This is a genomic window from Streptomyces sp. NPDC034037 (assembly GCF_055575715.1).
In genome coordinates this window covers 515000-629247 of the sequence record NZ_JBVISC010000002.1, presented here as the reverse complement: position 1 = coordinate 629247, position 114248 = coordinate 515000, and the positions used below count along the sequence as shown (strand labels likewise).

Here is a 114248-nt window from a genome sequence, read left to right as displayed (position 1 = left end):
GTCGTGGGGCACACCCGGACCTGGGGCTCGATCGGGGGAGGCAACGTCGAGGCCGTCGCCATCGACCGGGCCCGGGAGATGATCGCCGCGTCCGTGCGGGAGCCGGAGCTGATCGACTTCGCCCTGAACGACAAGGTCACCAACCAGCACGGTGTGCAGTGCTGCGGCGGCACGGTCTCGGTGCTGCTCGAACCGCTCCCGGTGGTGCGGGCCGTGGCGATCTTCGGGGTCGGGCACGTCGGCCTGGAACTGGCGCGCATCCTCGCCCGCCAGGACCTCGACCTGCACCTGATCGACTCCCGTTCCGACATGCTCGGCGAGGAACGGCTCGACGTCCTGGCGGACGCGGTGGCGCAGGTGCACACGCACCACACGCCGCTGCTGCCCGAGGAGGTGCTGGAGCGGCTGCCGCGCGGCACCCACGTCCTGATCATGACCCACGACCACGCCGAGGACGCCGCTCTGTGCGACGCGGCCCTGCGCACGGATCACCTCGGCTCCATCGGGCTGATCGGGTCGGCGGCCAAGTGGGTGCGGTTCCGCAAGCGCCTCGCCACCGAGGGCGGGCACGACGACGCCACCATCGACCGGATCAAGACCCCGATCGGGATCGCCGACATCACCGGCAAGGAGCCGGCGACCATCGCCGTGAGCGTCGCCGCGGATCTGCTGCGCGCCTTCGAGACGGAGGCGGCGACCCCCGCCTGACGGCCCGCCCCGTCGTGGAGGCCCCGATGCCCTGGCAGCGGGGCCTCCACGACGTCCGGCCTGGGGGGCGCCGGCCCGCCCGATTCCCGCCCCGGCGCGATCGGTGCGAAGCCGCCCGAATCGCCGCACGGGGCCGGTGGCATGATCGGTGCTGATGAGCACCCTCATCGCCCTCCACGCCACCGCCAGGAAGCCGTACCGTGTTGCCCCGAATAGACCGCAGAGCCCTCCTCGCCGCGTGCCGTCAACCACGGGTGGTCCTGTGGGCCGCGGCAGGCGCGGTGGCCCTCGGGTTCCTCGTCGCGCTGGAGATCGCCGCGCGCCACTACGGCGGCGAGCCGGGGCCGCTCACCAACCAGGTGCGCGAGGTGGTGTTCCCGCCCAAGCCGGGACCGCTGTACGGCGGCCTGATCCTGATGATGGTGGTGCTCACCTGGCGGGAGCGGTTCATCGCGGCCGGTGCCGCGATCGGCATCGACGCCGTCTTCATCCTGGTGCGCTGGGCGGCCGGCGCCGAGACACCCGAGGACCAGTTCTTCGGCAACGGCGCGCTGTGGGTGATGCTCGGCTGCGCCGTCATCGCCCTCACGCGCCGCACCGGAGGCGAACGCGCCCTGCTGCTGAAGGGCGTCGGTCTCGGCCTCCTCCTGGTGGCCGGCCGCAAGACCGGCGACACCTGGCTGCTCATCACGGCGAAGACCCGCCCGACGGTGCTCGACCCTTACGTGGCCGCCGCCGATCACGCGCTCGGCAACCCCTCCTGGCTCGCCGGCTGCCTCCTGAGGGCCTCCGGTCCCGTCCCCACCCACATCCTCGACCTGGTCTACGCCCAACTCGCGGTGGCCGCGATCGTCGTCGCCTTCCACCAGCTGCGCAATGTGGCCGTCGAGCGCCGGTTCCCGAGGCACCACCTCGTCCGCACCTTCCTGGTCATCGGGCTCGTCGGCCCCGCCATCTACATGATCTTCCCGGTGGTCGGGCCGATCTTCGCCTACGGCCCGGGCACCTCCGGCACCGGCGGCGTGCAGTGGGCGGTGGCCGACCTGTGGCCGAACACACCGCCGCCGTTCACTTCCCCGCACCCGGTCCCGTACGACGGACTCACCCCCCGCAACTGCGTGCCCAGCCTGCACACGGCGTGGGCGACGGCCATCTTCATCCACTCCCGCAAGGGGCCGAGGCTGCTGCGCCACGCGGGCACGTTCTGGCTGATCGCCACGCTCAGCGCGACGCTGGGCTTCGGCTACCACTACGGGGTGGACCTCATCGCGGGCGTGGTGTTCGCGCTCACGATCGAGGCGGCGCTGCGCACGTTCGACCGCGGCTGGGACCGGTCGGGGCTGCGGCTGGTCGCCCACGGCACGGTCGTCTTCGCCGCGCTCCTGGTCTCCTACCGCTGGCTGCCGACGGACATGGCCCGCCACCCGTGGGTGGCCGGGCCCCTCCTCGTCCTGGCGATGCTCTCCGTGATCCACGCCTACGTCCGTACCACCGGCCGGTGGGAATCGAGGGACGTCCCGCCGGGCCGGCCGGGACGTCAGCGGTCCTTGGCCAAGGCGACGAGTTCGGCGAACAGGCCTCCGGCGCCCACCAAGCTCTCGTAGTCACCGTCCTCGATGACGCGGCCCTGGTCCATGACGAGGACGCGGTCGGCGAGGCGGGTGTTCTCCAGCTGGTGGGTGACCACGATCGTCATGCGTTCGGCGGCGATGCGCTTGATCTCCAGGAAGATGGCGTGCTCGCCGCGGGCGTCCATCTGCGAGGTCGGCTCGTCCAGGATGAGCAGCGGCGTCCGCCGGTACAGGGCCCGGCCGCAGACGAGGCGCTGCCATTGCCCGCCGGACAGCTCGGCGCCGCCCCACAGCTCCTTGGCGAGCAGGGTGTCGAGCTGCTTGGGCAGCTTCTCGATCGCCTCCCGCATGCCGACGGCGTCGATCACCTCCCACACGGGCCCGTCGTCGTACGTCTTCGGCTGGCCCAGGGTGATGTTCTCGCGGGCGCGCAGCGGCCAGCACGCGAAGTTCTGCGGGACGAGCGCGGTGCGCTTCCACACGGCGTCCGGCTGGGCCCCGGCGAGGTCGACGCCGTCCCACAGGACGCGGCCCTTGTCGGCGAGGAGGATGCCGGTGATCAGTTTGGCCAGCGTCGACTTGCCCGAGCCGTTCTCCCCGACGACGGCCAGGATCTCGCCGCGGCGCAGCGTGAGCGAGACGCCGGCGACGGCCGGTTCCTCCTTGCCGGGGTAGCGGTAGACGACCTCGTCGAGCCGGATCTCGTCCACGCGCTCGGGGATGGTGGCGTCCCCGCGCTTGGGGGCGCGCTCGCCCGCCATGTCGAGGAAGGACCGCATGTCCGCCAGATACAGCGAGGTGTGGAACATGGCGGCGCCGTGGATGACGAACTGGGAGAGCGCGGCCAGGGTCGTCTGGACGGCGACGACGGCCGTCGCGGCGACGGGCAGGGCCACCTTGCCGGTCGCGGCCAGCCACGCGAGGGTGGCCCAGGTGGCCAGCAGGAAGAGTCCGCCGAGGGCGCTGGTGGCGAGGACGATGCGCAGCATGCGGGGCGCCGCGGTCAGGGTGCGGCGGTCGATCCGGTCGGACAGGGCGCCGTACCAGTACAGGAGGTAGCCGGTCATGCCGTTCGCGCGGACCTCGTCGCCGAAGCGGGAGTAGGTGGCCCACCAGCGCATCATGGAGCGGACGTTGCGGTCGCCCACGTTGAGGTAGTGGGTCTCGTAGTCGACGCGGGCGGACAGCACGGCCCCGGCGCCGGCGGGGAGCACGGCCAGCAGGAGCAGGGGCAGCATCAGGGGGTGCAGCGCCGTGATCACCCCGCCCGCGGCGACCATGCGGATCAGCGCGGACATGAACCGCTGGGCGTCCTGGACCATCAGCCGGGTCCGGGTGACGCCGACCTCGGCGGCCTCCTGCCGGTCGGCGAACCCGTCCTCGCCGTACGCGGAGGACTCCACCCGGCACACGGCCGCGACGAGGGCGACATCGGCCTCCGTCGTCAGCAGGGGAGTGATCCGGCCGTCGGCGTAGGAGGCCAGGGCGCCACTGGCGCGGCCGACGCCCGAGGCGACAGCCACGACGATCAGGGCGGGCAGGGCGGCGTGCAGGCGTTCGGACACCGTGCCGGTCCCCAGGACGTGCGTCATCGCCCCGGCGGTGAACGTGAGGACGACGGCGGCCGCGACGCCGGTCAGGGCCTGGCACACCAGGAGCAGTACGACGCTCGGCCGGTCGACGGCCCACGCCATGCGCGCGGTGTGGCCGAGGACGGACGGAAGACGCCGGCACAGGGCGCCGAAACCGGCGTCGGCCAGGGGGTTCTGGCCCGCCTTGCCCTCGAAGGTGATGACGGCGGGCGGTGGCGGGGGTGGCATCTCCGCGTTGGCGTTCGACGTGTCGGTCACAGTCACCCGTATCCCTCCTGAAGGACGGCGCCGACCGGGACGGCTCGGCGCTGCCCGGACCAACGACGCCCCCACCGAATCGAACGCGCTCGATTCCGGACGTACCTCGGCCCTTGCGCCCCCGGGCCCCTCACCCCCCGAACACCGCAGGCGCGGGCCTGACGCGGAGGCGGGGACTGGCTGAAACGCCGGGGTCGATACGGGTGGGGCGGGTGGGTTCCAGGGCGGAGCGGCGTGGCGCGGTAGTCGTGGAGTCACCCGTTCGTCCCGCGCCGTGCCCCGTGGGGCGATGCCGCTGGGGCGCCTGGGGCCGAATGATGTCAGGCTTGGGGCCGGGGGACCCGGGTAGGCGGGGGAGAAGCCGACGAACCACTGGCTGGAGGATCGCACATGACCCATCCGTTCCCTGACCCCGTTCCGCCGGGACCGCTCCCCGAACCGGAGAGGCCCTTCCCGGACCCGGACCCCGTCCCGCACCCCGAGCCGCGGCCCACCCCGCAGCCCTCGCCCTCGCCGGTCCCCAAGCCGCCCGGCCCCGACCCGGTGCCCGAGCCCCAGCCCCAGCCGGGGCCGCTGTCCTGACACCTCCGCGTGTCCAGGGGCGGGGCCACCGTGCCCCGCCCCTTCGCGTGCGGCAGTGATAAGTCCACTGCCGGACACCGTACGACTGGCATAGCGTGAGGCTCCGACACCTTGTCCTGAGGAGGAGCCGCCCGTGCCCCAGTTCGACCTGCCCCTCGACGAACTGCGCCGTTACCGACCGGAGTTGCCCGAGCCCGAGGACTTCGACGCCTTCTGGGAGAAGACGCTGCTGGAGGCCCGCCAGCACGATCTCGACGTACGGTTCGACGCGGTGGAGCTGCCGTTGAAGGGCGTGCGGGTCCTCGATGCCACGTACGCCGGATTCGGCGGGCACCCCGTGAAGGGCTGGCTGGTCCTGCCGGCCGACGCCGATGAGCCGCTGCCCGCCGTCGTCGAGTACATCGGATACGGCGGCGGACGCGGCCTGCCGCACATGCACCTGCTGTGGGCCGCGGCCGGCTACGCGCACTTCGTCATGGACACCCGGGGCCAGGGCAGCGCAGGCTGGGCGCAGGGCGACACGCCGGACCCGGTGGGCAGCGGGCCCGCCCACCCCGGGTACATGACGCGCGGCATCGAGGACCCGCACGAGTACTACTACCGGCGTCTGTACGTCGACGCGGTGCGCGCCGTCGAGGCGGTGCGCGCCCATCCGCTCGTGGACGCCTCGCGGGTCGCCGCACTCGGTGTCAGCCAGGGCGGCGGTCTCGCCCTCGCGGTCGGCGGTCTCGTGCCCGACCTGGCCGCCATCGCCTCCGACGTGCCGTTCCTGTGCGACTTCCCGCGGGCGACGACGCTCACCGACCGGATGCCCTACCGGGAGATCGGCCAGTACCTGAAGGCCCGTCGGGGCGGGGAGGAGCGCGTCCTGCGGACCCTCTCCTACTTCGACGGCGTGCACTTCGCCGCGCGCGGACGGGCGCCCGCCCTGTTCTCCACCGCCCTGGAGGACCAGACGTGCCCGCCCTCCACGGTGTTCGCCGCCCACAACGCCTATGCGGGCAGCGAGCGTTCGATGGAGGTCTACGGCTTCAACGACCACGAGGGCGGCGGCCCCTACCAGCAACAAGCCCAACTCCGGTGGCTCGCGGGACATTTGAGTCCCTGAACCCTCAACTCCCCTTCGGCGTCCGGCCCTTGTCACGGATTGGTCCGACCCGCTAGCTTGCGGGCTTGTCGTGTGTCCGCTGAGCGCAATCCGTGATGACGTGTGTCCGAGGGGGCTCGCCATGGCCGTACGGGGCCGGCATCGCCGGTATCAGCCGAACCGCATCAACCGCGCGTCGCTCACGGTCACCGCGGGCGGCGCCGGCATGGCGCTCCCGCTGACCGTCGCGGGCGGGGCCGGCGCCGCCGGCGTCGACACCTGGGACAAGGTGGCGGCCTGCGAGTCCAGCAGCAACTGGAGCGTCAACACCGGCAACGGCTTCTACGGCGGCCTCCAGTTCAAACAGTCCACCTGGGAGGCGTACGGCGGCACGGTCCACGCGCCGCGCGCCGACCGGGCCACCAAGAGCCAGCAGATCGCCGTCGCCGAGAAGGTCCTCGACGCGCAGGGGCCCGGCGCCTGGCCGGTGTGCTCCGCGAAGGCCGGCCTCACCAGGGGCGGCGGTACGCCCGAGGTCACCGAGGCCCGCGCCGCGAGCAAGCCGCGACCGGTCAAGCGGGCGACCGGGCCGGCCACGCGCGACGTCAGGGACGTCAAACCGGAGGTGACCCCGCAGTCCACCGCCGGCAGCGCGCGGATGTACACCGTCGTACGCGGCGACACCCTCTCCGGGATCGCCGACGAACGCCGGGTGCGGGGCGGCTGGCAGCGCCTGTACGACACCAACCGGCGCGTCATCGGAGACGACCCCGATCTCATCACGCCGGGGCAACGGCTCTCCGTGCACGGCCAGGGCGTTCGCGCCCCCCACAGGGCGGACGAGGCCGAGCGGCACACCGACGACCGGGCCCGGCAGCGGACCTCCGACGGGAAGGCCGCCGAGAGGAGAGCCGCCGAGAGGCAAGCGGCGGAGAAGAGGGCGGCGGAGAAGAAGGCCGCCGAGAAGCGGGCCGCCGAGAAGGCGCGGGAGAAGCCGCGGGCCTCCCACCCCGCCCCCCGCACCGAGAAGGGCAGGCCCGCCCCGCCGTCCGCCGCCTCCGCGCCCGTCGCCGCGTCGCCCAGTACGCCGTACCGCGCCGCCGGCGGTTCCTGGTCGAAGGGCTACCACACCGGCGTCGACTTCCCGGTGCCCACCGGGACCTCCGTGAAGGCGATCGCCGCGGGGCGGGTCGTCTCGGCGGGCTGGGGCGGCAGCTACGGCTACGAGGTGGTCATCCGGCACGCCGACGGGAGGTACAGCCAGTACGGGCATCTCTCGGCGCTCTCCGTGAGGGCCGGACAGCAGGTCGGCGCGGGGCAGCGCATCGCCCGGTCCGGCTCCACCGGCAACAGCACGGGCCCGCACCTGCACTTCGAGGTGCGGACGGGGCCCGGCTTCGGTTCCGACATCGACCCGCTGGCCTACCTGCGGGCCCGCGGCGTACGCATCTGAAGCGGGCGTACGCGCCTGAGACAGCGGGCGTACGCACCTGAGACGGACGTACACAGCTGACTGCCGGCACACACGTCTGGGCCCAGCCCCCTCAGAACACCATCCGCTCGCGGTGCCTCGCGTGCCGGTGCGCGGCCCGGCGACGCGTCCGCGCCACCCGAGCCACCTGCGCGGCCTGGGACGACGGGGTGGCCTGGGACGACGGGGCGGGCTGGGACGGCACGGCCGGAAGCGCCCCGTACGCGAGGCACGGCCCGGCCGGGACAGGACCAGGCACCGGTCGCGGCACGGCCGGCTCGCCCCGCCCCACCGGCAGGCCCACGCCCTCGGACACGGTCTCGCCCTCCGGTACGGCCCCCGATACGGGCGAGGCCTCCCGGGCGATCCGCTCGGTGGTCAGCAGGAGCAGCCCGCCTCCGGCGACGACCCCGCAGCCGAGCGCCAGGACGGCGCCCAGGGTGCCGTAGCGGAAGGTTTCCCCGAAGAGGGTCAGGCCGACCGCCGCCGCGACCACCGGGTTCACGACTGTCACCGTCGCCAGCGGCGCCGCGAGGCCCGCGCCCCGGTACGAGGCCTGCGAGAGCAGCACCCCGGCCGCCGCAAGCACCGCGATCACGGCGAGGCTCGGCAGCTGCTGGATGACCGTGGCGTCCTGGCCCCAGTCCACCGCCACGGTCTTGGTGAAGACCGAGGCGATGCCGAAGGCCGCGCCTGCCGCACAGGCCAGGAGCACGCTGCGCACCACGGGGTGGCGGTGCGCGGCGTGCGCCGCCACCGCGAGGGCCAGCACGCCGCCGCCCGTGATCAGGGCCAGCAGCAGGCGGTCGGCGCCGCCCAGCGACCGCGAGTCCGCCGCCGAGGTGAGGGAGAGGAGCCCGGCGAGCCCCACCGTCGCCATGACCGCGCCGCGCCACGCGGTGGCCCCGGCCCGGCGGTGCACGAACACGGCCGCCAGGGGCAGCGCGAAGACGATGGTCAGGGCGCCGAGCGGCTGCACGAGGCTGAGCGGGCCGTAGGCGAGCGCCACGACGTGCAGCAGCGCGCCCAGGCCGTTCAGGGCGATCGCGGTCCACCAGGCGCCGCGGCGCAGCGGCGCGTACCGCTGCTCCGGGGTCGTCGCCGCGACCCGCTCCTGCAGGATCGCCCCGCCGGCGTACGCCACGGCGGAGACGAGGGAGAGCAGCACGGACAGCGCGAGGGCACTCATGAGGTGCTCCGCGGCGCGCGGTGTGTCCGGTGGTCCCGGCGAGGCGAACGGTCGGCTTCCATGGTTACCACGATGCCGCGCGAATCGGCCCGCGTCGTCGTCCCTGAGCAGGCACTGGGTCCTACTGCCGATGGAGTACGCCCCCGGCCGCGTCCTCCCCAGGGCGGGGAGCCCTCTCAGGGTCGAGGGGCGGGCGCCGGAGGGCGCGGACGGCCACCCCGGCGGCCACGAGCGGCGCGCCACTTGCTGTACTGCTGTCGTGACCACCCGTATCGACCTGGCAGAACTCCGCTCCGTCGGCGGCTTCTTCGCCCTGCGGCAAGGACCCGCGCCCGAGGGCGCCGTCGCGTTCTCGCAGGTGTACGCGCCGCCGGCGGGCCCGGACCCGCTGTCCTCGCGCGTCGCCGAGGTCGCGCGGCGCCTCGGCGCCCCCGAGGAGCGCGTCGGGGTCTCCGTGGCGCACCTGGGGCTCGCCGCCCGGCTCTGGTCGGTCGGGCTCGGCTGCGCGGCGCTGTACGGCGCGGTGCCCGACCTCGACCCCGCCCGGCTGCGCTGGGACGCGCGGGCCACCTCGCCGGACGACCTGTGGCTCGGTGACGTACGCGCCCTGCCCGTCGGCGCGGACCCGGACGCGGCCGCCGCGACCCTACGGGACGCCGTGCAGAGCGCCCATCTCGCCCCGCTCGCCGAGGCGTTGCGCGCCCGGTACCGGATCTCCGCGGGGCTGCTGTGGGGCAACGCGGGCTCCGCGCTCGCGGGCGCCGCGCGCGAACTGCGCGGCTGGGCGGCGCGGGAGCGGCGCGAGGGCGTGGGGGAGCGGGCCCTCCGCCTCGCCGAGGCGCTGTTCGACCACCCCGACCTGCGCACCACCGGCACCCTGGGCCCCGCCGCCTTCCGGCGTCGCAGCTGCTGCCTCTACTACCGCTGCCCCGGCGGCGGCGTGTGCGGCGACTGCTGCTTCGAACGGCCGCCGACGCGGTCTTCCCCCTGAGCCGTGTCTGGGTGACCATGAGGGGGCGTGGCCGACCTCAGGCGGACGACGGAGGGTTCTCCGTGAAAGTGGGACTGCTCACCCGGGAGTACCCGCCCGATGTGTACGGCGGCGCGGGCGTCCATGTCGAGTTTCTGGCAAGGGAGTTACGCTCCCTCGTCGACCTCGACGTGCACTGCTGGGGCGACGGCGCGGGCGACGGAGTACTGCGGCACCGGGCCTGGCCCGCCCTCGGCGACGCCAACGACGCGCTGCGCACCTTCTCCGTGGACCTCGCCATGGCCGCCGCGCTGGACGGCCGCGAACTGGTCCACTCCCACACCTGGTACGCCAACCTCGCGGGCCATCTCGGCAAGCTCCTGCACGGCGTCCCGCATGTGCTGACCGCCCACTCCCTGGAGCCCCTGCGCCCCTGGAAGGCCGAGCAACTGGGCGGCGGATACGCCCTTTCCCGCTGGGCCGAGCAGACCGCCGCCGAGTCCGCCGACGCGGTGATCGCGGTGTCCGGTGCCATGCGCGAGGACATCCTCGCCTGCTACCCCGCACTCGACCCGGCGAAGGTCCACGTCGTGCACAACGGCATCGACACCGGGCTGTACCGCCCCGACCCGGGCACGCACGTCCTGGAGCGGCTCGGCATCGACCCCGGGCGTCCCTATGTGCTGTTCGTCGGGCGCATCACCCGGCAGAAGGGCGTGCCCCACCTGCTGCGCGCCGCCCGCGCCCTGGACGACGGCGTCCAGCTCGTCCTGTGCGCAGGAGCGCCCGACACCCCCGAGACGGACGCCGAGTTCCGGCTCCTCTTCGAGGAGTTGAGCCGCGACCGCGTCGGCGTCCGATGGATCCCCCAGATGCTGCCCCGCCCCCAGGTGATCCAACTCCTCACGCACGCCGCCGTGTTCGTCTGCCCCTCGGTGTACGAACCGCTGGGCATCGTCAACCTCGAGGCGATGGCATGCGGCACAGCCGTCGTCGCCTCCCGGGTCGGCGGCATCCCCGAGGTCGTCCAGGACGGGGCGACAGGGCTGCTCGTCCCGTACGAGCCGAAGGACCCCGAAGGCTTCGAGCGTGATCTCGGGGTACTGCTGAACGAACTGGCCGGCGACCCCGGGCGGGCCGCGGCGATGGGAGCGGCCGGACGCCGCCGGGCCGAGGACGAGTTCGCCTGGGGCGCCGTGGCCCGGCGCACGGTGGAGGTGTACGAGGAGGTCCTGCGCGCCGGCGGGCGGCCCGACGGCCGACGGATCATCGGCGAGACCCATCAGGTCGACAGGTAGGAGACTGGGATGCGCGGTGGTCCTTCGGTGCTCGGCATCGTGCTCGCGGGCGGAGAGGGGAAGCGGCTGATGCCGCTCACCGCCGACCGGGCCAAACCGGCGGTCACGTTCGGCGGGACGTACCGCCTCGTGGACTTCGTCCTGTCCAACCTCGTCAACGCCGACATCCTGCGCGTGTGCGTCCTGACGCAGTACAAGTCGCACTCCCTGGACCGGCACGTGACGACGACGTGGCGCATGTCGAGCCTGCTCGGCAACTACGTCACCCCCGTGCCCGCCCAGCAACGCCTCGGCCCGCGCTGGTATTTGGGCAGCGCGGACGCGATTCTGCAGTCGCTCAACCTCGTCCACGACGAACAGCCCGACTACATCGCGGTGTTCGGCGCCGACCACGTCTACCGCATGGACCCGCGGCAGATGCTCCAGCAGCACATCGACAACGGCGCGGCGGTCACCGTCGCCGGCATCAGGGTGCCGCGCGCCGAGGCGTCCTCCTTCGGCATCATCACGCCCGCGCGCGACGGGACACGCGTCGAACGCTTCCTGGAGAAGCCCGCCGACCCGCCGGGCCTGCCGGACTCCCCGCTCCAGGTCTTCGCCTCCATGGGCAACTACCTGTTCACCACGAAGACACTCGTCGACACGCTCCAGCAGGACGCCGAGGACGAGGAGTCGGCCCACGACATGGGCGGCTCCATCCTGCCCCTGCTCACCGAACGCGGCCTCGCCCAGGTGTACGACTTCGACGCCAACCACGTCCCCGGCGAGACCCTGCGCGACCACGGCTACTGGCGTGACGTCGGCACCCTGGACTCGTACTACGACGCCCACATGGACCTGATCTCCGACCAGCCCGTCTTCAACCTCGACAACCGGAACTGGCCCATCTACACCCACTCCAGCGGCCTGCCCCCCGCCCGGTTCTGCGCGGGCGGCATCGCGGGGGAGTCGATCGTCAGCCCGGGGTGCGTCATCCGCGGCCAGGTCACCCGCTCCGTCCTCTCGCCCGGTGTGACCATCGAGGAAGGCGCGGTCGTGCAGGGCTCGGTGCTGCACCACAACGTGCGGGTGGGCCGGGGTGCGGTGGTCCGCGGCGCCGTCCTGGACAAGAACATCGACGTGCCGCCGGGGGCGACCATCGGCGTCAACCCGGAACGCGACGAGGAGCTGTACACGGTGTCGAAGGCCGGGGTGATCGCGCTGGGCAAGGGGCAGCGCGTCGAGTGAGCGTCCGCTGACCCTCGGTAGCGCCTCGGGTGGTCGTGTGCGGCGGGCGTGGCGGCACGGGTTTGGTGACCGGGCCCGGTGCTACGTAAAGTTCCGCTTTTGGAGCTTCCGCGGACGACCAGGCGCGCCGCGGCACGGAATGACACGAGGGCAACGGCGATGACGGTGACAGACGAAAGCCAGGAGGAGACCGTCGCGTACGGTCCCGGCATCGACCCGGACCGTCTCGCCGTCTGCCTGAGCGTGCTCGACGAGCTGGACAAGCTGGACGTCGACCACCCCGACGCCATCGCGGTGCGCCGGGCGACGGCCGGGATCTACCGCACGGTCAAGCAGCGCCGTCGCCAGGAGCGCCGCGCCGCCAAGACCGCCCACGACCGGGCGGTCACCGAGGCCACCGCGACCGGCTCCGCCGACCGCATCGACGACGAGACGGCCGGCGTGCTGCCCTCCTCCTCGGCGCAGGGCGAGATCGCGGGGATACTCCAGCGCCCGCGTTCCTGCTACACCTGCAAGACGCGGTACGTCGAGGTCGACGCGTTCTACCACCAGCTCTGCCAGGCGTGCGCCGCCGAGAACCGCGCGCGCCGCGACGCCCGCACCGACCTGAGCGGCAAGCGCGCCCTGCTCACCGGCGGCCGCGCCAAGATCGGCATGTACATCGCGCTGCGGCTGCTGCGGGACGGCGCGCACACGACGATCACGACCCGCTTCCCGAGCGACGCGATCCGCCGCTTCAAGGCGATGCCCGACAGCGACGAGTGGATCCACCGGCTGAAGATCGTCGGCATCGACCTGCGCGACCCGGCCCAGGTCGTCGCGCTCGCCGAGTCGGTCGCCGCCGAGGGGCCCCTCGACGTACTGATCAACAACGCCGCGCAGACCGTACGCCGTTCCCCGCAGGCCTACAGCGAGCTGCTCGCCGCCGAGTCCGCGCCGCTGCCCGCCGGTGAGCTGCCGGCCTCCGAGGTGATCGGCACCTTCGGCTCGGGCGCCGTGGCCGCGCTGCCGGTCGTCGGGGGCGGCGCGCTGACCGCCGACGACGTCACCGGACTCGCTCTGGTCACCGGCTCGGCGTCCTTGGAGCGCATCGCGGCGGGTACGGCGATCGACGCGGGCGGCCTGGTGCCCGACCTGCACGACACCAACAGCTGGGTCCAGACCGTCGACGAGGTCGGCCCGGTCGAGCTGCTCGAAGTCCAGCTGTGCAACTCCACGGCGCCGTTCATCCTCATCAGCCACCTGCGTCCCGCCATGGCGGCGGCCGCCGCGGCGAACGACGAGGGCCGCGCCTACATCGTGAACGTCTCCGCCATGGAGGGCGTCTTCGGCCGCGGCTACAAGGGCGCGGGCCACCCGCACACCAACATGGCCAAGGCCGCCCTGAACATGCTGACGCGCACCAGCGCGCAGGAGATGTTCGAGAAGGACCGCATCCTGATGACGGCGGTCGACACCGGCTGGATCACCGACGAGCGCCCGCACCCCGACAAGATGCGCCTCGCGGAGGAGGGCTTCCACGCCCCGCTGGACCTGATCGACGGCGCGGCCCGGGTCTACGACCCGATCGTGCGCGGCCAGGCCGGCGAGGACCTGTACGGGGTCTTCCTCAAGGACTACGCGCCCGGCAAGTGGTAGCCGTCACAGCAGGTCGCGGCGTCCCTGGTCCGGGCCCCTTCCGCTGTCCGGAATTTGCCTGGTCTTGAGCTTCCATCGAGCACAGGCGCGCTCATTTGGTTAACCTGGGTCGAACGGGCGGCCACGAGGGATCCACAAGCATCCTTCGGCCGCCCCGGGGACAGGCCGGCGACCACGGCCGCGGTCCCGCCACATATCGGCGCCACCGCGACCGTACTGCCCTTGGCCTTCCCTTACGCGACACAAAGGAGTGCGCGGTGACACCAGAACTGACGAAGCACGAGAAACGACCGGCGGAACGCGGCGGCGAGCGGGCCGTGAGACCCCACAAGCTCCGCAACCTGGAGGCGTGGTCCAAGGCGGCCCCCATTCGCCTCGCGGGCTACGAGGACGACCTCGCCGAGCCCCACATCCTCCCCGGCATCGACTGACCGGCACCGCTCCGGTCCGTCCGCTTCGCCCAGCGCCCCCCGCCCTCACGGCGAGGGGCGCAGGCGCGTCCGGGCCCCTCTCCGGGCCGGCGACCGGCCCGGACGGCCGTCCCCTCCACGGCCGTCCGCTGCCCGCCGCCATCTCCCGTCAGTACCCAGCGGCCACCGGGTGATTCATGTGAACGCCACCTTCGCCCGCGGACGTCCCCTTGTTGCCCCCGCATCCCGCCGGAGATGATGGGGCGTCCCGGACGGTGCGGGAACACCCGCCCACGGAGACGACAGGGGCGTCATGGCCGACAGAGATCAGCACGTCACGGGTTCGTGAACGCGTCCGCCGCCGAGGAGGGCGAGGAGTGGCGGGTCCGCGTCGAAGCGAGCGCCCACGACCAGTCCCGTGTGTACATGGCGGGGCGGGACCTGCACCACGTCACGTATGCCGCTCCCGCCCCGGTGACCGCGCTCCACACCCTGCCCCGGGACGTCGCGGCCTTCACCGGCCGGGATCAGGAACTGCGTTCGTTGCTGCGGGCCGCGGACCCGGGCGGGACGCGCGTGGTGAGTGTGCACACGGTGGACGGGATGCCGGGGGTCGGCAAGACCGCCCTGGTGACGCGGGCGGCCCACCTGCTGGCCGACCGCTTCCCCGACGGCCGGCTGTTCGTCGACCTGTACGGCCACACACCGGGGCAGCCCGCCGCCGAACCGGCCGACGTTCTCGCGACGCTGCTGTACGGCGTCGGCGTCGCCCCCCAGTACCTCCCCGACGGCCTCCAGGCGCGCTCCGCCCTGTGGCGTGACCGGCTGGCCGGCAAACGGGTCCTGCTCGTGCTGGACAACGCCGTGGGCGCCGCGCAGGTCGAACCGCTCCTGCCGGCGTCCGACGGCTGCCTCGTCCTGGTCACGAGCCGCCGCCGCTTATTGGCTCTGGACGGGGCCAGGCCGCTCTCCGTCGAGCCGCTGCCGCCCGACACCGCCGCCGCCCTGTTCACCCGGGTGGCTCGCCGCGCACTCGACGCGTCGAACGCCGGCGCGGTCGCGGAGGCGGTGCGTCTGTGCGGGTTCCTTCCCCTGGCCATCACCCTGCTGGGAGCACGGCTCGCCCACCACCCCGCCTGGCCTCTCGCGGCCTTCCTCGAAGAGTTCGCGGCCGCCCAGGACAGGCTGGGGGAACTGGAGGCGGGGGACCGCGCGGTGCGCGCCGCCTTCGACCTGTCCTACCTCGTGCTGCCCGCCGAGAGACAGCACCTGTTCCGCCGCCTGGGCCTGCACCCCGGGCGCGACCTGGACCTGCACGCCGCCGCCGCTCTCGGCGACCTCCCCCTGACCGTCGTACGCCGGCAGATGGAAGCCCTCTACGTCGATCACCTGGTCGAATCCCCCGCGCCGTACCGCTATCGCGCCCATGACCTCCTGCGCGCGTACGCCGCCACGCTGGCCGAGGGCGAGCCCCGCGCCGACCGGGCCCAGGCGCTGGAGCGCCTCTTCGGCCACTACCGGCGTGCCGCCCACCGGGCGGATCAGAAGCTCACGACCACGCCGCGCCCCGGCGACAGCGGCCCTTCCGACACGGGCGCGGAGCCACCGGCCTTCGGGAGCCGGGAACAGGCCCTGGCCTGGATGCGCACCGAACGCCCCAACCTGCTGGCCTGCGTCAAGAAAGGGCTCACCGGTCCGCGGCCCTCGGACGCCGTGTCGCTCACGCATCTCCTGGCGGCCTTTCTGCACCGGGAAGGACCCTGGCCGCAAGCAGTCGCACTGCACCGGGCCGCGGCCGCCGCCGCACGGCACCACGACCCCCACGACGAGGCGAACGCCCTGCGCGACCTCGGGCGCGCCCTGCAACTGACCGGCGACTACGCGGCCGCGGAACCCGCGCTGGCACAGGCGTTGGCACTCTTCCGCACCGCGCGCGACCCTCTCGGCGAGGCCAATACCCTGCGCGACCTCGGGTGGGTCAGACAGGTCACCGGGGACTACGCGGGCGCACAGCCCCTGTTGGAGCAGGCGCTGCGGCTGTACCGCGCGCAGCACAGCCGTCTCGGCGAGGCGAACACGCTGCGGACGCAGGGCTGGATCGTCCAGCTCACCGGCGACTACGCCACCGCCACGGCCGTCCTGGCACGGGCGCTGCGCCTGTACCGGGCGCTGGGCGACCGCAACGGCGAGGCCAACACCCTGCACGATCTGGGGCGGTTGCGGCGGGCCACCGGGGACTACGAGGCCGCCGCCGAGTCGCTGGAAGAGGCCCTCGCCATCTTCCGCGCACTGGGCACCCGGCTGGGCGAGACCAATACGCTGTGGGCCCTCAGCCGCGTACGGGAAATGACCGGCGACTACGCCTCAGCGGCCGGAATCCTGGAAGAAGCGCTCGCTCTGTACCGGGAGTTGAGCGCTCCCATCGGCGAGGCCCACGCCCTGCGCAACCTCGGCCAAGTGCGGCTGCTGACAGGGGAGTACGCGTCGGCCTCCGCCGTGCTGCACGAGGCGCTGCGGCTCTTCCGCTCCCTCGGCGCCCGGCACGGTCAGGCCAATGCCCTGCGCAGCCTCGGCCGGGTCCGGCTGCGCACCGGGGACCACGAGGAAGCGGCCGCCCTCTTGACCGAGGCCCTCGCCCTGTACCGCGCGCTGGGAGCCCGCCCGGGCGAAGCCCACACCCTGCACGGCATCGGTGTGGCCCACCACCGCAGAGGAAGCCTGGCCGAAGCCCTCGACCTGCTGGACCTGTCTCTCGGCCTGTTCAAGGACATGGGAGATCGGCAGGGCGAGGCGGAGGTACTGAACAGCAGGGGAGCCCTTCTCGCCGAGACCGCGGGACCGCGCGCCGCGCTGGAGGCACATCTGGCGGCGTTGCGCCTGGCGCGCCTGGTGCGCAGCCCTTTGGACGAAGCGCACGCACTCGAAGGAGCGGCCCACAGCCGGGAGCTCGACGGCCGACGACAAGCCGCCCTCGCCGATCTGCGGCAGGCGGTGGCCATCTATACGCGGATCGGCGCCGCCGAAGCCGACGCCGCGGCCACCCGCCTGGCCGCCCTCGAGGCAGAGCGCCCCGATGGCGGCTGACTCCCCCTGGCCGCCGGCTGGGAGGGACGCCGGCGAGGACGCGCACCTGTTCGCGACCATGGCCGGTTACCACCCCGAGCCGCGCGGGACCTTCGACCGGCCGGCACGAGGCGGAGCCGCTCCTGCCGACCTGGCCCACCTGCCGTGGCCGCCCGGTCCGCTCCTTCCGCCCGGGGGCGTCAGTTCGCCGCCGTCCGCTCGGTGCCGGGCAGCCTCGGCCGGTGCGAGGCGTCCGGCGTCCGGCCCGCGGCCGTGCGGGCGGCGAGGTCGTCGACGACGTCGCGCAGGCTGCCCCCGCGCGCGTGCACGGCGCGCTGGCGTTCGGCGCCGCCGCCGTGCGTGAGGAGGTGGCGCAGCACCGCCCGCACCCGGGGCAGCTCGTGATGCTCCTCCAGAACCGGCCTGACGTGCTCCACAAGCCGTCTGACCTGGTGGGCGACCGGCACGAGCCGGTTGGTCCGCGGGTCCAGGCCCTGGCCGCCCAGACCGTCGCGGGCACAGCGCCAGTACGCGGCCCGCAGCAGCGCCTCCTCCATGGCGGGCCCGGGGTCGCCGCCCCGCACCCGCTCCAGGGCCCGTACGACCAGCGCCCGCACCAGCACCGCGAGGACCGCCGCCTCCTCGACGGTCGCGGGCACGTCCATCGCCCTGATCTCCACGGTGGGCAGATGCGCGCACGGCCGCACGTCCCAGTACAGGGAGCGTTCCCCGCGGGTCGCGCCGGCCTCCTGGAGCGAGACGGCCAGCGCGTCGTAGTGCGCGGCCGAGGAGAAGTACGGCGGGGGACCGGCCACGGGCCAGCGCGCGGAGCCGAGCGTGCGCCAGCTGCAGTAGCCGCTGTCCCGCTCCTCCCAGAAGGGCGAGTTCGCCGAGAGCGCCACCAGGACGGGCAGCCAGGGCCGCAGATGATTGCCGACCAGGACGGCGGTCTCCCGGTCGGGGACCTGGACGTGCACGTGCAGCCCGCAGAAGGCGAAGGTGTCGTACAGGGAGCGGTACATCTCGAACTGGGGGAGGTAGTGCGGGTCGCCGTTGAGCGGTACCGGCGTGCGCATGCCCAGCAGCGGTGTGCCCGAGGCGACGGGACGCAGGCCCTCCCGCGCCGCCGCGGCGACCAGGGCACCGCGCACCCGTCGCAGCTCGTCGCGGAGCCCGTCCAGGGTCCGGCAGGGGGGTGTCTTGCCCTCCACCTGGTACGCCGAGGCCTCACCCGACACCAGGTCCCCGAGCGCCGGCCTCGCGCGGGCCAGGACCAGGGGCGCCGCCGCGGCCACGGTGCGCTGCGAGGCGTCGACGAGGAAGTACTCCTCCTCGACACCGACGGTGGGGAAGTGGTCCGCCATGCGTCGTGTCCTTCCGCCGATGGGAGCGAGGCATGTTCGTCCACCTTCCTCGCCCGTGGGCCTTGCCGCGCGCCCGGTGCGGCCGGGCGCATGACCGGCCCCGGCCCGGGCGGCACTCCAGGATGACAGTGCCCGGGCGCGTTCACCCGCCCCGTACCGGCCCCGTGCTCTCCCGCTCGATGAGCCGCGGCAGCGGCACCTGCACGGTCGCCGCCGGCCCGTCGTCGAGGAGGGCCAGCAGCTCGCGGGCCGCAGTACGCCCGAACGCCACGGTGTCCCGGGACAGGGCCGTGAGCCACGGATGCACCATGCGGCACAGCGCCGAGTCCTCCCAGGCCACCACCGACACGTCGCCCGGCACGGTGAAACCCAGGGAGGCCGCGGCGGCGACCCCGGCCACGGCCATCACGTCGTTGTCGTACACCAGGGCCGTCGGCGGCTCGGCGGACCGCAGCACGCGCCGGGTCACGGCGGCGCCCTCGGCGTCGGAGTAGTCGGTCGGCACCGAACGCACCCCGGAAAGCCCCCGGCTCGCCGCCTCCGCGCGCAGGGTGCGGATGCGGCGCTCGGTGTGGGCGAGCCCCGCCAGGCCCGCGATGTGCACGATGCGGCGATGGCCGAGCGCGTGGAGATGGCCCACGACCGACGCCATGGCCCCCGCGTCGTCCGCCCACACGGTCGACAGCCCCGGGTGGGCGGCGTCGGGGTCGGGCACGCCGCCCGTCACCACGGCGGGCAGCCCCAGTTCGTCCAGGAGCGCGGGCCGGGGGTCGTCCGTGCGCGGGTCCACCACCAGCACACCGTCCACCCGGTGCTCGGCCCACCACCGGCGGTACACCGCGCACTCGGCGGCCACGTCTTCCACCACCTGGAAGAGCAGCCCCAAGTGCCGCTCGGCCAGCACCTGTTGGACGCCGGAGATCAGCTGGAGGAAGAAGGAGTCGACGCCCAGGGTCGCCGCGGGCCGCGCCACGACCAGGCCGACCGTCGCCGACCCCTCGCCGGACAGGGCGCGCGCCGCCGTGCTGGGCCGCCAGCCGAGCTGCTCCGCGACCCTGCGCACCCGGTCGCGGGTGAGGTCCGAGACGCCGGGCCGGTCGTTGAGCGCGAAGGAGACGGCGCTCTCGGAGACCCCGGCGCGGCGCGCGATGTCCTTCATGGTGGGCCGGCGTGCCGGTGACCGCTTGCCTTGCACCCTTGCCCCTTTCCTGGCGCCGCGTACAAAAGCGGCCACGCACTAAAGCGCTTGAGCGATCAGACCCTAAAGCGCATTAGTTCTTCACCGCAAGACCGGCAACGCACGTACCTGACCTGGCCTGTTGACGCACAGTTCGACGGATCTTCGATTTCGCCTCCCCGAATCCATTGACTTCGCGCCACGGTTGGATGCAGGGTCTGCCTCGGCGCCGATTGCCCGGCCTGGCCGGCCGCAGTCACCGCCGTCTCGCGCTGGGCCGAGCAAAGGAGCCGTTTCACCGTGCGTATCTCCCGTATTCCCCGCAGAGCGGTCGCCGCGGGCGCCGTCCTCGCCGTCCTGCTGCCGCTGAGCGCCTGTGGCGACGGCGACGACGGCGGTGGCTCCACGGACGCGTCGGGCAAGATCGAAGGTGAGATCACCTTCCAGACCTGGAACCTGAAGGCCAACTTCAAGCCCTACTTCGAGGGCCTCGTCGCCGAGTTCGAGGACAAGTACCCCGGCACCGACGTCAAGTGGATCGACCAGCCCGGCGAGGGCTACGCCGACAAGATCAGCGCCGACGCCGCCGCGGGCACCCTGCCCGACGTCGTGAACGTCTCGCCCGACCTGGTCGCCCCGCTCGCCAAGGCCGGCCTCGCGCTCGACCTCGACAAGGCCGCGGGCAAGTACGAGAAGGAGTACCTCCCCGGGGCCTGGAAGAGCCACCAGATACCGGGCACGGAGGGCACCTACGCCTTCCCGTGGTACCTCAACACCGGGCCGCTCTTCTACAACAAGCGCCTCTTCAAGGACGCGGGCCTGGACGAGAACAAGCCCCCGAAGACGTACGACCAGCTCTTCGACCAGGCGCTGCGGCTCGCGAAGAGGAGCGACGGCAAGGTGGCCACGCTCGCCAACGTCCCCACCATCGAGGACTTCGGGCGCTACGGCGTGCCCCTGATGAACGAGGAAGGCACCGGCTTCGCGTTCAACGACGCCAAGGGCGTCGAACTGCTCACCCGGTACAAGAAGTTGTACGACGCCAAGGCGCTGGACGGGCAGGCGCTGACCGCGACCCCGGAGTCCACCGGCAAGAAGTTCCTCACCGAGGCCGTGGCGATGAACCCCGGCAGCGCCCTGGACCTGGAGAAGTTCAAGAAGGACGCCCCGAAGCTCTACAAGAACATCGGCATCACCCCGCAGATCAGCAACACCGGCAAGGACAACATGTACGTCATGGGCGTCATGGTCAACGCCCGCACCAAGCAGACGCCGGCCGCCGTCGCCTTCGCGCACTTCGTCACCGACGCCGAGCACCAGATGGCGTTCGCCAAGAAGGTCGCGATCTTCCCCAGCACGCGGGGCTCCCTCGACGACCCCTACTTCACCCGGCAGGACGGCAAGGAGGAGACGCGGGTCCGCGTCGCCGCCGCGAAGTCCATCAAGACCGCGGTGAACTACACGCCGGTCCTGTTCAGCGAGCAGATGAAGGTCGAGCTGCGCAACTCCGTCGCCAAGGCGCTCCAGGGCAAGGAAAGCCCCCGGGAAGCGCTTGACAACGCTGTCAAGAACTGTGACCGACTGCTGAAGCAGAGCTGAGCGCCGGCGCCGTGCCGAGCCACGACCAAGGGGGCGTCGGCGCTGTGCCGAGCCACGACCAAGGGGGCGTCGGCGCTGTGCCGAGCCAGGACCAGAGAACGTCGGCGCCGTGCCGGGCCATGAGCAGGGATCATCAGCCATGAAGACCACCACAGCCACCGGACTGCCGGGCGCGGGCCGCCGCGCCCCAGGGGCGGCCGACGGGCGGCCCGTCGACCGCCGTTCCGCCCGGATCAGGCGACAACTCCCCACCAGCCCCTGGCTGTTCGCCGCCCCCGGGCTCGCGGTCGTCGCCGTCTTCAGCCTCTATCCGTTCGTCAGCACCCTGAACAACTCCTTCACCGACAAAAGGACGTTGATCCCCGGCGAGTACGTGGGCCTCGCCAACTTCCGTGAGCTGCTGCACGACGACATGTTCTGGATCGGCCTGCGCAACAGCACGCTGTACGTCCTCGTGGTCGTCCCCGCCCTCGTCCTGCTGCCGCTGCTGCTCGCGATGCTCGTCCAGAAGCACATCCCCGGCATCACCTTCTTCCGCTCCGCCTTCTACACCCCGGTGGTCGCCTCCATCGTCGTCGTCGGCCTGATCTGGGTGTGGATGCTGGACGAGCGGGGACTGGTCAACGCGGTCCTGGAGGCGGTGGGTGTCGGCAAGGTCGGCTTCCTCGACGACCAGTGGCTGCTGCTGTTCAGCGCCATGGCCGTCACGGTCTGGAAGGGCCTCGGCTACTACATGATCATTTACCTGGCGGCGCTCGCCAACGTGCCGCGTGAGCTGCACGAGGCGGCGGCGGTCGACGGCGCGGGGGCGGTACGCCGCTTCTTCAGCGTCACCGTGCCCGCCGTGCGCTCCACCATGGTGCTCGTCGGCGCGCTCTCCGCGGTCGCCGCCTTCAAGGTGTTCTCCGAGGTGTACCTGATGGCGGGGCCCACCGGCGGCCCGGCGGGCGAGGACACCACGCTGGTGATGCTCGTGCAGCGCACGGGCACCGGCCTGACCGGACGGGTCGGCTACGCCTCGGCGATCTCGGTGGTCGTCTTCGCCGTCACCGTCGTGCTCATGCTGCTCGTGCTGCGGGCGGACCGGAAGGAGGACGCGTGAGCACCACCGAGAAGCTTCCCGCGGCGGTGGCGGCGGCGGAGGAGCGCGCGCCGCGTGCCGCGCCCGGTCGCCGGATCACCGACGAGAACGGCCGCCGGATGCCCGTCTGGGAGGTCGTCCTGCGCTACGTACTGCTGCTCGCCGTCCTGGCGCTGATGATCGGCCCGTTCCTGTGGCAGCTGTCCACGTCCCTGAAGGGGCCGCACGAGGACATCTTCGGCTCCCCGCCGAAGTTCCTGCCCTCCGACCCCACCCTCCACAACTACGAGCGGGTCGCCGACACCATCCCCGTCTGGGACTACGCCCTCAACTCCCTGAAGGTGGCCGCCGCCAACGTGGTCACCAACTGCGTCGGCGCCGCCCTCGCCGGCTACGCCCTGGCCCGCCTGCGCTACCGCGGCCGCAAGGCGGCCACCCTCGTCTTCATCCTGGCCATGCTGGTGCCCGTCGAGGGCATCATCATCGCCCAGTTCACGACGATGCGTGAGCTGGGCCTGAACAACACCCTCATCGGCGTACTGCTGCCCGGCTGCGTCTCCGCGCTCAACGTCCTGCTGATGCGCAACGCCTTCCTCAACGTGCCCCACGAGATCGAGGAAGCCGCGTTCGTGGACGGCGCGAACGTCTGGCAGCGCTTCACCCGGATCGCGCTGCCCGCCGTCAAGGGCACGCTCGCGGTCGTCGCGATCTTCGCCTTCATGGGCGCCTGGGACGACTTCCTGTGGCCGCTCATCGTGCTCAGCGACCCGGAGCGGTTCACGCTCACCATCGGCCTGAACTACCTGCACGGCACCTTCGCCAACGACGAACGCCTCGTCGCCGCGGGCACGGTCATCGCCGTACTGCCGCTGATCGTCCTCTTCGCGTGCCTCCAACGGTACTTCTTCCGCGGCGTCGGCGAAGGCGCGGTCAAGGGCTGAGCCACCTGCCTCCTCCTCCAGAACCAGGATCCGCCTTGCCTTCTCCAGCGCCTTCGGGCACGCCGCGCTTCGGCGCCAACTACACGCCCGCCCAGGGGTGGTTCCACCACTGGCTCGACTTCGACCTCGACGCCGTGCGCGCCGACCTCGACGCGATCGCCGCGCTCGGCCTCGACCATGTACGGGTCTTCCCCGTCTGGCCGTACTTCCAGCCCAACCGCACCCTGATCCGCCCCCGCGCCGTCGAGCAGCTGGTCCAACTCGCCGACGCGGCAGGCGAACGCGGCCTGGACGTCAGCGTCGACGGCCTCCAGGGCCACCTGTCCAGCTTCGACTTCCTGCCCGCCTGGACGCAGACCTGGCACCGGCGCAACCTCTTCACCGACCCGGACGTGGTGGCCGCGCAGGCCGCCTACCTCCGCACCCTCGCCGCCGCGCTCGCCGACCGGCCGAACTTCATCGGCATGACCATCGGCAACGAGATCAACCAGTTCTCGGCCGGCCCCCACCCCGACCCCGACCGCGTCACCCCCCGACAGGCCGAGGCCTGGCTGCGCACCGTCCTCGCCGCCTGTGAGGAGGGCGCCCCCGGCAAACCGCACCTGCACGCCGAGTACGACGCCGCCTGGTACCAGGACGACCAGCCCTTCACCCCGGCCCAGGCCGCCCGGCTCGGCGCCATGACCGCCGTGCACTCCTGGGTCTTCAACGGCACCGCCCAGCGCCACGGGCGCACCGGCACCGCCACCCGCGCCCACGCCGCGTACCTGATCGAGCTGTCCAAGGCCTGGGCGCTCGACCCGCGCCGGCCCGTCTGGCTCCAGGAGGTCGGCGCGCCCGCGCCGCTGATCCCCGCCGAGCACGCGGCCTCCTTCACCGAGGACACGATCGAGGCCGCGCTCGACTGCCGGGACGTGTGGGGCGTGACGTGGTGGTGCTCCCACGACGTCTCGCGCGGCCTCGCCGATTTCCCGGAGCTGGAGTACAGCCTGGGTCTGCTCACCAACGACGGCCGCGTCAAGCCCGCCGGGGCGGCCGTCGCACGCCTCGCCAAGGAGTGGCGGGGCCGTACGTACGCACCGGCGACCCGGACCACCGCGCTCGTCGTGGACGACGCCCTGGAGCGGCGGTCGGCGTGTGCGCCCGGCGGGCCGGTGTTCGAGGCGTTCGCCCGCCTCACCCAGGACGGCGTCCGGCCGACGACCGTCCTCGCGAGCCGGACCGCCGACGCGGAGCATCTCGCCGCGCGGGGCATCACGGACATCGTGACACCGGAGGAGGTCCGTTAGGCCGGTACAGCCTCCGCAGACCGCGCCCCGCGCTCGTCTCAACCACCGGACGGGCCCAAGAATTTCACCCCTCTCCTGGGAGATCCTCATGCATGACGACCGCACCCTGGTCGAAGCCCGCCTCAAGCGCGTTCTGGACGAGCGCATCAGGCCCGCCGTGTATCCGGCCTCCGTACCGCTGGACGTCGCGGTGTGGAACGCGCCGGGTGAGCCCGTGCCGGTCGCCGAAGGGCTGGCCGCCGAGCCGGTGCCGACCGCCGTCGGGGAGCGGTGGGGCGCGCCGTGGGGGACCAGCTGGTTCCGGGTGACCGGGAAGGTGCCGAAGGAGTGGGCGGGCAGGACCGTCGAGGCGGTCCTCGACCTCGGCTTCGACGAGAACATGCCGGGCTTCCAGTGCGAGGGCCTCGTCTACCGTCCCGACGGCACCCCCGTGAAGGGCCTCAACCCGCGCAACCAGTGGGTGCGGATCGCCGCCCCCGCCGAGGGCGGCGAAGAGGTGCGGCTGCACATCGAGGCCGCGTCCAACCCCGTCATCCTCGACTACCACCCCTTCCTTCCCACCCGGTTGGGCGACAAGGAGACCGCGGGCAGCGAACCCCAGTACAAGCTGGCGCGCATGGACCTCGCCGTCCTCGACGAGACGGTGTGGCAGCTCGTCATCGACCTGGAGGTGCTCGGCGAGCTGATGCACGAGCTGCCCGCCGACTCCGGGCGCCGCCACGACATCGTGCGCGCGATCGGCAGGGCGCTCGACGCCGTCGACCTCCAGGACGTGAACGGCACGGCCGCCGCAGCCCGCGCGCTGCTCGAAGACGTCCTCGCCAAGCCCGCCGAGCCCTCCGCGCACCGCATCAGCGCCGTCGGCCACGCCCACATCGACTCCGCCTGGCTGTGGCCGCTGCGCGAGACGGTGCGCAAGGTCGCGCGGACGACGTCCAACATGACCGCGCTCCTCGACGACGAGCCGGACTTCGTCTTCGCCATGTCCCAGGCCCAGCAGTGGGCGTGGACCAAGGAGCACCGGCCCGAGGTGTGGGCGAAGGTCAAGAAGGCCGTCGCCGACGGGCGGTTCGTGCCGGCGGGCGGCATGTGGGTCGAGTCGGACACGAACATGCCGGGCTCGGAGGCGATGGCCCGTCAGTTCGTGCACGGCAAACGGTTCTTCCTCGACGAATTCGGCGTCGAGAACGACGAGGCGTGGCTGCCCGACACCTTCGGCTTCGCGGCCGGACTCCCGCAGATCATCAAGGCGGCCGGCTCCAAGTGGCTGCTCACCCAGAAGATCTCGTGGTCGCAGACCAACCGCTTCCCGCACCACACCTTCCACTGGGAGGGCATCGACGGGACGCGGATCTTCACGCACTTCCCGCCCGTCGACACCTACAACTGCTCCATGAAGGGCAGCGAGATCGCCCACGCGGCGAAGAACTTCAAGGACAAGGGCGTCGCCCGGCACTCCCTGGCGCCCACCGGCTGGGGCGACGGAGGCGGCGGCACCACCCGCGAGATGATCGCCAAGGCCGCTCGTCTGCGCGACCTGGAGGGGTCGGCGACCGTCCGCTGGGAGACTCCCGCGCAGTTCTTCGAGAAGGCCGAGGCCGAGTACCCGAACGCCCCCGTCTGGGTGGGCGAGCTGTACCTGGAGCTGCACCGCGCGACCCTCACCAGCCAGGCCGGCACCAAGCAGGGCAACCGCCGCAGCGAGCACCTGCTGCGGGAGGCGGAGCTGTGGGCCGCGACGGCCGCCGTCCGCTGCGCCGCATACGCCTACCCCTACGAGCAGTTGGACCGCATCTGGAAGACGGTGCTGCTCCACCAGTTCCACGACATCCTGCCCGGCTCGTCCATCGCCTGGGTGCACCGGGAGGCCCGCGCGACCTACGCGGCGCTCGCACGGGAACTGAACGGCATCATCGACACGGCCCAGCGCGCCCTCGCGGGCGAGGGCACCGACGCCCTGGTCTTCAACTCCACGCCGCACAGCCGCCACGGGGTGCCCGCCGGCGGCGCCGCCCCCGCGACGAGCGACGGCGAGGCGGCGATCGCCTCGCGCGCCCAGGGGGGCTTCGTCCTGGACAACGGCCTGCTGCGGGTCGAGATCGACGCCCGGGGCCTGGTCGTCTCCGCGTACGACCTGGTGGCCGACCGCGAGAGCGTCGCCCCGGGGCAGGCGCTGAACCTGCCGCAGCTCCACGCCGACTTCCCCAACATGTGGGACGCGTGGGACGTCGACGAGTTCTACCGCAACACCGTCACCGACCTCACGCGGGCCGATGAGGTCGCGGCCGGGGAGGGCGCGTCGGTCCGGATCGCGCGCACCTTCGGCGACTCCCGCATGACGCAGGTGCTGTCCCTGGCGCCCGGCGCGCGACGCCTCGACATCGACACCGAGGTCGACTGGCACGAGACGGAGAAGTTCCTCAAGCTCGCCTTCCCGCTGGACGTCCACGCGGAGCGCTACGCGTCGGAGACGCAGTTCGGCCACTACTACCGCGCCACGCACACCAACACGAGCTGGGAGGCCGCCAAGTTCGAGGCGTGCAACCACCGCTTCGTGCACATCGAGGAGCCGGGCTGGGGCGTCGCCCTGGTCAACGACTCGACGTACGGCCACGACGTCACCCGTACGGTGCGCGCCGAGGACGCGGGCACGACCACGACGGTACGTGTCTCGCTGCTGCGCGCCCCCCGTTTCCCCGACCCCGAGACGGACCAGGGCGTGCACCGCTTCCGGCACGCGCTGGTGCCGGGCGCCGACATCGGCGACGCGGTGCGCGAGGGCTACCGCGTCAACCTGCCCGAGCGCCGGCTGGCCGGCGGCCGCGCGGTGGCTCCCCTGGTGAGCGTGGACAACGACGCGGTCGTCGTCACGGCGGTCAAGCTCGCCGACGACGGCAGCGGGGACGTGGTCGTCCGCTTCCACGAGGCGTACGGCGGCCGCGCGAAGGCCACGCTGGCCCTGGGCTTCCTGGCGGCGGACGTCACCGTGACCGACCTCCTGGAACGCCCGCTGGCCGACGCCACGCCCCCGGCGCTCTCGGGCGACACGGTGGCGGTACGGCTGCGCCCCTTCGAGCTGGTCACCCTGCGCTTCGGACGGCGCGCCGACTAGCAGGCGCCCCACGGGCACCGGCATGACACCGCCGGTGCCCGACCCGCCCCGCCGCCCCGGCGCGGCGCGCCTACCGCCTCTGCTCCGACACGGCGAGCCGTGTCGGCGCCAGGAACTCGCGGACGTAGGTCCGCTCCCAGCAGGCGCCCGTCTCGCGCAGCTCGCGCCAGGTCGTGTACCGGTAGCGGTACAGCCGGGCGCGGATGTACGCGGGGGGCGCCCCGGGCGGGAACGGGGAGGCGCGCAGCAGCCGCAGCGTGTCGCGGTCGCCGTCCAGCAGGCGCTCCACCAGCGGGCCGAACCAGGAGCGGGCGTAGGCGGGGGAGAGCGCGGCGAACCACATCATCCAGTCCAGCCGCAGGTGGTACGGCGCGAACTGGCGCGGCCAGCGGCGCACGTCCCCCGGCTTGCCCTTGAACTCGTACGCGAGCCATGCGGAGTCCGCGCGCGGCACCGGATCCGCCGTGCCCTCCACGACGATCTCCTGGCGCACGCGGCTGACGCTGCCGAACGCGCCGTAGGCGTTGACGAGGTGCAGCGGGTCGAACGAGCGGTTCATGACCTGGCGCCGGGACAGCAGATTGCGCACCGGGCGGTAACTGAGGGCCAGGAGCAACGCGGTGACGGCCGTGACCACCACCTCGTACCAGAGCGGCGCCGGGGCGTACTGCGCCGGGGTGTGCCAGGGGGAGAGGTCGAGGGCGGACACCGCGACGACGACGGTGATCCAGTTCAGCCAGGAGAAGTTGCCCGACAGGACGAGCCACAGCTGGGTGACGATCATCAGGCAGGCGGCGGCGGTCGCCACGGGCGGGGGAGCGAAGAGCAGGAACGGCACGACGAGCTGGGTCACGTGGTTGGCCGCGACCTCCACGCGGTGCACGGGCTTGGGCAGGTGGTGGAAGAACCAGCTCAGCGGGCCCGGCATCGGCTGCGTCTCGTGGTGGAAGTACAGGCAGGTGAGCTCGCGCCAGCACGCGTCGCCCCGCATCTTGATCAGTCCCGCGCCGAACTCCACGCGAAAGAGCACCCAGCGCAGCAGGAAGAGCACGAGGACGGGTGGCGCGACGCGGTCGTTGCCGAGGAAGACCGCGAGGAACCCCACCTCCAGGAGGAGCGACTCCCAGCCGAAGCCGTACCAGGTCTGGCCGACGTTCACAATGGACAGGTACAGCGCCCAGGGGATCAGCCACAGTGCCATGGCGCCCCAGAGCGGCAGCAGATGGTCGGCGCCCGCGAGCAGCGCCACCGCGACCGCGCAGCCCGCCCACGCGCAGAGTGCGAAGAACCGGTCCGAGTAGTGGAGCTGGAACAGGCTCGGTGCCCGCCAAAACGGCACCCGCGCCACGTACCGGGGCACCGGGAGCATCCCGCGCTCCCCGAGCAGCGCCCGGAACTGCAGGGCGGCTCCCAGGAACGCCACGAGGTAGAGCGCGGCCAGCCCCCGCTGGAAGATCGACCGGCTCAGTCCGTACGCATCCGCCGTGAACCACTCCACGTCACCATTGTGACGGCGGGTGACCCGGTTCTCCATCGTGACGCCGGGCGGCCGCCCCCACATGCGCGCGCCGGGGGCTCCGCCTAGCGTGGCCCCATGGACGCGGGCACCGGTGCGCACCCCCCGGCGGGGCACTGCCGCTGTGCGCAGCCGGCCGCGGCGCCGGCCGACTGTTTCATGGAGCTGTACGGCGCCGCGCTGCGCATGGGCTGCTTCGACTGGGACCTCGACACGGGCCAGATGTCCATGGACGCCACCGCCCACGAGGTCTTCGACGTGCGCCCCGACGAGTACGACGGACGCCCCGATACCCTCTCCGCGCGCGTCCCGACGGTCGAGGCGCACCGCCTGGACCAGATCGTCGCGCACGCCCTGAAGGACGGCAGCCAGACCTACGGCGCGTACTTCCGGGTGCGCCTGCGCGGCGGCGCCCTGCGCTGGACGCACACGCACGGCTGCATCCGGCGCGACACCACCGGCCGCCCCCGCCGGATCGTGGGCATCGTCAGGGACGCCACCCGCGAGCTGGGCGACAGCCCGCCCGCCGTGCGCGAACGCGTCGACGAGGAGGCCGAGCGGCGCCGCACGACCAGCATCGTCCAGGGCACCACGGCGGCACTGGCCCACGCCCGCACGGTGCAGGACGTCATCGACGTCCTCAAGGACACCCACGGCCTCGCGCACCTCGGCGCCGCCAACCTGGTCATGGGCCTGGTCGAGGCCGGACGGATCCGCCTCGTCGCCGAGGGCCCCGTCGGCAGCTTCGTGCCCGGCACCCTGGTGACCCGCATCGACGAGCCGTACCCGATGAGCGAGGTCGTCCGCACCCTCGCGCCCCGCTACATCGAGTCCGCCGAGGACTTCGCGCGGTCCTACCCGCTGCTGTGGCCGCACATCGCCGGACTCGGCATCACCGCGGCCGCGTATCTGCCGCTGATCGCGCAGGCCCGCCCCATCGGCGCGCTCGGACTGCTCTACCAGCACAAGAGCGCATTCACCGTGGAGGAGCGCAACGTCCTGGTCGCGCTCGGCAGCAGCATCGCGCAGAGCCTGCAGCGCGCCATGTTCTACGAGCAGGAGAAGGACCTCGCCCAGAGCCTCCAGCAGGCCATGCTGCCGCGCTCCATCCCCGGTGTGCCGGGCGCGGAGATCGCCGTCCGCTACCGCTCGGCGGCGCTCGGACGGGACATCGGAGGCGACTGGTACGACGTGATCCCGCTGCCCGGGGGCCGGGTCGGCGCCGTCATCGGAGACGTCCAGGGCCACGACACGCACGCCGCCGCCGTCATGGGCCAGCTCCGCATCGTGCTGCGGGCCTACGCCAGCGAGGGGCACATGCCCGCCACCGTCATGGCCCGCGCCTCCAGCTTCCTGCACGAACTGGACACCGAGCGCTTCGCGACCTGCCTGTACGCGGAGACCGACCTGTCGACCGGCGCGGTGCAGCTCGTACGGGCGGGACACCTCGACCCGCTCCTGCAGCTCACCGACGGCTCCTGCCGCAGAGTGCCCGTCGACGGCGGTCTGCCGCTCGGCCTCTCCGCCGAGTTCGGGCGACTGGACTACCCCGTCACCACCCTCGAACTCGAACCCGGCCAGACCCTGCTGCTGTGCACCGACGGACTCGTCGAAGTACCCGGGGCCGACCTCGACGACGGCATGCGCGCACTGGCCGAACTCGCCGCCGGCGGCCCCCGCGACCTGTCCGAGCTCGCCGACCGGCTCTGCGGCATCGTGGACGGCCGGGGCGGCGACGACGACGCCGCGCTGCTCCTGCTGCGCCGCCACGCCATCGACGCGCCCCGCTCGGCCGGCCGCCTGCGCCAGCACGTGGCGCAGAACGACCCGGAGGCGCTGACCGAGGCCCGCCACATGATCAGGGCCGCGGTACGCGCCTGGGGCGCGGGCGGGCGCGCCGACGAGATCGAGCTGGTCGCCGACGAGATGATCACCAACGCGCTGATGCACACCGGCGGTGCCGCCATCGTGACCCTGCGCGTGCTCAGCGGCGCCGACCGGCGGCTGCGTGTGGACGTGGAGGACTCCTCCAGCGCTCTGCCGCGCCGCCGCGAGGCGGGGGAGGAGGGGGTCTCGGGCCGTGGGCTGCTCCTCGTGGACCGGCTCACGGACGTATGGGGCGTGGACGCGCGCGGCGGCGGCAAATGCGTGTGGTGCGAGTTCATCGTGCCCGCCAGGGACGAGCGGGTCTGAGGGAGAGCCATGCCGGAACTGCCCGAAGTCGAGGCCCTCAGGGGCTTTCTGACGGATCATCTGATCGGTCGTGAGATCGTGCGCGTGCTGCCGGTGGCGGTGAGCGTCCTCAAGACCTACGACCCCCCGCTCACCGCCCTCCAGGGCCGTACCGTCACGGCCGTGACGCGGCACGGCAAGTTCCTGGACGTCGACGCGGGCGGGCTCCACCTCGTCACCCACCTCGCGCGCGCAGGCTGGCTCCAGTGGAAGGACCCGCTCCCCGACGCCGCCCCGCGCCCCGGCAAGGGCCCGCTCGCGCTGCGCGTCGCCCTGGAGACGGGGGAGGGCTTCGACCTGACGGAGGCCGGCACGCAAAAGCGCCTCGCGGTCTACGTCACCGAGGCGCCGCGGGAAATCCCGGGCATCGCCCGCCTCGGCCCCGATCCGCTCGCCCCGGACTTCGACGAGGAGCGGTTCGCCTCTCTCCTCGCGGGGGAGCGGAGGCAGATCAAGGGCGCCTTGCGCGACCAGGGCCTGATCGCCGGTGTCGGCAACGCGTACAGCGACGAGATCCTGCACGCGGCCCGCATGTCGCCCTTCAAGCTGACGTCGAGCCTCACCGGGGCGGAGGTCCACGGGCTGTACGGGGCGCTGCGGGACACGCTGACCGAGGCGGTGGAGCGCTCGCGCGGAGTGGCGGCCGGGCGCCTGAAGGCGGAGAAGAAGAGCGGCCTGCGCGTCCACGGCCGCACCGGTGAGCCCTGTCCCGTGTGCGGCGACACGATCCGTGAGGTGTCCTTCGCCGACTCCTCGCTCCAGTACTGCCCCACCTGCCAGACGGGCGGAAAGCCGCTGGCGGACCGGAGACTGTCGCGCCTGCTGAAGTGAGCCGTCACGCCTGCCGGAGCGAGGGGGCGGGTGGCAGGAGCCCTCAGAACAGATGGATCGCCAGATGTCCGAGCGGCAGCCCGAGCCGCCACGCGGGCGTCCACACCTTGGGCCCGTCCTCCTCGCCCGGCAGCGCCCCGCCGCCCGGCACGGCGTCCAGGTCCGGCGCGAGCAGCTCGGTCTCCTCCAGCCACCGCCAGGCCAGTTCGGCCAGCTCCACGTCGGGGTGCGGCCCGCCCGCCGCGGCGGCGTCGTCCAGGGCCAGCTCCAGGCGCCCGCGCACCCACTCCAGCCAGGCCTGGTCATACTCGGTCAGGGAGAGCCAGGTCTCCAGCTGCGTGATCACCCGGATCCCGGACAGTTCACCCCCGCTGTCCGACAGGAAGATCGTCAGGGCGAGCGCGTCGCGCCCCGCGCGGTACTCGAAGGACGTCGGCGGCATCAGATCGCCGGTGCGCAACAACTCGTCGGCGATGTACTCGGCGTAGAACCACGCCATGGGCACCCTCAGGTCGCCGCCCCTGGGCCCCTCCGTGCCGCCTCTGCTCTCGTACGGCATCCCGCTCCGCCTTCCTCCGGTCCGTGCGCGTCACCGGCCTCCGGCCCCGATCCGGAACACGGATGAGGACAGCCGATTACCCGCGGGGGGTGCTGAGCAAGGCGCTTTACGGAGCCTTGACCCGGGCCCCGGTTTCCACGCAGGTGAGTGGCCGTGTGTTGTTCGCGTCACAGGGGTCAGCGATTTGACTCCTTTTCGGGGACTCGGGGGGCAAGGGTCCTTGATTCACCGAGAGAGCCGTGCATCTAGTCATATCGACCGATAGCACTAGATTCGTGGAGCCTGATCGATGAGCCAGCGCGCGGAGCACTCACGCAGCACACGGACCACAAGAGGCCCGCAGCCCCCACCCCGGACGCGAAGACGCCGCCCGGCCACGGCCGCCGCCACGGCCCTGCTGATCGCGGGCACGGCATCCTGCACGGCGGACACGGGCAGCGCCGTCGGCGACTGGGCCACCCGGCGGGAAGCCTCCCGCCCCGGCGCGACCCCGGCCCACTCCCCGGCGAGCGGCGGCACGGCCCAGCGCCGGAACTTCACGCTCGTCGCCTCCGGGGACGTCCTGCCGCACTCCTCGATCATCCGCCGGGCCCGGGCCGACGCGGACGGCGACGGCTACGACTTCGTCCCGATGTTCGCGGGCGCCAAACGCATCGTCGCCGCGGCGGATGTGGCGATCTGCCACATGGAGACCGTCTACGGGCCCCGGGGCGACTACAGCGGCTACCCCGACTTCAAGTCACCGCCCCAGGTGGCCCGCGCCCTGAAGGCCACCGGGTACGACTCGTGCTCCACCGCCTCCAACCACACCCTCGACGACGGCGCGGCGGGAGTGCGCCGCACCCTGGACGCGCTCGACAGGGCGGGCGTCGCGCACGCGGGCTCGGCCCGCACCGCCGCGGAGGACAGGAGACCGGCGTGGCTGCGGGCGGGCGGCGCCAAAGTCGCGCACCTCGCCTACACCTACGGCACGAACGGCCACCCGCTGCCGAAGGGCAAGCCGTGGTCGGTCGACCTGATCGACCGCACGAAGATCGTCAAGGACGCGCGGGCGGCCCGGAAGGCGGGCGCCGACGTGGTCGTCGTCAGCCTGCACTGGGGCACGGAGTGGCAGACCGCCCCCGACCGGCGCCAACTGCGCCTCGGCAAGCGGCTCACGGCGTCGCGTACCGGCAAGCGGCCGGACATCGACCTGATCATCGGCACCCACGCCCATGTGCCCCAGGCGTACGAGAAGGTGGGCGGCACCTGGATCATCTACGGCATGGGCGACCAGATCGCCGGGAGCATGATCAACCACGAGGGCGCCCACGACCCGCGCGGCAACCAGAACTCCGTCGGCCGCTTCACCTTCGCCCCACCGGCCGCGCCGGGCGGCCGGTGGAAGGTGGAGAAGGCGGAGTTCCTCCCGATGTGGTTCGACACCGACGCCGGCCGCGTGGTCGACCTCAACGCGGCACTGCGCCGCGGGGCGGACGTACGCGAGGTCCGCGACCGGATCCGCCGCGTCGTCCTCGGCCGGGGCGCCGGCAAGGACGGCCTGGTGATGGGCAGGTAGCGGCGGGCGCTACCGGGCGCCCCGGTCCGCCTTCGCCAGCTCCGACTTGCGGTAGGAGTAGCCGAAGTACACGGCCAGGCCGATGACGAACCAGACGGCGAACCGCACCCAGGTCTGCCACTGGAGGAACGTGATGAGCCAGACGGAGAAGAGCACCCCGATCGCCGGCACCACCGGCATCCCGGGGCAGCGGAAGGTGCGCGGCAGTTCGGGCCGCTTGTAGCGCAGCACGATCACCGAGACACACACCACGACGAACGCCAGCAGGATCCCGATGTTGGTCAGTTCGGCCGCCTCGCCGATCGGCAGGAACCCGGCGATGGCGGCTGAGGCGAACCCCACGATCCACGTCACGCGGGTCGGCACGTGCCGCGTCTCGTGCGTCTTGGCGAACCACTTGGGCAGCAGCCCGTCGCGGCTCATGGCGAACCACACGCGCGTGACGCCCAGCATGAAGGTGAACATCACGGTGAGGATGCCGATGATGGCGCCGACGGCGATGACGTCGGCGAGCGAGCCGAGCCCGACCGACTTGAACGCCGTGGAGAAGCCGCTCTCCGGGTCGATGTCCTTGTAGCCCTGCATACCGGTGAGGACCAGGCACGCCAGGACGTACAGGACCATCGAGACGGCCAGGGAGTACAGGATCGCCTTCGGCATGTGCCGCTGGGCGTCCTTGGACTCCTCCGCCGCGGTCGACATGGCGTCGTAACCGAACACGGCGAAGAACACGGTGGCCGCACCCGTGAACGCGCCGCTGACGCCGAAGGGGAAGAACGGCTCGTAGTTGCCCGTGTCGATGTGGAAGAACCCGACCCCGATCACGACGAGCACGACGAGGACCTTCAGGACCACCACGACCATCTCGAAGCGCGCCGCGTTCTTGATGCCGAGCGTGAGCAGATACGCGATGAGCAGGCACAGGAGCGCCGCGAAGAGATCGACCCGGTGCCCGTCGCCGGTACCGGGCGCGCCCAGCATCCACTTCGGCAGCTCGGCGCCCATGTCGTTGATCAGGAAGTTGAAGTAGCCGGAGATGCCGATCGCGACCACCGCCACGATGGCCGTGTACTCCAGGAGCAGGTCCCAGCCGATGAACCAGCCGGCCAGCTCGCCGAGCACCACATAGCCGTACGTGTACGCGGAGCCCGCCTTCGGGATGAGGCCCGCGAACTCGGCGTACGAGAACGCCGCCGCCGCGCTCGCCACCCCGGCGACCAGGAACGAGATCAGGACCGCGGGCCCCGCCTTCTCGTGGGCGACGGTGCCCGCCAGCGTGAAGATGCCGGCGCCGATGATGCCGCCGACGCCGATCGCGGTGAGCTGCCAGAGCCCGAGGGAACGGGTCAGCCCGCCACCCGCCCCCGCCTCTGTCTCCTCGATGTGTTCGATGGGCTTGCGGCGCAGGACGCCCTGCCCCATCCGGAGTCCCGCCATGAGCTCCACCTCTTCGCGGACGGCAGTCGGCTGATGGCGGATCATGATGGCCCAGCCCGCGCCCCTACGGAAGACGCCACACCCCTCGCGCGGGCCGGGTTCATTCGGCAGGGGCGCATCAGGGCACGACCGTCACCGGCCAGCGGCCCGCCTTCACCAGCCGCACGGCGACCGAGCCGACGATGCGGTGGCCCGCCTGCTCGGAGGCGCCGACGACGACGGCGTCGGCCTTCAGCTCGTCCGCCGCGGTCACCAGACCGCTGTACGGGTCGCCGCGGAAGGTGTGGAACTCCCAACGGACGTCGAATATGTCCTTCACCCGCTCGGCCGCGTCCCGGATCTCCGCGATGAGCCCCTCGGCGATCTCGTCGGTGGTCTCGGCGACCGGCACGCCGAGGGCCGCGCCCGCCGCGAGCACCGGCTGGATGTACACGACGGCGAGCAGGGCCCGCTGCCGCCGGGCGAGGCCCGCCGCGTAGGCGGCGGCCCGCAGCGACGAGTCGGAGCCGTCGATCCCGACGACGATCACCTTCGGCCCGTCGGTGCCGCGTTCGAACTGGTGGACCTGGTCTTCGCTCACCCCCGTGAGGTTAACGGAGCCCCGCCGACCGGCCGCGGGCAGGCGCCGCGCCACGGAGAGCGGCCCCGCGCGGCCCGTCCCCCGGTCCGTCGCGTCCGACCGCTCCCAGGCGGCTGATCGGGTGCTTTCGGAGGCCGCCCCGGTGTTGGTGTGCCGCCGGGGCCGCCCACCGTGCGACGGATTAGTCATGAAAGACGATCAGCTGACCCCGGGGCGTCGGCTCATGCTCCGTACCGCCGCGGCCCTCGGCCTCGCCGCGACCGCCGGATGCGTCGGCGCCGACCGCACGGCCGACCCCGCGCCCCTCGCGCCGAGCGGCGGGCCCGCCGCGGGGCCGCCGGCCCGCAGCGCCATGAAGCCCTCCGCGTACCGCCTCCAGCCCATGGCGGGCCACGGCCCCCCGCGCTCGGCACGTGCCCTGCCCCGGGTCCGCAAGGCACCGATCCTGCGCATGCCCGGCCACGACCGCTCCATGGTGCTGACCTTCGACGACGGACCCGACCCCACCTACACCCCGCACATCCTGCGGACGCTGCGCGCACACGACGTGCGCGCCATGTTCTTCGTGTGCGGGGAGATGGCCGCCGACCACCCGGACCTGCTGCGCGAGATGGCCGACGACGGGCACCTGATCGGCAACCACACCTGGAGCCACCCGCTGCTGCCGAAGCTGAGCCGGGCCAGGACGCGCGCGCAGATCGAGCGCACCTGCGAGGTCATCGAGGACGTGACCGGCGAACCCCCCGAGTGGTTCCGGGCCCCCTACGGGGCGTGGAACCGCAACACCTTCCAACTGGGCGCCGAACTCGGCATGGAACCGCTCGCCTGGACCGTGGACACCCTCGACTGGACCGAGCCGGGCGCGGCGACCATCGTGCGCCGGGTCCGCGCGGGCGCGGCGCCCGGCGTCGTGGTGCTCTCGCACGACGCGGGCGGAGACCGCTCGGGCAGCGTCCTCGCGCTGCGCACCTACCTGCCGGAACTGCTCGACTCGGGCTACCGCATCACGGTGCCGGGCCGCCACATGGTGTGACGCGCCACCCGCCCCTCGGCCCCCGGGTCAGCGCACGGCGGTCAGCCGGGCGAAGACGACGACGTTCGAGTCATAACCGGACTGCTTGGAGAAACCACCGCCGCAGGTGATGACGCGCAATTCGGGAGTACCGCTGTTTCCGTAGACCCGCTTTCCGGGGAAGTCGCTCTTGTCGAACACCTCGATGCCGTAGATCTTGAAGATGGCGGTCTTCTTGTCCTTGCGCCTGACCTCGATGTGCTGGCCCTTCTTCAGGGAACCGAGGCCGTAGAAGACGGCCGGGCCCTGCTGGTTGTCCACATGTCCGACGACCACCGCCGTGCCCTGCTCGCCCGGTGAGGCGGCGCCCGTGAACCAGCCCGCGAGGTTCGGGTCCTCGGGCGGTGGCGCGTCCACCCACCCCTCCGCGTCCAGCCCGACCCCGATGACCGGCGCGTCCACCTGGATGCCCTTGATGCGCACGCGCTCGGCGGGCGAGAACGTCAGCGGGGCCGGGGCGTCGGCCGCCGCGTCCGGCGCACGGTCCGCTGCCGCGGCGGACGCCGGCTGCGGCGGGCCCACGTCGAATTCCCCCGAACCGTTGCGGATCAGCGCGAGACCGGTCAGCAGAACGAGTGCCATCGCACCCCACGGGGCGCGCTTGCGCTGCTTTTCGTCCTCCTGGGGAACGTGGAACTCGAATTCGTCGGCCGGATGGGACGAAGGCATTCTCTATCCCCTCTCAACGCGGCGGGCGCGCCGCGTCCATTGCGCGTACGAGAACGCTAAGCGCGGTGCGCGCGGCATGCGAAAGGGCGGGCGCGAACGGGTGGCGTCCCGGCCGGGGTGCGCCATCCGAGTCGCCCCGCCCAGGATTTTTCTGACGGACCGTGACCTGCGGTGATGCCCCGCGCGCGGACATGCCCCGGCGTGTCGGCTCACCAGGACGGCCGATCCCCGAAATGCGGGCCGGGGCGCCGCATCTGAGGGTCAGTCTGGGAGGCGCTCTCGCCGATCGACCGGGGACGGTACCCCCGGGGCGCCTTCCGCGGAGGATTTCCATGCGTACTTCTCGTATGCGTACCACTCGTGCCCTCGCGGTCGCCGCCGCGGCCGGCGCGGTCGTCGGGCTCGGCGCCCCGGCCGCGTCCGCCTGGGCCGACCCCACCAACATCGTGGCCATGCCCAGCGTGATCCCGCGGGGCGGGCACCTGACGGTCACGGTCGACGGTTCGTCCTGCCAGGCCGGCGGCAAGATCACCTCGCACGCCTTCCCGGACACGCACCTGCACGCCATCCCCGGCGGCAGCACGTCGAGCGCCACGGCCGTCATCCACCGGCACGCCACTCCGGGGGCCTACGACATCACGGCCCACTGCGGCGGCAAGACGCTCACCCGCCCGGCCGCGTTCACGGTCATCCACGGCGGTGTGCGCGGCGGCTTCGGCGGCAGCTCGCACTCGGGGGCGACCAGCACCGACATGGCCATCGGCGGTGCCCTGGTGGCGGCCGCCGTGGTCGGCGGCGGGGTGTTCTGGATGCGCCGCCGCTCCGAGAACCGGACCTGAGCCGTTCTGCGAGACGGGTCCGAGCCGCCGGGCGCTCCGGCGCGTCCCCCTTCCGCGCCGCCCCGCCCGGCTCCCTCTCCCCGCGTCGCACGTCACGGCTTCGCCCCCGGGTCCTGGAGACGCCCGGGGGCGAAGCCGTGCCGGGGTGTCGTGCCGGAGCGGGTCAGGCGCCGTCCTCGCCGGTGCGGCGCCGTGTCCTGCGGTAGGCGACGCCGAGGGTGCCGAGGATCAGCGCGCTGCCGATGGCGATCTCGTGCAGGTCGAGTCCGCCGAGGCTGCCGCCGACTCCGGCCTTGACGCCCTTGTGGACCTGGTTCTGCCGGTGGTCCTGGTTCGGGTCGTGGCGGCCGTTGTCGTCGGGACGGCCCGTGGCGATGGTCAGGTCGGCCTTCCCGGTCTCGCCCTTGCAGGCGAACGTCACCTCGTACATCGCCCCGGGTTTGGCCTCCCAGAAGACCTGGGCCGTGGTGGACGTCTGACCCTTGGGGATGTGGGCGTCGTCGAAGATCCCTGAGGTGACCTTGGCGTCGCCGTCGCAGCCGTCGACGCTGAGCGTGACCTGGCCGCCCGCGGCGATGGTGGAAGGGGTGACGCGGAAGCCGAACGAGGTGATGTTGTTGTTCGTGTCGTCGCCCGTGACGGCCGCCGAGGCGGGCGGGATCGTGAGGGTGAGGACGGTTGCGGTGAGCAGAGCGGCCGAAGCCACGCGTATCGCGTGCATGGTGGATCCTCCGGGTCCCCGAGGAGCAGCCGCGGACCTCTTCCGCCGACGCCTGGAATGCACCTCGATGACCGGAACGCTAAGGAGGCCCCCGTGCGGTCGCGAGCGGTGTCGTGCGAACGGGGCAATCCGGTACGCCGGACAGGGGAACGGCACGGCGTGGCGCATCCGAGGGCGCCACTCGCGGTGTTCGGGCAGGAGGGACGGCTCGACTGCCGGTCGCTGGATGCGCCGCGCGGGTGCGGCCGATGAGTTCGGGCGGCGACAGGAGTCTGATGGAGGACACCCGCTCTCTGGAGGCTGCCCCATGGCTGAACCACACGTTTCGCAGAGTCGGAAGGCTCTGGAACGGGCGATCCACGTCGAGCGGTCGGCGCTCGCGCAAGACCTCGCCGAGCTGAGCGAGGCCCAGTGGGCGACCACATCGCTGTGTGAACGCTGGACCGTGGAGGAGGTCGTGGCCCATCTGACGGCAGGTGCCGGCACCGGGATGTGGCGTTGGCTGCTGAGCATGCTGGCCGCGCGGTTCGACCCCGACGTGCACAACGACCGGCGGCTCGCAGAGCACCGCGGTGCTACGCCCGAAGAGACGTTGCGGCGCTTTCGCGCAGTCGTCGCCGGGCCCGCCGGACCGACGCGACACACTCCGGCCTGGCTGGGCGAGATCGTCGTCCACAGCGGGGACATCCGCCGGCCACTGGGCCTGGTGAGGACACCCCCGGTGGCCACCACGACCGCCGTGGCCCGGTTCTTCGCCGGCCGCGATTTCACCGTCGCGAGCAACACGGCGATCGCGGGCCTGCGGGTCGAGGCCACGGACGGGCCGTTCACCACCGGCTCGGGGGATCTGCTGCGAGGGCCGACCCTCTCGCTGGTGATGGGGATGGCGGGCCGCGCGGCGGCCTGCGAGGACCTCGAGGGGGACGGTGCGGCGGTCCTGCGCGCCCGACTGCGCGCAGGTCGAAGAGCGAACTGAGGGCTGCGGGGCCCGTCTCAGGGCTGTCGCGGCGGCCATGCGTGCGGGCCGCCGCGCCACTCGACGAGGCAGGGGTCGTCCAGCGCGATGTCGGCCTCGCCCAGCCCCGCCCGGCGCAGGAACTCCTCCAGGTCGCGGTCGTCGTGCGCGACGCCGACGTCCTGCCCGCGCACGGTGATCCGCCGCCCGCCGTCGACGGCGGGCGGGTGGACGACGATCGGTGTCTGCCAGGCCATGGCACCAGAATGCGCCGGACCGGGCCGCGACGCAGCACGTTTGACGGCCAACGGGCGGGTCGCGCCCCGGCGTCTCAGCCGCCGATGCCCGGGAACAGTGCCCTGAACGGCTCCGCCGTCGCCGCGATGCCACGGCTGTAGGGGGCGTCGAAGTCCCAGATCAGGAACAGCAGGAAGGCGAACAGGGCCGAGAAGAGCCCGGCGAGCAGGAGTTCGCGCGGGGTGCGGCGGATCTGCAGCGCGAAGATCATGCCGATGGTCACCAGACCTCCGATGATCAGGCCGAACCAGACCACGCCGGGCATGGTCGCCCCGACGCTGTCCGCGCGGGCGCTGCGCGCGTCGTCCGCGGCCGCCACCTCGTCGATCAGCGGCTGGTAGGCCTGTGCCTCGAAGTCGGACTTCGGTTCGTAGTCCGTGACGTCATGGCGGATCCGGGCGAGCAGATCGGCGCCGCGGTCGGTGAGCTGCCCCTTGTCGGCCATCGCGTCCCACTCCGTGGTGACGACATGGCCGACATAGGTGTGGACATCGGCGCGGATCCGGTCCCTGATCTCGGGCGGGTAGACCCGCGCCCGCTCCGAGACCTCGTGCAGCGCCTGGGCCTCCACCCGCACGTGCTCCTGGGCCGCACCGCGCGCTTCCCAGACGCCCGCGATGGCCAGGCCGAGCACGATGGCGTAGACGACTCCGATCATCATCGTCATGTACTCGATGACGTCCGGGGTCTCCGACGCGTCGTAGTCCGCGCCGGTCCTGCGGTGGCGCAGGAGCGTCACGATGAGCACGACCCCGCAAGCGGCCACCATCGCGAGGGTGAGAACAAGCCATTCCGACATGGGGACCTCCGGCGGTCAGCGGGGACGGAGCGCGGCGACGGCGAGCACCGCGGGCGCCGTGATGAGCAGGGTGAGGGAGACGAGGGACGGGCCGCGCCGCGGCGGACGCGTGCGCGGCGGGGGGTGATACGCCGGATACGTCACGGATGGCGATGGCTTGGTTGTTCTGCCGGGAGCGGGCGGCCCCGGCGCGGGGGGCGGTTTCGGGGCGGACCTGGACGGGGTGGGCTTGGGCGTGGGCGGAGCGGGACTCGGCTTCGCTGCGGGAGCGGCCGGCGGCGGCTGCACGGCCTGCGCTTTCGGCGGGGGCGGCGGGGGCGGGGGTGCGTGCGCGGGTGGTGGCGGAGGCGGCGGCGGATGCGGGGGAGCGGGTGGCGGGGGCTTCGGCCGGTGTGTGGGGCCGGCCCAGCAGTCGCCGTCGCCCGCCACGGCGATGTTGCCGCCCGAGGAGGCGCCGCCCTGGTCGATCGAGGCGTACCCGCAGTCGGAGGCCACGGCCGTGCCGGCGGCGGCGCAGGTGCCGAGCAGCAACGTCAGCGCCAGGAGTGCCCACACGCGGGTGACCAGGGCGTATTTCGGACGCCCTGCCCGCCCGGCGACCCCTGGCAGGCTCCCCCGCCCGCCCGAACGGCACGGGGGAATCGCCTTCGGTCGCGTCGGGAGCACCCCGATGCCGCCGGTTCCGGGGCTGCCCTCCGCCTCGCGTTCGCACGCGCCGGACACCGTCGGGCCCGCCCCGCGAGCGGACGGCGGCACCTTCGAAATACGCCCTGGCGGGGATGAGGTCGGCGAGGTTCCATGCACGACCGAGATAATGGGCGCCGGCCGCTGTAGGCACGCCGGAACGCTCCCACTTCCCCCGAAGGGGGGATGTGTCGCTGCCGCGGGATTGACGCAGTGCGCCCCCTCTCGGCCGAGCGCCGCACAGTCGGCCCGGCTGCCGCGCCCGTCGGCACCGCGCGAAGAAATGCGCGGGCCCGTTGAACGCGAGGGTCTCCCCGGCCCGTATCTAGGGCCAGGTGTGACGCAATCAGGCGCCACAACACCCCAGCGGACAGCGGGAGTCACAGATGCGGCATCCAAGTGGGCGGGCCCCGCGGGCCGGGCGGAGCGCCTCGCTCGTAGCGACGGCTGCGGCCCTGCTTGCCTTGACGGCGGCGTGCGGACAGGAGCAGGGCGAGCAGTCCCCGAACGGCCAGAACGTGGGCAACGAGGCCCCGGCCAAGGGCGGCGGATACGGCGCGGGCGACGGCTACGGAGCCGACTCCGGTGCCGCCGACAAGGACGCGGCCGCCAAGGCGAAGCCGGCCGGGCAACTCGCCGTGTGGGACAGCAAGAAGCTCGGCGAGGTCGTCACCGACAGCGCGGGCCGCACGCTCTACCGCTTCGACAAGGACACCGCCCAGCCACCCCGGTCCACCTGCGACGCGGCCTGCCTCAAGACCTGGCCGGCGGTGGCCGCGAGCGGCGCCAAGGCCGCACCGGGCGTCGACGGGTCGCTGCTCGGCGAGGTCACCGCCGCCGACGGCACCAAGCAGCTCACCATCGACGGCTGGCCGGTCTACCGGTACGCGAAGGACGCCGGGCCCGGCGACGCCAAGGGCCAGGGCGTGGGCGGCACGTGGTACGCGGCGGCCCCCGACGGCAAGAAGGCCTCACCCGCGACGGCCGGAACCGCCCCCGCCGACCCCGCGGGCCTGTCCACCCGCAAGGACCCGGAACTCGGCGAGATCGTCGTGGACAAAAACGGCATGACGGTCTACCGCTTCACGAAGGACTCGGCCTGGCCGATCAAGTCCAACTGCGTCGGCGCCTGCGCCGAGAAGTGGCCCGCCGTCGCCCCCGTCGACAAGGCGGACACCGAGGGCATCAAGAAGAAGGGCTATATGACCTACGACCGCCCGGACGGCGGCAAACAGCAGACGATCGGCTGCTGGCCGCTGTACACCTTCGCGGGCGACAAGAAGCCGGGCGACACCAACGGCCAGGGGGTGGGCGGCACTTGGTACGCCGCGAGCCCCGACGGCAAGGCGGTGGGCGCGCCCAAGTAGCCCCCCACGGAAGCACGGCCGACCGGCCCGTCCCCCTCACCAGGAGGGACGGGCCGGTTCTCGGCGTGGGACAGGGCGCGTGCCAAGGGCGGTGACCGAGAACGGACGGCGGATTTCCGTTTTGACTCGCCCCCTTGGCGGACGATCAGTAGCCTCACCCTCGAACATCGGATCGCCCGCGCCACCCCCTATGCCCCTGTGCCCCCTATGCCTTGGAGTCTTGATGGAGCGTCCCGCCTGGGCCCCGCTCGGCATCGATCTCACGATGCCCAGCGTTTCCCGTATCTACGACTACTACCTGGGCGGTTCGCACAACTTCGAGGTCGACCGGGAGGCCGCCCGCAAGGCCATGGAGTACATGCCGGGCCTGCCGAAGGTCATGCAGGCCAACCGCGCCTTCATGCGCAGAGCGGTCCGCCACGCCGTCGACCGGGGCGTCACCCAGTTCCTCGACATCGGCTCCGGCATCCCCACCTTCGGCAACGTCCACGAGGTGGCGCAGGAGGCCAGCGACGAGGCGCGCGTGGTGTACGTCGATCACGACCCGGTCGCCGTCGCCCACAGCAAGGCCGTCCTCGACGGCGACGAACGCTGCGCGGTCCTCAACGCCGACCTGCGCAAGCCCCGCGACATTCTGGGCAGTTCGGAGGTGGGCTCCCTCCTCGACCTGGACCGCCCGGTGGCCCTATTGCTCGTCGCCGTCCTGCACTTCGTCGAGGACGCGTACGATCCTTGCGCGGCCGTCGCCGAGCTGAGGGACGCCCTCGCGCCCGGCAGCCTGCTCGTCCTGACCCACGCGTCGTACGAAGGGATTCCGGTTACCCCCGAGCAAGCGGGCGGGACGGTCGGTGTATACAAAGACATCCGCAATCCACTGATCATGCGCTCGCGCGAGGAGATCGCGCGGTTCTTCGAGGGGTACGACATGGTGGAACCCGGCCTGGTGCCGATGCCGCACTGGCGGCCCGACACGGCGCCCGAGGAGGAGGACCCCTACTCCTTCTCGGGGTTCGCGGGTGTGGGACAAAAGCGTTGAGCGCCGAACCGGACGGACCGGAGGGAAGACTCCGCAGGTTCGCCACCATCTGGAGCCGCGCGATCTTCCCGGTGACGGCCACCTCGCTGACCCGCCCCGAGTTCGAGCTGCAACTGGTGCCGCTGGCCCGCAGGTTGCGGGACGCCCTCCAGGAGCGGGTCTTCGACGCGGCGCAGGGCAAGGCCGTCGGCGCCGCCCTGATCGACAACCACTGCACCGACCCCGAGGCGCTCAGCCGCACCCTCGACTGCGTCGAGGCCTACCTGGTCCTGTACTGCGGCGGCGAAGGCCCCCGGGAGGAGCTGCGGGCCCGCAGCGCGCGGATCCAGCACGCGCTCGCGGCGGGCTTCGCCCAGGCGCTGCGCGAGCGCACCCGGACCGAGCAGGAGGCGATCTCCCGCGCCGCGCTCAGCGCCCGCAGTGCCGTCGCCGAAGCCCTGCACGCGAGCGAGGCACGCTTCAGGGCCGTCTTCCACGGCGCGGCCATCGGCATCGGCATCGCGGACCTGGACGGCACGATCCTGGAGGTCAACGACGCGCTGGTGCGCATGTTCGGCGGCCTGGAGAGCAACCTGCGCGGGCGCAACGCCGCGGAGTGGACCCACCCCGACGACTCGCCCCACGTATGGAAGCTGTACGAGGAGCTGGTGCGCGGCGAGCGCGAGCACTACCGCGTGGAGAAGGCCTTCTACCGCCCCGACGGCACGGTCCTGTGGACGAACCTGACCGTCTCGCTGCTGCGCGACGCGGACGGACTTCCGCAGTACCAGCTGGCGCTGATGGAGGACACCACCGAGCGGCGGCTGCTCAACCTGCGTCTGCGCTACGAGGCCACCCACGACGCCCTCACCGGGCTGCCCAACCGCACGCTGTTCTTCGAGCGCCTGGAGAAGGCCCTGGCGGCGGGGGAGAACGCCCGCTTCGGGCTCTGCTACCTCGACCTCGACGGCTTCAAGACCGTCAACGACAGCCTCGGGCACGCGGCCGGCGACCGGCTGCTCGTGGAGGTCGCCGACCGGCTCCAGTCGTGTGCCACCGCGCCCGGCGAGATGGTCGCCCGGCTCGGCGGCGACGAGTTCGTGGCGCTCACCACGGGCCCCGACACCGAGACCGAGGTCGACGAGCTGGCCGGGCGCATCATGAACGCCCTCGCCGCGCCCATCCGCGTCGAGGGCCGCGAGCTGACCGTGCGCGGCAGCATCGGCATCGTGGAGGGCCCGGCGGGGGAGCGTGGCGCGGCGGACGTGTTGCGCAGCGCCGACATCACGATGTACCGCGCCAAGTCGGCGGGCGGCAACCGCTACGAACTGGCCGACCCCGAGGCGGACGCCCGCGCCATCACCCGGCACGGCCTGACCACGGCGCTGCCCGCGGCGCTGGAGCGCGGCGAGTTCTTCATCGAGTACCAGCCGCTGGTGCACCTCGGTGACGGCAGTGTGCGCGGCGCCGAGGCGCTGGTGCGCTGGCTGCACCCGCAGCACGGCGTCATCGGGCCGGACCGGTTCATCCCGCTCGCCGAGCACACCGGCCTGATCGTGCCGCTCGGCCGCTGGGTCCTCGAGGAGTCCATGCGCCAGGCCCGCCTGTGGGAGGCGCGCACCCCGGTCGGGGCGGCCGCCGGGCCGCTGAGGGTCAACGTCAACCTCTCGCCCATGCAGCTCACCCATCCGGGCCTGGTCTCCGACACGGTCGACATTCTGGAGCGCGAGGGCCTCGAACCGGGCTCGCTCTGCCTGGAGGTCACCGAGTCCGCGCTGATAGGAGCCGACGACGACCTGCTCAAACCGCTGCGCAGGCTCGCCGAGATGGGCGTGGACATCGCGCTCGACGACTTCGGCACGGGCTACTCCAACCTCGCCAACCTGCGGCGGCTGCCGGTGAGCGTCCTCAAGCTCGACCGCTCCTTCACCCAGGGCATGCAGCACTTCCCGGCCGACCCCGTCGACCTGAAGATCGTCGAGGGCATCGTCTCGCTCGCCCACAGCCTGGACCTCGCGGTCACCGTCGAGGGCGTCGAGACGGGCGCGCAGGCCGACCAGCTGCGGGAACTGGGCTGCGACACGGCTCAGGGCTGGTACTACGCGAGGCCCGGGCCGCCGGACCAGCTGCACGACCTGGCGCTGGCGGACGCGATCAGCTGACCTCGCCGGGGGTGCTCCGGCGAGGCGCCCCCCAAAAAAGCCCTCACCCGTCCCGGGCCAGCAGCATCCGCTGGAGCTCCCGCGCCGCCCGTGGCGGGGCCACGTCACTGCGGTGCGCGAGGGCGATCGTCCGGTGCAGGCTCGGGCCGGCCAGCGGGGTCACCCGCAGGTCCGAGCCCGAGCGTTCGGCCACCATGCGCGGGACGACCGCCACGCCGAGCCCCGCCCGTACGAAGCCGAGCACCGCGTCCATCTCACCGCCCTCCACGGCGAACTCGGGCTCGAACCCCTCGGCGCGACAGGCGGCGACGGTCAGCTCCCGCAGGTCGTAGCCGTGGCGGAACATCACGAGGCGCTCACCCGCGAGATCCGCGATCCGCACGGTGGCGCCCAGCGCCCGGGCCCGCGGGGACGACACCACGACCAGGTCCTCGCGCAGCACTTCCACGGTGGTCAGCGCGGGCGCGGGACCGGGCAGCGGAAGCACCACCAGCGCCAGGTCCAGCGCGCCGCGCGCCAGCGCCCGTACGAGGTCGTGCGAGCCGCTCTCCTCGACGAGGAGCTGGATCCCAGGATGCCGGTCGTGGAAGGCGCGCAGCACCTGCGGGAGCAGCCCCGTGCACACACTGGGGGTCGCGCCGAGCCGGATGCGGCCCCGGCGCAGCCGCGCCAGCTCCTGCACCTCGATCCGGGCGGTGTCCGCGTCCGCGAGGATGCGGCGGGCCAGGGGCAGCAGCGCCTCGCCCGCGTCGGTCAGCGTGATGTTGCCGCGGGCCCGGCTGAACAGCTCCGCGCCCAGCTCCTTCTCCAGGGCCCGGATCTGCTGCGACAGCGAGGGCTGGGAGACATGGACCTTCTCCGCCGCCCGCGTGAAGTGCCGCGCCTCGGCGACCGCGACGAAGTAGTGCAGCTGCTGGAATTGCATGCCCGCACTGTACGTCCATCCATAGGTACAGGCTATTGAGATGAGCAGAACCATCTCTTGGACCGATCGGGACCTGCGGCCGTAGCGTCACGGACATGGCTCTGGCAACGCGGACGGACAAACGGCCGTCCATGACCCGCACGCTCTGGGACTCCACCGTCGGCAAGAAGACCGTCATGGCGGTCAGCGGTCTGATCATGCTGCTCTACCTGGTCGCGCACATGGTGGCCAACCTCAAGATCTTCTTCGGACCGGAGGAGATCAACCACTACGCCCAGTGGCTGCGCACCGTCGGCGCGCCGTTCATGCACCGCGAGTGGACGCTCTGGCTGATCCGCGTGGTCCTCGTCGCCGCCGTCGTCGCACACGCCACGTCCGCCTACCAGCTCAGCCGCCGCGACATCCGGGCGCGCCCCACTCCTTACGTCCACAAGCGGGCGCGGGCGAGCTTCGCGACCCGCACCATGCGCTGGGGAGGCGTCATCCTCGCCCTCTTCATCGTCTGGCACGTCCTCGACCTGACGACCGGCACCGTGCACCCGGGCGGCTACGAGCACCTGCACCCGTACCAGAACGTCATCGACACCTTCTCGACCTGGTACGGCAACGTCATCTACATCGTCGCCGTCGTCGCCCTCGGCCTGCACGTGCGGCACGGCCTGTGGAGCGCCGCGCAGACCCTCGGCGTCGGCACCGCCACCCGCGACCGCGTCCTCAAGCCCCTGGCGGGCGGCCTCGCCCTGGTGCTGACCGCCGGCTTCGTCTCCGTGCCCGTGGCCGTCATGACCGGACTGGTGAGCTGACCCATGAATCACTCCAGTGAGTACCGCGCGTACACGACCGGCGAGCCGCTCGTCGACGCCAAGGCCCCGAGCGGCCCGATCGCCGAGCGCTGGGACACCCGCCGCTTCCAGGCGAAGCTGGTCAACCCCGCCAACCGCCGCAAGCACACCGTGATCGTCGTCGGCACCGGACTGGCCGGCGGCTCCGCCGGGGCCACCCTCGCCGAACAGGGCTACCACGTCGTGCAGTTCTGCTACCAGGACTCACCGCGGCGCGCCCACTCGATCGCCGCGCAGGGCGGCATCAACGCCGCGAAGAACTACCGCAACGACGGCGACTCCGTCCACCGCCTCTTCTACGACACCGTCAAGGGCGGCGACTTCCGCGCCCGCGAGTCCAACGTGCACCGCCTCGCACAGATCTCCGTCGAGATCATCGACCAGTGCGTGGCGCAGGGCGTGCCGTTCGCCCGCGAGTACGGCGGACTGCTCGACACCCGCTCCTTCGGCGGCGTCCAGGTCTCCCGCACCTTCTACGCGCGCGGCCAGACGGGCCAGCAGCTCCTGCTCGGCGCCTATCAGGCACTCTCGCGGCAGATCGCCGCCGGCAACGTCGAGATGCACCCGCGCACCGAGATGCTGGACGTGATCGTCGTCGACGGGCGGGCCCGCGGCATCGTCGCCCGCGACCTGATCACCGGCAGGATCGACACCTACTTCGCGGACGCCGTCGTGCTGGCCACCGGCGGCTACGGCAACGTCTTCTACCTGTCGACCAACGCCATGAACTCCAACGCCACCGCCGTCTGGCGCGCCCACCGGCGCGGCGCGTACTTCGCCAATCCCTGCTTCACCCAGATCCACCCCACCTGCATCCCGCGCACCGGCGACCACCAGTCCAAGCTGACGCTGATGAGCGAGTCCCTGCGCAACGACGGCCGCATCTGGGTGCCGCGGGCCAAGGGCGACCGGCGCCCGCCCAACGAGATCCCCGAGGACGAGCGCGACTACTACCTGGAGCGGATCTACCCCTCCTTCGGCAACCTCGTGCCCCGCGACATCGCCTCGCGCGCCGCGAAGAACGTGTGCGACGAGGGCAGGGGAGTGGGCCCCGGCGGCCAGGGCGTCTACCTCGACTTCGCCGACGCCATCCGGCGGATGGGCCGGCAGAAGGTCGAGGAGAAGTACGGCAACCTCTTCGACATGTACGAGCGGATCACCGCCGAGAACCCGTACGAGGTGCCCATGCGGATCTACCCCGCCGTGCACTACACGATGGGCGGCCTGTGGGTCGACTACGACCTGCAGACCACCGTCCCCGGGCTCTTCGCCATCGGCGAGGCCAACTTCTCCGACCACGGCGCCAACCGGCTCGGCGCGAGCGCCCTCATGCAGGGCCTCGCCGACGGGTACTTCGTCCTGCCCTCCACCATCAACGACTACCTCGCCCGCAACCCGCACCAGGGCGGCATCGACGCCGAACACCCCGTCGTCCAGGAGGTGCTGGCCGACACCGAGGACCGCCTGAACCTGCTTCTCGCCGTCGACGGCGACCGCACCCCCGACTCCTTCCACCGCGAACTCGGCGAGGTGATGTGGGAGTTCTGCGGCATGGCCCGCACCGAGAGCGGCCTGCGCAAGGCCCTGGCGCGCATCCCGCGGATCCGCGAGGAGTTCTGGCGCCGCGTCAAGGTCCCCGGCACCGGCGCCGAGTTCAACCAGTCCCTGGAGAAGGCCAACCGCGTCGTCGACTACCTGGAACTCGCCGAGCTGATGTGTCTCGACGCCCTGCACCGCGCCGAGTCCTGCGGCGGCCACTTCCGGGAGGAGTCCCAGACCGCGGACGGCGAGGCCGCCCGCCGCGACGAGGAGTTCTCCTACGCCGCCGCCTGGGAGTTCACCGCCACCGGCGAGGCCCCCGTCCTGCACGAGGAAGACCTCGTCTTCGAGTACGTCCACCCCACCCAGCGGAGCTACGCATGAAGCTCACCCTGCGCGTCTGGCGCCAGAAGAACGCCGACGCCGACGGCGCGATGTCCACGTACGAGGTGGACGGCATCTCCTCGGACATGTCCTTCCTGGAGATGCTCGACACCCTCAACGAAGAGCTGATCGTCAAGGGCGAGGACCCCGTCGCCTTCGACCACGACTGCCGCGAGGGCATCTGCGGCGCCTGCTCGCTCGTCATCAACGGCGACGCGCACGGCCCCGAACGCACCACGACCTGCCAGCTCCACATGCGGTCCTTCGCCGACGGCGACACCATCGACGTCGAGCCGTGGCGCGCCGCCGCCTTCCCGGTCGTCAAGGACCTCGTGGTGGACCGCTCGGCCTTCGACCGGATCATCCAGTCCGGCGGCTACATCAGCGCCCCGACGGGCTCCGCGCCCGACGCGCACGCGACGCCCGTGCCCAAGCCGGACGCCGACGCCGCCTTCGAGCACGCCGAGTGCATCGGCTGCGGGGCGTGCGTGGCGGCCTGCCCCAACGGGTCGGCCATGCTGTTCACCTCCGCCAAGGTCAACCATCTGAACGTGCTTCCGCAGGGCGCGCCCGAGCGGGAGACCCGCGTCCTGGACATGGTGGCGCAGATGGACGAGGAGGGCTTCGGCGGCTGCACGCTGACCGGCGAGTGCGCCTCCGCCTGCCCCAAGGGCATTCCGCTGCCCTCCATCTCCGCCATGAACAAGGAGTGGCTGCGAGCCACCCGGAAGGTGCGCCGGTAGGTCTTTCGCAGGGGCCCGCGCCCTTTACGGTGCCTGGTCCAGGGCCCGGGCCAGGTACGGGGCGGTACGGCTGCCCTCCGCCCGTGCCACGTCCCTCGGCGGGCCCGCCGCGACGATCCGTCCGCCGCTGTCGCCGCCGCCCGGGCCCAGGTCGATCACCCAGTCCGCGCCCGCCACCACCGCCATGTCGTGCTCGACGACGACCACCGAGTTCCCGGCGTCGACCAGTTCGTGCAGGCGGTGCGTGAGCACCTCCACGTCGGCGGGGTGCAGGCCGGTCGTCGGTTCGTCGAGGAGGTAGAGCGTGTGGCCGCGCCGCACCCGCTGCAACTCGCCCGCCAGCTTGATCCGTTGGGCCTCGCCGCCCGACAGCTCCGTGGCCGGCTGGCCGAGCCGCAGATAGCCGAGCCCGACATCGAGGAGCGTGCGCAGACTGCGCAGCACGGGCGGGGTGTCCGCGAAGAACTCCGCGGCCGCCTCGACCGTCAGGTCGAGGACCTGGGCGATGCTCTTGCCCAGATACCTCACGTCGAGCGTCTCGGGGTTGTAGCGGGCCCCCGCGCAGTCCGGGCAGGGCGCGTACGTGCTCGGCAGGAAGAGCAGCTCGACGCTGACGAACCCCTCGCCCTGGCAGGTCTCGCACCGGCCGCCCGCCACGTTGAAGGAGAACCGCCCGACGCCGTACCCGCGCTCGCGCGCCGCGTCCGTGCCCGCGAAGATCTTGCGCACGACGTCGAAGAGGCCGGTGTACGTGGCGAGGTTGGAGCGCGGGGTGCGCCCGATCGGCCTCTGGTCGACGCGGACCAGCCGGCCGACTCCCGCCAGCTCCTCGGTGATCTCGCCGACGAGTGTGGTCTTGCCGGAACCCGAGACGCCCGTGACGGCGGTGAAGGCGCCCAGAGGCAGCTCCGCCGTCACCCCGCATACGTTGTGCCGCGTGACCGGACCGACCTTCAACCAGCCCCGGGGCGTACGACTTCGGCGTACCGGAGCCGGAGCGCGGCCGAAGAGGAAACGGGCCGTCGCGGACTCCTCGACGCCCTCCAGCTCGGCCACCGGGCCGCTGTGCAGCACCCGCCCGCCGTGCTCGCCCGCCTGCGGTCCGACGTCCACGAGCCAGTCCGCGTGCCGCACGACGTCGAGATGGTGCTCCACGACGAAGACGGTGTTCCCCGCGGCCTTGAGACGGTCCAGAACCGTCAACAGGGCCTCGGTGTCCGCCGGGTGGAGGCCGGCCGACGGTTCGTCCAGGACGTACACCACGCCGAAGAGCCCCGACCGTAGCTGCGTCGCGAGCCGCAGACGCTGGAGCTCTCCCGCCGACAGGGTGGGAGTGGCGCGGTCCGGGCTGAGATAACCGAGCCCGAGTTCGGTGACGGTCGCGATACGGGCCAGCAGATCATCGGTGAGCACGCGCGCCGTCGGGGACGAACCGGCGCCGCTCTCCAGGACGTCGGCCAGGTCCGACAGGGGCAGCGCCGCCAGCTCGGCGATCGTCCGGCCCGCGAACGTCACCGCCAGCGCCTCGGGGCGCAGCCTGCTCCCGGCGCACACCGGGCAGGGGGCGCTGGTGAGGAACCGTTCCGCCTTGGCGCGCAGCGTCCGGCTCTCGGAGTCCGAGAAGGTCTTCATCACATAGCGCCGGGCGCTCATGTACGTGCCCTGGTAAGGGCGTTGGATCCGCCCCGCCTCGCGCACCGGGTGCACGGTCACCACCGGCTGCTCGTCGGTGAACAGGATCCACTCCCGGTCGGCCGCCGGCAGCTCATGCCACGGGCGGTCCACGTCGTGGCCCAGCGCGTCCAGGACGTCACGGAGGTTCTTGCCCTGCCAGGCGCCGGGCCAGGCGGCGATCGCCCCCTCGCGGATGGACAGCGAGGGATCGGGGACCAGCAGCTCCTCGGAGGTGCGGTGCACCCGGCCCAGGCCGTGGCACTCCGGGCAGGCGCCGGCCGCCGTGTTCGGCGAGAAGGCGTCGGAGTCGAGCCGCTCGGCGCCCTCGGGGTAGCGGCCCGCACGGGAGAAGAGCATCCGCAGCGAGTTGGACAGGGTGGTGACCGTGCCGACGGAGGAGCGCGCACCCGGCGCCGACCGGCGCTGCTGGAGCGAGACCGCCGGCGGCAACCCCGTGATCTCCCCGACCTTCGGGGCGCCCACCTGGTGGATGAGACGCCGGGCGTACGGCGCGACGGATTCGAAGTAGCGCCGCTGGGCCTCGGCGTAGATCGTCCCGAAGGCGAGCGAGGACTTGCCGGACCCCGAGACGCCGGTGAAGACGGCGAGGACGTCACGCGGGATGTCCACGTCGACGCCCCGGAGGTTGTGCTCCCGGGCACCCCGGACGCGTACGTACGGGTCGTGAGGGCTGTGCATCGGCGGACTCCGTACGCGGCTCGGGGACAAACCCCACAATTTTACCTCCCCCGCGACGCCGCCCCGCGCACCCCTCGCGCGCCGGAGCCCGACCGGGTCTACCTGGGCGCCACGGGCCCTTGTTAGGGTGTGCGCTCTTGCGGCGGCGTCAGGTGGTGGGGGACATGGCTTCGGGTACGGGCACGATTCTCAAGTTCGACGAGACACGCGGTTTTGGCTTCATCGCGGCGGACGACGGGGGCGAGGACGTCTTCCTGCACACGTCGGTCTTCGCGGGCGATCCCGGGGCCCTCGTGCCCGGGGCACGCGTCGAGTTCCAGATCATCGCCAACGACCGCGGCCGCAAGGCCTTCGCGGCGCACCTCACGGACCACGTGGCGCCGACCGCGCCCGCCGTCGCGGCGCCGACGGGCGGGGACGAGGGCGTGTGCGACGTCCTGTCGCGGGCCGAGTTCACCCACGAGATCACCGAGGCCCTGCTGTCCGCCGCGCCCGACCTGACGGGCGAGCAGATCGTACGCGTCCGCGCGAGGTTGCTGGAGTTCGCCGAGAAGCGGGGTTGGGCGGACTCCTGAGCGGCCTCGCGGCCTGCGACGGCGCGGGCGGGATCCTCAGGCGGCCGGGGTCAGCCCCGCCACCTCGGCCAGGTGCCGCAAGGACCGGCTGAGCCCGGCGCGGTCGTACGTACTGGTCGTCACCAGCACCTCCTGCGCGCCGCTCTCCTTGATGACCCGCTCCAGCTCGTCGGCGACCTGCTCGGGCGTGCCGTGCACCTGGCCGCGCAGCCCCGACTCGTAGAGGTCGCGCTCCTTGTCCGTCATCGCCAGCGCCTCCACGCGCTCGGCCGGCGGCAGCGGCGGGAACGTGCCGTGCGTGCGGGAGTACGCCATCGACCAGGCCTCCGGGATCAGCAGCCGGCGGGCCTCCTCCTCGCTCCCGGCGACGGCGACCGTGCCCGCGATCATGACGTACGGCTCGGCCAGCCAGGGCGAGGGGCGGAACGCGCCGCGGTACGTCTCGATGCCGCGCAGCATCTTCCCCCGCCCCTTGATGTCCCCGATGACCAGCGGAAGCCCCGCCTCGGCCGCGATCGTCGCGCCCTCGCCGACGGCGAGCACGTACGGCGGGACCGTGAGCCCTTCCGCCGGGCGGGCGTGGACGCCGGTGCCGGAGGTGCCGCGGAACCAGGCGAGCAGCTCGCTCAGCTGGGCGGCGAAGTCCCGCGCGTCGTGCTTGTCGTGCCCCAGCGCCTTGCGGACGCCGTCCGTGAATCCGACGGAACGGCCGAGTCCCATGTCGATCCGGCCGGGGAAGAGCGACTCCAGCACCCCGAACTGCTCGGCCACCACCAGCGAGCGGTGGTTGGGCAGCATCACGCCGCCCGTGCCGACCCGGATGGTGCGGGTGGCCGCGGCGACCGCCGCGGCGAGGACCGTCGGCGCCGAGCCGGCCACCCCCGGCACGCCGTGGTGCTCGGAGACCCAGAAGCGGTGGTAGCCGAGCGCCTCGGCCTCCTGGGCCAGGCGCACGGTGTCGCGCAGGGCCTCGGACCCGTCGTGCCCCTCACGGGTGCGCGAACGGTCGAGGACGGAGAACCGGGTTGCCGCGATCACTGAGCTCACACAGGCTTCAACGCCTGACGTCCGCCGTGATTCCCGGCCGCGCTGACTACGCTGGCGCCGTGAGCGACGACAGCAGACCTCTGGCCGTGTTCGACCTCGACGGCACCCTCGCGGACACCGCGCACCGGCAGCGGTACCTGGAGCGCGCGCCCCGCGACTGGGACGCGTTCTTCGCCGCGGCGAAGAACGATCCGCCGCTGGTACGGGGCGTGGCACTGGCCCTGGACAGCGCGCGGGAGTGCGAGGTCGTCTACCTCACGGGACGCCCCGAGCGCTGCCGCACGGACACCGAGGAGTGGCTGGCCCGCCAGGGCCTGCCGCCCGGCCGCGTCTGGATGCGCCGCAATGACGACCGGCGCCCCGCCCGCCGCACGAAGCTGGAGATCCTGCGGTCCATGGCCCGCGCGCGGAAGGTGCGCGTGCTCGTGGACGACGACGAACTGGTCTGCGCCGAGGCCCGCCGCGCGGGCTTCACGGTCGTCCGGGCCGACTGGGCGAGCCCGTCGGGGGAGCTGCGGGACGCCCAGGAACGCGAGGGCCGCACCTGACCGCTCCTTCCGGCGGACAGGCGCCCGGTGCGGCGCCTACGCCTCGTCCTCCAGGCGGAAGCCGACCTTCAGCCCGACCTGGTAGTGCTGGATCTGCCCGTCCTCGATGTGTCCGCGCACCTGCGTGACCTCGAACCAGTCCAGCGAGCGCAGCGTCTGCGAGGCCCGCGCGATGCCGTTGCGGATCGCCTGGTCGACGCCCTCGTGGGAGGTGCCGACGATCTCGGTGACGCGGTAGGTGTGGTCCGACATGAGGGGATTCCTCCCGGCCGTGGGATGACGTCTTGGAAGTACGTCACTCCACCGTGCACCAGCACATGCCGACACGCGAGACGGCGTCCGTGACGAAACACCCCTTGACCGCTCCATTGGTACGGACCAAAATCCAGCCAGTACCCGTTCGAGCCATCTGCTCACCCCCCGCGTCGGGCTGCCCCTCCCTGTCCGCAGGCAGAAAGTGACCCACGTGAACCCGCACCGCCGCCCCGTCATGCCCTTGGCCCTCACCCTCTCCTGTGCCGTCCTGCTGGCCGGGTGCGGGCTGCTGCCCGGGCAGGACGAGCCGAGGACCGTCACCGTCTGGCTCATGAAGGGCAGCGCGTCCCCCGAGTTCGTCGAGCGCTTCACCGAGGAGTTCGAGAAGGAGCACGACGACATCGACCTGGACGTCGAGGTCCAGGAGTGGACGGGCATCGGCGCCAAGGTCAAACGGGCGCTGAAGGAGGAGGACGGCTCGGGGCCCGACGTCATCGAGGTCGGCAACACCCAGGTCGCGCAGTACGTCGACGAGGGCGGCCTGTACGACCTCACCCTGGAGTCCGCGCGCGACCTCGGCATGGACGACTGGCTGCCCGGACTCGCCGAGCCGGGCCGCTACGACGGCGCCCAGTACGGCATCCCCTGGTACGCGGCCAACCGCGTCGTCATCTACGACAAGGACCTCTTCGAGAAGGCGGGCATCACCCGGCCGCCGCGCACCCGCGAGGAGTGGCTCGCGGACACGGAGAAGCTCAACACCGGCGGCGACCAGGGCATCTACCTCGCGGGCCAGGACTGGTACACCCTGGCCGGATTCATCTGGGACGAGGGCGGCGACCTCGCCGAGGAGACCAAGGAGTCCTCCGGCGACTGGCGCGGTAGCCTGCACACGGGCCCCGCGCTGCGCGGCATGGCGTTCTACCAGCGCCTCCAGGCCCTCGGCCGGGGCCCGCGCGACGCCGACGAGGAGCACCCCTCGCAGGCCGGGGTGTTCGCGGGCGGCGGCGTCGCCCAGATCATCGCGGTGCCCGGCGCGGCCCGGGCCATCGAGGAGAAGAACCCCCGCCTGAAGGGCAGACTCGGCTACTTTCCGATCCCCGGCAAGAAGGCGGGCAGGCCCGGCGCGGTCTTCACCGGCGGCTCCGACCTCGTCGTGCCCGAACGCGGCGACGACCACAAGGGGGCCGTCGAGGTGATCGAGGCCCTGGCCGGCAAGAAATGGCAGACCGACCTGGCCAGGACCATGAACTACGTGCCCAACAAGGCGAAGCTGGCCCCCGCCGTCGCCGGCGAGGAGGGCGTCGCCGCGATGGCCGCCGGCGCGGCGAACGGGCGGGCGACGCCCAACTCGCCGCGCTGGGCCGCAGTCGAGGCCGACAACCCCATCAAGGCGTACATGACCGCGGTCCTGACGGGCGGCGACCCGGCCACCGAGGCCCGTGCCGCCTCCCGCGAGATCACCAGGGCGCTGAGCATCGGCGGACTGTGACCGGGGGGCCGCCCCGCGCCGCCGGTGTCACACCGGTGTGCTCAGCGACAGCGCGAAGCGGCCCCGCTCGTCCGTCCACCAGTGCGTCAGATCCAGTGCCGAGGCCGCCAGTTCGGCGCGTACGCCGTCCTGCCGGAACTTCGCGGAGATCTCCGTGCGCATCTCCTCGCCGGCGGCGAAGTCGACGGCCAGATCGAGCGCGGAGACCTTCACCGTCTGGTCGGCCGTGGAGCGCAGCCGCATCTCGATCCACTCGTGCTCGCGGTCCCAGACGGCGACATGGTCGAAGGCGGCCGGGTCGAAGTCGGCGTCCAGCTCGCGGTTGATCACCGCCAGGACGTTCTTGTTGAACGCGGCCGTCACCCCGGACCGGTCGTCGTACGCCGAGACGAGCACCGACTCGTCCTTCACCAGGTCGGTGCCGAGGAGCAGCGCGTCCCCGGGGGCCAGCAGGTCGCGCACCGAGGACAGGAACGCGGCGCGTTCGGCGGGCAGGAGATTGCCGAGCGTGCCGCCGAGGAAGGCCACCAGGCGCGGCCCGGGCGTGCCCGGCAGTGCGAGGCCCCGGGTGAAGTCGGCGATCAGGGCGTGCACGTCGAGCGAGGGCCGCTGCGCGAGCAGGGTGTTCGCCGCGCCGGTCAGCGCGCTCTCGCTGACGTCGACGGGCACGTAGGTGTGCAGGGACGTCATGGCGTCGATGAGGTGGCGGGTCTTCTCCGACGAGCCCGAGCCCAGCTCGATCAGGGTGCGGGCGCCGGTGATGTCCGCGATCTCGGCGGCACGCGAGAGCAGGATCTCCCGCTCGGCGCGCGTCGGGTAGTACTCCGGCAGGGTGGTGATCTCCTCGAAGAGGGCGCTGCCGCGCGCGTCGTAGAACCACTTGGGCGGCAGCGTCTTCACGGCGCTGGTCAGGCCGTGCAGCACGTCGGCGCGCAGGGCGGCGCCGGTCGCGTCCTCGGGCAGGGTGCGGGTCAGCAGGAACGGGCTCACGCGGGTGGCTCCTTGAGCGGTGTCAGCAGTACGTCGGTGGGGCTCGCGGCGAGCAGGGTGCGGTCGGGCACCTCGCGCCAGTGGGGATCGTCGTCGTAGGGCTCGGAGGCGACCACGGTGCCGCGACCGGGCTCGGCGCGGTACCAGAGCGTGTCGCCCCAGGCGGTCGCGGTGATCGTGTCGCCGTCGGTCAGAAGGAGGTTCAGACGGGAGGCCGGGGCGGCCTCGGCGACCTCCAGGACGGTGTCGGCCAGGGCCTGCCCCGCCGCGTCGCCGCGCCGCAGCCGGTGCAGGGCGAGAGCCCACACCAGCGCGGAGTCGCAGCGCGCCTCCATGGCGAGCAGCTCGGCGGGCGGCAGGCCCTCGGCCAGGGTGGCCAGGGACCCGGGCCAGCCCTTGACGGCGCCGTTGTGGCTGAACAGCCAGGGCCCGGCGGCGAAGGGCGCGGCCGCTGCCTCCCCGTCGGCGCCCGCCAGAGTGGCGTCGCGCACCGCGGCGAGCAGCGCCCCCGAACGGACGACCCGGGCGAGGTCGGCGAAGGACTGGTCGCCCCAGATCGGCCCCGTGCGGCGGTATCGCGCGGGCGCGGGGTCCCCGTCCGCGTACCAGCCCACCCCGAAGCCGTCGGCGTTGACCGTGCCGTACCGCTGGCGGCGCGGTGCCCACGACTGGCGGTACAGGGCGTGCGGGGGTGTCACGAGGAGGCTTTCCAGCGGCACCGGCGGACCGAGGTAGGCGATATGACGGCACATCAGAAGGCCTCCGGCGCGGCTGCCTCCGGTGCGGACGCCTCCGCGGGGCCGGCGTCCCGCGCGGTGCGGAACCCGGAGAAGATCTGCCGGCGCACCGGGTGGTCCCAGTTGCGGAACGTGCCCCGGCAGGCCACGGCGTCCACCGAGAAGGCCCCGCCGCGCAGCACCTTGTAGTCGCCGCCGAAGAACACGTCCGAGTACTCCCGGTAGGGGAAGGCGGCGAAGCCGGGATAGGGCAGGAAGTCGCTGGACGTCCACTCCCACACGTCGCCGATCAACTGCCGTACGCCCAACGGCGACGCGCCCGCCGGATAGCTGCCCGCCGGGGCCGGACGCAGGTGCCGCTGCCCGAGGTTCGCCCGCTCGGGGGTGGGGTCCTCGTCGCCCCACGGGTAGCGCAGGGAGCGGTCGGTGACCGGGTCGTAGCGGGCGGCCTTCTCCCACTCCTCCTCGCTCGGCAGGCGCCGGCCCGCCCAGCGCGCGTACGCGTCGGCCTCGTGCCAGCTCACGTGCAGCACCGGCTCGTCGGCGGGCACCGGCTCCACGGTCCCGAAGTGGCGCCGCAGCCACTGCCCGCCCTCGCGGCGCCAGAACAGCGGCGCCCGCAGGCCGTTTCGCCGGACCATGGCCCAGCCGGCCGGTGACCACCAGCGCATCTCCTCGTAGCCGCCGTCCTCGATGAAACGCTGGTACGCGGCGTTCGTCACCGGCGTGGTGTCGATGAAGAACGGCGGGACCAGGCGGCGGTGCGCGGGCCGTTCGTTGTCCAGGGCCCACGGCTCGGTGGAGGTGCCCATCGTGAACGGGCCCCCGGGAACGAGGACTTCGGCCGGCCCGGTGAAGGGTGGCGCGGGCTCGGGGTCCGGCGCGGTGAGCGCGGCGGGTCCCGAGCGCAGCTGATGCGTGATGAGCATGGTCTCGTCGTGCTGCTGCTCGTGCTGGGCGATCATGCCGAACGCGAAGCCCGCGTCGGTGAGCGCGCTGCCGTGGAACGGCGTGCTGTCCAGCACGTCAAGGGCCCGCCCCCGGACCTCGGCCGCGTAGCCGCGGGCCTCGGCGGGCGCGAGCAGCGGCAGGCTCGGCCGCTCGGCGCGGGGGTGCTCGAAGGCGTCGTAGAGCGAGTCGATCTCCGGCCGCATGGCGTCGCGGCCCGCGACCGCGCGCAGCAGCCACTGCTCCTCCTGGTTGCCGATGTGCGCGAGGTCCCAGACCAGGGGCGACATCAACGGCGAGTGCTGCGCCGTCAGTTCGGCGTCCTCGACACAGTCGGTCAGCAGGGACGTGCGGTCCCGGGCGGCGAGGAGCGCGGCGAGCGCGCGCTCGCGCAAGGCCTGCGGATCGGTGGTGGGGCCGTTCATCGTCGGGCGTCCTTCCCCGTGGCGTCGTCGTGTCCAAGTGCCTCGCCCCGGCCGTCCAGCAGGTCGTCGGCCGGGCAGCGGCCCCGCGCGACGTACTGCTCGGCGTACGCGGCGACGGCGTCCCGCACCGAGGCGTCGGCGCCCAGCCGGGGCAGCGCGTCGACGGCGGCGGCGAAGCAGACCAGGGCGGCCTCGCGCAGCTCGGCGTCGGCCGTGCCGTGGCGCGCCGCGTCCAGCCACAGCGGACTGTGCGGCGCGGCGACGGAGCCGGGCGGGCCGTCCCGTTCGGCCAGCGGCTTCACGGCCCGGTAGGCGGTCTCGGCCGCCTGCGCGTCGTCGAACAGCGCGCTCGTCACGGCGAGCGGCACGATCCAGCCGTCCTCGCCCGGCTGGGCGTCGACCATGCGCAGCTCCAGGTGGCCGCGCGGGCGTACCGGCGGGAACAGCGTCGTCAGGTGGTAGTCGAGGTCGTCGCGGGTGGGCGGCCGCGGCAGGCCCGAGCGGGTCCAGTCACGGAAGGTCAACCCCTCGGGAACGGTCCACGCCCCCTCCTCGCCCGGCGGTCTCTTCACGCACATGACCGGCGCGTCGAGGGCGTGCCGCGTCCAGGTCTCCCGCGGCTCCCCCTCCAGCGACGGGGCGCCGGACCTGCCGGGTTCGATGCCCGCCCACACGGCCTGCCGGGTGGAGCGCCAGCCGGTGGGGCGGCCCTCCTGGAGCGGCGAGTTGGCGAACGCGGCCACCAGGACCGGACCGAGGAGATGCGCCAGACGCCAGCGCCGCGCGTAGCCGAGCGGGCCCGGCTCCTCGTACCCCGCGTCCAGGCAGATCTGCACGGACGCCGTCGAGCACATCATGCGGCGCCCGGCGGGGCCGCCGCGGTCGAGGCAGGACTCCAGCGCGTCGTAGCGCGGCTCGCGCAGGAACCGCGAAGGCGGCCGCCAGGGGTCGGCGCCGATCCCGCTGAGGGTGAGGCGATGGCCGCGCAGGGTGTCGCGGACGAGGCCGAGATCGGCCCGCATGTCCGACACGCACTCCATCAGGGAAGCGGCGGGCAGCGAGCTGAGCTCCAGCTGTCCGCCGGGTTCGACGGTGAGCGACGCCTTCACGGGCAGCGCCCGCAGGGCGGCGTAGGCGGCTTCGAGACGGGCCGCGGGGACCGGCAGATGGGCCAGTCCGGGTTCGTGGACGAGCCATTCCAGTTCGACACCGGTGGTGCGGGGCGGCCCCGTCTTGAAGCAGATGCCGCGCACCAGTGCCTCCACCTCCGCCTCGGTCACCGGGTCCGGTGCCTTGGTGCGAGGTGGAGGGAGGTGCTTCGTACAGTCTCCCTCGGGCATAGGAGGATCCTTTCCTGTCGCAGGTGCTCGTCACACCCAAGACCCTTGAAGCCATCCGCACAAGAGTGCCCTTGAAGCCGTTCTCGTACCAGGAATTTCTCGTCGCCCGGCCGACATCCCCGGCTCACCGGCCGTTCACCCGCGCCACGAGGAGCGCCGGCCGCGGCCGCTCGCGAGCGGCATCGGAGCCCTCGCAGACCTGTCCGGCCCACTCCACGCGGCGCCGGTCCCGCGCGGCCCGCAGGCTCGGTCCATGATGCCTCGTCACCCCCGCCGGGCCACGGTCCTCATCGCCCTCGCCGCCGCGGCGGCGGTCCTCGCGCCGGTCCCCGCGGCCTCCGACCCCGCCCCGCCGCCGCCCACCCCGGCCGCGCCGCCCCGCACCGCCTCCGCCTGGCTCCCGTACTGGGACCAGGAGGCCGCGTACGCCACCGCCCTGCGCCACGCGGACCAGCTGCACACCGTCAGCCCCTTCTGGTACGAGACGAAGGCGGCCGGGCGTGTCGACCCGCACCTGCACGCGGCGGACCGGCGTGTCGTCGACGGACTGCACGGCGCGGGCATCAAGGTCGTGCCGACCGTCATGGAGCGCATGCCGCGCGGCGCGCTGGCCGACGTGGTCACCGACGCGGGCCGCCGCGCCACGCACATCGAGACCCTGCTGGGCGTCGTGAAGAGCCGCGACTACGACGGCCTCGACCTCGACTACGAGACCATCGCACCGACCGGCGACGCCGCGTACGAGAAGGTCCGCGACGGGTACGCCACGCTGGTCACCGACCTGTGCGGGCAGCTGCACGCCCTGCGCAAGCAGTGCGTCGTGACCGTCTCGCCGAAGACCGCCGGCACCGGCCGGGTCTGGGACTACAAGCGGCTCGGCGCCGCCGCCGACCGGCTGCGCGTCATGGCCTACAACCTCCACTGGGCCGAGGGCGCCCCCGGCCCGCTGTCGACCCCCGCCTGGTACGACGAGATCCTGCGGCGCGCCACCGCCGACGTACCGGTCGACAAGCTGGAGATGGGGCTGCCCGCCTATGGCTGGGACTGGGCCGTCGGCAGCCGGGGGCGCGCCCGGCACGTCACCTCCAAGGAGGCGGAGGCGCTGCGCCGCAAGGTGGGCGCGCCCTACCACCTCGACCCCGCCTCCGGCACGCCCCACTTCACGTACGCGGAAGGCGGCACCCGCCGCACGGTCTGGTACCAGGACGCCCGCGGCACCGCCGCCCACCTGCCCGTGTTGCGGCGGTACGGGGTGCGCCACACCGTGCTGTGGGCGCTGGGCTTCGAGGACCCGGAGCTGTGGCGGACCCTGGCCACCCTGTGACCCCGCCGCCCCCGCCACCCTGTGACCCCGCCGCCCCCGCCGCCCGGTGACCCCGCCGGGCCATCCGCGGGCCTTGCCGCGCCGCCCCGAGCCCTCCCGGCGCGCCGGTCCCGCGCCGCTCCTCACGCCCGCGCCGGTGCCCCCGGGACGGGCGCCGGCCACTGCTCGTACCAGCGCTGGTCCGCCTCCAGCTGTGCGGCCAGGGAGATCAGCAGCGGCTCACTGCCCGCGGGGCCCAGCAGCTGGGCGCCGACCGGTAGACCGCCCGCGACACGCCCGGCGGGGACGTTGACGCCCGGCCAGCCGAGCACGTTCCACGGCCACGCGTAGGGGCAGGCGGCGATCATCGCCCGGTCGGTGCGCAGGCCGCTCAGGCCGGCCAGCGCGCCGATCCGGGGCGGGGGAGCGGCCGTCGTCGGCGCGAGCACCACGTCGTACGTCGAGAAGACCGTCCCCACCCGCTCGTGCAGGGCCGCCTCGGCGCGCCGCGCGAGCCGCAGCGGCGCGCCGCCCAGCAGCCGCCCCGCGCGGGCCGCCTCGCGGGTGCGCCGGTCGAGGAGCGAGGCGTCGGGGACGTGCTCCGCCCACTCCGCGATGCCCGCCGTGGCGCGCGGCACGAACGCCAGGCCGATGAGGCCGTAGTCCGGATCGGCCGCCTCCACGTCGTGCCCGAGCGCGGCGAGCCGGTCCGCCAGCGCGACGACCCGCTGCCGCACCCCGGGGTGCAGCCGCTTGGCCGTGGCCGTGAACGGCATGCGCAGCGACAGGGCGATCCGCAGCCGCCCCGGGTCCCGGGTCGCGGCCTCGGCGGCACGCACCGGCAACGGCCGGTGCAGGTCACCCGCATGGCTGCCGCTCGCCGCGTCGAGGAGCAGCGCGGCGTCGGCGACGGTCCTGGCGAGCGGGCCGTTGACGGTGATCCCCTGGAACGCCTCGGGCCACGGCCACGTCGATATCCGCCCGCGCTGCGGCTTGATGCCGACCAGATGCGTCCACGCGGCCGGTATCCGCACCGACCCGGCGCCGTCGGAGCCCAGCGCGGCGGGGACCAGGCCCGCGGCGACCGCCGCCGCCGAGCCGCCCGACGACCCCCCCGGCGTGTGCCCGGTGTGCCAGGGATTGCGGGTGTCCCCGAACCCCGGCCCCTCCGTGAAGGGCCACTGCCCCAGCTCACAGGTGTTGGTCTTGCCGACGATCACCGCGCCGGCCGCCCGCAGCCGCCGTACGGCCTCGCAGTCGTCGGGCTTCGGCGGGAACTCGCCCCCGCAGCCGAACGCGGTCGGCTCGCCGGCGACGTCCATGTCGTCCTTGACGGCCAGCGGCACCCCCAGCAGCGGCCGCCCGGCCGACGGGCCGCCCGCCGCCAACTCCCGGTCGGCGGCGTCCGCCTCGGCGAGCGCGGCCTCGGCCCGCACCCGCTTGAAGGCGTTCAGGACGGGCTGCGCCGCCTCGATCCTGGCCAGTGTCCGCTCGGTCAGCTCGCGCGAGGAGACCTCTGAGGCGGCCAGCGCGCGAGCGGTGCGCGCCAGCCCTTCGGCACGGTCGGCGGTCATGCGGGGCACCTCCGGTCGAGGACGGATGCCCGCACGTTAACCGGCGAGTAGCCCGGCGGGGAACGAGCCGGACGGGTCAAGACGCTTGCGGGGAAGGGAAGTTCAGGCCGTGCCGCCGAGGAGATCCCGGCCGCCCGCCGTCGAGGGCCCCACCCGGGTCTGCGAAGATGCCGATGCCATGGCGCAGATACCGAACCAGCAGCCCGCGCGGCGCCCCGTGCCGACGAGCACCGACGTCGCCCGCCTCGCGGGCGTCTCCCGCGCGACCGTGTCCTACGTCTTGAACAACAGCGCCTCCGTGCGCATCAGCGAGCCCACCCGACGCCGCGTCCACCAGGCCGCGAGAGAACTGGGCTACGTCCCGCACGCCGCAGCCCGCAGCCTGCGCGCCGGCCACAGCCGGATGGTCCTCATGCCCACCTCGGAGATCCCGATGGGCCCGCTCTTCAGCCGGTTCTTCAATGAACTCCAGTGGGCGCTCAGCCGCCTCGACTACACCGTCGTGCAGTACGGCAGCCTCGGCATGACCGGCGAGGACGCCGCGCGCGCCTGGGCCGAGCTGCGCCCCGTCGCCGTCCTCGCCCCCGACGCCTCGGCGCTCGGACCGCGCGGCGTGACGGTTCTGAAGCGCTCCGGTGCCCGGGCCGTCTTCACGCTCGGGCCGCACCGCGTCGAGGGCGCCCACGCGCTCCTGATGGACGGCCGCCGGGTGGGGGAGGCCGCCGCCCTGCACCTGCTGGCCCGCGGTCGGCGCCGGATCGGGGTGGTCGTCCCCGAGGAGCCCGGCCTGGAGAACTTCTCGCGGCCCCGCGTCGAGGGGCTGCGCACGGCGGTCGACGCCGCGCACGTCACCGGTGCCTCGGTCGTGGAGCTGCCCCTCGCCCACGAGGAGGAGTCCGCCGCCCGGCTCGCGGCGCGCTGGCGCTCCCTGGGCCTGGAGGGCGTGTTCACCTACAACGACGAGTACGCCATGCTGCTGATGCGGGCCCTGCAGGACGAAGGCATCGCGATCCCCGACGAGACGGCCCTCATCGGCTCCGACGACCTGGTGCTCGGCCGACTGCTGAGGCCCCGGCTCAGCACCGTCCGCATCGAACTGCCCTCGGGCCGCGGCCTGGCCGAACTCGTCGACCGCGTGGTGCGCGACCCGGGCGCCGAACCGGAGGTGCACGACGTCCTCGGCGCGGACGTCGTGCACCGCGAGTCCAGCTGACCGGAGCCCGCCGCACCTCTCCTACTGCTCCTACTGCTGATCCTGCTGGCCCTGCTGCTTGGCCTGCTCCTCGGCGATCTGCCTGCGCACCTCGTCCATGTCCAGCTTCCTGGCCTGGCCGATGACGTCGGCCAGCGCCGCCTCGGGCAGTGCGCCCGGCTGGGCGAAGACCGCCACCTGATCGCGGACGATCATCAGGGTCGGAATGGACTGGATGTCGAAGGCGGCGGCCAGCTCCGGCTGCGCCTCCGTGTCGACCTTGGCGAAGACCAGGTCCGGGTTGGCCTCGGCGGCCTTCTCGTAGACCGGGGCGAACTGCTTGCAGGGGCCGCACCACGAAGCCCAGAAGTCGATCAGAACGAATTCGTTGTCCGTGACCGTCCGGTCGAAGTTCTCCTTGGTGAGCTCCACCGTCGCGCTGCTCATGGTGTGTCCCTGCTTCCTGTGTGGGGCATGGCCGCTGTCCACAACGGCCGATGGTGCGATACGTATTCCGCCCGCGCGCACGGACCTGTTCCGTACGCGCACAGGCGTGTCCCGCGCGCTTACCCATGTGGCCGCGGCACACACCTCCCGACAGACTGTCCCCATGACGGATACCAAGACGTACGACGTAGTAGTCATCGGTGCGGGTCCCGTGGGGGAGAACGTGGCGGACCGGGCCCGCGCGGCGGGCCTGAGCGCCGCGATCGTGGAGAGCGAACTCGTCGGGGGCGAATGCTCCTATTGGGCGTGCATGCCCAGCAAGGCCCTGCTGCGCCCCGTCATCGCCCGCGCCGACGCCCGCCGCGTCCCCGGGTTGCGCCAGTCGGTCCAGGGCCCGCTGGACGCCGCGGCCGTCCTCGCCCACCGCGACGAGTACACCTCGCACTGGAAGGACGACGGCCAGGTCGGCTGGCTGGAGGGCGTCGGCGTCGACCTGTACCGGGGCCACGGCCGCATCGCGGGCCCCCGCAAGGTCACGGTCACCGGCGCGGACGGCGCCCTGACCCAGCTGGAGGCCCGCCACGCGGTCGCCGTGTGCACCGGCACCCGCGCGGCCCTGCCCGACCTGCCCGGCCTCGCCGACGTCAAGCCGTGGACGAGCCGCGAGGCGACCGCCGCCGACCACGTGCCGGGCCGCCTCCTGGTGGTGGGCGGCGGCGTCGTCGCCGTGGAGATGGCCACGGCCTGGCAAGCGCTCGGTTCCCGGGTGACGGTGCTGGTGCGGGGCGGGGGCCTGCTGCCCCGCATGGAGCCGTTCGCCGGCGAACTGGTCCAGGAGGCACTGACCGAGGCGGGCGCCGAGGTCCGCTCGGGCGTCTCCGTGACCGCCGTGGAGCGGCGCGACGGCACCGTCACGGCGACGCTCGACGACGGCTCGACCGTGCAGGCCGACGAGATCCTCTTCGCCACCGGCCGCGCCCCGCGCACCGACGACATCGGCCTGGAGACGGTGGGCCTGGAGCCCGGCTCATGGCTGTCGGTGGACGAGAGCCTGCGCGTGGAGGGCAGCGACTGGCTGTACGCGGTCGGCGACGCGAACCACCGCGCGCTCCTCACCCACCAGGGCAAGTACCAGGCCCGCGTCGCGGGCGCCGCCATCGCCGCCCGCGCCCGGCGGGTCCCTCTCCTGGAGACCGACCGCTGGGGCGCCCACTCCGCAACCGCCGACCACGCCGCCGTCCCCCAGGTCGTCTTCACCGACCCCGAGGCCGCCTCGGCGGGCCTGACCCTCGCGGAGGCCGAGTCCGCGGGCCACCGCGTCCGGGCCGTCGACTACGACATGTCTGGTGTCGCGGGCGCGGGCCTGTACGCGGACGGCTACCGGGGCCGTGCCCGCATGGTCGTGGACCTGGACCGCGAGATCCTGCTCGGCGTCACCTTCGTCGGCCCGGGCGTGGGCGAGCTCATCCACTCCGCGACGATGGCGGTGGCGGGCGAGATCCCCCTGGACCGCCTGTGGCACGCGGTCCCGGCCTACCCGACGATCAGCGAGGTGTGGCTGCGGCTCCTGGAGACCTACCGCGGCTGACCCCGGCCCGATCGACTTCGCCGGGGACGCCGCGTGAGGCGAGGTGGCGCCCGGAGGGGGATTTCCGGGTGGCACGGTCGAGCCGGGACGGGCGGCGTGTCGCAGGTGCCACCTGGGTCACGGCCGCCCGGACGCGCGCGCCGTCAGCTGCTCGCGTAGACGTCCTCGACATAGCGTCCCTCGGCGACCAGGTCCCGCCACCACGCCTCGGCCGCCGCGGCGTCCCCGCCCGCGAACTTCGTCCGCATCCGCTGGAACGCCTCGCGCACGCCGGGCGCCATCCGGGAGCCTTCGCCGCACACGCGGACCACGGCCCCCGCTTCCAGCAGCCGCCACACCTCCTCGGCCTCGGCCGCGATCCGGTGCTGGACATGGCGCACGTCGCCGTCGGGGGCCTTGGAGTACGCGGGCCGCATGGACACGGCGCCCGCCCGTTCCGCCGCCTCCAGTTCGGTGCGGTGCAGATAGTCGACGTCGGGGTGGTCGCAGCCGAAGTAGCAGAGCGCCGGAGCGAGTTCACGGCCGGCGCGGGCCAGCTCCAGCCGGTCGGCGATCGTCCCCCGGAAGGGGGCGAGGCCCGTGCCCGCGCCGACCATGACGACGGGCGTCCGCGCGTCAGCGGCGACACGGAAGGCGTCGCGGCAGGGCTGTACCCGCGCGTACAGGGTGTCACCGGCCCGCACGCGGTGGAGGTACGCGGATCCGGTGCCCCGAAAGGTCCCGCGCCCGGAGCGGTCCGGCGCCGAGAGGAGCGAGACCATCAGGTCGGCGTGGCCCGGCGAGGCGGCGGGCGAGGAGGAGATCGAGTAGTGGCGGGTCCGCATCGGCGCCAGCAGGTCGAGCAGCACGGGCCAGGGCAGCAGCCCCCGCAGCGCCGGGTGGCCCTCGACCAGGTCGAGCAGACTGCCCCGGTGTGCGGCCAACGCGCCTGGATCGGCAGCCAGTTGCTCCAGGGCGGCCCGCTCGGGCGGGCACGGATGGTGCTCGGCGAGCAGGGCGACCTGTTCGGCGGTCGGAGCGTCACGCAACTCGACGTAACGGCTGAGGAGTTCGCGTACGGACACCGGGCGATCCAGCGGGAGGGTGGCTCGCCCGCTCTTGTGGGCCCGGATGTTCAGGACCGCCTCCAGGTCGACGCCGAGTACCGCGGCCGCCCGCTCGACCACCTCCGGGTCGTTGACCGGCAGGACGCTCAGGTGGTCGGCGGTGCGGTAGGTCACCCCGGCGGGGAGCGCGATCCGCAGGAACCGCTTCGGGCGGGCGAGCGGATGCGCCATGTCGACGAGGTCGGCGCTCTCCACCACCGTCATCGCGACCGCCCCGTGCCGCGCGGCCAGCGCGTCCAGCGGCCCGCCGGTGACCTCCACGACGTCGTAACCGTGGGCCGGGACCGCGGTGGCCGCCGCCCCGCCGCTCAGCGGGTCGCCGTACTCCTCCAGCAACGCGCGCCGCAGCGCCGTCGCGAAGCGGCGCACGGAACCGGCGAGGTCCCCGGAGGCGTCGGCCTCGGCGCGCTCCAGGAGGCGGCTCGCGCCGGACGCCGCGAGCGCGTCGTCGATGAGGGTGGGCACCCGCTGGTAGGTCGCGGCCCAGTTCCGGTCGCCGACACCGAGCACCGCGTACCGCACCCCGGTGGCATCGGGCGCGGCCTCCGTCAGCCAGGACACGAACTGGCGTGCGTCATCCGTGGGCCGGCCGTTGTAGGAGGCGGCGACGATCACCACGGGCGTGCCGGTCGGCAGGGCGCCGGTGGCTTCGTCCAAGGCCGCGACGCGCACGTCGAAGCCGAGGTCGGCGGCCTGCTCCCCGAGCTCTTCCGCGTACGCCCGACACGTCCCGAAGTTGGAGCCGTGCAGCACGGTCAGGGCGGTCCCGGCGCGGGCCCGCGTCGCCGTACCGTCCGCCGCCCGTTCACCCGCGTCGGCCTCGCCCGCGCCGGAACCTGTGAATCCGGTGAATCCGGCGAATCCGGCGAGGGAGCGCAGCTCGCGCAGCGCGGCCCGGCTGCGCTCCCGGTCCTCGGGGGTGCGCGCGGCCAGCGTCATGGTGAAGCCGTCCGGCTTGAGAGTGAGGGTCTCCTTCACCTTCAGGTCGTAGCGGGCGTGGTCGACGAAGCGGTAGCGGTGCACCAGCATGCCGAGCAGCATCGTGGCCTCGTGCAGCGCGAACTGCCGCCCGATGCAGGCCCGTTCGCCGGTTCCGAACGGCTTGTACGCGTGCGGGGAGCGGCCCGCCTCGACCTCGGGGGCGAAGCGCTCCGGGTCGAACTCCTCGACGTTGTCGCCCCACACCGGATCGCGGTGCAGCATCGGGGTGAGCACCACCACGAACTGGCCGGCCCGCACCGGGTGGCGCCCGCCGAGCGTCGTGTCGGCGAGGGCCCGGCGCTGGAACGCGGGGGCGGTCGGCCACAGCCGCAGCGCTTCGTTGAGCACCTGGCGCACATAGCGCAGCCTGCCCACGTCCTCGTATGTCGGCTCGGGGTCGGTGAGGTCGCCCCACAGCGCGTCGACCTCGGCCTGGGCGCGGTGCAGTACGGCCGGGTTCTTCAGCAGGTAGTAGAGGGCGAAGGAGAGCGTGCCCGACGTCGTCTCGTGTCCGGCGATGAGGAAGGTGATGACCTGGTTGCGGATGTTGGCCTCGTCGAGGAGCTCTCCGCTGTCCGGATGGGGGGAGTTGAGCATCAGGCCGAGCAGGTCGTCGGTGGAGGTGTCGCCCGCCGCCTTGCGGGCCCCGATCACCTCGTCGACGACCCGCGCCAGGAAGGCCGCGTCGGCGGCGAACTCCGCGTCCTCGGCCGCGTAATCCCCGCCGGGCACCCGGGCCAGCTTCGCCTGGCTGTGACCGAGCCCGCGGACGAGGGCTTCGACGAAGGGGCGCGGCTCGGCGCGGGCGAAGGACTCGAAGTCGTAGCCGAACCCGGACAGGCCGATGGTGTCCAGCGTCATCCTGGTCATGTCCTGCGACACGTCGACCGGCGCGGACCCGGTCCCGTCCGGTGCGAGGCGGCCGTCCCAGGAGGCGATGAGGCGCCGGGCCACGCGCAGCATGTGCGGGTGGTAGGTCCGCATCGAGTTCATCGCGAAGGCGGGCAGCAGGATGTCGTGCGCCTTGGCCCAGTTGGGCTCGTCGTCGTACGCGGTGAACAGGCCGTCCCCGGCGATGCCGCGCACGTTCTCCAGGGCCGGCCCGACCCCCTTGGCGAAACGCGTCTCGTCGCAGAGCTCCTCGACCAGCTCCAGGGAGGAGGCCCAGACGCTCTCGCGCCCGTGGTAGCGCCGGACGTAGAGCGGACCGTGGCGGCGCGCGAGTTCCACGGCCTGCTGAACGGGGGTGCTGGTGAGTCCGGTTGCCGTGACGTCGACGGTCGCGACCTCGCCGGCCGTGACGTCGACGCCGAGGGTGGGGGATTCGCTCATGGCCAGTGCCTCTTCCCAGGGGTGCGGGGGAGTTGGACGCCCGATGCGCTGGGCGCCGCCTCCACCGTCGCGCGCCCCGGTCGCGGGCCCGCCGCGAGAACTACGTAATCTTGTAGGGGCCTTTTCCCCTTCGCCGCTTGCGCGGACAGGGGTGACGTGGTTATGCGGGGCGAGGAGGAGGACGTGTGTCCCGGTCGCAGGGTGGGGGAACCGCCGACGGTGGTCCGCCGGGCGCCGAAGCCGTGGGCGGGCCCAAGGTGGCGGACGCCGCCGTCTGGCGGGGCAGGTTCCTGAGCCTGCTCGACCGTTCACCCGCGCCGACCGCCATCAGCACCGGCGACGGCGTGGTCACGGTCGCCAACCCGGCCTTCGCCGGGGCGCTGGGCCTTCGGCCGGGCCGGGTCGCGGGCCGGCCGCTGCTTGATCTGCTCACGCCCACCAACAGGAAACAGCTCCGCAAGCTCGACGAGGCCATGCGCTCCGGCCGCCGGTCCCGCTACCCGGTCGAAGTCAGCTGGACGGCGGGAAAGACGCCCCACCACGGGCAGTTGACGGTCGAGCCGGTCACCGACCCCTTGGAGGACACGCCGCCCCTGCTGGTGACGCTGCGCGTGGCCGAGGAAGGCGCGCAGGCCGCCGGGCCCGGCCCCGCGGCGCGCTCCCACGACGCGGACCTGGAGCCGACCCATCCGGCCCTCAGCGCGCAGGAGGCCCGGATTCTGCGGCTCGTCGCGGGCGGCGCCACGACGGCGGTGGTGGCCCGCGCCGTGGGCATCGGCGTGGACGGCGTCAACTACCACCTGACCCGGCTGTGCCGACGGCTGCGGGCCCCGAACCGCACGGCCCTGGTGGCCCGCGCCTACGTCCTCGGCCTCCTCGACCCGGCGGCGTGGCCGCCCGAGGTGGCCGCGCCCACCGCACGCCCGCTCCCACCGCCCCGCGACCGGCGCGGGGACTTCACCTAGGAATCCGGGCCCCGGACCTGGAGTGCGCGGGGGGTGCGTGCGGGCGGTTACCCTGAAGGCCAGCGGCGATCTTCCCGGGCCTGCCCGGCGCCGCACGGCGGTGGGGCCCGCCGTACCCGAACCGCGGCGAACGCCGCCAACGGTCCCTACTTGCGAACGAGCGCGCCCGCCGACGGGCGACGGCGAGTAGGAGGAACATGCCCAGCAGAGCCGGGCGGCCCGACGCGGCCGGCGAACCCGTGGACCCCGACGTCGACCTGTCCGTGCCCGCCCAGCGCGCCGCGTCGGCACGCGGGCAGGGCCCGACCCTCGCCGCGGTGGCCCTGGGCGGCGCCCTCGGGGCCTCGGCGCGCTACGGCGTGTCCCTCCTGTGGCCGGTCGCGGCCGACGGCTTCCCCTGGCCGACGCTCGTGGTGAACGCCGTCGGCTGCGCGGTGATCGGCGTCTTCATGGTGCTGATCACCGACGTCTGGGCGGCGCACCACCTGGTGCGGCCGTTCTTCGGGACGGGCGTGCTCGGCGGCTTCACCACCTTCTCGACGTACGCGGTGGACGTCGAGCGCCTCGTGAGCGGCGGCCACGCCCGCACCGGCCTCGCCTACATGGCGCTGACGCTGCTGGCGGCGCTGGCGGCGGTGTGGGGCGCGGCATGGACGACGCGCCGCCTGCTGGCGAGGCGGCCCACCACCGCGGCCCGCGAGGACCCCCGGCAGAGGGGAGGGGAGGAGGACCGATGAACTGGCTGCTCGTCGTCGCCGGCGGGATCATCGGTGCCCCGCTGCGCTATCTGACCGACCGCGCCGTGCAAAGGCGCCACGCCACGCTCTTCCCCTGGGGCACCTTCCTGGTCAACGTCGTGGGCTGCCTGGTCCTCGGCGTGCTCACCGGCGCCGTCACGGCGGGCGCCGCCTCCTCCCGGACGCTGCTGTTCCTCGGCACCGGGCTGTGCGGGGCCCTGACCACGTACTCGACGTTCTCCTACGAGACGCTGCGGCTCGCCGAGAGCGGGGCGCGGTTCCACGCGGTGGCCAACGCGCTGGGCAGCGTGGCGGCGGGCCTCGGCGCGGCCTTCGTGGGGGTGGCCGTCGCCGAGACCCTGTGGCAGTGACACCGACTACTCCGTACGTCACCGCGTCACCGCGTCACCGCGTCACCGCGTCACCGCGTCACCGCGTCACCGCGTCACTTTGTCCGTTTGTCTGCCCGTCCCCGCGTCAGCGCTTCAGGACCGAGGAGACCTCCGCCGCCCACTTCCAGGGCGCCGCGGTGCCGCCGGGCTGCGAGTTGAAGTACTCCCAGCCGGCCACCCCGCCGAAGCCGGGATGCTTGGCGGCGAGCGCGCGGAGCGTCGACTTGAGTGTCGACATGCCGACATAGCCGCTGCCGCCGTTGGCGGACGAGGTGAGCGTGCCCGCGACCACCTTGGAGGCCGGGATCAGCCCGCGCGCGATGACACGGTCGTAGTCGGCCGTGGAACTCATGCGGCCCCAGCCGTTGTAGAACTGGGCGTTGAACCAGGCGATGTCGCCGCCCCGGCTGCGGTAAAGGGCGTCGTAGTCGAATCCGGAGAGATTTCCGCCGCCGCTGAGGGCACTGCCCACGGGGGCGAGCGTGATGAGGAAATCCGCGCCGAAGTCGGCGCGCAGCGCACTGATGACGCGCTCGATCCCGCGCAGCGACATCCGCTCCTCGACGTCGAGGTCGACGCCGTCGAGTTCGTACTGTCGTATGAAGTCCCGCAACAGCGGGTAATACGTGTCGAATTCATTGTCGAGCCGGGTGAAACTGCCGGGCGCCGCGCCGCCGACCATCGCGAGCACGTGCACGCCCTGGCCGCGCAGGGCCTTCAGGTCGCGCCACATCCGGTCGTACTTCGCCGCGCTCGGCGGGTCGTCGTTCAGGTGCACCGGAGCGTACGGCCCGTTGAGGTCGTTGAGGTGCACCGCCGCGACCAGGACATCCGTCACGCCGGTGTGGTTCTCGGTGAGCGCGAGCGGCGACACGTAGGTGCCGTTCGCGTACTGCGTCTGGTAGTAAACGACCACGCGTCTGCCCGTCGCGGAAGGTGTCGCCGCCGCCATCGCCGCACCGCTCGATGCGGCGGTGAGGGCCAGTGCCGAGAGCAGGACGCTGCGCCTCTTCATGCTCATCTCTCCCCTGAGGTCGAAGTCGCCGCAATTCTTACGGGCGTTGCGGCGAATCACCAGGGCGAGGAAGAGCTAAAGCGCATTAGTTCGTGATCTCGTGGCAGAGCCGTACGACGCCGTTGCCGAAGGCGTGCGTCCCGGTGAGCCGGAGGTCGGCCGTCACCTCCGGCGCCTGGAACATACGCTTGCCGCGTCCGAGCACGACCGGGTGGACGTAGGTGCGGATCTCGTCGACGAGCCCCAGACGCAGGAAGGACGCGGCCAGGTCGGCGCCGCCGAGGGCCAGGTCCCCGCCCGCCTCCCGCTTGAGTGCCCCGATCTCCTCGGGCACCACCTCGCGCAGGATGGTGGTGTTCCAGTCGGCCTGGCGCAGGGTGCGCGAGAAGACGTACTTCGGCATGTCCCGCCAGATCCCGGCGAACTCCCTCTCGGGGCCGCCGCTCGACGGGTTCCGGTCCGCGGTCGGCCAGTAGTCGGCCATCAGCTGCCAGGTGCGGCGGCCGTCCAGGAACGCGCCCATCGCGCGGACCTCGTCGTTGAAGTGCTGGTGCAGTTCCTCGTCCACCAGGTGCCAGTCGATCTCGCGGTTCGGCCCCTCCATGAAGCCGTCCAGGGAGGCCGACATCGTCCAGACGATCTTTCGCATCGCGGTCCTCACGGGGTCGTCGCCGTGGCTCACGGCGGGCGGCCACGGCGGGGTCCACGCCGGGTGGCCACGGCGTCGTGGGCGCGGCGTTGTGGACGGGGCTGCCGTGGCGGCGGCTGGGGCGGCACTTTCGACGATACGCCGGGGAGGGCGGGGAGGCGGCGCGGGCGCGGCGGCACGCTCCGGGGGCGAGGGCCATTTGCACCTGCCCGGCCTCTCCGCCGGCCCGGTCACTCCACCGGCCCGGTCACTCCGCCCGCCGCACGGCTCCCGCCCGGCCCACCCGCCCCGCCGCTCCCGCCTGTCCTGCCTGCCCCTCCCGTCACACCTGGGTGAAGTCGCCGCTCAGGGCCGCGGCCATCCGCAGGTGCGGTGCCGCGGCGGCGGGCCTGCCCTGCCGCTCCAGGGTGCGCCCCAGCATGAGCCGGGCGTAGCTCTCGACGGGGTCGAGTTCGAGGACCTTGGACAGCTCCGCCTCGGCGCGCAGCAGCTGGGCCGAGTGGTAGTAGGCGCGGGCGAGCAGCAGCCGCGGGGCGACCTGCTCGGGCACCTCGTCGGCGAGGGCGGCGAGGATGCGGGCCGCCGTGGCGTACTCCTTGGCGTCGAAGAACTGCCGCGCGCGCTGCCAGCGCTCCGCCGCGGTCCCGTGGTCGTAGTAGGTCGTCTCCACTGTCTGCCTCCTTCTCCTACGGACGCTGCAACGGCCCGCAGTAGTTGAATATTCCACAACATGGGGGTGGACGGTGCTCAACGCCGCGGCGTCCGTGGCTTCGCCGTGGCGGACCGATACGGGAACTCCTCACCCCCCGGCAGGTCCGGCCTTGGTACTGGTGGGCTCGCCCTTTCAACCTTCACCAGTCCCTGTGGGGACTCCGTCCCGCCACTCACCCTCTGTAATCCTGATCAACCATGTTTGCAATGTCGATCAACACAGGTCTTGATCGACATTTCGAGCACCGCATAGCGTCAGGACGGTGGAAACAACGCACCGGCCCGCCGCCCGGGTCATCTGCCTGGACGCTGCCCACCGCCTGCTTCTTCTGCACTGGCGGGATCCGTTCGACGGGACATGGCTCTGGGAGCCTCCCGGTGGCGGCATCGGTCCTGGCGAGACGCCGCTGGTGGCGGCGCGACGTGAACTGGCCGAGGAAACCGGACTCGACCCGGCTGCCGTCCTTGACCGGTCGGTGCTCGTAGACCGTGATGTGCAGTGGAACGGCAAGCGGCACAGGGGGGCGGAGCATTTCTTCGTGGCTCAGTTTGCCGACGAGCAACCGCCCCTGGTGCGTACCGGCCTGCTCCCCGACGAGCAGGCCAACCTGGACACGCATGCCTGGATCGCATGGCCGGATCTGGACTCGCTGCCGGACCCGGTTGAGCCGCCGCAGTTGCTGACCGTGCTCGATGCCCTCGTGCCAGACGGCCCGTGGTGTGATCGCGCATGAGGTGCGGCCACCCCTTTTTCAACTGTCGCTGGCTCCCCGAGGAACCCAGCCCGCTGGTGACCTTGCGTGATCCCTTGGGGCGTATGGGCTCCAGCTCCATGTTCCGCCGGTCTCGTTGCGGAGCCGGGTGGTGGTCTTGTCGTGGTAGTCGAGCGCGTCGGCGACGACGGGGGCGGGCAGGTCGAGGAGTTGCTGCCGGATGGCCGCGACGCGGGCAGCGGCGGCCGGGACCCCGGCCTCGTTCAGGAGCGCAGACAGGTGATCGGGGCGGAACGGCTGGCCCGCCCGGGGCGGCCCGGGACGAGCCAGTGGGATGCGGGGTTGGTGGCGGTGTTCATGTTGTCGCGGTTTGCAATGTGCTCCAGCAGCAGGGCCGCGACCGGTGCCGGAACGGGCGAAGCTGGCTCCCCGAGCCGTAGCAGCACCGTGTCGCCGTCGCGGATCACGTCGTCGACGGTGAGCCGGACGATGCGGTTCACAGGATGGACGTAGAGGAGCACGATGACTCCCGCGACACACAAAGGTGTAGCTATTTCGTGTCGGTTAGCAGTCGGCCGAGGGTGTCGAGGCCACTCGTCTTCGCTCAGTGCAGCCCGCCGGGAGATGAACCACACCGTTCCGCCACCCTCCGTCACTCGCATTCGGTGCGAGAAAACCGCATCGGATGCGAGTCGGCCGATCCGCAATTCAGCCGCTTCAGGCCCTCAACCGCCCTGGTCACGTAGGCAAATCGGACATCCGTCGACGCCGCATCGCAGCCCGCCGCGAGTTCGCTTTCGATGCAATTGGCGGTGCTTGGAACGTCGGGATAGCGGTTATCGGTGGGGCCGATCACGGGCGCCTAGCATGGCGATCGGTATCGCTGTTGGGGTTCGCTGGAAGATCGTGGATCAAGGGCAGGGCGTGGCGTGGATACGGTGCGCGTCGTGCCGGTGGAGTTCCCAACTGATGATCAGGTCCAGGCGTACGGGAAGTTTGCCGAGCGGCCGACGAGACCTGAGCTGGAGCGGTCCTTCTTCCTGAACGACGTCGACCGGGATCTGATTGCGCTGTGGCGTACGAAACATCATCAGCTGAGCTTCGCTCTCCAGATGTGCACTGTCCGCTACGCGAGGCTGTTCCTGGAGGACCCTCGCCTCCACCCCGGCCGGCGGAGGCCTGCGCCCGCTGCGCGACCGACCCGGACGCCCCGGGACTCGACGGGGCGAGGAGGACTCATCCCACCCACTGGCGGGCGGCTGCCAGCTCGACGCCGAGGCCGTTGGGGGCGCTCAGAAAAACGCAACTAGCCTCCTATACCTGTTGGTTGTAGGGGTTTCCAATCAACAGAGATTGATGCAATGAACGGGGCCAGTCGATGAGCACACAGAGATCCGCTGCGTCGCCTCCGCGGTGGCGCGGTGTGCACAAGGCGCTCGCCGATCCCCTGCGCATCCGCCTGTTGGAGGCGCTGTGGGAGACGCCGCAGTCCGCACGTGAGCTTGCCGACCGGGCCGATCTTCCGGCTGACCGGCTCTACTACCACCTGGGACAGCTCGAACGAGCCGGGCTGATCGAGATCGCCGAATACCGGCCGCTAGCCCGCGGCAAAGTCGAGCGGTTCTATGCCCCCGCGGTCACAGAACCCCCCAGCGATGCCGCGAGCCCGGAAGAGATGGCCGAGTTCCTCGGCTCGATGCTGGACGCCACTCGGGCCGACATCAGCGCCGCCTACCGGTCCAAGCAGGCCGGTGGGCACCGAGAGGTCAATGTTCACCGTGGTGCGCTGCTGCTGACCAACGAGGCACTCGCCGAACTGCGTGAACACATCGCACGCCTCGCCAGCCAATTCGGGGATCGCGACACCCCCGGGGTCTGGACACGGGTAGTCATCGCGCTCGTCGACCTGCGAGACCGCCCAACCCCGAATGACACAGGCCCGCCTGAGAGGACGTCATATGGCAGCGAGGAGCACGGGTCCAGCACGCCGATACGGGCCTCGGACGCCGAGCGCGACCGGGTCGAGGCACGATTGCAACACCACTACGCGGTTGGCAGGCTGACCCTGCCCGAACCCGAAGAACGCGTGGCGGTGGCTTACGAGGCGCGCACCCGCGAACAACTCGATGCCCTCTTGAGGGCCTGCCGGGCGAGGCCGAAGAGCCTGCGCGACCCGCTGACACGATCGACTCCCGCCTGTTGATCATCCTGCTGTGCTGCTCACCACCGGCGGCTCGTCTACTGGCTCATCTGCCAACGCGCGGCCCGGCAAAGAGGCTCACGGCTGCGAGCCCTGGGAAACGGCGACGAGACATGAGCAAGTCACTTCGAGACCCTGGAGGGGCACGGCCTCGGGAATTATCGGTACAGCGGTTACCGCCAGGCCGGTGATCTTGGTCAGGTCGAAGTTCCGAGAGTAGTAACGCGGTTCTCGTACTCGCGGCGGGCCTTGCGCTGTGCCGGGACCGCCAGGGTGCCTTGAGCGCCATCGAGGGGCTGTCAGCGAGCAAGGAGCACGGTGGACGGCCGGGGTGGTGCTGAACACGCAGGGTGTAGCCCTGGCTGCGCCGTACGGTGACGCCTCGGTCGAGCGCGGCGCGTTCGGCGGGCTCGAGCTCGGCGGCGCGCAGGAAGTCGGCGGCCTTGCCCGGCATGTCGAGGGTGACTGGAAGCTCCGAAGCAGGGACGTTTTCCTGGCCGTCGGTGGTGTGTGCTCGGGCAGATGGTCGACGACGGCTGTGCGGAGTAGGCGATACGCACGTCGTCGGTCTTGTCGGCCAGCAAAGCCGACACTGCCCCCGGCGACGTGAAGCCGCGGGGGCGGGTGCGCTGATCTTTGGACTCCTCAGCTACAACCCGCTTGCTGCGTACGCCAGTTGCCGCAGGGCCGCAAAGTCAAGAGTGTCCACGACTCGGCCGCCTCAGGTGCGAGGGGCGTGGAGATGAGTGGCGAAGAAGGTCTCTATGCGCTGCCAGGCGTCCGCCGCGGCGTCCGGTTCCGGGCCGATGTTCATCACGCGGAACAGGGGGCGCAGCGGCCTGGGGCCCGCCTCGGCGTCGTTGAGGAAGGCGTGGCCCGCTTGCGGGTACTCCTTGACGTCGTGCACGACTCCATGACGTTCGAGGGCCGCGCTCAGCCGGCCCGCCGCCCCCTTCAGGGTGCGGTCCTTCCCGCCGAAGCTGGCCACGACGGGGCAGGCGTCGGCGAGGTGATCCAGGTCCTTGGGCAGCAACCCGTAGTTGGCGGACGCCGCGTCGTAGTCACCGCGCCCTGCCGACAGCAGGGCGAACGCGCCTCCCATGCAGAAGCCGATGATGCCGACCGCGCCGGTGCAGTCGCTCTGGGACAGCAGATAGGAGCGGGCAGCCTCCAGGTCCCGGTAAGCCCGCCCGGTTCCGGACAAGGCCGCCCGGATCGTGGGGATCAGGCAGCGCCGTGCGCCGCCCTCGGTGAACAGGTCGGGCAGCAGCGCGAGGTACCCGGCGCCGGCCAGGCGCTCGGCTTGGCGGAGCATGACGTCGTCGACGCCGAGTACCTCGTGTGCGATGACCACGCCCGGCCAAGGCCCTGGGCCTTCTGGTCGGACGAGGTGCCCCTCCAGCCTCCGCGAGCCCCCGGACTTGGCACTCAGACTGCTCAAGTCAACGGCTTCAACGGCAGACATGGAGGTTCTCCCGTGCGGCAAGTGCGTTGAGTGGTTGAGTGCGGTTGCTCTCTGAGGGCTGGTCCAAGACCTCGGGACGGGCTACCCGCTCGCTGTAGCCGATGCCCTTGCCGCCGGCCACGGGCCCGCAGTGAACTCCGCCACCGACAGGCCCCCTGACCTACGCGAACGGACGCCGCGACCGCCGCTCACCCGACCGTCAGGCCGCCCGCGGCGAGCGTGTCACCACCGCACCGGCAGAGTCCGCCGTCCCCGGATCAGCAGCCCCGGGAGCCACTCTCCCGGCTCCCCGTCCGCTGTCAGATCCGGGCAGCGCTCCAGCAGCGTGCGCAGCGCCACCTCGCCCTCGAGGCGGGCCAGCGGGGCGCCCAGGCAGAAGTGGATCCCGTGGCCGAAGGAGAGATGGTTCCGGGCCTCCGTGCGCTGTACGTCGAAGCGTTCCGGCTCGGGGAAGCGCGCCGGGTCATGGTCCGCACCGGCCATGGCGATCAGCACGATCGCACCACGCGGCACCCGTACGCCGCCGATCTCGGTCTCCTCCAGGGCGATGCGCGGCGTGGTGGTCGCCACCGGCCCGTCGTAGCGCAGCGTCTCCTCCACCAGCCCCACCGCCAGCCCCGCCGGATCGGCCTTCACGGCCGCCATCTGGTCGGGGTGCGCGAAGAGCGCGCGCACCGCGTTGCCGATCGTGTTGACCGTCGTCTCGTGCCCGGCGACGAGCAGCAGGAAGGCCAACGAGACCAGCTCGTCCTCGGTGAGCTGGTCGCCACCCTCGTCGACCGTGTGCACGAGGGCGCTGAGCAGGTCCTCCCCGGGGTTCTCGCGCTTGGCGGCGATGAGCCCGGTGAGGTACGGCATGATCTGCTCGTACGCCTCCTTCTCGGCCTCGGGGCTGGTGGGCGCCAGGGTCTCGTTGGACCAGGCGTGGAAGGAGGCGCGGTCCAGGCCGGGGACGCCGAGCAGTTCGGCGATGACGATCATGGGGAGCGGGGAGGCGAACGCCTCGATGAGGTCGGCGCGGTGCGTTCCGTCCGCCGCCATGCGGTCCAGCAGCTCGTCGGTGATCTCCTGGACGCGCCCCCGCATCCCCTCGACCCGCCGGGCCGTGAACTCCCGCGACACCAGCTTCCGCAGCCGGGTGTGGTGGGGCGGGTCGCTCATCAGCATGTTGGAGTTGCCCAGCATGTTCAGGGCGTACGGCGGGCTCCAGCCGGTCTGCCGCCACTCGCGGTGCCAGTCCCGGCTGAGCTGCGGGGCGGTGAAGGCCTCGCGCGCGGCCTCGTACCCGACCACGAGCCACACCACGCCCCTGTCGGGCGTCACCACCTGGTGCACCGGACCGCGCTCGCGCAGCCGTGCGAAGGCGGTGTACGGGTCGGCTTGGAAGTCGGGGCTGAGCGAGGCGAGCACCTCGATCCCGTCGGGGCTGTCGGGCCGGTCGGTGCTGCCGGGTATCGCGGGTTCGGCGGCGGCTTTCTCGGTCTTTGTCACGACGGAATTCCCTTTCCTCAGGCCCGGGTTACCGGCCCCCGGCCGATCACTCCGAGCACGGCGGCTCACTCTAATCCCGCACCTCCACCCCCACAACTACCTTCCTGTGCAGCTCACCTTGAGTGCGTGAGGTCGTCTCGGCGGACCAAGGGGCTTGGTGCCGGTGGGGTGTTCGTGGTCGGTGATGGAGCGGTGTGTTCCGGCTGTCACGCTTCCCTTGTACGGGGAGGTTACGGCCCTTGCCGGCCGTCCGGGGGAGGGCGCGGCGAGTCGGGACGTCGGCCGTCGCCGAGGTCAACAGCGCCCTTACTCCAAGCCGGTGACGTACCGAAACCGAGATCGGCGCCCTGCCGGTCATCAGCGCCGGTCATCAGCGCACGTCACAGACGTACGAGCGTTGTCCGGTCGGCCCTGTCGGTTCGATCACCCCGTCCCGGAGGTGGCTACAGTGCGGTCGCATGAGCACGGTTACAACACGCTCGGTCGCCTACCCGGCCGACGGTCTGACCATGATCGGGCACCTGGCGCTCCCGGCCGGCGCCGACCGGCGGCCCGCGGTTCTGGTCGGGCCCGAGGGCACCGGACTGAACGACTTCCAGCGCAGCAGGGCCGACGCGCTGGCCGAGATGGGGTATGTGGCGTTCGCCTTCGACATCCATGGCGGACGGTGGTTCACCGACCCCGAAGAGATGATGGCCCGAGTCATGCCCATGCTCGCGGATCCCGACCGGCTGCGGAGGATCGGTCACGCGGCGCTCGACGTGTTGCGCGCCGAACCGCGGACCGACCCCGACCGGATCGCCGTCATCGGCTATGGCACAGGGGGCGCCATCGGGCTGGAACTCGGGCGTGACGGTGTCGATCTGCGTGCGATCGGGACAGTCAACGCCTTGACGACGGGCCGGCCGGGTGAGGCGGCCCGCATCCGCTGTCCTGTGTGGGCGGGGGTCGGCTCGGAAGACCCGATCATGCCGCCCGCGCAACGGGACGCCTTCGCCGCCGAAATACTGGCTGCGGGCGTCGACTGGCGTCTCGTGGTCTACGGCGGTGCCCTGCACGCCTTCCATCACCCTCCGGTGAACCAGCCCGTGCGCCCCGGAGTGGGCCACCACCCCCGGCACGCGCGACGTGCCTGGAGTGACGTCATCGGTCTGCTCGACGAGTGCCTGCCCCTGGCGGAGTGACGGGTCGAGCAAGACCGGTTGCCGTCAGCCGAGGATCACCGAACGCGCCCCGAGGCCGTACCGGAGCCGGTCACGCCCCGCTCCGTGAAGGCGGTCCTCCGAAGTGGAGCACCGAGTCGACGGGGCGGCGCAGTGAGCGGGCCGTGGGCGGCGGCGCGTAGGAGAGCCGGAAGAGCATGAGTTCGGCCTCGTCCGGCTTGCTGGGGATGACGGCGGCGAACCTGGTGCGCAGCGTGCGCAGAACGTCGGTCTCGGTGGTGTCGAGTCCGGTCTCGCCGTCACTCTCCAGGCGGGGGAACAGGTAGAGCAGGGAGGTGTGGGGCTGGAATCCCAGGCCGAGGGAGGTGGCGGTGAGCCAGAGCCGTTGCAGGGCGCGTCCGCCGTCGACGAAGGTTTCCGGGCCCTTGCGCGGGACGGTGAGGCAGCCGACGGCCGACGAGGCGGCAAGGGCCTTTGCGGCGCTCTCCTCGAAGGCTTTGCCGCCGCCGATCCGCCGGACGAAAGCCAGCCCGGCCCACTGTCGTGCCAGCCGGACGCCCGCGAGGTCGACCTCGTCGAACCCCAGCGTGGCGACGTCGATGCCGTCGCGCGTGCGCCGCGTCTCCTCGGGGTCCCAGCGCAACTCGTTCATCATTTCCCGATGCAGTTGCGGGGAGAGCATCCGCAGCCGGTCGCCCGCCCCCAGGATCCGGCCCATCTCGTCCAACTGATCGCGTGCGGTGACGAGATGGAGTCGGGCGCCGCTCTCGGCGGCGCAGTCCCGCAGCGCTGCGGCATGCGACCCGGCGAGTGGACGAACCGGGCCCAGACCGCGGTTGGTGGTGCGGTGCTCGATCCAGTCGAACAGTGCGGGGCGCGGGACGTCGGCCGCGGGGGAGAAGGTGAGTCGGCAGACCAGACCGGGGTCGGCCGGGGTGGGGAAGTACTGCACCTGGCAGGCCCGGCCCGAGGCCTGGGCCGCGAGGTGAATGTTCTCCACCGCCGCGCCGATGGCCAGTTGGGTGGCGCGGCCTTCGAAGTCGAGCATGGTTTGCGGCTGTGCGGTGTCGACGCGGCAGTCCAACGCCTCGCCATGGGCCACGAATTGCCAGGGCTGACTGTTGCCGCCGGACGGCGCCTGGATGCCGTGGGCGACCAGGCGGCGGAGGCCTTCCTCGCCCAGGGTGGCGCCGGCGGTGCTGGGCGGCAGCAGGAGGGGCGGGGACGCCACCTCCGTGGCGGGTTCGGGCGTCGGCTCCGCCGGTGCCAAGGAGGTCTCCGCGCCCTCGCGGATCAGCGTCCCGGGATCGACGAAGTACCGCCCCGAGGACGTGAACTGACCGAGCAAGAGGCGGCGAGCGGTGTCGGTCACCAGCGCGGCGCCCAGGCTGACGCCCGAGGCGAGCTGTGGCCAGGAGGAAATGGTCTTGCCCGTCTCGACGAGAGAGGAGACCAGACGCTCGGAGGGCTCGTCCTGACCGAGGATGCGCAGGAGGTGCGGGAGCTTTTCGCGGGTCGACATCTTCTTGACCCCGGCTGCCGCCACGCCCTGCAGAAGACCGTGCAGAAGGGGGCGTTCCGGTTCGAGGTCGAACCGCTCCACGTCCAGCATGCCGCGCTCGTTCGTCTCCATCAGGACGGGGATGCCGAGCGCGCGGGCGCGTTCACGGACATGGACCTTGAGGTGCATGTCGTCGCACTCCTCGACGAGGAGGTCGGTGCGGCCACCGCCCGCGAGGAAGGCGTCGGTGTTCTCCTCGGTCAACCCCTCCGGCCAGACGGTGATGTCGAGGTAGGGGTCGATCTCGTACATCTGCCGTGCGGCGATGACGACTTTGGGCAGGCCGACGTCGGCGACCGAGGCGCGGAGCCGGTTGAGGTTGGAGAGGGAGAGGAGGTCGAAGTCGGCGAGCCGGAAACGGTTGCCCACCCCCTCCTGGGCGAGGGTGACCGCACTCGCGGCGCCCACGGAGAGGCCGACCACGGCCACGGTCTTCCCCGACAGGAGGTCCTGCTCCTCCGCGGTGATCTTGTATCGGTTGCGCGACTGACGGAGTTCGCGGTGCTCGGCCGCCGGCAGGACGTGGACGAGCTGACGCGACCAGGCGTACCACGCCCATGTGCCGTACTCCGCCGGGGACGTGCCGCCGAGGTGGTCCCTGACCGCAGAGGCCAACTCGTCGGCGTCCGGCCGCCAGTCGGGGCGCCGGGCGGAGAGGAGCTCCTCCAGCTGGTCGGCGCACGTGTCGTGGACGGAGCTGACGGCACCGCTTTCGAGGAGCTCTGTCAGGGCGGAGCGTTGCTCGGGCTCGACCGGTGTGTACAGCGTCGGTCGCCATGGAGCGGTGTCGCCGGCGGTCTGGGTGAGGGTGCCGAGATGGGCTTCCAGGTTCATTGATCGCCTAACGTGCGTTGCCTATGGATGCCGAGGCGGTGGAGTGCCCGAGGCCGAGTGTCTCGGTGACGGCGCGGACCACGTCGGTGGGGATGCAGGGGGCTTCGTCCAGGGCGCGGTCCAGCAGGACCGCCGCATGGGTCAACCGCTCCTCGCGGTGGCGGATGGCCTCTGCCCGGTTGACGGAGTAGTACGCCGTGATGCCCGGGAACGGGCGGTCGTGCAGGGGGCGGTCGTGCCGGAAGCGCAGACCGCACCGTTCGTATCCCTTGATGCGTTCCGTGGGGCCGCTCCCGCAGATCACGGTGGCGCCCAGTCGCTGAGCGGCCACGACGGAGGTGAAGCAGAGGAGGGACGCGAGGTTGCGGCCCCTCCAGTCGTGGTCCACCCAGATGCCGCAAATCTCCGCCACCGACTCGCCGGCGGCGACTTCGGCCGCCAAGGCGTCGTTGAGCTCCTGACTCGCGAGGTGGATCTCGGACGGCAGTTGGCCCGTTATCTTCCGGTGGATCCGTATACCGCCGACGGGCCTCTCGCCTTCGTCGCCTGCCGTCTCGTCGAAGACAGCGAGGTAACTCAACGGGTCGCGAGTGGTGCGCGCGTCCGTGCTTCCGTACTTCGTCAACGTCTCGTAGCCGGGTGCGGAGTAGGCGCGCTGCTGGGCTTCGAGGTAGGTGTCGTAGGCGGGATCGTCGAACTGCGCTTCGAGTAAGCGGATGTACATCAAGGATCCTCGTGTCGGTTCGGATGCGGATCACGGATGTGGCTGCGGACGGCACCGAAAAATACAGGACGCTCCAGGGTCGGACAAATAATTTCTGGTCTTCTTCGACGCGGGCGCGTCTCGCAGACATATTCCAGCGGGTTCGCGGCACCCTAATCGATGAATGGGGCATCGCGGCTCTGGAGTGGTGTCCCTTTTGGAATGATGATCCAGCTACCTGCCGCTCTATCCAGTGGACTATTTTCAGCCCCTTGATCGCTCGGGCCGAGGTTCGGATGGGGGCTCCTTCGGCCAAAAATGGCGGGGTGCAGTGGCGTAATCGATTGATTCACGCCATCAACGAGTTGGGTGCGGCGTGAATGGTCTTGTGCGGTTCTCGGGTTTGGTGTTGCCTCGTAACGCGTGGCGACCTAATCGGATTCGTCTGTGCGCCGGGGCAGGTACGCGACCTATCTGCATGCTGCGAGAATTCGAGCAGTGGTCCACCGGAGTAGGGTCCGGGCCGATGGGTCGGCGATATCCCGGACGGTTCGACGTAATTCTGCGCGCCCCGTAAGCGCGATGTCGGCTGAGTCGTTCCGCAGCTGAAGAAACTTGCCGCGTTGTTCGGTGAGGCCTGCGTCAGGCCGTGCAAACAGGGTTCGTCGCCGGACTTTTTCCGGCGCCCTCGACTACGACACCGTGCACGTGCCGGGGGACCACCGGACGATGATGAGCGGTACGCGGCCGACACCGCCCGCGCGCCGCACGCCTGGCTCCGGGTAGGGCGGGCGACGCCCTAAGCGCGTCCGACGCCTCCGCCATCCCTCGGATGCTCCTCGGAGGATGCCCCCGTTACCTCCTCAGGAGCGACCGAAGCTTGCAGCTGGCGGCTACTCCCCGCGGTCCATCTCCGCCAAGTTGGCCGCGTAGACTCCCTCGCCGACGCGATCCCGAAAGCCAGAGCGTGGACGCGCAAATCTCTGCGGGAGTGCCGACGGCGAGCGCCGCAGCTCGTGCGCGGTGAGCAGGTCGTAGAGGGCCGCGGCTGCTTCCGCCAGGCCGCAATCCTCCGTACGCAGCGTCAGCGTCGCCTAGAACCTTTGCAGACCCATCAGGTGCGGAGCCAGATGGTTGGGGCGGCGACCTGTCGGCCTTCTCTGGGATGGTGGGTCGGATGCCCCGGGGGCGTAGGTGACGGCGGCACGGGCCGTTGCTGTGGGCCTTGTCCGCGGTCAGGCGTTGAACAGGTCGGCGGGGTTGGCGAGTTCGTCCGTTCCGGCCGGGTGGGCGTGGGTCTACCCTGGTTTGGCAGGTCCGGCGACGCCAAGGGGGAGGCGGCATGCCCGAGTGGGCTCTCGCGATAGTGATTCCGGTCGGCCTGCTGGCCGTGGGCCTGGGGACGTTCTTGCTCTGGGCCCGCCTGGGGACGAAGGAACCCTTGAAGCACGACAACCGGATGCCAGAGACGCATTTTACTCAGGGTGATGGTCCCGGCAGCAGCTGACCGGCGGCGTCTGGCTCGGCGTGGCCGGCCTCTGCGGGACTGAAGCCGGCGGCCGGGAACACGGGGCGGGCCAGGCCGCCGCAGGGGGTCTGCCGTCATGTGCTCGGGCACTCCTTTGACGTACGGCAGCGCCGGGTCGCGCGAGCGCTCGCGAACTGCTCCGGCAGTTCACCAGCGTTCGCCCCCCGCCGCAGGACCGGTCCACCCCGGGCAACGGCCGCTGGTCCGTCCGCGATTTCACGGACGGCTGCCGGACCGCCTCCTCCGGGGAGAGCGCTGTGTCTGTGGCAGGTTCTTTTGGGTTCTGGCTCACTTCCGTGAGGCGTGCACCGAGGGGACGTCGGCGAGCGTGGCTCGGGCAGGTCAGCGCTGCTCGGGCGCTGTGTTCGGCCCGCGCTGCCCGCACTGGGGGCAGCGTTCGCGGCCGTCCCATGCGGACCAGCCGAAGTCTTTCGGGGTGAGGGCATGGCCCTCCAATTCGTTGCGGACGGCCTCACGATAAGCCCAGACGGCGTCCAGGTAGGGGTGGTAGATGTCGTGGAACGCGGGGGTCGAGATGCCGACGCCCGCGGCGACCGTGCTTCGGAGGCCACGGAGGCGTTCGAACATGGTCTGGCCCGCCCTCGCCACCTGGGCGCTGGCGTCGAGGAAGAGGCGCTCGCGTACCTCGTAGATGCGGGCGTCCGTCAGCGCCAGGCGGCTCGCTTCCTCCAGGTCGGTCGCCCCGGCGCCGCCCTGTGCGAGGCGGCGCAGTTCGGTGTGGGCCGCGCCCGCCGCCACGATGAACTCCGTGTAGACGTCCCGGCGGCGTGCCAGAAGCCCGCGGAGGTGTTCCTGACGGGTACGCAGGCGGTCGGCCAGAACCGTGCCTGCTATCGCGATCAGACCGCCGCCCAGTGTGGCGACCAGCGTTCCCCATTCCATGACGTGCCCCCCAGCCGCGCGCCCCCGCACCGTCCCACCCAGCAGATCATGTCCGACGGCCGGGGCCAACCGAGTACGCCTCGGCTCAGATCGCCTCATCCCGCCGATTCGCCTCCCTCTCCTGTCCCGCACCGCTCCTCTCCGCACGGACAGGTGGTAGTGGCTGCGGTGCTTCGAGGAGGACGCTCGCGGTGGCGGTCGGCCGTGCGCTGATCGACCACGACGGCCGCCACCCCCTCGGGTGGTACCTGTCCTCGCAGGTCCCGGTTGCGCCGCCTCGTCGGTCGACGAAAGGTCGGCCCCGCAAGCGGGTGGTCGAGGAGGTCGCTCCGCTGATCGACGCGATGCTGCGGGCTCGTGGATGACCACACCCTTGGTCGTGATCGCGGCTCGTCCAGGAGTACGGATTCACCGGCAACTACCAGCGGGTGCAGCTCTACCTGCAGGAAGCCCGGCCCAGGATAGCTGCGGACCACGGCATCGCTCCCGTAGCGCCCCACTGGCAAGGGTCGGGCCGCACGCCAGGTCGCCATCATCCGGGACCGCGTCCTGGCCGGCCGGGCCTTCGCCTCCCTCGAGGAGCTGGACTCCGCGTTCTTGGCCTGGGTGCCCCTGCGGCAGGCCCGGACCCACCGCACCCACGATGAAGCCATCGACCGTCACGTGGTCAGGGACCACATGGCCTTGCGGCCACTTCCCGAGATGCCCTGTCTCGTCGCCCAGCGGCACCTGCGGCCGGTCGGCAAGGACTGCCTCGTCGCCTTCACCGGAAACCTCTACTCGGTGCCGGCCCGCAAGGTCCGTCCCCGCCAGCGTGTCGAGGTCCGGGCAACGAAGTCCCAGGTCATGCTCCATGCCACCAGCGTCGATGGCGACGGCTCCACATTGCCGGCCGCCCGCCCCCGAGCGGTCGCCAAAGGGGTCCGCGTCGTCGACGAGAAGCACTGGGTCGGTCCGCCCGACGGCAAGAACCGCCTTGTCACTACCGGCGACATCGTGCCCCGGCCCCGCCACGAGGCCCCCTGGGCGAGGAAGCCGGACCGCTGCAAGCCCTGCTCACACGGGTCGCGGCCGCCAGCATCCCAGTCAGTCGGACGCCGTCCGCTGTTCGGCCATGACGAGCTGACCGGCACGCGCCCCTCTCGATCAACCGCCCCAGCTACCTGCTCAAGAACCGGTCGGCAGCCATCGAGCGGGAGACCCAGCTGGCCTGACCAGGATGCACAGCGAAGCCCGTCACCGGATAACAGTGATCTCCGGAAGGGGCTGCTGCCATTCACCCAGTTCCGCAACGAGAATTCGGCGGGCCAACCGCCGGACCTGGGCCCATCCTTCGTCGGTGGACAGGGCATCCCTTGTCCACCGATCACCGTTCTCGCCATTGCTCATCCCACTGAGGATCACGTCGATCTCCCGCAGATCAACCATGACTCCGCAGGTGAGTTGGCCCTCGGCCACCAGGGCTTCGGCCATGCAAAAGGCGTGATCGAAGTCCAGAGCAATCTCGTCCGCCATCACGCCATGCCTGACCAGCCAGGCCGCCTGGGCCTGGGCATCCGCCGCCAACCCGGTCAGCGCCTCGATCAGCAGACGCCGACGGAACGAAGAATCAGGGATCTCCACACCCCGATCGTCGCACGCCCCCCTCCTCTTCCCAGCACACAAGCGAACATCCGACGTTCGCGTCCATCCCCCTGTGGGGCGCCCTCTCGGACAGGATCGGACGCCGCCCCGTCTACCCCATCGGCGCCCTCGTGGCCATCGCCGTGGCCCTGCTCTTCCACGGTGCGATGTACGCCCGTCCTGAGTAGCGCATGCGGGTGGCGAACAGTTCGGAGAAGAAGGTCACCTGGTTGAGACCCGTCACCGGGGCCTGGCGGACACGGGGGCCCAGGGTGTCCGCCGTGATCTGAGGCAGGACCGGCGGGCCGCAGCGAACTTATTCCGGAATGATCAGTCGGTGGGGCTGCTACTCCTGGGTGAGGGCAGTCAGCAGGGCGCGGATCGGGTCGTCGTCGGAGTCGGGTCCGTGGGCCTCGGTGCCCTCGGCGGTGGCGGCCTCGGCAGTGCGGGAGAACATGGCTTCCTCGTATGCGGTGAGCGCGGCCTCGATGTCGTCGGGCCGCGCGGCCAGAGCCTCGCCGAGTTCGGCGCCGTCCAGCATGGCCAGGTTGGCGCCTTCGCCGTTCGGGGCCGAGAGGTGGGCGGCGTCGCCGAGCAGGGTCACCCCGGGCACCCGGTCCCACCGGTGCGCGGCCGGCAGGGCGTAGAGGGCGCGCACGACCGGCGCGGTGTCGCCGTCGGTGATCAGCGCGGTCAGTTCCGGCGCCCAGCCGTCGAACTCCTTCGCGACCCGCGCTGTGGCCGCGGCGGCATCGGCGCATTCGATGGCGTCGAACCATTCCCGCGGTTCGGACAGCCCCGCGTACGCGTGCAGCGTATCGCCCTTCTCCCGGTGCGCGAAGAGTTCCCGGCCCGGCGTGTGCACGATCATCGACCCGCCTCCGACCGCTTTCGCGGCGGCGGGGTGCCGGGTGTCGGCGTCGTACAGGTAGGTCTCGACCACCGACTTGCCGGTGTACTCGGGTACGGCGGTGGAAAGCAGCGGGCGGACCCGGGACCACGCGCCGTCCGCGCCGACCAGCAGGCCGGTGACGACGACGCCGCTGCCGTCGGCGAACGTCACCTCGTGGCGGCCGTCGCCGAGGGTACGGGCGCCGCTGACCTTGTGCCCCCACCGGACGGTGCCGGCCGGGAGCGAGTCGAGCAGGATCTGTCGCAGCTCGCCGCGTTGCACCTCGGGGCGTCCCCCCGTGCCGTCGTCGGCCTGGTCGAACAGGACGGTCCCGTCCGGGGCGAGGGCCCGCAGTGCCTGGCGGCCCTCCAAGACGATGCCACGGAACTCGTCCATCAAGTCGGCAGCGTCAAGAGCCAGTTGCCCGTTGTAGTCGTGGATGTCGAGCATCCCGCCCTGGGAGCGGGCGGCCGGGGAGGGCTCCGCCTCGTAGACGGTGGCCGGTATTCCGTGTACGTGCAGGACGCGGGCGAGCGTGAGGCCGCCGAGTCCGGCACCGATGATCGTGACGTCAGGGGTCATGGGGGTTCCTTCCTGGTTCCGGGCCGCCGGGCGAACACCCGGCCGGTCGCGCCGGCAAGCTCCACCGTCCCGCCACCCGTCGACAGGTCACCGACAGGCCGCCGACAGAGCGCCGACAGGACGCCGGCCGGACCGTCGGCCGTGGTCCTTCGGCCCCGCTCCGCTCACTTCGGCAGGTCGGCGGGCGAGGAAGGGAGCAAGGAGCGCGAACAACGCGTCGGGACGGTCGAGGGGGATGAGGTGGCCGCAGTCCTGAAGGTGGTGTCCGACCAAGTCATCGGCGAGCGGGCGGAGTTGGCGTTCGAGCCCGGTGCCTACGGGGTGGGAGCCGACGGCCATGGTGGGCATCGTCAGCCGAGCCGTCGCGACGGCGTCCCGCAGCTGCTGAGCGCTGGTGGGCAGGGCCCGGTAGACGGAGAACGCGCAGCGCAGGGCCTCGCTCCCGGTGAACGCCTGGACGAAGGCCGCACGGATGTCGTCGGGTACACCTCGCCCCAGCGTCCCCGAGTCGAGAAACCAGTCGATGTACGGGCCCTCGTTGCCGGCCAGGACGGTCTCGGCGAGGCCGGGGACGGCGTGGAAGCCGAACCACCACGGGGCACCGCCCGCGAGGACGTCCTCCGCTCCGGGCAGGCGGCCGAGCAGTGCCTCCATCACGACCAGGCGCCGGACGAGGCCGGGACGGCGCAGCGCGAGCAGGACGGCGGGGGCGGCACCCGCGTCGATGCCGACCACTGCCGCCGAGGGCTCGCCGAGTGCGTCGAGCAGCCCTTCGGCGTCGGCGGCGAGGGTGCCCGCGTCGTACCCTTCGACGGCTCGGGTGCTGGCACCGAAACCTCGCAGGTCCGGGGCGATGACCCGGTACCGCCCGGCGAGTCGGCCCATGATGCCGCTCCAGAGTCGCCAGGTGTGCGGGAAGCCGTGCAGCAGGAGAACCGCGGGGCCGTCCCCGGCGACCGCGACGTTGAGTCGGACGCCGTTCGTCGCGACGCGGTGGAGTTGGTGCGCGGTGGTGACGGGCATGACCGCTCCTGCGACTGGTTACCATTGGTGACCACCCAACGATAGGTAAGTGCCCGACCGCTTCCTAGAAGGCACTTTCAGGGAAGGTGGTGAGCCACAGGTGACCACCCGAGGAGCCCGGGCAACCGGGCGCGGGGGGCGCGGCGATCTGTTCGATCCCCGGTGCCCGACGCGGCAGTTGCTGGACCGCATCGGCACGAAGTGGACGTCCATGGCCGTCAAGACGCTCGCCGATGCCGCACCGGACGAGGTGCGCTTCGCGGAGCTGAGACGCCGGATGCCCGGCGTCTCGCAGAAGATGCTGTCCGTGACGCTGCGGAGCCTGACCCGCGACGGGCTGGTGTCGCGCCGGGTCGAACCGACCGTGCCGCCACGGGTCTTCTACCGGCTCACCGCACTCGGGCTGTCCCTGGAAGTCGCGCTCGCGGGGCTGCGGACCTGGGCGGAGGAGCACATGGCCGAGATCGACCGCGCCCACGAAGCCGCCGACAGGAGGTCGCCGAGGGATAGGCGGGCCGGTTCCGCGCCCGCCGCTTCGGAGGGTCCGCGATCACCGCTTCGGAGGGTCCGCGATCACCGCTTCGGATCCGCGGCGGCTCCCCGGTACGTGGTCAGCTGAACGTCCGTCGGTAGGTCTGCGGGCTCACGCCGGTGGTGCGTTTGAAGCGGTCACGGAAGGTGGTGGGCGAGCCGAAGCCAACCTGGCGGCCGATGCGCTCCACGGAGTGCTCCGTGGTTTCCAGCAGGTGCTGTGCCCGGCGGACGCGGGCCCGGTGGAGCCACTGGAGCGGGGTGGTGCCGGTCTGGTCGCGGAAGCGCCGGATCAGGGTGCGGGTGCTGGTCCCGGCCCGCTCGGCGATGTCGGCGAGGGTGAGGCCCCGGGCCAGGTTCTCCTGGAGCCAGGTCAGCAGCACCTCGAACTCGGAGCCCTGCGGCGTGGGGGCGTGCTCGTGGACGATGAACTGCGCCTGCCCGCCCTCCCGTTCGAGAGGCATCACTGACAGGTGCGCGGCGTCGGCGGCGACGGCCGAGCCGTAGTCACGGCGGATCATGTGCAGGCACAGGTCCATCCCCGCCGCGGCACCGGCCGAGGTGAGCAACTGGCCGTTGTCGACGTAGAGGACGTCGGGGTCGACGTCGACGTCCGGGTGCGTGGCGGCCAGAAGACCGGCCGCGCGCCAGTGGGTCGTGGCGCGCAGCCCGTCGAGGAGCCCGGTGGCGGCCAAGGGGAACGCGCCCACACAGATGGACGCGATCCGGGTGCCGGCGGCAGCGGCCGACCGCAGCGCGTCGTGCACGGCGGGAGAGAGTGGGGCGGCGGGGTCGGTGACGCCCGGCACGATGATCGTGTCCGCGCCCCGAAGGCCCTCCAGACCCCAGGGGGCGCGCAGGGTGAAGGCTCCGGCGTCGACCTCGTCGCGCTCGGCGCACACCCGGACCTGGTAGCCGGGCCGCCCGTCGGGCAGCCGGGTCCGGGAGAAGACCTCGAGCGGGGTGGCCAGGTCGAACGGGATCACCTGATGCAACGCCAGAACGGCGACCGTGTGCATGGCCAGAACCTACCTTCCCAACAGCTCGACGGAACCGGGCCGTCCTTCAGGAAGCCCCATGGCATCGCGGTTCGCACACGTCGAGAAGGCGTTGGCGTTATCCCGTCGAAGCCTGTCATCAGTGCCACTGGGCGAGCACACGGGCAGCCGGTTGACTTCGGAGCGTCCCGATGGAAAGCGACGCCGTAGGGCACCCCCGCACCTCCAGGTCGTCCTGTCTGCAGGAAGAAGTCATCCCCTCATGAACCTCGTGTCACCGGTGATCGTCGGCATCGTCTACTGCCTGCTGATGTCCCTGATCAAGGAACCGCACCGACGCCACTTCAACGCGATCATGGTGGGCGGAGCCGGCGCCGCCTATCTGAGCGGGGGCGGATTCGGCCCGTGGGAGCTCCCGTTCGTCGCGCTCATGGCCTACGTCGCCTACCGCGGCCTGGACTCCTGGGCCTTCATCGGCGTCGGCTGGCTGCTCCACACGGCCTGGGACGTCGCCCACCACCTCAAGGGCCACTCCATCCTGCCGTTCCACCACGACGCGTCCCTGGCCTGCGCCATCTGCGATCCGGTCATCGCCCTGTGGTGCTTTCGCGGAGGACCTGCCCTGGCCCAGGTCCGCAGCCGGCTCGAAGGCGGCAGGACGAGGGCGGCGAACAAGGCCGGTTCGACCGGGAACTGAGTTGGTCGCGGGCAAGGACTGTCAGCACTCAACGCAATGATCTCCACTTAATGAAAGACGAAAGAAAAGACGTGTGAGGAAGCTTGACCGCCACTGGCGGTACGGGCAAGGTTCCGGAGAGCGCTCTCCCGTTCCGGCCCATTCCGAGGAGCTCCCGCATGTCCGCAGTCGGCATACCTCCGGCGGCGCCGGTGTCACGCAGACCCGGCCGCCGCCACCTCCGCCGTCACCACCGCGGCGTCGTCGGCATGGTGGCCACCGCCCTGACCGCCGCCCTTCTCGCCTTCGTCCCCGCCCCTTCGGCCCACGCCGCGCCCACCCTGCTGTCCCAGGGCAAGCCGGTCACCGCCTCCAGCCAGGAGCACTACGGCACTCCGGCGACCGCCGCAGTCGACGGTGACAACGGCACCCGCTGGTCCAGCGCCGCCTCCGATCCGCAGTGGATCCGCGTCGATCTCGGCGCCCGCGCCTCCCTCACCCGGGTCGAACTGCGCTGGGAGGTCGCCTACGCCAAGGCCTACCGGATCGAGACGTCCCAGAACGGCACGGACTGGTCGACGGCCTACTCCACCACCGCCGGCAACGGCGGCACCGAGACCCTGGACGTCTCCGGCACCGCCCGCTACGTCCGTATGCTCGGCACCGCCCGCGCCACCCCATACGGCTACTCCCTCTGGGAGTTCAAGGTGTACGGCACCACCGGGGACGACCCCGGACCGGTCATCCCCGGCGGCGGAGACCTGGGCCCGAACGTGCACGTGTTCAGCCCGTCCACACCCGGCATCCAGGCCAAGCTGGACCAGGTCTTCAAGGAGCAGGAGTCGGCCCAGTTCGGTTCCGGCCGGCACGCCTTCCTCTTCAAGCCGGGCACCTACAGCGACCTCAACGCCCAGATCGGCTTCTACACCCAGATCGCCGGCCTCGGCCTGCGCCCCGACGACACCACGATCAACGGTGATGTCACCGTCGACGCCGGCTGGTTCAACGGCAATGCCACCCAGAACTTCTGGCGCGCCGCCGAGAACCTCGCGGTGAAACCGGTCAACGGCACCAACCGGTGGGCGGTCTCGCAGGCCGCCTCCTTCCGCCGGATGCACGTCAAGGGCGGACTCAACCTCGCCCCCAACGGCTACGGCTGGGCCAGCGGCGGCTACATCGCCGACAGCAAGATCGACGGCCAGATCGGCAACTACTCGCAGCAGCAGTGGTACACCCGGGACAGCTCGATCGGCGGCTGGTCCAACTCCGTGTGGAACCAAGTCTTCTCCGGCGTGGAGGGCGCACCGGCCACCAGCTTCCCGGAGCCCCGCTACACCACGCTCGACACCACCCCCGTCTCCCGCGAGAAGCCCTTCCTCTACCTGGACGGCGACGACTACAAGGTCTTCGCCCCCGCCAAGCGCACCAACGCCCGCGGCACCACCTGGGCGAACGGCACCCCGCAGGGCGAGTCGATCCCGCTGAGCAAGTTCTACGTCGTCAAGCCGGGCGCCACCGCCGCGACCATCAACGCCGCCCTTGCCCAGGGCCTGCACCTGCTCTTCACCCCGGGCGTCTACCACGTCGACCAGACGATCGACATCAACCGGCCCGACACCATCGTCCTCGGCCTCGGCCTCGCCACGATCATCCCGGACAACGGGGTGACCGCCATGAAGGTCGCCGACGTCGACGGCGTGAAGCTCGCCGGACTGCTCATCGACGCCGGACGCGTCAACTCCCCGACCCTGCTGGAGATCGGCCCCCAGGGCGCCTCCGCCGACCACGCGGCCGACCCCACCACCGTGCAGGACGTCTACATCCGTATCGGCGGGGCGGGCGCGGGCAAGGCGACCACCAGCGTGGTCGTCAACAGCGACGACACGATCATCGACCACACCTGGGTGTGGCGGGCCGACCACGGCGAGGGCGTCGGCTGGGAGACCAACCGGGCCGACTACGGCGTGCGCGTCAACGGCGACGACGTCCTGGCCACGGGACTGTTCGTCGAGCACTTCAACAAGTACGACGTCGAGTGGTACGGCGAGCGCGGCCGGACGATCTTCTACCAGAACGAGAAGGCGTACGACGCCCCTGACCAGGCCGCCATCCAGAACGGTTCGACGAAGGGGTACGCCGCCTACCGCGTCGACGACTCGGTGGACACCCACGAGGCGTGGGGCCTGGGCAGTTACTGCAACTACAACGTCGACCCGAACATCCGCCAGGACCACGGCTTCAAGACGCCCGTCAAACCGGGGGTGAAGTTCCACAGCCTCCTCGTGGTCTCGCTCGGCGGCATGGGCCACTACAACCACGTCATCAACGACACCGGCGACTCCACGGTGCCCTCCGGCACCTCGACCGTGCCGTCCACCGTCGTGTCATACCCCTGACCGAGCCGTCCGTCGGTCCTCCCCCCGACCCGCCAGGAGGAGATGTGTCCAGAGCACCCTCGCCCCGCAGACCGGACGGCCGCCGCGTCGGCGTCCCCCTGCTCGCCCTCGGCTTATGGGCGGCGTCCTCCCTCGTCCTGGCCGCCCCGCCCGCCCAGGCCGCGGAGACCCTGCTCTCGCAGGGAAAGCCCGCCACCGCGTCGTCCCAGGAGGGCGACGGATACGCCGCCTCGAAAGCCGTCGACGGCGACCTCACCGGCACCCGCTGGGCCAGCCAGTGGAGCGACCCGCAGTGGTTGCGGGTCGACCTCGGGCAGCGGGCCGACCTCAGCCGCACCGTGCTGACCTGGGAGGACGGCGCGTACGGCAAGGGCTACCAGATCCAGGCGTCCGACAACGGCACGGACTGGCGGACCCTGAAGACCGTGACCGGCGGTGACGGCGGCACGGACGAGGTCGCACTCTCCGGGTCCGGCCGGTACGTGCGCATGCTGGGCACCGACCGGTCCGGCGGCTACGGATACTCCCTGTGGGAGTTCCAGGTCTACGGGACCACGGACGGCACGCCGCCCGCCGGGGGAGCGGTCAAGGTCGCCGGCTCCCAGGGGGACTGGCAGCTGACCGTCGGCGGCAAGCCGTACACCGTCAAGGGCCTGACCTGGGGTCCCGCCATCGCCGACGCCCCGAAGTACCTGCCCGACGTGAAGTCCATGGGCGTCAACACCATCCGCACCTGGGGCACCGACAGCGGCACCAAGCCCCTGCTCGACAGCGCCGCCGCGAACGGCATCCGCGTCGTCAACGGCTTCTGGTTGCAACCCGGCGGCGGCCCCGGCTCCGGCGGCTGCGTCAACTACGTCACGGACACCACGTACAAGAACAACGCGCTCGCCGAATTCGCCAAGTGGGTGGCGGCCTACAAGAGCCACCCGGCGACCCTCATGTGGAACGTCGGCAACGAGTCGGTCCTCGGCCTGCAGAACTGCTACAGCGGGTCCGAACTGGAGGCGCAGCGCAACGCCTACACCGGCTTCGTCAACGACGTCGCCAAGAAGATCCACGGCATCGACCCCGACCACCCCGTCACCTCGACCGACGCCTGGACCGGCGCCTGGCCGTACTACAAGCGCAACGCGCCCGACCTCGACCTGTACTCGATGAACTCCTACGGCGACATCTGCGGCGTCCAGGAGGACTGGAAGGAGGGCGGCTACACCAAGCCGTACATCATCACCGAGAGCGGACCGGCCGGTGAGTGGGAAGTGCCCGACGACGCCAACGGCGTCCCCGACGAGCCGACCGACGTGCAGAAGGCCGAGGGCTACACGAAGGCCTGGAACTGCGTCACCGGCCACCGGGGCGTCGCCCTCGGCGCCACCCTCTTCCACTACGGCCTCGAACACGACTTCGGCGGAGTCTGGTTCAACCTCGTGCCCGACGGGCTGAAGCGCCTGTCCTACTACGCCGTCAAGAAGGCGTACACCGGCTCGACCGCCGGCGACAACACCCCGCCCGTCATCACGAACATGGCGGTCAGCCCGGCGGCATCGGCCGCGGCCGGCGACGAGTTCACCGTCCGCGCAGACGTGCGCGACCCCGACGGCGACCCGATCACGTACAGGATCTTCCTCAGCGGCAACCACGCCAACGGCGACAAACGCCTGGTCGAGGCCGAGTGGCGGGCCACGGGCAGCGGGACCTTCGCCGTGACGGCCCCCGAGAAGCTCGGCGTGTGGAAGGTGTACATCCAGGCCGAGGACGGCCGCGGCAACGCCGGCATCGAGACGAAGTCGGTCAAGGTCGTCCCGCCGCCGGTCTCCGGCACCGACGTGGCGCTGGGCAAGCCCACCACCGCGTCCTCCTTCCAGCCGTCGTACGGCGACTGCCCGTGCGAACCCGCCAAGGCCACGGACGGCAAGAACGACACGCGCTGGGCCAGTGACTGGAGCGACCCGCAGTGGATCCAGGTCGACCTGGGCGCCGCCACCGCGTTCCGCAGGCTCCAGCTCGTGTGGGACCCCGCCTACGCCAAGTCCTACGAGGTCCAGGTCTCGGACGACGGCACCACCTGGCGCACGGTCCACACCACCACCACGGGCAACGGCGACATCGACACCATCGACGTCGCGGCGACCGCGCGGCACGTACGACTGCGTCTGACAGCGCGTGGCACCGGCTGGGGCTACTCGCTGCACGAGTTCGGCATCTACAGCTGACGGCGAAGGGTGCCCGGCGGCGCCCTTCGCACCATCCCCCCACTCAGCACCGCAAGCGGGCAGGAGGCCCCCCATGAGACGGCGTTCCAGACTTCCCGCGCTGCTGCTCGGCAGCGCACTCCTCGCAAGCACGCTAGGCATCGGCACCGTGGCCACGGCGTCCGATCCCACGTCCGGTCCCAGCGGCACCCGCGCTGCCTCGCACGCCTCGGCCGCCGGTCACTCCGGGCACACCAGGGCGGCCTCGACCCAGGCGTCCGGCGACGACCCCGACGGCGACGGCTACATACCGGCCGTCCCGCAGGTCACCGGCGTGACCCCGTCCGATGCCACCCCGCCGCCGCGCTACCACAAGGAGTTCCAGGCCAACTGCGCCGTCAGCCACACCGCGCCGGACGATCCGATCGTCTACCCGGGCCAGCCGGGCAAGTCCCACGACCACACCTTCATGGGCAACACGACGACCAACGCGGGCAGCACGACGACGAGCCTCTACGGAGGCAGCACCACCTGCAAGGCGCCGGCCGACGCCTCCGCGTACTGGATGCCGTCCCTGTACAAGGGCGACAAGAAGATCCTGCCCGTCGGCCCGCAGGTCATCTACTACAAGGCCGGTGTCACGGACTACACCAGCGTGCGGCCCTTCCCCAAGGGGCTGCGGTTCGTCGTCGGCGACCCCCTGCAGAGCGCCCAGGAGTTCCGAGGCCACAAGGGCTTCGTGGAGGGCTGGGAATGCGGTGACAGCTTCTTCAACGTCGACTTCCCGGCGAGTTGTCCGAGCCGGCCCGACGTCCAGCTCAACATCCGCTTCCAGGCGCCCAGTTGCTGGAACGGCAAGTACCTCGACACCCCCGACCACAAGAGCCACATGGCCTACCCGGTCGTCAAGCCCGGCACCAACGACAACATGTGCCCGGCCTCCCACCCGGTCGCCCTGCCGATGATCGAGTTCAAGATGGCTTTCCCGGTCAACGGCGACATGAGCGAGGTCCGCCTGGCCAGCGGCCGCGGCTACTCCTTCCACTACGACTTCTTCAACGCCTGGGAGGAGCGGACCCTCAAGGCGCTGGTCGACCACTGCGTCGTGGGCGGCCTCCAGTGCGACACGCGCGGTTACGACCAGAACCACCCGGAGCGCGGCGCGGTGCTGAACGCGGATCACCGGCTGCCCTGACCGACAGGTCCGGCACGGAGGCGTGAGAGGGGGAGGGGGGAGGGAATGGACGACGAGGCACTGGATCGGCTCCTCGACAAGCTGAGCCTCGAACAGAAAGTGCGCCTGCTCACCGGCGTGACGACCTGGCGCACCGCCGGCGAGGCCGCTATCGGCCTGCGGGAGATGGTGACCTCGGACGGGCCCGCGGGAGTGCGCGGCGAGGCGTGGGACGAGCGGCACACGTCGGCGCTGCTGCCCTGCGCCTGCGCGCTGGGCGCGATGTGGGACGAAGACCTCGTCGAGCGGCTCGGCCGCCTGCTCGCCCGGGAGGCCGCCCGCAAGGGCGTCGACGTGGTGCTCGCCCCCACCCTCAACCTCCACCGGAGCCCGCTGGGCGGCCGCCACTTCGAGTGCTTCTCCGAGGACCCGGAACTGACCGGCCGCACCGGGGCCGCGCTGATCCGGGGCATCCAGGCACTCGGGGTGGCGGCCACCGCCAAGCACTACGTCGCCAACGACGGTGAGACCGACCGGCTGACCGTCGACGTCCGGGCGTCCGAACGCACCCTCAGAGAGGTGTACCTCGTCCCCTTCGAGGTGGCCGTCGAGGCCGGGGTGTGGCTGGTCATGGCGGGCTACAACACCGTCGGCGGCACCACCATGACGGCCAGCCCCCTCCTGGCCGAACCCCTCAAAGGCGCGTGGGGGTTCGACGGGGTCGCCGTCTCCGACTGGGCGGCCGTGCGCACCACCGAGGACACCGGCCGCGCCGCCCTCGACCTGGCGATGCCGGGGCCGGACAGCCCCTGGGGCGCCTCCCTGGTGCGGGCGGTGCGGGACGGCCGGGTCACCGAGGAGGCCGTCGACGAGAAGGTGCGGCGGCTGCTCCGGCTCGCCGGCCGCGTGGGCGCCCTGGAACCATATCGTCCGCGCCGGGTGCCTGCGAGCGCGGCCCGCGACACCCGGGCGCTGCTGCGGCGCGCGGTCGGCGCCGGTTCGGTCCTGCTGCGCAACAGCGCCGTCCTGCCGCTCGACCCCGCCGAGCTGTCCACCGTCGCGGTCATCGGGGCGCACGCAGCGAACCCGCGCGTCCAGGGCGGCGGCAGCGCGGGCGTCTTCTGCTCCGACGTGGTCACTCCACTGGCCGCCGTCCGGGCCCGACTGCGGGGCCGGGCCCGGGTCGTGCACGCACCCGGGCCGGCACCGGACGCCCCGCCCGACCCCCTCGACACCGACCGGTGCCTCGACCCGCGCTCGGGGTCTCCCGGCGTACTCCTGCGGGTGCTGGACGCGGCGGGGCGAGAGCTGTCCGCCCACCATCGCCTCTCGGGACGGCAGTTGGAGCCGGACCTGCCCCCGGGCGCGCACACGGTGGAGATCAGCGCGGTGCTGCGCCCCCGTCCGGCGGGGGAGTGGACGTTCGGTGTCGGGGGTTTCGGCCATCTGACGCTCACCGTCGACGGCCGCCCGCTCCTGGACGGGGAGTTCCCCGGCGACACGGACGACCCGGCCGTCGTCCACGTCAATCCGCCCGTGCGGACGGCGCGGTTGACGCTGGCCACCGAGCGGCCCGTGCACGTCGTGGCACGGCGCGAACTGGTGCCCGGCCGGGGTCGCGCCACCGTCGTGAGCGCGGCGCCGCCCGAGCCGGACCCGGCGACCGCGCTGGAGAACGCGGTGCGGGCGGCCCGGGACGCCGACGCCGCGATCGTGGTCGTCGGCACCACCGGGCACAGCGAGACCGAAGGGCACGACCGCGCCGGACTCTCGCTCGGCGAGCAGCAGGACGAACTGGTCCGCGCTGTCGCGGCCGCCAATCCCCGCACGGTCGTGGTCGTCAACAGCGGTGGCCCCGTCGAGCTGCCCTGGCGGGAGGAGGCGGGCGCCGTGCTGCTCACGTGGTTCCCGGGACAGGAGGCCGGCGCGGGGCTGGCGGACGTCCTGTTCGGCCGCGTCGAGCCCGGCGGCCGGCTCCCCACCACGTGGGCGGCGTCCCTGGCGGACGCGCCCGTCACGCGGACCCGGCCGGTCGACGGCCGGCTCGACTACACCGAGGGCCTGCACATCGGATACCGGGGGTGGCTGCGGTCGGGACGCGAGCCCGCCTACTGGTTCGGCCACGGACTGGGCTACACGACGTGGGAGTACGAGGAGGTGCGGGCTCCCGCGCACGTCGCGGTGGGCGAGCCGTTCACCGTCCGGGTGACGGTGCGCAACACCGGCGCCCGCGCCGGGCGCGAGGTCGTACAGGTCTACCTGGCACGCCCCGACTCGGCGGTGGAGCGTCCCGTGCGCTGGTTCGCCGGTCACGCGGCTGTCCGGGCGGAAGCGGGCAGGACGGCGCGCGCGGAGGTGGTGGTGGGCCCGCGCGCCTTGCGGCACTGGTCGCGGGCGGACGGCTGGACCACGGAGCCGGGCCGCTACCGGCTCATGGTGGGCAGGTCGGCGGGTGACACGCGGTGGGAGGGGAGCGTCACGGTCGGCGCCCCGTGACGGGCGGGCCGGTCCGGCCGGCGAGTTCGCCGGAAACGCCGCACGGACCCGGCGCCGCTCACTGCACCGAGCGCTCCCGCAGGGCGGTCCGCCACGCCGGATCCGGTTCCACCGGTTCCGCCGCCTCCGGCCGGCCGCCGCGCTCGAAGAAGTCGGCGAGCGGCAGGATCGCGGCCCCCACGGTGACGGCGTCCGGTCCCAACGTGCCGAGGTCGATGCGGACGCGGGCGGCGGGGTAGCTCAGGGCGTACGAGGTGGCGTACGCCGTCACCGAGTCCAGGAAGCGCCGGCCGAGCTGCAGTCCGGCCCAGCCGCCGACCAGGATGCGTTCGGGCTGGAAGAGGTTGATCAGGTCGGAGAACCCGGCTCCGAGGTACTCGGCGGTCTCCTCCAGGACGGCCAGGGCCGTGGCGTCGGGCTCCGGGCCGTCCCCCTTCTCGTCGGTCTCCGGGTAGGCGGCGGCGAGCATCGCGGTGAGCGCGCTCTCCTCGTCCGCGCCCGCGGGCGGCTGCCCGCCCGCCTCCGCCCAGCGCTCCAGCAGGGCCTCCGCGCCCGCGTACGCCTCCAGGCAGCCGCGCGCGCCGCAACGGCACCGGCGCCCGCGCACCCGCACCGTCAGGTGCCCCCACTCCACGGCACGGCCCGGCCCCATGTCCTCCCCGACGACACAGGCGCCGACGCCGGAACCGAAGAGCACCACCGCCGCGCTCTGCGCGCCCCGGCCGGCGCCGAACCACATCTCCGCCTGGCCCAGTGTCCGGGCGCCGTTGGCGATGTAGAACGGCACGGTCTCGGGCAGGATCCGGGACTCGCGCAGCAACCGCTCCAGGGGAACGGCGTCCCAGCCGATCGTCTGGCCGTGCACGACGGCGCCGTCCTCCGCGGTCCTGGCGACGATGCCCGGCACCCCGATCCCGACGCCGAGCAGCCGCCCCGCCGCGACGCCGGCGTCCTCCAGCACCTGGGGGATGCCCTCGCGCAGATGGCGCACGACGACGTCGACGTCGTAGCGGTCGAGGCGGCGCGGCCCGTCGGTCTCCAGCGGCCTTTCGACCCGGGCCAGTTCGGTGAGGGCGAGGTCGAAGAGTTCGATCCGCACCCGGGTCTCGCCGATGTCGACGCCGATCATGTGACCGCTCCGGGCGCTGACCCGCAGCAGCGTGCGGGGACGGCCGCCGGCCGAGTCGACGCTGCCGGCCTCCTCGACCAGTCCCTCGGCGACCAGTTCGGAGACCACGTTGCTCACCGACCCCGAACTCAGCCCGGTGACCGGCCCCAGCGAGAACCGGCTGAGCGGCCCGTCGAAGTACAACCGCTGCAATACCGCGCTGCGGTTCTCCCGCCGCAGGTCACGCACTGTACGGCCACTGCGCATCTTCACCCTGCCCCCCTCGTTCCGAAGTCGTCACCGCAACTTACATGTGGAGGAGCCCTTGACGCGACCTTCGCTTGAGGTTTAACTCACATCCTAAATTAAGCCGTGGGGGGCTTCGGGAACGCGGGGCGCCGCTCCCACCCCCCTCCGCGGGCGACCCCGTCACTTCCCGGAAGGCCTCTGGAGTCATGCGCAGAATCAGAGCCGCAGCCGTCGGCGCCGTCACCCTCTCCCTCACCCTCACCGCGGCGGCCTGCGGCGGGGGGTCCGCCGGCACGGAAGGCTCCAACGAGAAGCCGCGGACCCTCACCTACTGGGCCTCCAACCAGGGCGCGAACCTGGAGGTCGACAAGAAGGTCCTCCAACCGGAACTCGACAAGTTCGAGAAGCGCACGGGCATCGAGGTGAAGCTGGAGGTGGTGCCCTGGGCCGACCTCCTCAACCGCATCCTCACGGCGACCACCTCCGGTCAGGGCCCCGACGTGCTCAACATCGGCAACACCTGGAGCGCCTCGCTCCAGTCCAGTGGCGCCCTGCTGCCCTGGGACGCGAAGAACTTCGAGGCCATCGGCGGCAAGGACCGCTTCGTGCGGTCCGCGCTCGACTCCACCGGCGCCCACGGCCAGGACCCGGCCGCCGTACCCCTGTACTCCATGGCCTACGCGCTCTACTACAACAAGAAGATGTTCGCCGAGGCCGGTGTCGACAAGCCCCCTGCCACCTGGGAGGAGATGGCCGAGATTGGGAAGAGGCTCTCCAAGGACGGCAAGTGGGCCCTCGGCGCCGAGGGCTCCAACCTCTCCTCCAACATCCACCAGGTCTTCGTCCTCGCCAAGCAGCACGGCGCGGACTTCTTCACCCCCGACGGCAAGGCCGACTTCACCTCCGCCGGCGCCGTGGCGGCGGTCAAGCAGTACGTCGACCTCATGGCCGACGAGAAGATCATCGCGCCGGGCAACGCCGAGTACGCGAAGAACCAGTCCCTGAGCGACTTCGCCAAGGACAAGACGGCCATGGTGCTCTGGCAGACCGCGTCGGCCACCTTCAAGGCGCAGGGCATGGACCAGGACGAGTGGGGCGTCGCCCCCGCCCCGGTGCGATCCGGCGAGCCCGGCACGGACCGGGCCACCAACTCCATGGTCGCCGGCATCAACATGGCCGTCTTCAAGAACACCAAGAACCTGGACGGCGCCAAGAAGTTCGTGAAGTTCATGACCAGCGACGAGGAGCAGATCACCCTCAACAAGGCGTACGGCTCCATCCCGCCCGTCAAGGCCGCCCAGCAAGACCGGGCCTTCGACGACCCGGCCCTCACCGTGCTCCGCGAGACCCTCGCCACCAGCGCCGCCGCGCTCCCGCAGGTCCCCGAGGAATCACAGTTCGAGACCGTCGTCGGCACCGCCGTCAAGGAACTCTTCGCCGACGCCGCCGCGGGCCGCCCGGTCACGACGGCATCCGTCAGGGCGAAGCTCGAAAAGGCCCAGCAGCAGATGCCGAAGAAGTGAGCGCGGACACCGCCATGACCACCACCGCTGCCCTGAGCACAGGCGAGCGGACGGCAGGGAAGAACGACCCGGGCAAGGCACCGCGCGGGCGCCGCCCCGGGCGGCTGCGCGGCATCGCCCTGCCGTACCTGCTGCTGTTCCCCGCCCTGCTGCTCGAACTGCTGGTCCACCTCGTGCCGATGGTGATCGGCATCGTCGTCAGCTTCAAGGAGCTGACCCAGTTCTACCTCCGCGACTGGGGCACCGCGCCCTGGGCCGGCCTCGACAACTACGCCCTGACGGTCGACTTCGACGCCCCCGTCGGCGAGGCGCTGCTGAAGTCCTTCCTCACCACCTGCCTGTTCACCGTCCTGTCGGTCGGCCTGTGCTGGCTGCTGGGAGTGGCGGCGGCGATCTTCATGCAGGAGTCGTTCCGCGGCCGGGGCGTACTGCGCACCGTCTTCCTGGTGCCGTACGCGCTGCCCGTCTACGCCGCCGTCATCACCTGGGCGTTCATGTTCCAGCGGGACAACGGGCTGGTGAACCACGTCCTGCACGACCAGCTCGGGCTCACCGACAGCGCCCCCTTCTGGCTGATCGGCGACAACAGCTTCATCGCGCTGCTCGTCGTCTCGGTGTGGAAGGGCTGGCCCTTCGCCTTCCTCATCCTCATGGCCGGGCTGCAGAACATACCCCGGGAGATCTACGAGGCCGCCGCGCTCGACGGCGCGGGCGTCCGGCAGCAGATCCGCCGCATCACCTTGCCGGCGCTGCGCCCGGTCAACCAGGTCCTCGTCCTGGTGCTGTTCCTGTGGACGTTCAACGACTTCAACACCCCCTTCGTCCTGTTCGGCAAGGCGGCGCCCGAGGCCGCGGACCTGATCTCCATCCACATCTACCAGTCCTCGTTCCAGACCTGGAACTTCGGGACGGGCTCCGCGATGTCGGTCCTGCTGCTGCTCTTCCTGCTCCTCGTGACGGGCCTGCACCTCTGGTTCACCTCCCGCGGAAGGAAGGCCACCGATGCCTAGCCCCACCGCCCGGCGGCCCCGCTCCCCGATGGCCGCCCCGCCGTCCTTCCTGTGGAGCCGCAGGATCTTCCTGACCCTCCTCACCGGCTTCGTGCTGCTGCCGGTGTACGTGATGGTCTCCAGTTCGCTGAAGCCGCTCGAGGACGTCTCCGGGAAGTTCGCGTGGGTCCCCTCGGGCCTCACCGTCCGCCCGTACTTCGACATCTGGGAAACGGTCCCGCTGGCCGACTACTTCATGAACTCGCTGATCGTGGCGGGCGCGGCCACCGTCTGCTCCGTCACCGTCGCCGTGTTCGCGGCCTACGCGGTCAGCCGCTACTCCTTCCGCGGCAAACGCGTCTTCACGGTGACCGTGCTGTCGACCCAGATGTTCCCCGGCATCCTGTTCCTGCTGCCGCTGTTCCTCATCTACGTCAACATCGGCAACGCCACCGGCATCGCCCTGTTCGGTTCCCGCGCCGGCCTGATCCTCACCTACCTCACCTTCTCGTTGCCCTTCTCCATCTGGATGCTGATCGGCTACTTCGACTCGGTGCCCAAAGACCTCGACGAGGCGGCCAAGGTGGACGGCTGCGGGGCGCTCGGCGCGCTGTTCCGGATCATCGTGCCCGCCGCGATCCCCGGCATCGTCGCGGTCACCGTCTACGCCTTCATGACCGCCTGGGGAGAGGTGCTCTTCGCCTCGGTCATGACCAACGACACCACCCGCACCCTCGCCGTCGGCCTCCAGGGCTACTCCACCCAGAACGAGGTGTACTGGAACCAGGTCATGGCCGCCTCACTCGTCGTCAGCCTGCCCGTCGTCGCCGGCTTCCTCCTCCTCCAGCGCTACCTCGTCGCCGGCCTCACCGCGGGCGCCGTCAAGTAACCGTCGGGGCACCACCGTCGCCCCCCTCAGAGAGGCCCTCCGTGTCCGAACCGCTTGACCTCGCCGCCTTCCCCGCCGACTTCACCTGGGGCACGGCCACCTCCGCCTACCAGATCGAGGGCGCCGTCGCCGAGGACGGCAGGGCGCCGTCGATCTGGGACACGTTCTCCCACACCCCGGGCAAGGTCGACGGCGGCGACCACGGCGACGTGGCCTGCGACCACTACCACCGCTGGCCCGAGGACATCGCCCTGATGAAGCGGCTCGGCACCGACGCCTACCGCATGTCCATCGCCTGGCCCCGCGTCATGCCCGCGGGCGACGGGCCGGTCAACCCGGCCGGACTCGACTTCTACGACCGCCTCGTCGACGCCCTTCTCGACGCCGGCATCACCCCCAACGTCACCCTCTACCACTGGGACCTGCCCCAGGCCCTCCAGGACCGCGGCGGCTGGACCGTACGGGACACCGCCGAACACCTCGCCGAGTACGCCTCCGTCATGGCCGGCCGGCTCGGCGACCGCGTCACCCGGTGGGCCACCCTGAACGAACCCCTGTGCTCCGGCTGGATCGGACACCTGGAAGGCCGGATGGCACCCGGCCTGAGCGACCTGACCGCCGCCGTGCGCGCCTCGTACCACCTGCTGCTCGCCCACGGCCTGGCCACCCACGCGGTCCGCGCGGCGGCCCCCGGCGCGCGGATCGGCCTGGTCACCAACCACTCCACCGTCGAGGCCGCCTCCACCCGCCCCCAGGACGTCGCGGCCGCCACCCGCATGGACGGCCACACCAACCGCTGGTGGCTCGACCCCGTCCACGGCCGGGGATTCCCCGCCGACATGCGCGAGCTGTACGGCGTGCCCCTGCCGGAGCGCCCCGGGGACCTGGAGACGATCGCCGCCCCGCTCGACTGGCACGGCCTCAACTACTACTTCCCGGCGACCGTCACCGACGACCCCGAGGGCCCCGTCCCGTACGCCCGCGAGGTCCGGCTGCCCGACGTGCCGCGCACCGGCATGGACTGGCAGATCGACGGCGGCGCCCTGGAAGCCCTGCTGCTGCGCCTGACCGACGACTACGGGGTGCGCGAGCTGTACGTCACCGAGAACGGCTCGGCGTTCCCGGACACCGTCGCGCCCGACGGCACCGTCCACGACCCCGACCGGGCCCGCTACCTGGAGGAGCACGTGGGCGCGTGCGCCCGGGCGATCCGCAAGGGCGTGCCGCTGGCCGGCTACTACGCCTGGTCCCTGCTCGACAACTTCGAGTGGGCCTACGGCTACGACAAGCGGTTCGGCCTCGTCCACGTCGACTACGCCACCCAGGCCCGGACCCTCAAGACGAGCGGCCTGCGGTACGCGGAGATCATCCGGGCCCACCGGGAGTCCCACGCCTGACCGCACGACACCGCGTCAGGCGGACTCGCGCACGACCAGTTCCGGTTCGAAGACGAGCGCGCGCGGCGTGGTACCGGGGCCGTGCGTCAGCTCGCCCAGCAGCCCGGCCATCGCCGCGGCCATGTCCTCCACGGGCTGGCGCACGGTGGTCAACGGCGGCCGACACGTCACGGCGACGCTCGAGTCGTCGAACCCGACGACGGCGACGTCCTGCGGTATGCGCCTGCCCTGTTCGCGCAGGACCTGGCAGGCGCCCTGCGCCATCAGGTCGTTGGCCGCGAACACGCCGTCCACGTCGGGTCGCTCCCGGAGCAGCCAGGTCATGGCCGTGGCGCCGCTGTTGAGGGTGAAGGCGCCCTCGACGACGGAAGGGCCGTCGTGGCCCGCGCGCGCCAGGGCGTCGCGGAATCCGGCGAGGCGCTCCCGCCCGGCCGGGAGATCGGACGGAGCACTGATCACCGCGGTACGGCGGCAGCCACGGGCCAGGAGGTGCTCCGCGGCCAGACGTCCTCCCGCGTGATGGTTCAGATCGACGTGGGCGACCGGCGCGTCTCCGGCGGGACGCGCGAACAGCACGGTGGGCACGCGGGCGGCGAGGAGCATGTGCGGCAGGGGGTCGTCCGGTTGCACCGACACCACCAGCGCCCCGTCCGCGCTGCCCTGCCGCACGTAGTCCACCACCTGCTCCCTGGCCGCCTCCGACTCGGCGAACAGCAGCACCGGTTGCATCGCGCGCGCCCGCAGAAACCCCAGGACTCCGCTGACGACGCGGCCGAAGAACGGGTCGGTGAACACGCGGCCGGCGAAGGCGTCACCCGCGCCGGAGATGACGAGGGCCACGGTGCCGGAGCGCCGGGTGACCAGGGCCCTGGCGGCGCGGTTCGGCGCGTAGCCCGTCCGTTCGATCGCGTGGCGCACCAGGTCCTGGATGCCGGGATCGACGTTGCGCACGCCGTTCACGACCCGCGACACGGTCGCGCGGGAGACCCCCGCCTCCCGCGCCACGTCCTCCAGCGTCGGGGCCCGCCTGTTCATACGGGAACTCTAGCGCCGGGCGAGACGGTTTCACTCGAATCGGCGTCGGCGCCGGCGCCGGCCGAGGGACAGGGCGAGGAGCAGCGTGGCGCACACGACGGTGACGGCTTGGGCGACCGCGGTGAGCTTCTTGTCGCCGGACCAGACGGGCTCGTACATGTTGGGGAGCGGTCCGATGGCCCCCACGTCGACGTACTGGTAGAGGAGCAGGGCGGCCAGTCCTCCCGCGGCGACCAGCCAGGCGAAGGCGTCGGCCGGCCGGCGGCGCCACACCAGGACGAGCAGGGCGGCGAGTGCCGCCAGAGCGGCTTCGATCCGGAAGAGGGTGCCCTGGCTGATGGTGTCCGTGACGGCGTCGTACCGGTCCGCCAGGTGCGCGTGCACGTAGGCGTCCACCGCGAGCCCGGCGGCGGCCAGGACACGGGCCGCGCCCCGGAGCAGCCGGTGTTCCGGGCGGCCGGACGGCGGGGGTTCGAAGGACATGCGTCTCCCTTCCCGGCCCGAGCTGGGTACGGGCGGTGGAGGTGTGCGGGCGTCCGGGGTCAGCGGACCGTGAGCGAGCCCTTCATGTACTGGTGGATGGTGCAGATGTACGCGTACTTCCCCGCCCGGGACGGCGCGGTGAAGGTGGCCCGCTTGCCCGCGGCGATGCTGCCGGTGTCGAACGGCTTGTCGCCGCCGGCCGTCACCGTGTGGGGGGCCGAGTCCTCGTTGACGACGGTGACCTTCGTACCCGGGGCGACGGTCAGGTCGGCGGGTTCGAACGCGAAGTCCTTGATCGTGATCTTGGCGCCCTTGCCGCCCGACGGCGAGGCGGAACGCCCGGACGACGACGCGGAGGTGGAGGGCGGCGAGGAGGAGTCGGAGTCTTCGCCGTCCGAGCATCCCGCGACGGTCGTCAGCATGCACAGGAGTGCGACGGCGGCGGTGATGGCCGTGTGCGGTCTGCGGGGGCGCAGGGGCATCGTTTCTCCGTGGGGTTCGTGGCGTGCCGGTCCCGGGGCCAGGCGCGGGCGTCACCGCCCCTGGCCCCCGGGACGGATCAGACGGTCAGCAGGCTGGGGCCGGCGGCCTTGTCGGTGCCGATGAAGTCGTCGGGCACGGGGTACTGGCCGAGCACGTAGTGCAGGATCGCCGAGTGCATGGCCTCGACCGGGGCGATGGTCGCGGCGGTCTCGATCCCGCCCTTGCTCTTGACGTTGGACGCCGCGAACACATACGTCTGGGTGGCCTGGTCCTCCAGCTTGAGGGCGAGTCTGGCCACGCCGGGGACGTCCTTGACCTTGCCGAGCGCTTTGGTGACGTCGTCGTGGTTGGACAGCGGGGTCCCGGTGATCTTCGGTTTGTCCGCGGAGGCCAGGATCGCGTTCCACGCGTCGGCGTGGTCCTTGTGCTGGTCCATCGCGGTCTGCGCGAACGTCGCGAACACCGGGGGCACCTTGCCCAGTTTGCCGTCCTTGGCCGCCTTGAGAGCGGTCTGGTAGGCGCCGACGGCCTGGTTCTCCAGAGCGGCCGCCAGGGCGACCACCTTCAGGTCTCCGGTGTAGGTGCCGCCGCTGCCCGACGGCGACTTCGAGGGGGTGCCGGTGCTTCCGTCGGAGTCGCCGCCGCAGGCGGCCAGCGCCATCGCGGCGGCGGACGCGCCGGCCCCGATCAGGAACCGGCGGCGCGCGACGTGCACGCGCTGCCGCGGGCCGGTGTCGGGTTCCGCGGCGCGCAGGTCGTGGATCTCCTGCGTGAGGTCGCGGGCGGACGCGGCCATGACGGGCAGGGTCTCCTGGTGGGCCTGGTCCATCTCCTTGGTGAGACGGGCCAGTTCGCTCTCGCTGATCGGCAGCTCCCAGGAGCCGCGCTTGCTCGTGGTCATTTCACGGCCCCTTCACTGACCGGCGAGGCGTCCTTGGTGGGGTAGAAGGCGTCGGGGAAGCCGACCTTGCCCGCGGCGGCGGGGAGCTTGGCGACATCGGTGGGGATCGCGATGAGGTCGGGCAGGTCCCCGGCCAGCAGCGCCTGCACGGCCAGCAGCGTCGCCCGGTGCTGTGCCTCTACGGGGGCCACGGAGGCGAACAGCTGCCGCAGGTTCTTGTCCTCGACCTGGCCGATGTTCTTGGTGTAGGTCTGCGCGGCCACGTCCTCCAGCGTGATGGCCAGTTTGACCACGTCCGCGGAGGTCTTGATCGACGGCAGCCGCTTCTTGACGATGGCGGCGTACTTGGGGTCCGGACCGTTCTGCGCCTTGCCGCCCGCCTTGCGCGCGGCGGCGTTGAACGCCTTGCCGTGCGCGGTGTGCTGCGCGGTCGTCTTCTCGATGAACGCCCGCACCGTCTTGTTGCCGTTCTTGATGAAGGGCAGCCCGGCGGCGGTCTCGTAGACGCTCACCGCCAGGTTCTCCAGCGACGCGGCGGTCTGCAGCGCCATGATGTCGTTGCGGGAAGCGGCCGCCGCGCGGCCGGCCCCCAGCCATGTCACTGCTCCCGCCGCCCCCAGGGCGGTGGCGCGGCGCTGCCACCAGCGCCGGTCCGCGGGCTCCGCGGCCTCCTCGAAATCGGCCAGGGAAGCATGCGTCACCCGCAACGCGTCGCTGTTCAGGTCCTGCGACTGCTCGGTCAGTTCTTTCAGCAGTCCGGTGTCGATGTGGTCTGTAGCCATCGCGTCCCATCTCCTCGGCCACGCCGGACGGCGCGGGCATCGCCCCCCAGAGTTGAGGACGGAGCGGACGGAAGCCCGCCTAATACGGCCCAATGGCCCGCCCGGGCACCCGAACGGAGTCTTCTCCGACGCTCGGCGCACCCCCGCTCGTGGGGCGAGCCGGTTACGGCTTCACACCTCGGCCGAGCGGCCGCCTGCGGACCACCTCTTGAGCGAGGGCTTGGCCGGCCGGACGCAGCGCGGCGGCGACCAGTCCTTCGAGGTCTTCGCGCGGTACGTCGCCGCCGTTCACCAGTCGGTCGAAGACGAGCCCGTCGACGCAGGTCAGCAGAGTGTGCGTGCGGTTCTCGACGTCGGCTGCGCCGTGCTCGACGAGGAACAGCCGGACGGCCTCGCGCCCGGCGTTCTCCCGGGGCAGGAGGATCTCGCGCAGCTCTTTGTCGCGCACGCTTTCGACGGCGCACGCGTGGCGGGCGAGCGAGCGCCGGCGGCCCTCGCCGGTGAGTCGCTGTCGGGTGAGCGCCACCATGGCGTCCACCAGGTCCTCGGCGGTACGCAGGGGCGCAAGCCCGGCGGCCGTCGTCTCCAGTTCCGCCTGGTCGAGCTGGACCAGGCGGACGACGAGTGCGGTCAGCAGAGCGGCGCGGGTGCGGAAGTAGGCCGAGGTGGTGCCGGGCGGCATGGCCGCTCTGCGGTCGACCGCACGGTGGGTCAGACCGCGCATCCCTTCCTCGGCCAGGACGTCGAGAGCCGCGTCTGCGAGAAGGGTGCGCCGATCCGAAGCCATGACCCCTTTCTACACCCGTAGAGGCTCGGGGATAGAGTCCGCTTCTACAGATGTAGAAGAAGGAGGTTCCGCCATGAGTAACACGGCAGTGGTGGTCGGAGGGGGAATCGGCGGACTGGCCGCCGCGATCGGCCTGCACCGCATCGGCTGGGACGTGACGGTCCTTGAGCGTTCGTCCCTGCCCGAGGACGCGGGGGCGGGCATTTCCTTGGCCGCCAACGGCCTGCGGGCCCTGGACGAACTCGGGGTCGGCGGGGCGGTTCGGGACGCGTCGCGAGGCCAGTACAGCGGCGGCACCCGCACGCCCCGGGGGCGCTGGCTGGCCCGGATGGACGGCTCGGCACTGGAGAAGGCGGTGGGCGCGCCGATCATGGGCATCCCCCGTTCCACCTTGCACCGA

Annotated in this window: 97 protein-coding genes and 2 pseudogenes (2 of these 99 running past the window's edge); 55 read left to right on the top strand and 44 right to left on the bottom strand. The window is 72.1% G+C overall.

The annotated features are described in order from the left end of the window. Both xdhC and ACZ516_RS08400 read left to right on the top strand, forming a co-directional pair. Positions 1–708 carry the 3' portion of a xanthine dehydrogenase accessory protein XdhC gene (gene xdhC / locus ACZ516_RS08405; protein ID WP_361082616.1) on the top strand. It extends 111 nt beyond the left edge of the window, so 708 of the gene's 819 nt are visible here — the last part of the coding sequence; its start codon lies off the left edge, out of view; it ends in the stop codon at positions 706–708. A gap of 200 nt (positions 709–908) precedes the next feature. Continuing rightward, the gene (locus ACZ516_RS08400) at positions 909–2312 is read left to right on the top strand and encodes a phosphatase PAP2 family protein (RefSeq protein ID WP_469009186.1); all 1404 of its coding nucleotides are present in this window, start codon (positions 909–911) and stop codon (positions 2310–2312) included. On the opposite strand, the gene ACZ516_RS08395 is transcribed toward ACZ516_RS08400, so the two are convergent. Further along, entirely contained in the window at positions 2246–4135 is a 1890-nt protein-coding gene (locus ACZ516_RS08395; protein WP_469009184.1) for an ATP-binding cassette domain-containing protein, read from the bottom strand. The two genes, ACZ516_RS08400 and ACZ516_RS08395, sit on opposite strands and share 67 nt — an antisense overlap. 384 nt (positions 4136–4519) lie before the next feature. Here ACZ516_RS08395 and ACZ516_RS08390 point away from each other — a divergent pair, with 384 nt between their 5' ends. The 3 genes from ACZ516_RS08390 to ACZ516_RS08380 all read left to right on the top strand — a co-directional run bounded on the left by ACZ516_RS08390 (position 4520) and on the right by ACZ516_RS08380 (position 7251). Further along, a complete protein-coding gene (locus ACZ516_RS08390; RefSeq protein ID WP_358588256.1) occupies positions 4520–4711 on the top strand; it encodes a hypothetical protein in 192 nt (63 codons plus the stop codon). Positions 4712–4844: 133 nt separating this feature from the next. Then, the gene (locus tag ACZ516_RS08385) at positions 4845–5819 is read left to right on the top strand and encodes an acetylxylan esterase (RefSeq protein ID WP_469009183.1); all 975 of its coding nucleotides are present in this window, start codon (positions 4845–4847) and stop codon (positions 5817–5819) included. Positions 5820–5940: 121 nt separating this feature from the next. Further along, complete coding sequence (locus ACZ516_RS08380) at positions 5941–7251, top strand: transglycosylase family protein (RefSeq protein WP_469009181.1); 1311 nt, start codon at positions 5941–5943, stop codon at positions 7249–7251. 91 nt (positions 7252–7342) lie between these two features. On the opposite strand, the gene ACZ516_RS08375 is transcribed toward ACZ516_RS08380, so the two are convergent. Beyond that, positions 7343–8458: a DMT family transporter gene (locus ACZ516_RS08375; RefSeq protein ID WP_469009180.1), complete on the bottom strand. Its 1116-nt coding sequence runs from the start codon at positions 8456–8458 to the stop codon at positions 7343–7345. Positions 8459–8717: 259 nt separating this feature from the next. On the opposite strand from ACZ516_RS08375, the gene ACZ516_RS08370 reads away from it, so the two are divergent. From ACZ516_RS08370 to ACZ516_RS08345, 6 genes are all read left to right on the top strand, one after another. Further along, positions 8718–9449, top strand: coding sequence for an IucA/IucC family C-terminal-domain containing protein (locus tag ACZ516_RS08370; protein ID WP_361086931.1), 732 nt, complete (start codon positions 8718–8720; stop codon positions 9447–9449). A 62-nt stretch (positions 9450–9511) separates the two neighbouring features. Continuing rightward, the gene (glgA, locus tag ACZ516_RS08365; protein ID WP_469009179.1) at positions 9512–10726 is read left to right on the top strand and encodes a glycogen synthase; all 1215 of its coding nucleotides are present in this window, start codon (positions 9512–9514) and stop codon (positions 10724–10726) included. A 9-nt stretch (positions 10727–10735) separates the two neighbouring features. After that, entirely contained in the window at positions 10736–11953 is a 1218-nt protein-coding gene (glgC, locus tag ACZ516_RS08360; RefSeq protein WP_469009177.1) for a glucose-1-phosphate adenylyltransferase, read from the top strand. A gap of 159 nt (positions 11954–12112) precedes the next feature. Then, positions 12113–13591, top strand: a complete 1479-nt coding sequence (locus ACZ516_RS08355) for an SDR family NAD(P)-dependent oxidoreductase (RefSeq protein ID WP_361086925.1) — start codon at positions 12113–12115, stop codon at positions 13589–13591. A 257-nt stretch (positions 13592–13848) separates the two neighbouring features. After that, a complete protein-coding gene (locus ACZ516_RS08350) occupies positions 13849–14022 on the top strand; it encodes a hypothetical protein (protein ID WP_358585063.1) in 174 nt (57 codons plus the stop codon). Between the two features lie 324 nt (positions 14023–14346). Then, on the top strand, positions 14347–17085 hold the full coding sequence (locus ACZ516_RS08345) for an ATP-binding protein (RefSeq protein WP_469009176.1): 2739 nt from the start codon (positions 14347–14349) through the stop codon (positions 17083–17085). Between the two features lie 179 nt (positions 17086–17264). On the opposite strand, the gene ACZ516_RS08340 is transcribed toward ACZ516_RS08345, so the two are convergent. Together ACZ516_RS08340 and ACZ516_RS08335 are read right to left on the bottom strand one after the other, a co-directional pair. Next, positions 17265–18428: a carboxylate-amine ligase gene (locus ACZ516_RS08340; protein WP_361086922.1), complete on the bottom strand. Its 1164-nt coding sequence runs from the start codon at positions 18426–18428 to the stop codon at positions 17265–17267. A gap of 142 nt (positions 18429–18570) precedes the next feature. Next, positions 18571–19587: a LacI family DNA-binding transcriptional regulator gene (locus ACZ516_RS08335; protein ID WP_358585067.1), complete on the bottom strand. Its 1017-nt coding sequence runs from the start codon at positions 19585–19587 to the stop codon at positions 18571–18573. A 318-nt stretch (positions 19588–19905) separates the two neighbouring features. On the opposite strand from ACZ516_RS08335, the gene ACZ516_RS08330 reads away from it, so the two are divergent. The 5 genes from ACZ516_RS08330 (at position 19906) to ACZ516_RS08310 (ending at position 27627) form a co-directional block, all read left to right on the top strand. Then, a complete protein-coding gene (locus ACZ516_RS08330) occupies positions 19906–21204 on the top strand; it encodes an extracellular solute-binding protein (RefSeq protein ID WP_469009174.1) in 1299 nt (432 codons plus the stop codon). A gap of 139 nt (positions 21205–21343) precedes the next feature. Continuing rightward, the gene (locus ACZ516_RS08325) at positions 21344–22306 is read left to right on the top strand and encodes a carbohydrate ABC transporter permease (RefSeq protein ID WP_469009172.1); all 963 of its coding nucleotides are present in this window, start codon (positions 21344–21346) and stop codon (positions 22304–22306) included. Beyond that, positions 22303–23226 carry a carbohydrate ABC transporter permease gene (locus ACZ516_RS08320; RefSeq protein WP_467466699.1) on the top strand — a complete coding sequence of 308 codons (924 nt, stop codon included), beginning with the start codon at positions 22303–22305 and terminating at the stop codon, positions 23224–23226. The genes ACZ516_RS08325 and ACZ516_RS08320 overlap by 4 nt, the downstream gene beginning before the upstream one ends. Positions 23227–23261: 35 nt before the next feature. Next, a complete protein-coding gene (locus ACZ516_RS08315; protein WP_469009171.1) occupies positions 23262–24515 on the top strand; it encodes a glycoside hydrolase 5 family protein in 1254 nt (417 codons plus the stop codon). Between the two features lie 88 nt (positions 24516–24603). After that, the gene (locus ACZ516_RS08310) at positions 24604–27627 is read left to right on the top strand and encodes an alpha-mannosidase (RefSeq protein ID WP_469009169.1); all 3024 of its coding nucleotides are present in this window, start codon (positions 24604–24606) and stop codon (positions 27625–27627) included. 70 nt (positions 27628–27697) lie between these two features. On the opposite strand, the gene ACZ516_RS08305 is transcribed toward ACZ516_RS08310, so the two are convergent. Then, complete coding sequence (locus ACZ516_RS08305; protein ID WP_361086906.1) at positions 27698–29125, bottom strand: lipase maturation factor family protein; 1428 nt, start codon at positions 29123–29125, stop codon at positions 27698–27700. 96 nt (positions 29126–29221) lie between these two features. Between ACZ516_RS08305 and ACZ516_RS08300 the strand changes: the two genes are divergently transcribed. Both ACZ516_RS08300 and ACZ516_RS08295 read left to right on the top strand, forming a co-directional pair. Continuing rightward, positions 29222–31336, top strand: coding sequence for a SpoIIE family protein phosphatase (locus ACZ516_RS08300; RefSeq protein WP_467466702.1), 2115 nt, complete (start codon positions 29222–29224; stop codon positions 31334–31336). A gap of 9 nt (positions 31337–31345) precedes the next feature. Beyond that, positions 31346–32206, top strand: coding sequence for an Fpg/Nei family DNA glycosylase (locus ACZ516_RS08295; RefSeq protein WP_361086904.1), 861 nt, complete (start codon positions 31346–31348; stop codon positions 32204–32206). A gap of 43 nt (positions 32207–32249) precedes the next feature. Here ACZ516_RS08295 and ACZ516_RS08290 read toward each other — a convergent pair whose 3' ends face one another. Continuing rightward, complete coding sequence (locus tag ACZ516_RS08290; protein ID WP_358585080.1) at positions 32250–32765, bottom strand: hypothetical protein; 516 nt, start codon at positions 32763–32765, stop codon at positions 32250–32252. A gap of 289 nt (positions 32766–33054) precedes the next feature. Between ACZ516_RS08290 and ACZ516_RS08285 the strand changes: the two genes are divergently transcribed. After that, positions 33055–34323 carry a CapA family protein gene (locus ACZ516_RS08285; protein WP_469009167.1) on the top strand — a complete coding sequence of 423 codons (1269 nt, stop codon included), beginning with the start codon at positions 33055–33057 and terminating at the stop codon, positions 34321–34323. A 9-nt stretch (positions 34324–34332) separates the two neighbouring features. Here the strand turns inward: ACZ516_RS08285 and ACZ516_RS08280 are convergent, their stop codons facing one another. Both ACZ516_RS08280 and ACZ516_RS08275 read right to left on the bottom strand, forming a co-directional pair. After that, the gene (locus tag ACZ516_RS08280; RefSeq protein ID WP_358585083.1) at positions 34333–35760 is read right to left on the bottom strand and encodes an amino acid permease; all 1428 of its coding nucleotides are present in this window, start codon (positions 35758–35760) and stop codon (positions 34333–34335) included. A 118-nt stretch (positions 35761–35878) separates the two neighbouring features. Further along, positions 35879–36340 (bottom strand): universal stress protein, encoded by a 462-nt coding sequence (locus tag ACZ516_RS08275; protein WP_358699997.1) that lies wholly within the window; start codon positions 36338–36340, stop codon positions 35879–35881. A gap of 187 nt (positions 36341–36527) precedes the next feature. On the opposite strand from ACZ516_RS08275, the gene ACZ516_RS08270 reads away from it, so the two are divergent. After that, the gene (locus ACZ516_RS08270; protein ID WP_358585087.1) at positions 36528–37373 is read left to right on the top strand and encodes a polysaccharide deacetylase family protein; all 846 of its coding nucleotides are present in this window, start codon (positions 36528–36530) and stop codon (positions 37371–37373) included. 27 nt (positions 37374–37400) lie between these two features. Here the strand turns inward: ACZ516_RS08270 and ACZ516_RS08265 are convergent, their stop codons facing one another. Beyond that, on the bottom strand, positions 37401–38081 hold the full coding sequence (locus tag ACZ516_RS08265) for a class F sortase (protein WP_358585089.1): 681 nt from the start codon (positions 38079–38081) through the stop codon (positions 37401–37403). 347 nt (positions 38082–38428) lie between these two features. Here ACZ516_RS08265 and ACZ516_RS08260 point away from each other — a divergent pair, with 347 nt between their 5' ends. Then, positions 38429–38920 carry a hypothetical protein gene (locus tag ACZ516_RS08260; RefSeq protein WP_358585091.1) on the top strand — a complete coding sequence of 164 codons (492 nt, stop codon included), beginning with the start codon at positions 38429–38431 and terminating at the stop codon, positions 38918–38920. A 163-nt stretch (positions 38921–39083) separates the two neighbouring features. Here the strand turns inward: ACZ516_RS08260 and ACZ516_RS08255 are convergent, their stop codons facing one another. Further along, positions 39084–39641 (bottom strand): hypothetical protein, encoded by a 558-nt coding sequence (locus ACZ516_RS08255; protein WP_361086889.1) that lies wholly within the window; start codon positions 39639–39641, stop codon positions 39084–39086. 307 nt (positions 39642–39948) lie between these two features. Here ACZ516_RS08255 and ACZ516_RS08250 point away from each other — a divergent pair, with 307 nt between their 5' ends. After that, entirely contained in the window at positions 39949–40617 is a 669-nt protein-coding gene (locus ACZ516_RS08250; RefSeq protein WP_469009165.1) for a maleylpyruvate isomerase family mycothiol-dependent enzyme, read from the top strand. Between the two features lie 17 nt (positions 40618–40634). Here the strand turns inward: ACZ516_RS08250 and ACZ516_RS08245 are convergent, their stop codons facing one another. Together ACZ516_RS08245 and ACZ516_RS08240 are read right to left on the bottom strand one after the other, a co-directional pair. Continuing rightward, a complete protein-coding gene (locus tag ACZ516_RS08245) occupies positions 40635–40853 on the bottom strand; it encodes a hypothetical protein (RefSeq protein ID WP_469009164.1) in 219 nt (72 codons plus the stop codon). 74 nt (positions 40854–40927) lie between these two features. Beyond that, positions 40928–41692 (bottom strand): bestrophin-like domain, encoded by a 765-nt coding sequence (locus ACZ516_RS08240; RefSeq protein WP_358590650.1) that lies wholly within the window; start codon positions 41690–41692, stop codon positions 40928–40930. Between the two features lie 1070 nt (positions 41693–42762). Between ACZ516_RS08240 and ACZ516_RS08235 the strand changes: the two genes are divergently transcribed. From ACZ516_RS08235 to ACZ516_RS08225, 3 genes are all read left to right on the top strand, one after another. Then, entirely contained in the window at positions 42763–43743 is a 981-nt protein-coding gene (locus ACZ516_RS08235) for an SCO0930 family lipoprotein (protein ID WP_469009162.1), read from the top strand. A 223-nt stretch (positions 43744–43966) separates the two neighbouring features. Further along, the gene (locus tag ACZ516_RS08230; protein ID WP_361086876.1) at positions 43967–44779 is read left to right on the top strand and encodes an SAM-dependent methyltransferase; all 813 of its coding nucleotides are present in this window, start codon (positions 43967–43969) and stop codon (positions 44777–44779) included. Continuing rightward, the gene (locus ACZ516_RS08225; protein WP_469009161.1) at positions 44776–46920 is read left to right on the top strand and encodes a putative bifunctional diguanylate cyclase/phosphodiesterase; all 2145 of its coding nucleotides are present in this window, start codon (positions 44776–44778) and stop codon (positions 46918–46920) included. Before ACZ516_RS08230 ends, ACZ516_RS08225 begins: the two co-directional genes overlap by 4 nt. 43 nt (positions 46921–46963) lie before the next feature. Here ACZ516_RS08225 and ACZ516_RS08220 read toward each other — a convergent pair whose 3' ends face one another. Next, a complete protein-coding gene (locus ACZ516_RS08220) occupies positions 46964–47845 on the bottom strand; it encodes a LysR family transcriptional regulator (protein WP_361086870.1) in 882 nt (293 codons plus the stop codon). A 95-nt stretch (positions 47846–47940) separates the two neighbouring features. Between ACZ516_RS08220 and ACZ516_RS08215 the strand changes: the two genes are divergently transcribed. From ACZ516_RS08215 to ACZ516_RS08205, 3 genes are read left to right on the top strand one after another with little or no spacing between them, the layout of a single operon-like run. Then, positions 47941–48648 carry a succinate dehydrogenase gene (locus ACZ516_RS08215; protein ID WP_361086867.1) on the top strand — a complete coding sequence of 236 codons (708 nt, stop codon included), beginning with the start codon at positions 47941–47943 and terminating at the stop codon, positions 48646–48648. Positions 48649–48651: 3 nt separating this feature from the next. Next, a complete protein-coding gene (locus tag ACZ516_RS08210) occupies positions 48652–50610 on the top strand; it encodes a fumarate reductase/succinate dehydrogenase flavoprotein subunit (RefSeq protein WP_469009159.1) in 1959 nt (652 codons plus the stop codon). Further along, positions 50607–51353, top strand: coding sequence for a succinate dehydrogenase/fumarate reductase iron-sulfur subunit (locus tag ACZ516_RS08205; protein WP_361086861.1), 747 nt, complete (start codon positions 50607–50609; stop codon positions 51351–51353). Before ACZ516_RS08210 ends, ACZ516_RS08205 begins: the two co-directional genes overlap by 4 nt. A 24-nt stretch (positions 51354–51377) precedes the next feature. Here the strand turns inward: ACZ516_RS08205 and ACZ516_RS08200 are convergent, their stop codons facing one another. Beyond that, a complete protein-coding gene (locus ACZ516_RS08200) occupies positions 51378–53726 on the bottom strand; it encodes an ATP-binding cassette domain-containing protein (RefSeq protein ID WP_469009158.1) in 2349 nt (782 codons plus the stop codon). Between the two features lie 164 nt (positions 53727–53890). Between ACZ516_RS08200 and ACZ516_RS08195 the strand changes: the two genes are divergently transcribed. Further along, on the top strand, positions 53891–54301 hold the full coding sequence (locus ACZ516_RS08195) for a cold shock domain-containing protein (RefSeq protein WP_469009156.1): 411 nt from the start codon (positions 53891–53893) through the stop codon (positions 54299–54301). Positions 54302–54337: 36 nt separating this feature from the next. On the opposite strand, the gene ACZ516_RS08190 is transcribed toward ACZ516_RS08195, so the two are convergent. After that, on the bottom strand, positions 54338–55348 hold the full coding sequence (locus tag ACZ516_RS08190) for an LLM class flavin-dependent oxidoreductase (RefSeq protein WP_358586925.1): 1011 nt from the start codon (positions 55346–55348) through the stop codon (positions 54338–54340). A gap of 59 nt (positions 55349–55407) precedes the next feature. Here ACZ516_RS08190 and ACZ516_RS08185 point away from each other — a divergent pair, with 59 nt between their 5' ends. Further along, entirely contained in the window at positions 55408–55896 is a 489-nt protein-coding gene (locus ACZ516_RS08185) for a phosphatase domain-containing protein (RefSeq protein WP_469009154.1), read from the top strand. Positions 55897–55932: 36 nt separating this feature from the next. Here ACZ516_RS08185 and ACZ516_RS08180 read toward each other — a convergent pair whose 3' ends face one another. Beyond that, positions 55933–56148 carry a dodecin gene (locus ACZ516_RS08180; RefSeq protein ID WP_358586921.1) on the bottom strand — a complete coding sequence of 72 codons (216 nt, stop codon included), beginning with the start codon at positions 56146–56148 and terminating at the stop codon, positions 55933–55935. Between the two features lie 238 nt (positions 56149–56386). Here ACZ516_RS08180 and ACZ516_RS08175 point away from each other — a divergent pair, with 238 nt between their 5' ends. Further along, positions 56387–57643 carry an extracellular solute-binding protein gene (locus ACZ516_RS08175; protein WP_361086943.1) on the top strand — a complete coding sequence of 419 codons (1257 nt, stop codon included), beginning with the start codon at positions 56387–56389 and terminating at the stop codon, positions 57641–57643. A 27-nt stretch (positions 57644–57670) separates the two neighbouring features. Here the strand turns inward: ACZ516_RS08175 and egtD are convergent, their stop codons facing one another. From egtD to egtA, 4 genes are read right to left on the bottom strand one after another with little or no spacing between them, the layout of a single operon-like run. Then, complete coding sequence (egtD, locus tag ACZ516_RS08170) at positions 57671–58633, bottom strand: L-histidine N(alpha)-methyltransferase (RefSeq protein WP_469009153.1); 963 nt, start codon at positions 58631–58633, stop codon at positions 57671–57673. After that, the gene (gene egtC, locus ACZ516_RS08165) at positions 58630–59385 is read right to left on the bottom strand and encodes an ergothioneine biosynthesis protein EgtC (protein WP_469009151.1); all 756 of its coding nucleotides are present in this window, start codon (positions 59383–59385) and stop codon (positions 58630–58632) included. Before egtC ends, egtD begins: the two co-directional genes overlap by 4 nt. Further along, positions 59385–60743 carry an ergothioneine biosynthesis protein EgtB gene (gene egtB / locus ACZ516_RS08160; protein ID WP_361086843.1) on the bottom strand — a complete coding sequence of 453 codons (1359 nt, stop codon included), beginning with the start codon at positions 60741–60743 and terminating at the stop codon, positions 59385–59387. Before egtB ends, egtC begins: the two co-directional genes overlap by 1 nt. Then, on the bottom strand, positions 60740–62083 hold the full coding sequence (egtA, locus tag ACZ516_RS08155; protein ID WP_361086840.1) for an ergothioneine biosynthesis glutamate--cysteine ligase EgtA: 1344 nt from the start codon (positions 62081–62083) through the stop codon (positions 60740–60742). The genes egtB and egtA overlap by 4 nt, the downstream gene beginning before the upstream one ends. 253 nt (positions 62084–62336) lie before the next feature. Between egtA and ACZ516_RS08150 the strand changes: the two genes are divergently transcribed. Beyond that, the gene (locus ACZ516_RS08150) at positions 62337–63407 is read left to right on the top strand and encodes a glycosyl hydrolase family 18 protein (RefSeq protein WP_469009150.1); all 1071 of its coding nucleotides are present in this window, start codon (positions 62337–62339) and stop codon (positions 63405–63407) included. Positions 63408–63529: 122 nt separating this feature from the next. On the opposite strand, the gene ACZ516_RS08145 is transcribed toward ACZ516_RS08150, so the two are convergent. Further along, positions 63530–64960: an amidase gene (locus tag ACZ516_RS08145; RefSeq protein ID WP_469009148.1), complete on the bottom strand. Its 1431-nt coding sequence runs from the start codon at positions 64958–64960 to the stop codon at positions 63530–63532. 178 nt (positions 64961–65138) lie between these two features. Here ACZ516_RS08145 and ACZ516_RS08140 point away from each other — a divergent pair, with 178 nt between their 5' ends. Beyond that, entirely contained in the window at positions 65139–66173 is a 1035-nt protein-coding gene (locus ACZ516_RS08140) for a LacI family DNA-binding transcriptional regulator (protein WP_358580904.1), read from the top strand. 30 nt (positions 66174–66203) lie between these two features. Here ACZ516_RS08140 and trxA read toward each other — a convergent pair whose 3' ends face one another. Next, on the bottom strand, positions 66204–66599 hold the full coding sequence (gene trxA / locus ACZ516_RS08135) for a thioredoxin (protein WP_358908793.1): 396 nt from the start codon (positions 66597–66599) through the stop codon (positions 66204–66206). Between the two features lie 163 nt (positions 66600–66762). On the opposite strand from trxA, the gene ACZ516_RS08130 reads away from it, so the two are divergent. Then, positions 66763–68187, top strand: coding sequence for a dihydrolipoyl dehydrogenase family protein (locus ACZ516_RS08130; protein WP_361086829.1), 1425 nt, complete (start codon positions 66763–66765; stop codon positions 68185–68187). A gap of 143 nt (positions 68188–68330) precedes the next feature. Here the strand turns inward: ACZ516_RS08130 and ACZ516_RS08125 are convergent, their stop codons facing one another. Next, positions 68331–71606: a bifunctional cytochrome P450/NADPH--P450 reductase gene (locus ACZ516_RS08125; RefSeq protein ID WP_469009146.1), complete on the bottom strand. Its 3276-nt coding sequence runs from the start codon at positions 71604–71606 to the stop codon at positions 68331–68333. Positions 71607–71791: 185 nt separating this feature from the next. Between ACZ516_RS08125 and ACZ516_RS08120 the strand changes: the two genes are divergently transcribed. The 3 genes from ACZ516_RS08120 to crcB (ACZ516_RS08110) all read left to right on the top strand — a co-directional run bounded on the left by ACZ516_RS08120 (position 71792) and on the right by crcB (ACZ516_RS08110) (position 73679). After that, entirely contained in the window at positions 71792–72571 is a 780-nt protein-coding gene (locus tag ACZ516_RS08120; protein WP_469009145.1) for a PAS domain-containing protein, read from the top strand. Between the two features lie 197 nt (positions 72572–72768). After that, positions 72769–73308 (top strand): fluoride efflux transporter CrcB, encoded by a 540-nt coding sequence (gene crcB / locus ACZ516_RS08115; RefSeq protein WP_469009143.1) that lies wholly within the window; start codon positions 72769–72771, stop codon positions 73306–73308. Then, a complete protein-coding gene (gene crcB / locus ACZ516_RS08110; protein ID WP_469009141.1) occupies positions 73305–73679 on the top strand; it encodes a fluoride efflux transporter CrcB in 375 nt (124 codons plus the stop codon). Before crcB (ACZ516_RS08115) ends, crcB (ACZ516_RS08110) begins: the two co-directional genes overlap by 4 nt. Before the next feature lie 106 nt (positions 73680–73785). Here the strand turns inward: crcB (ACZ516_RS08110) and ACZ516_RS08105 are convergent, their stop codons facing one another. From ACZ516_RS08105 to ACZ516_RS08095, 3 genes are all read right to left on the bottom strand, one after another. Further along, the gene (locus ACZ516_RS08105; RefSeq protein ID WP_361086814.1) at positions 73786–74715 is read right to left on the bottom strand and encodes a glycoside hydrolase family 18 protein; all 930 of its coding nucleotides are present in this window, start codon (positions 74713–74715) and stop codon (positions 73786–73788) included. A gap of 85 nt (positions 74716–74800) precedes the next feature. Then, on the bottom strand, positions 74801–75364 hold the full coding sequence (locus tag ACZ516_RS08100; RefSeq protein WP_469009140.1) for a dihydrofolate reductase family protein: 564 nt from the start codon (positions 75362–75364) through the stop codon (positions 74801–74803). A gap of 322 nt (positions 75365–75686) precedes the next feature. Further along, positions 75687–76034, bottom strand: coding sequence for a tetratricopeptide repeat protein (locus ACZ516_RS08095; RefSeq protein ID WP_469009138.1), 348 nt, complete (start codon positions 76032–76034; stop codon positions 75687–75689). 304 nt (positions 76035–76338) lie between these two features. On the opposite strand from ACZ516_RS08095, the gene ACZ516_RS08090 reads away from it, so the two are divergent. Next, positions 76339–76809 carry an NUDIX domain-containing protein gene (locus tag ACZ516_RS08090; protein ID WP_469009137.1) on the top strand — a complete coding sequence of 157 codons (471 nt, stop codon included), beginning with the start codon at positions 76339–76341 and terminating at the stop codon, positions 76807–76809. Between the two features lie 242 nt (positions 76810–77051). Here the strand turns inward: ACZ516_RS08090 and ACZ516_RS08085 are convergent, their stop codons facing one another. Together ACZ516_RS08085 and ACZ516_RS08080 are read right to left on the bottom strand one after the other, a co-directional pair. Then, entirely contained in the window at positions 77052–77288 is a 237-nt protein-coding gene (locus tag ACZ516_RS08085) for a hypothetical protein (protein WP_469009135.1), read from the bottom strand. A gap of 152 nt (positions 77289–77440) precedes the next feature. After that, the gene (locus ACZ516_RS08080; RefSeq protein WP_469009134.1) at positions 77441–77644 is read right to left on the bottom strand and encodes a hypothetical protein; all 204 of its coding nucleotides are present in this window, start codon (positions 77642–77644) and stop codon (positions 77441–77443) included. Positions 77645–77735: 91 nt separating this feature from the next. Here ACZ516_RS08080 and ACZ516_RS08075 point away from each other — a divergent pair. Both ACZ516_RS08075 and ACZ516_RS08070 read left to right on the top strand, forming a co-directional pair. Next, positions 77736–77948 (top strand): annotated as a pseudogene (locus ACZ516_RS08075) (DUF4158 domain-containing protein); the annotation flags it as partial. 263 nt (positions 77949–78211) lie between these two features. After that, complete coding sequence (locus ACZ516_RS08070; RefSeq protein WP_469009132.1) at positions 78212–78991, top strand: DUF1707 domain-containing protein; 780 nt, start codon at positions 78212–78214, stop codon at positions 78989–78991. Between the two features lie 718 nt (positions 78992–79709). Here the strand turns inward: ACZ516_RS08070 and ACZ516_RS08065 are convergent. Both ACZ516_RS08065 and ACZ516_RS08060 read right to left on the bottom strand, forming a co-directional pair. Further along, entirely contained in the window at positions 79710–80453 is a 744-nt protein-coding gene (locus tag ACZ516_RS08065; protein ID WP_469009130.1) for a dienelactone hydrolase family protein, read from the bottom strand. A 222-nt stretch (positions 80454–80675) separates the two neighbouring features. Next, positions 80676–81944: a cytochrome P450 family protein gene (locus tag ACZ516_RS08060; protein WP_358696440.1), complete on the bottom strand. Its 1269-nt coding sequence runs from the start codon at positions 81942–81944 to the stop codon at positions 80676–80678. 458 nt (positions 81945–82402) lie between these two features. On the opposite strand from ACZ516_RS08060, the gene ACZ516_RS08055 reads away from it, so the two are divergent. Continuing rightward, entirely contained in the window at positions 82403–83128 is a 726-nt protein-coding gene (locus tag ACZ516_RS08055) for a dienelactone hydrolase family protein (RefSeq protein WP_361080453.1), read from the top strand. Positions 83129–83198: 70 nt separating this feature from the next. Here ACZ516_RS08055 and ACZ516_RS08050 read toward each other — a convergent pair whose 3' ends face one another. Next, positions 83199–85502 carry an Rv1355c family protein gene (locus ACZ516_RS08050; protein WP_469009127.1) on the bottom strand — a complete coding sequence of 768 codons (2304 nt, stop codon included), beginning with the start codon at positions 85500–85502 and terminating at the stop codon, positions 83199–83201. 7 nt (positions 85503–85509) lie between these two features. Continuing rightward, complete coding sequence (locus ACZ516_RS08045; RefSeq protein WP_358580935.1) at positions 85510–86226, bottom strand: GNAT family N-acetyltransferase; 717 nt, start codon at positions 86224–86226, stop codon at positions 85510–85512. An 11-nt stretch (positions 86227–86237) separates the two neighbouring features. Between ACZ516_RS08045 and ACZ516_RS08040 the strand changes: the two genes are divergently transcribed. Continuing rightward, positions 86238–86585 carry a hypothetical protein gene (locus ACZ516_RS08040; RefSeq protein ID WP_469009125.1) on the top strand — a complete coding sequence of 116 codons (348 nt, stop codon included), beginning with the start codon at positions 86238–86240 and terminating at the stop codon, positions 86583–86585. A gap of 1490 nt (positions 86586–88075) precedes the next feature. On the opposite strand, the gene ACZ516_RS08035 is transcribed toward ACZ516_RS08040, so the two are convergent. Next, on the bottom strand, positions 88076–88636 hold the full coding sequence (locus ACZ516_RS08035; protein ID WP_469009123.1) for a CchlQ: 561 nt from the start codon (positions 88634–88636) through the stop codon (positions 88076–88078). Positions 88637–88827: 191 nt separating this feature from the next. Here ACZ516_RS08035 and ACZ516_RS08030 point away from each other — a divergent pair, with 191 nt between their 5' ends. After that, positions 88828–89001: a hypothetical protein gene (locus tag ACZ516_RS08030; RefSeq protein WP_469009121.1), complete on the top strand. Its 174-nt coding sequence runs from the start codon at positions 88828–88830 to the stop codon at positions 88999–89001. A gap of 313 nt (positions 89002–89314) precedes the next feature. Beyond that, positions 89315–89509: pseudogene (locus ACZ516_RS08025) on the top strand (Mu transposase domain-containing protein); the annotation flags it as partial. 363 nt (positions 89510–89872) lie between these two features. Here the strand turns inward: ACZ516_RS08025 and ACZ516_RS08020 are convergent. The 3 genes from ACZ516_RS08020 to ACZ516_RS08010 all read right to left on the bottom strand — a co-directional run bounded on the left by ACZ516_RS08020 (position 89873) and on the right by ACZ516_RS08010 (position 92756). Next, entirely contained in the window at positions 89873–90259 is a 387-nt protein-coding gene (locus ACZ516_RS08020; protein WP_469009119.1) for a hypothetical protein, read from the bottom strand. 346 nt (positions 90260–90605) lie between these two features. Next, on the bottom strand, positions 90606–91733 hold the full coding sequence (locus ACZ516_RS08015) for an FAD-dependent oxidoreductase (RefSeq protein ID WP_469009117.1): 1128 nt from the start codon (positions 91731–91733) through the stop codon (positions 90606–90608). A gap of 87 nt (positions 91734–91820) precedes the next feature. Next, on the bottom strand, positions 91821–92756 hold the full coding sequence (locus ACZ516_RS08010) for an alpha/beta fold hydrolase (RefSeq protein WP_469009115.1): 936 nt from the start codon (positions 92754–92756) through the stop codon (positions 91821–91823). 100 nt (positions 92757–92856) lie between these two features. Between ACZ516_RS08010 and ACZ516_RS08005 the strand changes: the two genes are divergently transcribed. Further along, positions 92857–93375: a winged helix-turn-helix transcriptional regulator gene (locus ACZ516_RS08005; protein ID WP_469009113.1), complete on the top strand. Its 519-nt coding sequence runs from the start codon at positions 92857–92859 to the stop codon at positions 93373–93375. Here ACZ516_RS08005 and ACZ516_RS08000 read toward each other — a convergent pair. Then, a complete protein-coding gene (locus ACZ516_RS08000) occupies positions 93368–94306 on the bottom strand; it encodes a GlxA family transcriptional regulator (RefSeq protein WP_469009112.1) in 939 nt (312 codons plus the stop codon). The genes ACZ516_RS08005 and ACZ516_RS08000 overlap by 8 nt on opposite strands. Before the next feature lie 241 nt (positions 94307–94547). Between ACZ516_RS08000 and ACZ516_RS07995 the strand changes: the two genes are divergently transcribed. The 5 genes from ACZ516_RS07995 to ACZ516_RS07975 all read left to right on the top strand — a co-directional run bounded on the left by ACZ516_RS07995 (position 94548) and on the right by ACZ516_RS07975 (position 103222). Further along, positions 94548–94982 carry a DUF6010 family protein gene (locus ACZ516_RS07995; RefSeq protein ID WP_469009110.1) on the top strand — a complete coding sequence of 145 codons (435 nt, stop codon included), beginning with the start codon at positions 94548–94550 and terminating at the stop codon, positions 94980–94982. Between the two features lie 158 nt (positions 94983–95140). Beyond that, a complete protein-coding gene (locus ACZ516_RS07990) occupies positions 95141–97357 on the top strand; it encodes a discoidin domain-containing protein (protein ID WP_469009108.1) in 2217 nt (738 codons plus the stop codon). A 44-nt stretch (positions 97358–97401) separates the two neighbouring features. Next, positions 97402–99573, top strand: coding sequence for a discoidin domain-containing protein (locus ACZ516_RS07985; protein WP_361080439.1), 2172 nt, complete (start codon positions 97402–97404; stop codon positions 99571–99573). A 73-nt stretch (positions 99574–99646) separates the two neighbouring features. Continuing rightward, on the top strand, positions 99647–100747 hold the full coding sequence (locus tag ACZ516_RS07980; RefSeq protein WP_361080437.1) for a DUF1996 domain-containing protein: 1101 nt from the start codon (positions 99647–99649) through the stop codon (positions 100745–100747). A gap of 45 nt (positions 100748–100792) precedes the next feature. After that, the gene (locus tag ACZ516_RS07975) at positions 100793–103222 is read left to right on the top strand and encodes a beta-glucosidase (protein WP_469009107.1); all 2430 of its coding nucleotides are present in this window, start codon (positions 100793–100795) and stop codon (positions 103220–103222) included. A gap of 58 nt (positions 103223–103280) precedes the next feature. Here the strand turns inward: ACZ516_RS07975 and ACZ516_RS07970 are convergent, their stop codons facing one another. Next, the gene (locus ACZ516_RS07970; RefSeq protein WP_358580960.1) at positions 103281–104603 is read right to left on the bottom strand and encodes an ROK family protein; all 1323 of its coding nucleotides are present in this window, start codon (positions 104601–104603) and stop codon (positions 103281–103283) included. Between the two features lie 182 nt (positions 104604–104785). Between ACZ516_RS07970 and ACZ516_RS07965 the strand changes: the two genes are divergently transcribed. From ACZ516_RS07965 to ACZ516_RS07950, 4 genes are read left to right on the top strand one after another with little or no spacing between them, the layout of a single operon-like run. Continuing rightward, positions 104786–106102: an ABC transporter substrate-binding protein gene (locus ACZ516_RS07965; RefSeq protein WP_361080431.1), complete on the top strand. Its 1317-nt coding sequence runs from the start codon at positions 104786–104788 to the stop codon at positions 106100–106102. Positions 106103–106116: 14 nt separating this feature from the next. After that, the gene (locus ACZ516_RS07960; protein ID WP_361080429.1) at positions 106117–107112 is read left to right on the top strand and encodes a carbohydrate ABC transporter permease; all 996 of its coding nucleotides are present in this window, start codon (positions 106117–106119) and stop codon (positions 107110–107112) included. 28 nt (positions 107113–107140) lie between these two features. Beyond that, positions 107141–107980 (top strand): carbohydrate ABC transporter permease, encoded by an 840-nt coding sequence (locus ACZ516_RS07955; protein ID WP_469009618.1) that lies wholly within the window; start codon positions 107141–107143, stop codon positions 107978–107980. Between the two features lie 41 nt (positions 107981–108021). Continuing rightward, on the top strand, positions 108022–109377 hold the full coding sequence (locus ACZ516_RS07950) for a GH1 family beta-glucosidase (RefSeq protein WP_469009105.1): 1356 nt from the start codon (positions 108022–108024) through the stop codon (positions 109375–109377). Between the two features lie 15 nt (positions 109378–109392). On the opposite strand, the gene ACZ516_RS07945 is transcribed toward ACZ516_RS07950, so the two are convergent. From ACZ516_RS07945 to ACZ516_RS07920, 6 genes are all read right to left on the bottom strand, one after another. Further along, entirely contained in the window at positions 109393–110412 is a 1020-nt protein-coding gene (locus tag ACZ516_RS07945) for a LacI family DNA-binding transcriptional regulator (RefSeq protein WP_469009104.1), read from the bottom strand. Positions 110413–110442: 30 nt separating this feature from the next. Next, positions 110443–110895: a hypothetical protein gene (locus ACZ516_RS07940; protein WP_469009102.1), complete on the bottom strand. Its 453-nt coding sequence runs from the start codon at positions 110893–110895 to the stop codon at positions 110443–110445. Positions 110896–110954: 59 nt separating this feature from the next. After that, positions 110955–111377, bottom strand: coding sequence for a cupredoxin domain-containing protein (locus ACZ516_RS07935; protein ID WP_361080421.1), 423 nt, complete (start codon positions 111375–111377; stop codon positions 110955–110957). 77 nt (positions 111378–111454) lie between these two features. Next, a complete protein-coding gene (locus ACZ516_RS07930) occupies positions 111455–112279 on the bottom strand; it encodes a ferritin-like domain-containing protein (protein WP_361080419.1) in 825 nt (274 codons plus the stop codon). Further along, entirely contained in the window at positions 112276–113061 is a 786-nt protein-coding gene (locus ACZ516_RS07925) for a ferritin-like domain-containing protein (RefSeq protein WP_358580978.1), read from the bottom strand. Before ACZ516_RS07925 ends, ACZ516_RS07930 begins: the two co-directional genes overlap by 4 nt. Before the next feature lie 163 nt (positions 113062–113224). Next, entirely contained in the window at positions 113225–113848 is a 624-nt protein-coding gene (locus ACZ516_RS07920; protein WP_469009100.1) for a TetR/AcrR family transcriptional regulator, read from the bottom strand. 73 nt (positions 113849–113921) lie between these two features. Between ACZ516_RS07920 and ACZ516_RS07915 the strand changes: the two genes are divergently transcribed. Beyond that, positions 113922–114248, top strand: the start of a protein-coding gene (locus ACZ516_RS07915) for an FAD-dependent monooxygenase (protein WP_469009098.1). Its footprint extends 831 nt past the window's final position; the window shows 327 of its 1158 coding nt (coding positions 1–327); the start codon lies at positions 113922–113924; the stop codon falls past the right edge of the window.

Excerpts from the sequence above, each read along its gene's own strand:
- ACZ516_RS08250 (WP_469009165.1), top strand. The coding sequence starts at position 39,949 with ATGGCTGAACCACACGTTTCGCAGAGTCGGAAGGCTCTGGAACGGGCG.
- ACZ516_RS07935 (WP_361080421.1), bottom strand. The coding sequence starts at position 111,377 with ATGCCCCTGCGCCCCCGCAGACCGCACACGGCCATCACCGCCGCCGTC.
- ACZ516_RS08230 (WP_361086876.1), top strand. The coding sequence starts at position 43,967 with ATGGAGCGTCCCGCCTGGGCCCCGCTCGGCATCGATCTCACGATGCCC.
- ACZ516_RS08045 (WP_358580935.1), bottom strand. The coding sequence starts at position 86,226 with ATGTACATCCGCTTACTCGAAGCGCAGTTCGACGATCCCGCCTACGAC.
- ACZ516_RS08130 (WP_361086829.1), top strand. The coding sequence starts at position 66,763 with ATGACGGATACCAAGACGTACGACGTAGTAGTCATCGGTGCGGGTCCC.
- ACZ516_RS08000 (WP_469009112.1), bottom strand. The coding sequence starts at position 94,306 with ATGCACACGGTCGCCGTTCTGGCGTTGCATCAGGTGATCCCGTTCGAC.
- glgC (WP_469009177.1), top strand. The coding sequence starts at position 10,736 with ATGCGCGGTGGTCCTTCGGTGCTCGGCATCGTGCTCGCGGGCGGAGAG.
- ACZ516_RS08200 (WP_469009158.1), bottom strand. The coding sequence starts at position 53,726 with ATGCACAGCCCTCACGACCCGTACGTACGCGTCCGGGGTGCCCGGGAG.
- ACZ516_RS08310 (WP_469009169.1), top strand. The coding sequence starts at position 24,604 with ATGCATGACGACCGCACCCTGGTCGAAGCCCGCCTCAAGCGCGTTCTG.
- ACZ516_RS08055 (WP_361080453.1), top strand. The coding sequence starts at position 82,403 with ATGAGCACGGTTACAACACGCTCGGTCGCCTACCCGGCCGACGGTCTG.
- ACZ516_RS08235 (WP_469009162.1), top strand. The coding sequence starts at position 42,763 with ATGCGGCATCCAAGTGGGCGGGCCCCGCGGGCCGGGCGGAGCGCCTCG.
- ACZ516_RS08015 (WP_469009117.1), bottom strand. The coding sequence starts at position 91,733 with ATGACCCCTGACGTCACGATCATCGGTGCCGGACTCGGCGGCCTCACG.
- ACZ516_RS08245 (WP_469009164.1), bottom strand. The coding sequence starts at position 40,853 with ATGGCCTGGCAGACACCGATCGTCGTCCACCCGCCCGCCGTCGACGGC.
- ACZ516_RS08285 (WP_469009167.1), top strand. The coding sequence starts at position 33,055 with ATGAGCCAGCGCGCGGAGCACTCACGCAGCACACGGACCACAAGAGGC.
- ACZ516_RS08050 (WP_469009127.1), bottom strand. The coding sequence starts at position 85,502 with ATGAACCTGGAAGCCCATCTCGGCACCCTCACCCAGACCGCCGGCGAC.
- ACZ516_RS08105 (WP_361086814.1), bottom strand. The coding sequence starts at position 74,715 with ATGAAGAGGCGCAGCGTCCTGCTCTCGGCACTGGCCCTCACCGCCGCA.
- ACZ516_RS08065 (WP_469009130.1), bottom strand. The coding sequence starts at position 80,453 with ATGTCTGCCGTTGAAGCCGTTGACTTGAGCAGTCTGAGTGCCAAGTCC.
- ACZ516_RS08150 (WP_469009150.1), top strand. The coding sequence starts at position 62,337 with ATGATGCCTCGTCACCCCCGCCGGGCCACGGTCCTCATCGCCCTCGCC.
- egtA (WP_361086840.1), bottom strand. The coding sequence starts at position 62,083 with ATGCCCGAGGGAGACTGTACGAAGCACCTCCCTCCACCTCGCACCAAG.
- ACZ516_RS08380 (WP_469009181.1), top strand. The coding sequence starts at position 5,941 with ATGGCCGTACGGGGCCGGCATCGCCGGTATCAGCCGAACCGCATCAAC.
- ACZ516_RS07980 (WP_361080437.1), top strand. The coding sequence starts at position 99,647 with ATGAGACGGCGTTCCAGACTTCCCGCGCTGCTGCTCGGCAGCGCACTC.
- ACZ516_RS07930 (WP_361080419.1), bottom strand. The coding sequence starts at position 112,279 with ATGACCACGAGCAAGCGCGGCTCCTGGGAGCTGCCGATCAGCGAGAGC.
- ACZ516_RS08240 (WP_358590650.1), bottom strand. The coding sequence starts at position 41,692 with ATGTCGGAATGGCTTGTTCTCACCCTCGCGATGGTGGCCGCTTGCGGG.
- ACZ516_RS08210 (WP_469009159.1), top strand. The coding sequence starts at position 48,652 with ATGAATCACTCCAGTGAGTACCGCGCGTACACGACCGGCGAGCCGCTC.
- ACZ516_RS08260 (WP_358585091.1), top strand. The coding sequence starts at position 38,429 with ATGCGTACCACTCGTGCCCTCGCGGTCGCCGCCGCGGCCGGCGCGGTC.
- ACZ516_RS08390 (WP_358588256.1), top strand. The coding sequence starts at position 4,520 with ATGACCCATCCGTTCCCTGACCCCGTTCCGCCGGGACCGCTCCCCGAA.
- ACZ516_RS08215 (WP_361086867.1), top strand. The coding sequence starts at position 47,941 with ATGGCTCTGGCAACGCGGACGGACAAACGGCCGTCCATGACCCGCACG.
- ACZ516_RS07965 (WP_361080431.1), top strand. The coding sequence starts at position 104,786 with ATGCGCAGAATCAGAGCCGCAGCCGTCGGCGCCGTCACCCTCTCCCTC.
- ACZ516_RS08205 (WP_361086861.1), top strand. The coding sequence starts at position 50,607 with ATGAAGCTCACCCTGCGCGTCTGGCGCCAGAAGAACGCCGACGCCGAC.
- crcB (WP_469009143.1), top strand. The coding sequence starts at position 72,769 with ATGCCCAGCAGAGCCGGGCGGCCCGACGCGGCCGGCGAACCCGTGGAC.
- ACZ516_RS08295 (WP_361086904.1), top strand. The coding sequence starts at position 31,346 with ATGCCGGAACTGCCCGAAGTCGAGGCCCTCAGGGGCTTTCTGACGGAT.
- ACZ516_RS08220 (WP_361086870.1), bottom strand. The coding sequence starts at position 47,845 with ATGCAATTCCAGCAGCTGCACTACTTCGTCGCGGTCGCCGAGGCGCGG.
- ACZ516_RS07975 (WP_469009107.1), top strand. The coding sequence starts at position 100,793 with ATGGACGACGAGGCACTGGATCGGCTCCTCGACAAGCTGAGCCTCGAA.
- ACZ516_RS08035 (WP_469009123.1), bottom strand. The coding sequence starts at position 88,636 with ATGGAATGGGGAACGCTGGTCGCCACACTGGGCGGCGGTCTGATCGCG.
- trxA (WP_358908793.1), bottom strand. The coding sequence starts at position 66,599 with ATGAGCAGCGCGACGGTGGAGCTCACCAAGGAGAACTTCGACCGGACG.
- ACZ516_RS08265 (WP_358585089.1), bottom strand. The coding sequence starts at position 38,081 with ATGCCTTCGTCCCATCCGGCCGACGAATTCGAGTTCCACGTTCCCCAG.
- ACZ516_RS08140 (WP_358580904.1), top strand. The coding sequence starts at position 65,139 with ATGGCGCAGATACCGAACCAGCAGCCCGCGCGGCGCCCCGTGCCGACG.
- ACZ516_RS08340 (WP_361086922.1), bottom strand. The coding sequence starts at position 18,428 with ATGGCGGACCACTTCCCCACCGTCGGTGTCGAGGAGGAGTACTTCCTC.
- ACZ516_RS07955 (WP_469009618.1), top strand. The coding sequence starts at position 107,141 with ATGGCCGCCCCGCCGTCCTTCCTGTGGAGCCGCAGGATCTTCCTGACC.
- ACZ516_RS07925 (WP_358580978.1), bottom strand. The coding sequence starts at position 113,061 with ATGGCTACAGACCACATCGACACCGGACTGCTGAAAGAACTGACCGAG.
- ACZ516_RS08145 (WP_469009148.1), bottom strand. The coding sequence starts at position 64,960 with ATGACCGCCGACCGTGCCGAAGGGCTGGCGCGCACCGCTCGCGCGCTG.
- ACZ516_RS08335 (WP_358585067.1), bottom strand. The coding sequence starts at position 19,587 with ATGAAGGACATCGCGCGCCGCGCCGGGGTCTCCGAGAGCGCCGTCTCC.
- ACZ516_RS07995 (WP_469009110.1), top strand. The coding sequence starts at position 94,548 with ATGAACCTCGTGTCACCGGTGATCGTCGGCATCGTCTACTGCCTGCTG.
- ACZ516_RS07990 (WP_469009108.1), top strand. The coding sequence starts at position 95,141 with ATGTCCGCAGTCGGCATACCTCCGGCGGCGCCGGTGTCACGCAGACCC.
- ACZ516_RS08180 (WP_358586921.1), bottom strand. The coding sequence starts at position 56,148 with ATGTCGGACCACACCTACCGCGTCACCGAGATCGTCGGCACCTCCCAC.
- ACZ516_RS08125 (WP_469009146.1), bottom strand. The coding sequence starts at position 71,606 with ATGAGCGAATCCCCCACCCTCGGCGTCGACGTCACGGCCGGCGAGGTC.
- ACZ516_RS08100 (WP_469009140.1), bottom strand. The coding sequence starts at position 75,364 with ATGCGAAAGATCGTCTGGACGATGTCGGCCTCCCTGGACGGCTTCATG.
- egtC (WP_469009151.1), bottom strand. The coding sequence starts at position 59,385 with ATGTGCCGTCATATCGCCTACCTCGGTCCGCCGGTGCCGCTGGAAAGC.
- ACZ516_RS08300 (WP_467466702.1), top strand. The coding sequence starts at position 29,222 with ATGGACGCGGGCACCGGTGCGCACCCCCCGGCGGGGCACTGCCGCTGT.
- ACZ516_RS08255 (WP_361086889.1), bottom strand. The coding sequence starts at position 39,641 with ATGCACGCGATACGCGTGGCTTCGGCCGCTCTGCTCACCGCAACCGTC.
- ACZ516_RS08290 (WP_358585080.1), bottom strand. The coding sequence starts at position 32,765 with ATGCCGTACGAGAGCAGAGGCGGCACGGAGGGGCCCAGGGGCGGCGAC.
- crcB (WP_469009141.1), top strand. The coding sequence starts at position 73,305 with ATGAACTGGCTGCTCGTCGTCGCCGGCGGGATCATCGGTGCCCCGCTG.
- ACZ516_RS08375 (WP_469009180.1), bottom strand. The coding sequence starts at position 8,458 with ATGAGTGCCCTCGCGCTGTCCGTGCTGCTCTCCCTCGTCTCCGCCGTG.
- ACZ516_RS08010 (WP_469009115.1), bottom strand. The coding sequence starts at position 92,756 with ATGCCCGTCACCACCGCGCACCAACTCCACCGCGTCGCGACGAACGGC.
- ACZ516_RS08280 (WP_358585083.1), bottom strand. The coding sequence starts at position 35,760 with ATGGCGGGACTCCGGATGGGGCAGGGCGTCCTGCGCCGCAAGCCCATC.
- ACZ516_RS08355 (WP_361086925.1), top strand. The coding sequence starts at position 12,113 with ATGACGGTGACAGACGAAAGCCAGGAGGAGACCGTCGCGTACGGTCCC.
- egtB (WP_361086843.1), bottom strand. The coding sequence starts at position 60,743 with ATGAACGGCCCCACCACCGATCCGCAGGCCTTGCGCGAGCGCGCGCTC.
- ACZ516_RS08195 (WP_469009156.1), top strand. The coding sequence starts at position 53,891 with ATGGCTTCGGGTACGGGCACGATTCTCAAGTTCGACGAGACACGCGGT.
- ACZ516_RS07960 (WP_361080429.1), top strand. The coding sequence starts at position 106,117 with ATGACCACCACCGCTGCCCTGAGCACAGGCGAGCGGACGGCAGGGAAG.
- ACZ516_RS07920 (WP_469009100.1), bottom strand. The coding sequence starts at position 113,848 with ATGGCTTCGGATCGGCGCACCCTTCTCGCAGACGCGGCTCTCGACGTC.
- ACZ516_RS08175 (WP_361086943.1), top strand. The coding sequence starts at position 56,387 with ATGCCCTTGGCCCTCACCCTCTCCTGTGCCGTCCTGCTGGCCGGGTGC.
- ACZ516_RS07945 (WP_469009104.1), bottom strand. The coding sequence starts at position 110,412 with ATGAACAGGCGGGCCCCGACGCTGGAGGACGTGGCGCGGGAGGCGGGG.
- ACZ516_RS08270 (WP_358585087.1), top strand. The coding sequence starts at position 36,528 with ATGAAAGACGATCAGCTGACCCCGGGGCGTCGGCTCATGCTCCGTACC.
- ACZ516_RS08325 (WP_469009172.1), top strand. The coding sequence starts at position 21,344 with ATGAAGACCACCACAGCCACCGGACTGCCGGGCGCGGGCCGCCGCGCC.
- ACZ516_RS07940 (WP_469009102.1), bottom strand. The coding sequence starts at position 110,895 with ATGTCCTTCGAACCCCCGCCGTCCGGCCGCCCGGAACACCGGCTGCTC.